Annotated in this window: 96 protein-coding genes (2 of these 96 cut by a window edge); 46 read left to right on the forward strand and 50 right to left on the reverse strand. The window is 57.8% G+C overall.

What is annotated here, in order from left to right:
- Positions 1-1072: the 5' portion of an alginate lyase family protein gene (locus HDF15_RS16365; protein ID WP_184257424.1), read on the reverse strand. It extends 131 nt beyond the left edge of the window; only the first 1072 of its 1203 coding nucleotides appear in the window; its start codon is at positions 1070-1072; its stop codon lies off the left edge, out of view.
- Positions 1073-1529: 457 nt separating this feature from the next.
- Between HDF15_RS16365 and HDF15_RS16370 the strand changes: the two genes are divergently transcribed.
- The 8 genes from HDF15_RS16370 (at position 1530) to rsfS (ending at position 6894) form a co-directional block, all read left to right on the forward strand.
- Positions 1530-1808: a helix-turn-helix domain-containing protein gene (locus tag HDF15_RS16370; protein WP_184257426.1), complete on the forward strand. Its 279-nt coding sequence runs from the start codon at positions 1530-1532 to the stop codon at positions 1806-1808.
- A gap of 5 nt (positions 1809-1813) precedes the next feature.
- Complete coding sequence (gene ruvX, locus HDF15_RS16375; protein WP_184257428.1) at positions 1814-2308, forward strand: Holliday junction resolvase RuvX; 495 nt, start codon at positions 1814-1816, stop codon at positions 2306-2308.
- A gap of 198 nt (positions 2309-2506) precedes the next feature.
- Entirely contained in the window at positions 2507-2977 is a 471-nt protein-coding gene (gene greA / locus HDF15_RS16380; RefSeq protein ID WP_184257430.1) for a transcription elongation factor GreA, read from the forward strand.
- Between the two features lie 3 nt (positions 2978-2980).
- Positions 2981-3325: a DUF2695 domain-containing protein gene (locus HDF15_RS16385; protein WP_184257432.1), complete on the forward strand. Its 345-nt coding sequence runs from the start codon at positions 2981-2983 to the stop codon at positions 3323-3325.
- 159 nt (positions 3326-3484) lie between these two features.
- Positions 3485-4117, forward strand: a complete 633-nt coding sequence (locus HDF15_RS16390; RefSeq protein WP_014268003.1) for a CDP-alcohol phosphatidyltransferase family protein — start codon at positions 3485-3487, stop codon at positions 4115-4117.
- 106 nt (positions 4118-4223) lie between these two features.
- Positions 4224-5060, forward strand: coding sequence for a CHAD domain-containing protein (locus tag HDF15_RS16395; protein WP_184257434.1), 837 nt, complete (start codon positions 4224-4226; stop codon positions 5058-5060).
- A 10-nt stretch (positions 5061-5070) separates the two neighbouring features.
- Positions 5071-5676, forward strand: coding sequence for a nicotinate (nicotinamide) nucleotide adenylyltransferase (nadD, locus tag HDF15_RS16400; RefSeq protein WP_184257436.1), 606 nt, complete (start codon positions 5071-5073; stop codon positions 5674-5676).
- 603 nt (positions 5677-6279) lie between these two features.
- Positions 6280-6894: a ribosome silencing factor gene (gene rsfS, locus HDF15_RS16405; RefSeq protein ID WP_184257438.1), complete on the forward strand. Its 615-nt coding sequence runs from the start codon at positions 6280-6282 to the stop codon at positions 6892-6894.
- 113 nt (positions 6895-7007) lie between these two features.
- On the opposite strand, the gene HDF15_RS16410 is transcribed toward rsfS, so the two are convergent.
- Positions 7008-10478 (reverse strand): TonB-dependent receptor, encoded by a 3471-nt coding sequence (locus HDF15_RS16410; protein ID WP_184257440.1) that lies wholly within the window; start codon positions 10476-10478, stop codon positions 7008-7010.
- 225 nt (positions 10479-10703) lie between these two features.
- On the opposite strand from HDF15_RS16410, the gene HDF15_RS16415 reads away from it, so the two are divergent.
- Positions 10704-11156 carry a 23S rRNA (pseudouridine(1915)-N(3))-methyltransferase RlmH gene (locus HDF15_RS16415; protein WP_184257442.1) on the forward strand — a complete coding sequence of 151 codons (453 nt, stop codon included), beginning with the start codon at positions 10704-10706 and terminating at the stop codon, positions 11154-11156.
- Between the two features lie 68 nt (positions 11157-11224).
- On the opposite strand, the gene HDF15_RS16420 is transcribed toward HDF15_RS16415, so the two are convergent.
- The gene (locus HDF15_RS16420; protein ID WP_184257444.1) at positions 11225-14854 is read right to left on the reverse strand and encodes a TonB-dependent receptor; all 3630 of its coding nucleotides are present in this window, start codon (positions 14852-14854) and stop codon (positions 11225-11227) included.
- Positions 14855-15165: 311 nt separating this feature from the next.
- Here HDF15_RS16420 and HDF15_RS16425 point away from each other — a divergent pair, with 311 nt between their 5' ends.
- The 3 genes from HDF15_RS16425 (at position 15166) to HDF15_RS16435 (ending at position 16629) form a co-directional block, all read left to right on the forward strand.
- Positions 15166-15255 (forward strand): hypothetical protein, encoded by a 90-nt coding sequence (locus HDF15_RS16425; RefSeq protein WP_409254882.1) that lies wholly within the window; start codon positions 15166-15168, stop codon positions 15253-15255.
- A gap of 78 nt (positions 15256-15333) precedes the next feature.
- Positions 15334-15816 (forward strand): cupin domain-containing protein, encoded by a 483-nt coding sequence (locus HDF15_RS16430; RefSeq protein WP_184257446.1) that lies wholly within the window; start codon positions 15334-15336, stop codon positions 15814-15816.
- Between the two features lie 63 nt (positions 15817-15879).
- Positions 15880-16629 (forward strand): isoprenylcysteine carboxylmethyltransferase family protein, encoded by a 750-nt coding sequence (locus tag HDF15_RS16435; RefSeq protein WP_184257448.1) that lies wholly within the window; start codon positions 15880-15882, stop codon positions 16627-16629.
- Positions 16630-16710: 81 nt separating this feature from the next.
- Here HDF15_RS16435 and HDF15_RS16440 read toward each other — a convergent pair whose 3' ends face one another.
- The 4 genes from HDF15_RS16440 to HDF15_RS16455 form a co-directional block, all read right to left on the reverse strand.
- A complete protein-coding gene (locus HDF15_RS16440) occupies positions 16711-17007 on the reverse strand; it encodes an HU family DNA-binding protein (protein ID WP_014268012.1) in 297 nt (98 codons plus the stop codon).
- Positions 17008-17251: 244 nt separating this feature from the next.
- Positions 17252-17992: a DUF2461 domain-containing protein gene (locus HDF15_RS16445; protein ID WP_184257450.1), complete on the reverse strand. Its 741-nt coding sequence runs from the start codon at positions 17990-17992 to the stop codon at positions 17252-17254.
- Between the two features lie 431 nt (positions 17993-18423).
- Positions 18424-20211 carry a M20/M25/M40 family metallo-hydrolase gene (locus HDF15_RS16450; protein WP_184257452.1) on the reverse strand — a complete coding sequence of 596 codons (1788 nt, stop codon included), beginning with the start codon at positions 20209-20211 and terminating at the stop codon, positions 18424-18426.
- Positions 20212-20524: 313 nt separating this feature from the next.
- Positions 20525-20836, reverse strand: coding sequence for a hypothetical protein (locus tag HDF15_RS16455; RefSeq protein ID WP_184257454.1), 312 nt, complete (start codon positions 20834-20836; stop codon positions 20525-20527).
- A 19-nt stretch (positions 20837-20855) separates the two neighbouring features.
- Between HDF15_RS16455 and HDF15_RS16460 the strand changes: the two genes are divergently transcribed.
- A complete protein-coding gene (locus tag HDF15_RS16460; protein WP_184257456.1) occupies positions 20856-21785 on the forward strand; it encodes a hypothetical protein in 930 nt (309 codons plus the stop codon).
- A 257-nt stretch (positions 21786-22042) separates the two neighbouring features.
- On the opposite strand, the gene HDF15_RS16465 is transcribed toward HDF15_RS16460, so the two are convergent.
- The 4 genes from HDF15_RS16465 to HDF15_RS16480 form a co-directional block, all read right to left on the reverse strand.
- Positions 22043-22924, reverse strand: a complete 882-nt coding sequence (locus HDF15_RS16465; protein ID WP_184257458.1) for a M48 family metallopeptidase — start codon at positions 22922-22924, stop codon at positions 22043-22045.
- Positions 22921-26013, reverse strand: coding sequence for a DUF2339 domain-containing protein (locus HDF15_RS16470; protein ID WP_184257460.1), 3093 nt, complete (start codon positions 26011-26013; stop codon positions 22921-22923). The genes HDF15_RS16465 and HDF15_RS16470 overlap by 4 nt, the downstream gene beginning before the upstream one ends.
- Before the next feature lie 141 nt (positions 26014-26154).
- A complete protein-coding gene (locus tag HDF15_RS16475) occupies positions 26155-26910 on the reverse strand; it encodes a 2OG-Fe(II) oxygenase (RefSeq protein WP_184257462.1) in 756 nt (251 codons plus the stop codon).
- Between the two features lie 338 nt (positions 26911-27248).
- Positions 27249-27779 carry a hypothetical protein gene (locus tag HDF15_RS16480; RefSeq protein WP_184257464.1) on the reverse strand — a complete coding sequence of 177 codons (531 nt, stop codon included), beginning with the start codon at positions 27777-27779 and terminating at the stop codon, positions 27249-27251.
- A gap of 121 nt (positions 27780-27900) precedes the next feature.
- Between HDF15_RS16480 and HDF15_RS16485 the strand changes: the two genes are divergently transcribed.
- From HDF15_RS16485 to HDF15_RS16500, 4 genes are all read left to right on the forward strand, one after another.
- A complete protein-coding gene (locus tag HDF15_RS16485) occupies positions 27901-28938 on the forward strand; it encodes a TIGR03435 family protein (protein ID WP_184257466.1) in 1038 nt (345 codons plus the stop codon).
- 542 nt (positions 28939-29480) lie between these two features.
- Positions 29481-30443, forward strand: a complete 963-nt coding sequence (locus tag HDF15_RS16490; RefSeq protein ID WP_184257468.1) for a DGQHR domain-containing protein — start codon at positions 29481-29483, stop codon at positions 30441-30443.
- A gap of 91 nt (positions 30444-30534) precedes the next feature.
- Positions 30535-31419, forward strand: coding sequence for a hypothetical protein (locus tag HDF15_RS16495; RefSeq protein WP_184257470.1), 885 nt, complete (start codon positions 30535-30537; stop codon positions 31417-31419).
- Positions 31420-31580: 161 nt separating this feature from the next.
- Positions 31581-32777: a helix-turn-helix domain-containing protein gene (locus HDF15_RS16500; protein ID WP_184257472.1), complete on the forward strand. Its 1197-nt coding sequence runs from the start codon at positions 31581-31583 to the stop codon at positions 32775-32777.
- 561 nt (positions 32778-33338) lie between these two features.
- Here the strand turns inward: HDF15_RS16500 and HDF15_RS16505 are convergent.
- Together HDF15_RS16505 and mnmE are read right to left on the reverse strand one after the other, a co-directional pair.
- Positions 33339-33869, reverse strand: coding sequence for a hypothetical protein (locus tag HDF15_RS16505; RefSeq protein WP_184257474.1), 531 nt, complete (start codon positions 33867-33869; stop codon positions 33339-33341).
- A 673-nt stretch (positions 33870-34542) separates the two neighbouring features.
- Positions 34543-36108 (reverse strand): tRNA uridine-5-carboxymethylaminomethyl(34) synthesis GTPase MnmE, encoded by a 1566-nt coding sequence (gene mnmE, locus HDF15_RS16510; protein WP_311733128.1) that lies wholly within the window; start codon positions 36106-36108, stop codon positions 34543-34545.
- A 335-nt stretch (positions 36109-36443) separates the two neighbouring features.
- Between mnmE and yidC the strand changes: the two genes are divergently transcribed.
- Positions 36444-38249 carry a membrane protein insertase YidC gene (yidC, locus tag HDF15_RS16515; protein ID WP_184257476.1) on the forward strand — a complete coding sequence of 602 codons (1806 nt, stop codon included), beginning with the start codon at positions 36444-36446 and terminating at the stop codon, positions 38247-38249.
- A 415-nt stretch (positions 38250-38664) separates the two neighbouring features.
- Positions 38665-39246, forward strand: coding sequence for a R3H domain-containing nucleic acid-binding protein (locus HDF15_RS16520; protein WP_184257478.1), 582 nt, complete (start codon positions 38665-38667; stop codon positions 39244-39246).
- A gap of 177 nt (positions 39247-39423) precedes the next feature.
- On the opposite strand, the gene HDF15_RS16525 is transcribed toward HDF15_RS16520, so the two are convergent.
- The 18 genes from HDF15_RS16525 to rpmH form a co-directional block, all read right to left on the reverse strand.
- Entirely contained in the window at positions 39424-40332 is a 909-nt protein-coding gene (locus tag HDF15_RS16525) for an NADP-dependent oxidoreductase (RefSeq protein ID WP_184257480.1), read from the reverse strand.
- A 118-nt stretch (positions 40333-40450) separates the two neighbouring features.
- Positions 40451-40867: a type II toxin-antitoxin system VapC family toxin gene (locus HDF15_RS16530; protein WP_184257482.1), complete on the reverse strand. Its 417-nt coding sequence runs from the start codon at positions 40865-40867 to the stop codon at positions 40451-40453.
- The gene (locus HDF15_RS16535; RefSeq protein ID WP_221314469.1) at positions 40864-41157 is read right to left on the reverse strand and encodes a type II toxin-antitoxin system Phd/YefM family antitoxin; all 294 of its coding nucleotides are present in this window, start codon (positions 41155-41157) and stop codon (positions 40864-40866) included. Before HDF15_RS16535 ends, HDF15_RS16530 begins: the two co-directional genes overlap by 4 nt.
- Before the next feature lie 29 nt (positions 41158-41186).
- Positions 41187-41915, reverse strand: a complete 729-nt coding sequence (locus HDF15_RS16540; protein WP_184257486.1) for a phytanoyl-CoA dioxygenase family protein — start codon at positions 41913-41915, stop codon at positions 41187-41189.
- A gap of 31 nt (positions 41916-41946) precedes the next feature.
- Complete coding sequence (locus tag HDF15_RS16545; protein WP_184257488.1) at positions 41947-42276, reverse strand: DUF2442 domain-containing protein; 330 nt, start codon at positions 42274-42276, stop codon at positions 41947-41949.
- Positions 42231-42491, reverse strand: coding sequence for a DUF4160 domain-containing protein (locus tag HDF15_RS26270; RefSeq protein ID WP_184257490.1), 261 nt, complete (start codon positions 42489-42491; stop codon positions 42231-42233). Before HDF15_RS26270 ends, HDF15_RS16545 begins: the two co-directional genes overlap by 46 nt.
- Positions 42492-42494: 3 nt before the next feature.
- A complete protein-coding gene (thrS, locus tag HDF15_RS16555; RefSeq protein WP_221314470.1) occupies positions 42495-44531 on the reverse strand; it encodes a threonine--tRNA ligase in 2037 nt (678 codons plus the stop codon).
- Positions 44532-44691: 160 nt separating this feature from the next.
- The gene (locus HDF15_RS16560) at positions 44692-48228 is read right to left on the reverse strand and encodes a TonB-dependent receptor (RefSeq protein ID WP_184257495.1); all 3537 of its coding nucleotides are present in this window, start codon (positions 48226-48228) and stop codon (positions 44692-44694) included.
- A 594-nt stretch (positions 48229-48822) separates the two neighbouring features.
- A complete protein-coding gene (locus tag HDF15_RS16565) occupies positions 48823-49737 on the reverse strand; it encodes a ParB/RepB/Spo0J family partition protein (protein ID WP_184257497.1) in 915 nt (304 codons plus the stop codon).
- A 9-nt stretch (positions 49738-49746) separates the two neighbouring features.
- The gene (locus HDF15_RS16570) at positions 49747-50646 is read right to left on the reverse strand and encodes a ParA family protein (RefSeq protein ID WP_184257499.1); all 900 of its coding nucleotides are present in this window, start codon (positions 50644-50646) and stop codon (positions 49747-49749) included.
- Positions 50647-51737: 1091 nt separating this feature from the next.
- Positions 51738-52352 (reverse strand): 16S rRNA (guanine(527)-N(7))-methyltransferase RsmG, encoded by a 615-nt coding sequence (rsmG, locus tag HDF15_RS16575; RefSeq protein ID WP_260331137.1) that lies wholly within the window; start codon positions 52350-52352, stop codon positions 51738-51740.
- A 388-nt stretch (positions 52353-52740) separates the two neighbouring features.
- Positions 52741-53547, reverse strand: coding sequence for a type 1 glutamine amidotransferase (locus tag HDF15_RS16580; RefSeq protein ID WP_311733129.1), 807 nt, complete (start codon positions 53545-53547; stop codon positions 52741-52743).
- A 415-nt stretch (positions 53548-53962) separates the two neighbouring features.
- Positions 53963-54205 (reverse strand): hypothetical protein, encoded by a 243-nt coding sequence (locus tag HDF15_RS16585; RefSeq protein ID WP_260331138.1) that lies wholly within the window; start codon positions 54203-54205, stop codon positions 53963-53965.
- Between the two features lie 77 nt (positions 54206-54282).
- A complete protein-coding gene (locus HDF15_RS16590; RefSeq protein ID WP_184257505.1) occupies positions 54283-55347 on the reverse strand; it encodes a hypothetical protein in 1065 nt (354 codons plus the stop codon).
- Positions 55348-55434: 87 nt separating this feature from the next.
- Positions 55435-56031, reverse strand: coding sequence for a Holliday junction branch migration protein RuvA (ruvA, locus tag HDF15_RS16595; RefSeq protein ID WP_184257507.1), 597 nt, complete (start codon positions 56029-56031; stop codon positions 55435-55437).
- Positions 56032-56314: 283 nt separating this feature from the next.
- Positions 56315-56566, reverse strand: a complete 252-nt coding sequence (gene yidD, locus HDF15_RS16600; RefSeq protein ID WP_184257509.1) for a membrane protein insertion efficiency factor YidD — start codon at positions 56564-56566, stop codon at positions 56315-56317.
- Positions 56563-56952 (reverse strand): ribonuclease P protein component, encoded by a 390-nt coding sequence (rnpA, locus tag HDF15_RS16605; RefSeq protein WP_184257511.1) that lies wholly within the window; start codon positions 56950-56952, stop codon positions 56563-56565. Before rnpA ends, yidD begins: the two co-directional genes overlap by 4 nt.
- Before the next feature lie 368 nt (positions 56953-57320).
- Entirely contained in the window at positions 57321-57476 is a 156-nt protein-coding gene (rpmH, locus tag HDF15_RS16610) for a 50S ribosomal protein L34 (protein ID WP_014268047.1), read from the reverse strand.
- A 572-nt stretch (positions 57477-58048) separates the two neighbouring features.
- Between rpmH and dnaA the strand changes: the two genes are divergently transcribed.
- From dnaA to HDF15_RS16655, 9 genes are all read left to right on the forward strand, one after another.
- Positions 58049-59473: a chromosomal replication initiator protein DnaA gene (dnaA, locus tag HDF15_RS16615; protein ID WP_184257513.1), complete on the forward strand. Its 1425-nt coding sequence runs from the start codon at positions 58049-58051 to the stop codon at positions 59471-59473.
- A gap of 197 nt (positions 59474-59670) precedes the next feature.
- On the forward strand, positions 59671-60114 hold the full coding sequence (locus HDF15_RS16620; protein WP_184257515.1) for an REP-associated tyrosine transposase: 444 nt from the start codon (positions 59671-59673) through the stop codon (positions 60112-60114).
- Positions 60115-61022: 908 nt separating this feature from the next.
- A complete protein-coding gene (gene dnaN, locus HDF15_RS16625) occupies positions 61023-62192 on the forward strand; it encodes a DNA polymerase III subunit beta (RefSeq protein ID WP_184257517.1) in 1170 nt (389 codons plus the stop codon).
- Between the two features lie 339 nt (positions 62193-62531).
- Positions 62532-63560, forward strand: a complete 1029-nt coding sequence (locus HDF15_RS16630) for a LacI family DNA-binding transcriptional regulator (RefSeq protein ID WP_221314471.1) — start codon at positions 62532-62534, stop codon at positions 63558-63560.
- 198 nt (positions 63561-63758) lie between these two features.
- Positions 63759-67394 (forward strand): TonB-dependent receptor, encoded by a 3636-nt coding sequence (locus tag HDF15_RS16635; RefSeq protein WP_184257521.1) that lies wholly within the window; start codon positions 63759-63761, stop codon positions 67392-67394.
- 117 nt (positions 67395-67511) lie between these two features.
- Positions 67512-69065, forward strand: coding sequence for an alpha-L-fucosidase (locus HDF15_RS16640; protein WP_184257523.1), 1554 nt, complete (start codon positions 67512-67514; stop codon positions 69063-69065).
- A 72-nt stretch (positions 69066-69137) separates the two neighbouring features.
- The gene (locus HDF15_RS16645; protein ID WP_184257525.1) at positions 69138-69509 is read left to right on the forward strand and encodes an L-rhamnose mutarotase; all 372 of its coding nucleotides are present in this window, start codon (positions 69138-69140) and stop codon (positions 69507-69509) included.
- A 37-nt stretch (positions 69510-69546) separates the two neighbouring features.
- Positions 69547-70518, forward strand: a complete 972-nt coding sequence (locus HDF15_RS16650) for an aldo/keto reductase (RefSeq protein ID WP_184257527.1) — start codon at positions 69547-69549, stop codon at positions 70516-70518.
- A gap of 37 nt (positions 70519-70555) precedes the next feature.
- Complete coding sequence (locus tag HDF15_RS16655; protein ID WP_184257529.1) at positions 70556-71563, forward strand: zinc-binding alcohol dehydrogenase family protein; 1008 nt, start codon at positions 70556-70558, stop codon at positions 71561-71563.
- Between the two features lie 113 nt (positions 71564-71676).
- On the opposite strand, the gene HDF15_RS16660 is transcribed toward HDF15_RS16655, so the two are convergent.
- From HDF15_RS16660 to HDF15_RS16680, 5 genes are all read right to left on the reverse strand, one after another.
- Entirely contained in the window at positions 71677-73011 is a 1335-nt protein-coding gene (locus tag HDF15_RS16660) for a nitrate/sulfonate/bicarbonate ABC transporter ATP-binding protein (RefSeq protein ID WP_184257531.1), read from the reverse strand.
- Positions 73012-73024: 13 nt separating this feature from the next.
- On the reverse strand, positions 73025-74773 hold the full coding sequence (locus tag HDF15_RS16665; protein ID WP_311733130.1) for an ABC transporter permease subunit: 1749 nt from the start codon (positions 74771-74773) through the stop codon (positions 73025-73027).
- A gap of 423 nt (positions 74774-75196) precedes the next feature.
- The gene (locus tag HDF15_RS16670; RefSeq protein ID WP_184257532.1) at positions 75197-75847 is read right to left on the reverse strand and encodes a DUF1345 domain-containing protein; all 651 of its coding nucleotides are present in this window, start codon (positions 75845-75847) and stop codon (positions 75197-75199) included.
- Between the two features lie 293 nt (positions 75848-76140).
- On the reverse strand, positions 76141-77610 hold the full coding sequence (locus HDF15_RS16675; RefSeq protein WP_184257534.1) for a GH1 family beta-glucosidase: 1470 nt from the start codon (positions 77608-77610) through the stop codon (positions 76141-76143).
- A 124-nt stretch (positions 77611-77734) separates the two neighbouring features.
- Positions 77735-81238, reverse strand: a complete 3504-nt coding sequence (locus tag HDF15_RS16680; protein ID WP_184257536.1) for a TonB-dependent receptor — start codon at positions 81236-81238, stop codon at positions 77735-77737.
- Positions 81239-81614: 376 nt separating this feature from the next.
- Here HDF15_RS16680 and HDF15_RS16685 point away from each other — a divergent pair, with 376 nt between their 5' ends.
- From HDF15_RS16685 to HDF15_RS25965, 6 genes are all read left to right on the forward strand, one after another.
- Entirely contained in the window at positions 81615-82886 is a 1272-nt protein-coding gene (locus HDF15_RS16685; protein WP_260331140.1) for a hypothetical protein, read from the forward strand.
- A 283-nt stretch (positions 82887-83169) separates the two neighbouring features.
- Positions 83170-84069, forward strand: coding sequence for a LysR family transcriptional regulator (locus tag HDF15_RS16690; RefSeq protein WP_184257540.1), 900 nt, complete (start codon positions 83170-83172; stop codon positions 84067-84069).
- A gap of 95 nt (positions 84070-84164) precedes the next feature.
- Positions 84165-85436 (forward strand): cupin domain-containing protein, encoded by a 1272-nt coding sequence (locus tag HDF15_RS16695; RefSeq protein ID WP_184257542.1) that lies wholly within the window; start codon positions 84165-84167, stop codon positions 85434-85436.
- 279 nt (positions 85437-85715) lie between these two features.
- Positions 85716-86696, forward strand: coding sequence for a cation diffusion facilitator family transporter (locus HDF15_RS16700; protein WP_260331141.1), 981 nt, complete (start codon positions 85716-85718; stop codon positions 86694-86696).
- A gap of 27 nt (positions 86697-86723) precedes the next feature.
- A complete protein-coding gene (locus HDF15_RS16705) occupies positions 86724-86981 on the forward strand; it encodes a type II toxin-antitoxin system RelB/DinJ family antitoxin (protein WP_184257544.1) in 258 nt (85 codons plus the stop codon).
- Between the two features lie 119 nt (positions 86982-87100).
- On the forward strand, positions 87101-87250 hold the full coding sequence (locus HDF15_RS25965) for a type II toxin-antitoxin system YafQ family toxin (protein ID WP_260331152.1): 150 nt from the start codon (positions 87101-87103) through the stop codon (positions 87248-87250).
- Here the strand turns inward: HDF15_RS25965 and HDF15_RS16715 are convergent.
- Complete coding sequence (locus HDF15_RS16715) at positions 87242-89455, reverse strand: alpha/beta fold hydrolase (RefSeq protein ID WP_260331142.1); 2214 nt, start codon at positions 89453-89455, stop codon at positions 87242-87244. The genes HDF15_RS25965 and HDF15_RS16715 overlap by 9 nt on opposite strands.
- Between HDF15_RS16715 and HDF15_RS16720 the strand changes: the two genes are divergently transcribed.
- Positions 89454-89954, forward strand: a complete 501-nt coding sequence (locus HDF15_RS16720; protein WP_184257546.1) for a DUF1003 domain-containing protein — start codon at positions 89454-89456, stop codon at positions 89952-89954. The genes HDF15_RS16715 and HDF15_RS16720 overlap by 2 nt on opposite strands.
- Positions 89955-90087: 133 nt before the next feature.
- Positions 90088-90411, forward strand: a complete 324-nt coding sequence (locus HDF15_RS16725) for a GIY-YIG nuclease family protein (protein WP_184257548.1) — start codon at positions 90088-90090, stop codon at positions 90409-90411.
- A 172-nt stretch (positions 90412-90583) separates the two neighbouring features.
- On the opposite strand, the gene prfA is transcribed toward HDF15_RS16725, so the two are convergent.
- Complete coding sequence (prfA, locus tag HDF15_RS16730; protein ID WP_014263260.1) at positions 90584-91654, reverse strand: peptide chain release factor 1; 1071 nt, start codon at positions 91652-91654, stop codon at positions 90584-90586.
- A gap of 170 nt (positions 91655-91824) precedes the next feature.
- On the reverse strand, positions 91825-92223 hold the full coding sequence (locus HDF15_RS16735; protein ID WP_184257550.1) for a hypothetical protein: 399 nt from the start codon (positions 92221-92223) through the stop codon (positions 91825-91827).
- 445 nt (positions 92224-92668) lie between these two features.
- Between HDF15_RS16735 and HDF15_RS16740 the strand changes: the two genes are divergently transcribed.
- From HDF15_RS16740 to msrA, 3 genes are all read left to right on the forward strand, one after another.
- A complete protein-coding gene (locus tag HDF15_RS16740; protein ID WP_184257552.1) occupies positions 92669-93361 on the forward strand; it encodes a DUF882 domain-containing protein in 693 nt (230 codons plus the stop codon).
- Between the two features lie 52 nt (positions 93362-93413).
- A complete protein-coding gene (locus tag HDF15_RS16745) occupies positions 93414-94493 on the forward strand; it encodes an aromatic ring-hydroxylating dioxygenase subunit alpha (protein WP_184257555.1) in 1080 nt (359 codons plus the stop codon).
- Positions 94494-94905: 412 nt separating this feature from the next.
- On the forward strand, positions 94906-95589 hold the full coding sequence (msrA, locus tag HDF15_RS16750) for a peptide-methionine (S)-S-oxide reductase MsrA (protein WP_184257557.1): 684 nt from the start codon (positions 94906-94908) through the stop codon (positions 95587-95589).
- A gap of 383 nt (positions 95590-95972) precedes the next feature.
- On the opposite strand, the gene HDF15_RS16755 is transcribed toward msrA, so the two are convergent.
- Both HDF15_RS16755 and HDF15_RS16760 read right to left on the reverse strand, forming a co-directional pair.
- Positions 95973-96167, reverse strand: a complete 195-nt coding sequence (locus HDF15_RS16755; RefSeq protein ID WP_014263265.1) for a hypothetical protein — start codon at positions 96165-96167, stop codon at positions 95973-95975.
- Positions 96168-96363: 196 nt separating this feature from the next.
- The gene (locus tag HDF15_RS16760; RefSeq protein ID WP_184257559.1) at positions 96364-97242 is read right to left on the reverse strand and encodes a hypothetical protein; all 879 of its coding nucleotides are present in this window, start codon (positions 97240-97242) and stop codon (positions 96364-96366) included.
- 533 nt (positions 97243-97775) lie between these two features.
- Here HDF15_RS16760 and HDF15_RS16765 point away from each other — a divergent pair.
- From HDF15_RS16765 to HDF15_RS16775, 3 genes are all read left to right on the forward strand, one after another.
- Positions 97776-98309 carry a hypothetical protein gene (locus HDF15_RS16765; protein WP_184257561.1) on the forward strand — a complete coding sequence of 178 codons (534 nt, stop codon included), beginning with the start codon at positions 97776-97778 and terminating at the stop codon, positions 98307-98309.
- 78 nt (positions 98310-98387) lie between these two features.
- A complete protein-coding gene (locus tag HDF15_RS16770) occupies positions 98388-98618 on the forward strand; it encodes a DUF433 domain-containing protein (protein ID WP_184257563.1) in 231 nt (76 codons plus the stop codon).
- Positions 98615-98989 carry a DUF5615 family PIN-like protein gene (locus HDF15_RS16775; protein WP_184257565.1) on the forward strand — a complete coding sequence of 125 codons (375 nt, stop codon included), beginning with the start codon at positions 98615-98617 and terminating at the stop codon, positions 98987-98989. Before HDF15_RS16770 ends, HDF15_RS16775 begins: the two co-directional genes overlap by 4 nt.
- 291 nt (positions 98990-99280) lie before the next feature.
- On the opposite strand, the gene HDF15_RS26275 is transcribed toward HDF15_RS16775, so the two are convergent.
- The 4 genes from HDF15_RS26275 to gyrA form a co-directional block, all read right to left on the reverse strand.
- A complete protein-coding gene (locus HDF15_RS26275; protein ID WP_184257567.1) occupies positions 99281-100870 on the reverse strand; it encodes a glycosyltransferase family 4 protein in 1590 nt (529 codons plus the stop codon).
- A gap of 127 nt (positions 100871-100997) precedes the next feature.
- On the reverse strand, positions 100998-101843 hold the full coding sequence (locus tag HDF15_RS16785; protein WP_184257569.1) for a TIGR03435 family protein: 846 nt from the start codon (positions 101841-101843) through the stop codon (positions 100998-101000).
- Positions 101844-102691: 848 nt separating this feature from the next.
- Positions 102692-103246 carry a hypothetical protein gene (locus tag HDF15_RS16790; protein WP_184257571.1) on the reverse strand — a complete coding sequence of 185 codons (555 nt, stop codon included), beginning with the start codon at positions 103244-103246 and terminating at the stop codon, positions 102692-102694.
- A 172-nt stretch (positions 103247-103418) separates the two neighbouring features.
- Positions 103419-106355, reverse strand: coding sequence for a DNA gyrase subunit A (gyrA, locus tag HDF15_RS16795; RefSeq protein ID WP_184257573.1), 2937 nt, complete (start codon positions 106353-106355; stop codon positions 103419-103421).
- Positions 106356-106729: 374 nt separating this feature from the next.
- Between gyrA and HDF15_RS16800 the strand changes: the two genes are divergently transcribed.
- The 4 genes from HDF15_RS16800 to HDF15_RS16815 all read left to right on the forward strand — a co-directional run bounded on the left by HDF15_RS16800 (position 106730) and on the right by HDF15_RS16815 (position 109607).
- Positions 106730-107737, forward strand: a complete 1008-nt coding sequence (locus HDF15_RS16800) for a D-hexose-6-phosphate mutarotase (protein WP_260331143.1) — start codon at positions 106730-106732, stop codon at positions 107735-107737.
- Between the two features lie 9 nt (positions 107738-107746).
- On the forward strand, positions 107747-108322 hold the full coding sequence (locus HDF15_RS16805) for a nucleoside triphosphate pyrophosphatase (RefSeq protein WP_184257575.1): 576 nt from the start codon (positions 107747-107749) through the stop codon (positions 108320-108322).
- A 92-nt stretch (positions 108323-108414) separates the two neighbouring features.
- Positions 108415-109179, forward strand: a complete 765-nt coding sequence (locus tag HDF15_RS16810; RefSeq protein ID WP_260331144.1) for a glycosyltransferase family 2 protein — start codon at positions 108415-108417, stop codon at positions 109177-109179.
- Positions 109180-109313: 134 nt separating this feature from the next.
- Positions 109314-109607, forward strand: a complete 294-nt coding sequence (locus HDF15_RS16815; RefSeq protein ID WP_184257579.1) for a GIY-YIG nuclease family protein — start codon at positions 109314-109316, stop codon at positions 109605-109607.
- Between the two features lie 200 nt (positions 109608-109807).
- On the opposite strand, the gene HDF15_RS16820 is transcribed toward HDF15_RS16815, so the two are convergent.
- The 5 genes from HDF15_RS16820 to HDF15_RS16840 all read right to left on the reverse strand — a co-directional run.
- Entirely contained in the window at positions 109808-110959 is a 1152-nt protein-coding gene (locus tag HDF15_RS16820; RefSeq protein ID WP_184257581.1) for a PHP domain-containing protein, read from the reverse strand.
- 202 nt (positions 110960-111161) lie between these two features.
- Positions 111162-111947 carry an endonuclease III gene (nth, locus tag HDF15_RS16825; protein WP_184257583.1) on the reverse strand — a complete coding sequence of 262 codons (786 nt, stop codon included), beginning with the start codon at positions 111945-111947 and terminating at the stop codon, positions 111162-111164.
- Positions 111944-112945 carry an isoaspartyl peptidase/L-asparaginase gene (locus tag HDF15_RS16830; protein WP_184257585.1) on the reverse strand — a complete coding sequence of 334 codons (1002 nt, stop codon included), beginning with the start codon at positions 112943-112945 and terminating at the stop codon, positions 111944-111946. The genes nth and HDF15_RS16830 overlap by 4 nt, the downstream gene beginning before the upstream one ends.
- Positions 112946-113436: 491 nt before the next feature.
- Positions 113437-114534: a Vps62-related protein gene (locus tag HDF15_RS16835; RefSeq protein WP_221314473.1), complete on the reverse strand. Its 1098-nt coding sequence runs from the start codon at positions 114532-114534 to the stop codon at positions 113437-113439.
- Between the two features lie 488 nt (positions 114535-115022).
- A protein-coding gene (locus tag HDF15_RS16840; RefSeq protein WP_184257589.1) for a M20 family metallopeptidase crosses the window boundary here: on the reverse strand, positions 115023-115343 show its final stretch. Its footprint extends 819 nt past the window's final position; only the last 321 of its 1140 coding nucleotides appear in the window; its start codon lies off the right edge, out of view — the gene reads right to left on this strand; the stop codon is at positions 115023-115025.

Below are 115343 nucleotides of genomic sequence, written 5' to 3' on the forward strand. Positions count from 1 at the left end.
TCTCCGGCAGAGGCACTCCAAGCCGGTTGTGGTACTCGTTATACCCCACCACGAACGTCGCTCCCTGCGCGTAGTGCACCGCGCCTCCGCAGACCAGGGTCGGCACAGGGTCCTTGCGCAATAACAGGTGCGCGTGGAACTCCAGAGCAGGCAACAGTCGCTTCTCCTCGGCCTCATAGAGCTTGTCGCCCTGGATGTGCGCCGTCTCGGCGGCCGCCATCGTCGACGAGATGCCGTAGCTCGTATGCCCGAGGTCGCGGCACGTCTCCTGCGCCATGCCGTCCACGCTGGCGTTCAGGTTCGTCGTGCCGTACCAGCTCGTCTCGCCGCTTGCGCGCGGCAGTCGGCGGGGGTGCGCTCCATCCAGCGCCGAGTTATAGAAGTAGGCAGGCACGCGCTGCAGCCACAGGTCCTCGGCATGCTTCAGGAGGGCGTGGTCGTCTGTAAATACCGCGATGCCGGTCATCGCGTCGATCATGCTCAACTCCCAGTTGCCGTTTGAGCCTGAGCCGTCATGAATGAGCGGCAGGATGACCTTCGTCAGCATCGCCGAAAAGGCTGCGATGTCCTCCGGCTTCCACCCTGCATGGCTGTAGCGCAGGATCTCCGCCGACCGCGGCCAGGTCTCGCCGCTCCAGGCCGCCTGCAGCGGGGCGTTCGAGTTGGTATAGCCGTGCAGGTTATGCCCATAGGCGTTGACGATGCGGATCGCATTGTCCGCATAACGATGGTCCTCGCTGATGTACCAGAGCATCGACTGCAAATACGCCGCGCTGGCGTCCGCATCCTCGGCATGGCAGCCATGGTCGGGATGAGAGACCGGCCCGCAGTCGATGATTCCTGTCGAAGGCGGTCCCTGCAACTGATAGTCCAGCGCTCCGTACTCGCTCGCCACGGCCTTCTGGTACTCGCTGTAGAAGGGCTCTGCTTTGGCCTTGACCTGGGCCTTCACGAAGTCGAGCTGCGGCCCGCTCACCAGCACCCCGGGATGCTGAAACGCCTGGGCAACACAGATTCCGCTAAAAAACGAGGCCGCCAGGGCGACCGGCGCAATACGACGCAGCAGAGACATGAACTTCTCCTTGGATGGCTGGGGGAACGGGAACGACTGGGGAACGAAACAGCCGTGCTTCAAAACGCAGAGAAGTGTAGCATTCACGCGCTTGAGTAGGCCAGATGGTGACCCCTGGCACAGAAATTGCATTTAAAATTTCATAGGGTATCCCTAAACGCTGATTCACATCGTGAACAGAGACAAGCCCTGAAAGGGCGACATATACCAGCCCAGGGCGAAGCCCTGGGTTAGGACCCAATAGAATCCCGAGCCCTGAAGGGGCGACCTATTGTGCCCCCACGATAGATCGCGCCTTCAGCGCTCCGCTCCGAAGTGGCCACAAACCCCCCGGGCTTTACCCGGGGCTGGTGTAGCGTCGCCCTTTCAGGGCTTACCTTCATGCCAACCATGCGCAGTCTCGGCCAGCAAAGTAGTCCCCCGACCCTACTTATCTTGCATTTTGTATAATTCAGCGATGAATGAAGTCTTCAAGAACATTTGGGACGCTATAGAAGAGACTCCCGCACAGGCCGAAAACATGAAGCTCAGGTCCTCGCTCATGATTGTGCTGAAAGAGCACATCTCCCAGTCGGGTATGACGCAGAAGGAAGCAGCCAGGTTCTTCGGCGTTACCCAGCCCAGAATCTCCGATCTTATGCGGGGTCATATTGATCTGTTTGCTCTCGACAGCCTGGTCAATATGGTCGCGGCTGCAGGCCTGCACATCGAGATGCACATCGCGAAGGCTGCTTGAGAGACGTGGAGACTCCCCCTCGCATTCTCGCGCTTGACGTCGGCGACCGCCGCATCGGTCTTGCCATAACTGATCCGCTGGGTCTTACGGCCCAGCCGCTCTTCACGCTGCACCGCACCTCGCTCCGGGCCGACCTGAAGTCCGTAGCCCGGTTCATTCGCCAGCACAAGGTCACGACTGTCGTGGTCGGCAATCCGCTCCACGCCGACGGCTCTCCCAGCCCCCAGGCCGCCAAGGCCCTGGCCTTTGCCGCCGCCGTGCGCGAGGAGCATCCCACGCTTGCACACCATCTGCTCGACGAGCGGCTGACCACGCTCGAAGCCCATGCCTTGCTGGATGCCGCCGGACACAGCGCCCGCACCGCAGGCCGCAGCCACGGCAAGACGATCGACCGCAAAGACCTCATCGACCAGGTGGCCGCGACGCTGCTGCTGGAAAGCTTCCTCTCCGGCGGCAAGCCTGCTCTGCTCCCCGACCCGGACGCCGACGGGAGCACCTAAGCTCCCGGCACGGATGAGCACTCCTCATCGCTCTCTCCCTCGCAGCTCGTGGCTCTACAGGAAGCCGGTGTTCCCTGGCCACAAGCGCCGTGCACAAGGGCATCGGACGCGGGGCGGAAGGGCAAGTCTCGTATAATGGAGTTTTCACTCCACCGCCCTGTCGGCACCCGCCGAAGGCCCAGCAAAGCAGACCCACGCATGGAAGACATCAAAAGGGCTCTTGAAGAGCAAATCAAGGCACTCGAATACGAACTGACCACCGAACTCCCCGCCGAGATTAAAAAGGCAGTCGCGCTTGGAGACCTCTCCGAGAACGCCGAGTATCACTCGGCCAAGCAGCGTCAGGAGTTTGTGAACGCGCGTCTCGGCCAGCTCAAGAAGCGTATGGGCGAACTCGCCATGGTGAACCTCGACAATATCCCCAGGGACAAGGTCGGCTTCGGGTCTACGATTGTCGTCTTCGACAGCACCAAGGACGAAGAGATTACCTACAAGCTTGTGACCAGCGAAGAGGCAGACGTAACCAAAGGCCTGATCTCGACGACCTCGCCGATCGGCCGCGCGCTGCTGGGCAAAGAGATCGGCGACACTGCCACGGTCGTTACGCCCAATGGCAAGCGCGAGCTTGAAGTACTGAAGCTGACGACGATTCACGGCGTAGCGGCATAAGCCATGTCGGACGAGGCAGAGGACGACTTTGACTCGATCATTCGGGACATCACACCCTATGTAATGAAAAGCCTCGAAGGAAAGGGGTTCTTCGTCAGCCTGGAAGAGCTCATCTTCAATAAGGGTGCAGATAATCCAATTGGTTGCAAACATGACTTCACTCACGCTACGGCTCTTCTCATTAAGGCCGGGTATACCGCAGAAGATCGCGAAGATATCTTCGCTGTGATGAGATCACGGGGTGGCTTCTGTGATTGTGAGATTCTTTACAACGCGCTGGAGGAAAGTCTTCCCAGAGAGCGCTATTGGAAGACACGCGCAGCAGAATTGAAGCAAAACAAGCAATAGTGGTGATACGGGCGAGAAGCAGATTCCTCGCTACGCTCGGAATGACAACCAGAAAAGCAAAAGCGTTTCTCGGGTCGATAACAACGTTTTGTAGTAGTTCATTGATATACAAACATCGCACTTCGCGAGCCATCGCGATAAACTAATCCCTGTACCCTCATGACCTGGACACGCGCATTCGGTAAAGGCAGCGGCTGGCTGCTGCAGAAGATCGTCAACGGTCTTGCGCTTTCGCGCATCTCGCCGAACACGCTTACTTTCATCGGACTCATCATCAATGTCGTTGCGGCCTTCTTCTTCGGCTACGCACGCGCGGATAACAATGTCCGCATGTTCCTCTACGCCGGCCTGGTCATCATCGGCGCCGGGCTGTTCGATATGGTCGACGGTCGCGTTGCGCGCCAGACCAACCAGGTCTCCGTCTTCGGAGCCTTCTTCGACTCCGTGCTCGACCGCTACTCCGACGTCGCGCTCTTCTTCGGCCTGCTGGTCTACTACGCTCGTGGCAACCGCTTCTTTTATGTCTTCCTCGCGGCCTTCGTCATGACGGCAAGCCTGATGGTCAGCTATACGCGCGCTCGTGCTGAAGCCCTCATCGGCTCCTGCAAGGTCGGCTTCATGGAGCGGCCTGAGCGTATCGTCCTGGTGATTCTGGGCGCGCTCTTCAACCGCTGGGGAGCGATGGCTCCTGCGCTCTGGGTGCTCGCGGTGCTCTCGACCATTACCGTCATCCATCGCATCCGTTACACGTACCTCGAGACCGAGCGGCGCAAGCTGGCGTTGAACACGTAGAGCAGTGCCGATCTACCGCTTCTACAGCGGGCGGCCCCGAACGCAAACCAGCACAAAGCGGCGTGTAGACTTATTCTTCATGCGCCCGGTACGACCCCAATAAACTATGGCCACGGCTACCGCATCTCCGGTTCGAACCCTGCGTGAGCACGTTCTCGCGCTCGAGGGCGCGATTGCCCTCTGCCTGGACAAGCCACGCCCTAAAGCCGTCCACAAGGTCCGTACCGAAGCCCGCCGGATCGAGGCGCAACTCGAGTTACTGGGCCTACTCAAGAGGCTGCCCTCCTACCGCTCTGAGATGGGCCGTTCTCTGCGGCTGCTCAAAAAGATTCGCCGGACTGCCGGACGCGTCCGCGATCTCGATGTTCAGCGCAAGTTATTAAAGACTCACACCGCTGAAGACGAAAAGCAGATCGAACAGCATACGGATGCCAAGCTCAACGAACTCGCCGAGCTTGGAGAGCTTCGCCAGATCCGCAAGCAACGCCGCAAGCGCGCTGCCCGCAAGCTTCTGAAGCTGCTCCATAAGCGACAGGCAAAGCTTGCCTCCGCCTTCGACGCGCTGCTGACCGCTCTCGAGCCTGCGCAGGAACTTCAGTTGTCCGCAGCCGAGCTCTTGCGCCTGGTCGATCAACACTTTCGCGGCACGCATGCTCTCATCATTCGCCACCCTTCGAGCGAACATCTGCATTCCATTCGCAAGGCTGCGCGTATTGCACGTTACCAGGCAGAGCTCGCGACGAACTCTGCAGCCGCCACGCGTTCGGCACAGCGCTATGAGGCACTCCAGGTCGCCGGCGGCCAGTGGCATGACACGCTCGCACTTGCTGCCGAAGCAGCAACCGAACTGGGTGACAACCACAGCACCGCTGTCTGTTTTAGCCAGCTGCGCGACCAGCACCTCGCCGACTATCGAGCCTTGCTCGAACGTGTCCGCACCTGAGAGCTCCTCCATGCGCATTGGCTTCTTCGGCGGCAGCTTCGACCCCCCTCATCGAGGCCACCTCGCTGTGGCCCGTACAGTAGCAGCTACTTTCAGGCTCGACCGTCTCCTGCTGGCACCCACCGCACAGCAGCCGCTCAAGCCAGGAGGCGCTGCTGCTTCCTTCCAGGACCGCCTCGCCATGGTCGAGATCCTCTGCCGGGGAGAGGCTCGATTCGAGCCCTCCGCGTTGGACGCCCCACGACTCCACAGCGGACCGAACTACACCATCGATACCCTTCGACATCTGCGGGCCGAGTTTTCCCATTACCCCGAGATCTACAGCATCGTCGGTGCAGACTCTTTCCTGGACCTGCGCCGCTGGCGTTCGCCCGATCAACTGCTCGCTATTGTGGATTGGATCGTCGTCAGCCGTCCGGGCTTCGCTCTTTCAGCACTCAACAAACTGGATTTGACACCTGAACAACGCGCGCACATTTACCTGCTGGAGGGCGTCACGGAACCTGTAAGCGCCACCGAGGTTCGCGCCTGTCTGCGTGAGGGCCGCGACTGCAGCGAACTCGTTCCGTTCGACGTTCTCAGCTACATTCAGGAACACCATCTTTACGGCGCATAGAGCTGTCTCCAAGTTGCTGTTTCGGGACGAAGATTGAGCCGTGCAAATCGCGCCCTGAGGCAAGATACCGGAAGGGCACGGCTGAAGCTGTCCAGTGCCGGGCCGTAAGAACGGGGCACAGCCCCCTTCCGCTCTGCCGAAGGCTGAAGCGAAGGCGTAGCCGGAGCGACTGAATTGGTGCTGCCAGGACTGTGCAGGGTTCAGCACGGATGCATCCGGGGCTAAAATGGCCTGTTTCGCCACTACAAAAAGAAAGCAATTCAGTCGTTGCGCCCTGCGGGCTTCACTCCTGCCTTCGGCAGAGTCGTACGGCCTTTGGCCGGCTTTCTACGGCACGGTTGAAACCGTGCCCTTCCGCTCTGTGCCTCAACAAGCTATTTGCACCGGTCGATTGAGGTCCAGAAGCAATTTGATGACACACCCTAGTCTCTGTAGTCCTGGCTCTCAGCCAAACCGAAACGGAACTGCTATCTGTTCACTTCGCCCTACATTTCAACGAGGCTCAAACCGAAAGGACGCAGTTTCAGCCATACTGATTACTCACGACTCTTTCGTCCTTACAGCGCCTCACCTGTACTAGGATGGAATGTCTAAAGGAGTTTCATGCCCAGTACCGAAGTAAACCAGATGCTCGCCGCCGCCGCTGCTGCCTGCGAAGACAAGAAGGCAGAGGACATCCGCATTCTTGCACTAGATCCATCGGAGAGCGGCCTGACCGACTACTTCCTCATCTGCAACGGCACCAACGATCGCCAGAACGTTGCGATCAGTGATGAGATCGAAATTCGCCTGAAGCGCGAATTCGCCACCTATCCCAATTCGGTCGAAGGCCGCCGCCAGGGCGACTGGGTCCTGATGGATTATGTCGACTTCATCGTCCACATCTTCTCCCCGGAGAAGCGTGCGTTCTATGGACTGGAGCGACTGCGCAAGACGGCAACGCGGTTGAGCATTGAAGATCTGAATGCGGAACTCAGGTCTCAGATCAACGCTTCGCGCAAGAAGAAGCCCGCACCGGCAGCGGTGGCTCCGAAGAAAGCCGTACCAGCCAAAAAGAAGTCGGTACCTGCCAAGAAAGCCGTACCTGCAAAAGCCGCGAAAAAGGCTCCTTCGAAGCCCCTGAAGAAAGCCGCCACGAAAAAGACAGTTTCGGTGAAGTCGGCGAAGAAAGCTCCAGCCAAGAGCACAGCGAAGAAGACTGCGAAATCGCGCTCGTAGCAGCTAGTTAGACAAATCCCTGTACCCAGATCAGAGCTGCACGAAAGATAGAAACAAACGAAAGGTGGAGAGCCGAAGCTCTCCGCCTTTCGTTGTTTTGTACAGATTGAAGCTTAGAAGTTGAACTTGCCGAATACCTGAATCACACGTCCGCCGATACCAGCTCCCTGGAAGGAGCCGTAAGGGCTGGTCGGAGGAGCTGCGATGGAGCTGATGACTCCAAGGCCGTTTGATGACGAGATATCCGCTCCGGGAAGCGCAAAGTTCGGGTGATTGAACAGATTGAAGCCATTCGCACCAACCTGAAGATTCATAGAATTGCGGCGGTACAGCTTCTTGGCCAGGGTGAGATCCGTGTCTGCATAGTGCGGACCGGTGAATTGATTGCGCGGAGCATTGCCGAAGTCCGTTTGAGAACCCGATGCCACGAAATCTGAGGTGGAGAAGCACGGAGTAATCGCAGCCGAGGCTCCGCAGTTCCGGTTCATCTTGAAGTTCTTGATGTCTACGAGAACGCCACCGTTATCGGTACCGCCCGTGTACGTGCTCGGGCCAGAGCTATCGTAAACCGTGAAGGGTTGACCGCTGCGGTAGAAGCTCTTACCTGCGACAAGCCATCCGCCCAATACCTGGTTTTCAATGGTGTTCTGGAAGTGGAAAGGCATGTCGTACACAAAATCGAGTGAAAGGCTATTACGGATATCGTAGTCGGCAACGGAGTAGTTCAAGTGCCTTACGCTATGCGGATCTATCTGCCAATTCGATTTCGCGTAGTAAGAGTTATAGTTATACGGCTCATTGGTGGTTCCCCCATTGGAGGAATCATCCATAGCCTTGCTATATGTGTAGTTCACATTGAGAGTCAGGCCCTTATCAATGTGCTTGTAGGTAACGGAGCCGCCGTTGTAGTTCGAATGCGCTGCATTGCTATAGAGAGTGGCTGGACCGAAGTTAGGATCGGGCTGAGCCGTTGGCAAACCTCCGAAGCCGGGAACTGCTGCTGCTGCATTGACCGCACCATTCCAGATGATTTCATCGTAGCCGGTGTTTCCGGCGTACGCGAGGATGACAGCATCACTCTTCGTGAACTGATGTTGTACCTGCAGGCTGAACTCGAGGTAGGTTGGGTTTTTGAACTCGGAAGGTGCCAGTGCCAGAGCGGGATTCGCAAAGCCAGGGATGGTAGCTCCCAGGGAGCTGGAGCTTGCCTGATTATTGAAACCGGCTTCTACACCATTGAACGACGCCAGAGAGTTGGCCATGGCGCTACCCGGAATCAGAGTCGAACCGACACTGCCTGACGTAATGTACGAATTATAGACATTCGGCATGTTGTCAATAAAGTTGTCCAGAAACCCAGCAGGGTAGAGGTCCGTGAACATGCCAAAGCCACCGCGAACGACTGTGCGGCCATTTCCGGTGACGTCATAGTTGAAGCCGAACCGGCCCTGCGGATTGATCTTCGGCACGCTGGCAAAGGGGTGCGATTGATTAGCGTTCACCAGGCTGCTGTAGGGCGTCGAGGTTGTGACATTACTCTGCGGAAACGCCCCGTTGTAGAGGGAGAAGCAGGCGTTCGTGCACAGAGGATTGCCGGTGCGATCGAAGCGAACTCCAAGCGTCAACTTCAGACGCGACGTCGCTTGCCATTCATCCTGCGCATAGACCCCAATATTGTAGAGAGCCAGGTCTGCAGATTTGTTGTTCGTGAGTTGCTGTGTGAAGCTAGATCCGAACGGGTTACCGTTTGGATTGCTGGCTGTCTTGGTTGAGGGATTGATAACCGAGTTCAGAATTCCATTTGCGAAGTCGCCCATGAAGAGGGCATACGTGCCGGCAAAGTTTTGCTGGGCGTCGACGTCGGTGATATCGTTGCGCCGGAAGTCATATCCGAAGCGAAGCGTGTGATTGCCCTTGATGACCGAGAGATCGTCGACGAACTGATACTGCGTCACATTGCGGCCGTCGATGTACGAGTTCGACAAACCAAGGTTCTGATTTCCCAACTGCGCCTCCGCGCCGTTGGAACCGCCATCGTTAATCGAAGCAAAGTAGGTGGGGAACGCCGCCAGTGTAGCCGCCGTGTTGGAAGGGCCGAAGAAGGCCGTGTACCAGTTTGCAGCAAAGATAAATTGATTGACGATGTGCGGGCTGAAGACGTACGTGTCGTTAAGCTGTCCTTCATACGAAGGCTGGCTGCTGATCGTGCTGAACAGCGGGTTCACGAAGCTGGTATACGTCGGCTGCGTGCCGCGGTCCATCTTGTAGCGGCCAAAGAGCTTGTGCTTGTCGCTGATATTCCAGTCGACACGGCCCGTGAAGAGCCATTCGATATTCTTGTTCGCGCCTGTTCCAAGTGCAGACGAGGTGCAGGATGTAGTTTTGCCGAACGTACCGCCGTTTCCATCCGGAAGGTTCAGGAGGGCAGCCGATCCGCACCCCCATTGGCCACTACTATCCTGAAGCTGACCTGATCCATTTGTAACCGGTACTGCTTTTGCGAAGTTGGGAGACGAGTTATAAAGCGCAAACGCCTGCTGGTAGAAAGGAATATTGGCTGGAGCAGTCGTAGCCAGATTGTTCAGCACCGCACTCTGAAACGCTTGCGTAGGAAATGCAACGTAATTCTGAGCGGGCAATACGTAGTGAAGGCCTTCATAGTCGGCAAAGAAGAAGAGCTTATCTTTCCAGACCGGACCGCCTACGTTTGCAGCCCATTGGTTAGAGACAGCGTGAGGACGTGCACCTCCACCCTGCTTATTGAACCAGTCGTTCGCATTCAGAACGGTGCCGTTATAGAAGTAGTTCGCGGCGCCATGGAACTTGTTGCTGCCCGACTTGGTGGTGTAGTTGATGATGACGCCTGCGCCACGTCCATACTGCACACCATAGCCGTTCTGTACCACGGCAGCTTCGGAGATCTCGCCCTGTCCCAGAGTCAGGTTGCTCGAGCCTGAGTTATTGAGATTCAGGAAGGGGTCTTCGTCGTCATATCCATTGAGCACATACAGGTTCGACGTGCCGGGCAGTCCATCGGAGCTGAAGTTGCCGTAGGCACCGCCCGAGTTCAAGACGACTCCGGGAGCGGTAAAAGCGACGGTGGTAATGTCACCGCCGGGGGAGGGCAGGTTTTGAATCTGGCTTTCCGTCAACGTCATGATCGACGCAGGGGATTGAGTATCTACCAACTGCGCGGCCTGGGCGCTTACCGTGACAGCCGTATTGCTGCCGGCCACACCCAATGTAATGTCTACGTTCGGCGTCTGGCCTACCAGTACGACAACCGTTGTCGGCTGGGACAACAGGCCATTGGACGTAACATCAAGCTCGTACTTGGACGGTTTGAGCAACGGAGCACTGAACCGGCCCTCTGAATTGGTGACGACCTTCAGGGTCGCGTTTGTCGCGGTGTCGATAATCTTGACCATTGCGCCCGGAACCAGGGCACCCGTCGGATCGACCACAACTCCCGTAATAGCACCGGTTACAGCATTTTGCGCGGAAACAAGACCTGGCACGAAAAGTGCCGCGAAAAGCATACCCAAAACAAGGACTTTTTTGCAGATGGCCGAAAGCTTCTTCATTCTAAAAAACGTACTCCTCAAACAGGGGACCGGTAGGACATAGAACAACTGGCGGGATGCCGGCTTGCGTACTCGGATCTGCCCTTGTGCCCTGCACTTCTAATGCCAAATCCATCAAGTTTGTGAAATATTGATAATTCAAGCTTTGCGATCTACTGGATTGTGAATAATATGTCTTTTTTTAGTAATTTATCGTGCGCTTCTATGTAATTCTGTAGATCGACGATGGAAATCCTCCTCGCAATCATCCGGCCACGGCGCTCGCCCGCCTCGGAACCTGACGCCCAACTGCTCCAGCGCTACATCCAGCGCTCCAGCCGATATGTTCCCTGTGACCAGCGTGAGTTTTCCTCTGAGGCTGCCCTGTTTGCCCACCTCGATCGTCCTGCACGGCGTACTGCTCCCTACCTCATCCTGACCGACAGCCGAGGGAAACAGATGTCCTCCGAGGAGTTTGCCTCCACACTTGGGGGTGTTCAGGATAGCGGTGTCCAACAGGTGGTCATGGCCATAGGTCCGGCGGACGGCTGGTCGCCCGAAGCCCTCCGTCGCGCCAGCCTTACAGTGGCTTTCGGGCGAATCACCCTGCCCCATGAGCTGGCCGCCGTCGTGGCCGCCGAACAGATATACCGCGCACTGACCATTCGTGCCGGGCACCCGTATCACCACGGGCACTGAAATCTTCGCCATAAAAAAGGCGGGAGAGTTTTATCTCTCCCGCCAGGGTGTTGAAGACTTCTTTTTTCTTAGAACAGGAACTTGAGCGCGAACTCGAGCTGACGAGGAGCGCCTGCTGCATAAACACCCGTTCCGAGACCAACGCGGTAGGCCTCCTGGCTGGCGTAGGTCGTGCTGTTAATCGTACCGGTGGCTGCAGAGTTGATATTGCTCCCCAGGACTCCTAACTCGCGCACCGTACCGAGCGTTCCAGGAGCATCGAAGTTCGCAAAGTTCAGGATGTTGAAGGCATGCACGCTCGGTTGGATCGTTAGTGCCGCACCGAATTTGTAGTTATAAGAGAGGCCGAGATCCCAAATACGCAGGATATCGTTGCCTACCTGGTTCGCAGGCGCTGGAAGCAGCGTCTGCTGCACAGCACCTAGCGAAGCCAACTGGCTCGCAGTCAGAACACCAGAGTTGACCACAGCCTTGCCTGCTGGAGTCAACTGACCTGCGTTGGTTGAGTTATAGCTGTTGATAAGGTTGTTGATGTTGTGCGCATTGAACTGGCGCATAAAGGAGCCTACGTTGGCACCCGCCACGACGTCGCCCGTCGTTCCATCGCCATCCAGATCGCTGATGAAGATATCACCTGCTCCCTGGGTTGCCAGGCTAGGTGTAGTGGACAGGGAGGAGTAGAGGTGAGCAATCGAATCGATGCGCAGGTTTTTGAAGATCTCCAGTCCCAGGCTGCCTGAGAACTGTTGATGACGATCCAGCGAGTTCGATCCATAGAAAGCCGATGGATTGTCGTTGCTCAACGCCGTTGCGCCAAAGTCCTGATCTCCACCTGACGAGCGGCCGATATCCGCAGACGTCCCCGTACCGCTGAAGTGGCTGTAGGTGTAAGCGCCTGTCAGATCGATGGCCGTAATACCCCGAACCGGATTCTTGACGCGCTGAGTTACCGTCACTTCCAGGGCGTTGTACGTCGAACGTCCACCCGGGGTGAGGAAGCTCATCTGGCCGAAGCTGGCATTGTTGCCGCCAAAGGCGTATATCGAGTTAGGAACGCCGCCACCGGAGTTTTCAGAGTCGAGACCGTTCGCCGAGAAATCAGCGAGAGTAACCGAGCCTGGACCTGTGCCTCCGGAAGCTGGATGAAGACCGGGGCATCCCCCCGGGCTGAGAGCGCGCGCTACGCTGGTCGCATTGCACCCCGCCAGCGTAGCGGTTACAGCCGCCTGCGCGGCAGTCGCATTGTAATTACGCGCCGCGCCCACATGATTCTCATCGATTCCGATGAGAAAATGCTCACCAACATTCCGCAGGTAATCGACCGTAACCACGGTATTTTTGCTCAGCTGCCGTTGAATGCCGATATTCATCTGGTACGATTCCGGCGTCTTGTACTGGGGCAGGAACAGAGAGTCGCCGTTTACATTGGGGCCTACGGCCATGGCGTTAAGAATGTAGTTGCCATTCGCAGCCGCCCCAGCGGCCTTGACTAAACTCTGATAGGTGCTTTGCAGCTCAGCAATCTGAGCGGAATCGCTTCCGACCGGCGAACTGCAGATGCTCGCGATCGACGTGCCCGTCGGGGTTCCATCGACTGTAGTCAAAGGTGTCGTTCTGCCGGGAACAATAATACTGGCGCTAGGGCAAGCCGTAACATCCCCAAAAAACAATCCAGTAGCCAGACGTACGGGACGATCGAAGAGCACATTGTTCCAGACGTTGTTTTCGTAGTAGATGCCGGCTCCGGCACGAATCACCGTAGTACCCTTGCCGGTCAGGTCCCAGGAGATACCGGCTTGGGGTCCAAAGTTGCTATTCGGCTGATTCACTTTGTCGCCCAGGCCGGGAGCTATAGCATTGAGTTCAGGAATCGCTGGCAGATCGGAGTCCTGGCGGCCTGTGTCACGGATGTAGCGCACTCCATAGTTCAGATTCAAACGGGAGCTCACCTTCCACTGATCGCCAACATAGGCTGTGATGCGCCAGTCATGCTCACCGCCGCCCGGATACCCAAACTGCGGAATCTCGGTATCAAAGCCCTGGCCATTGCCGATGGTAATAGCGGCATTACCGCCGTTACCGGCAGGATTTAGATTGGGAATATAGTTCTGAGGATTAGCCGCACCACCCGCAAACGGACTATTGTTCGGGTCAAAAGAAGAGTAGTTCAGCGATACCTGCGGTTCCAAACCAAAGAAGGAAGCGAGACCGCCACCCAGCAGATGATTGACGCCTGCGCCATAGCGCAGAGTGTGGTTGCGCTTGGTCCAGCTGCCGTCATACTTGAACTGCTTGTTGGTTTGCACCGTCTGTTGAGGAGCCAGATCGTTGGTACCGCTCGAGAAAGCGCCGATCTCCAGGTTGATTCCAGGAGTGGAGTTGAAGGCGGGGTTCTGCGTAACCGAGGTTGCGTCGGTGATCTCGTTGAAGAACTTGAAGTAGCCCACGCGGAAGCTGTGGCTGAAGTTTCCCGTCAGGAAGTCGAGGCCGCCACCCACGTTGGGGACGTTGTTTTCGTTGAGGTAAGGCGAATAATTGTTGCCGCCGCCGAAACCGCCCGTGTCCTTGTTATTGAAGTAGACACCGCGAAGAAAAGCCTTCGCTCCATGGGGCAGGTTGAAATCAGTGCGGCCCAGAAGGTGCATCTCGGAATAAGGGGCAGCATAGGAGCTGGAGAGTGCGGCCAGCGGCGTTCCCGCAAGGCTGACAGGGGCCGCGAGATGCTGCGTATAGTTCTCCGCCGATATAAAGAAGAACGCCTTGTCCGGTACGATCGGACCGCCCAGACCACCTGAAACATCGTTCCGCTGAAGGTAGTTGTCCTGCCCTCCGGGGAAGTCCGCGCCGCCCGCCCGCTTGTCGCGGAAGAAGTAATCGCCTTCACCGTGAATCAGATTGGTACCGCTGCGGCTGACAATATCGACCGAGCCGGAAGAGGTAATGGAGGTCGTGATGTCCAGATTGGATTGTGCGACCTGAAACTCCTCGATGGCTGTCTGCGAGATGTTCTGTGTCGTGGTTCCGACGTTCTCGTCCGAGATGTCAAGGCCGTCAAGCTCCAGACGAGCCGAGCGACCGAAGCGTCCACCGAACGAGATCGATTCAAAGCCGTTCTTGGTGGGATCGAAGTTGGTGCCGTCCTGGATCTGTACGCCAGGCTGAAGCTGCGCCAGATCGAGGAAGTTACGTCCATTCACCGGCAGATTCTGAATTTGCTCCTGGGTCAGGATTCCGGAGATCTGGGTCTGCTGTGAGTCGACTGAAACCGCATTCCCCTGAACCTCTACCATCGTGGATGCCGAACCCACGACGAGTTTTAGATCGCCGTTAGCGGCTATACCTACCTGAACGGTAATCACCTTTGAAACTGTAGAGAATCCGGCAGCCTCTGCCGTGACCTTATACACCCCCGGGACGAGGGAGCCCGCAGAATAATAACCAGTCCCTGTCGCTGTAATCATCTTGCTCGAACCGGTAGCAGGTTGGAGCAGGGTCAACTTGACATTCGGGATACCCGCACCCTCAGGATCCGTAACCGTTCCCTGGATAGTACCGGTCGCATTGGTTACCTGGGCAAAGGATGGCGCCGCAACCAGAGCAAAGCTCAGGATTAGGAGCGCAAGCTGAAAAGACCAAAACTTGAATCGGAGCTCGGGATCGTAAAGGTTTCTCATAAAGTAGAGCAAAGCAATTCTCATGCCAACTCTGCAGAGAGCTGTGGAATTTCACGGGGCCAAATGTCATATTTTGTGCTTTTTTAATCAATATTTTGAAGAAATTATCCCTTGCTTCGAATTTCGCACACCTTGGCGACATGAGTCATGCCGATAAGGACAGACGACTACGTTAGATCGCTGCACCCTCATCCGATTTTTATCTCCGTTAGTTTGAAATTTGAAGACGAATCCCTATGTAATTCCGTAGTTCACGATGGACATCCTGCTTACGACCATTCGGCCCACGGCGCTCGCCAGCCTCGGAGCCTGACGCCCAACGCTATCGAATCACCCTGCCGCATGAGCTGGCCGCGGTCGTCGCCGAACAGATCTACCGTGCCCTGAGCATCCGGGCCGGGCATCCGCATCAGCACGGAGATTGAAGGCTGTTCCAGGAACAGCGATTCGCCGGGAAAGAGCGTTTCAGCCCGCTCTCTTGTCCCTGCATTAACATCATCCGCATGAGCACACTCTCCCGCCGCGACCTCTGTCAGAGTCTTTCCCTACTGGCGCTTCTCCCCACATTGAGCGCCCATACCCAGACCCCGCAAACCGCAGTCGAACCAGTGGCCGCCGCCGACTGCACAATGCTCACCCTCTGTGAGGTGATTCCCACGGTCCCTGGCAGCTCTACTCATCCGGGAATCACAGGCCATGGAATCCTTCACGGCCAGATCCCCGGTATCACGCACATCGAGGTCCACGAGACCAAGCTTGACCCCGGCAAGGCGCCGCATCCGCCGCATCGCCATCCGCACGCCGAACTGATGCTCATCCGCGAGGGCTCGCTCGAGTTCACCTCCGACGCTCCGCCCGTGACCATCACCGCCGGAGGCACGATCTACTGCGCCCCCAACCAGCTCCACGGCATCCACAATAATGGCAATACGCAGACCGTTTACTACGTCGTAGAGATCGGTGGCCAACAGCCCTGCACGAAATAGCGGCAGGGCCGGATAAACTGGAAGTTCATCGCGCTTCAGGTTTATCGCGCTTCAAGGAGATCCATGTTCAAGGCCAGTCGCCTCGAGTACCGCTTCCGTTTTCTGATTCACGCCTTGATCTTCACGCTGGCCTTCTGGGTGCCGTGGGTCGAGTGGATCCCGGGGCTCGACCTGACGCGCAAGACGACCTGGCTGGTCGCGTCGTCGTGGCTGTCCCTGCATGGCTGGATGAACTTTCAGGTCGCGACGATCGTCCTGCTGGTGGTCGCGCTGCTCTTTACCGGCCTCGGCGCGTGGCTGCGCACCTGGGGAGCCGCCTACGTGGGTGCAGGAGTTGTGGCGGCCCGCGCAATGCACGGCGCGGTCATGCTGACCGATGGGCCCTATCGCCGCACACGTAACCCGCTCTACCTGGGCACGCTGCTTCACACCATCGGTCTTGCGATCCTGATGCCCCCAAGCGGCGCGATCTTCGCGATCGTGCTGATCTGGGTCTTTCAGATTCGCCTGGCACTTGCTGAAGAGCCGTTTCTCGCGGCGCAATTCGGCCAGCCCTATCTCAACTACGCAGCGGCGGTCCCAAGGTTTCTGCCGTATCCCACTCCACGTGCAGAGGCTGCAGGAACCGCACCGCGCTGGGGACAGGCTGTACTGGGCGAACTGTACTTCATCGCTGTGTTTGCCGTGTTGGCCGTCCTGGGATGGAACTTCAATGGACAGTGGCTGCGTCAGGGCATTCTGATCTCGCTGGGGACGTGGCTGGTGGCGCGTGCGTTTATGCCGGCAGCGAAGGCCGAGACGGCAACAGCTTAGCAATCACCCGAAAGCAAAAGCGCCCCATTCTGCGACGATGAAACCGTCGCGCGGATGGGGCGCTTTTGGCTAAAGAAAAAACTACTTCTTGGGCGGAGCGATGGTGTCCTTCGCGACCTTGGCCACGCGGAACTTAACAACGGTCTTGGCCTTGATCTTGATGGCCTCGCCGGTCTGGGGGTTACGACCCACGCGGGCCTTGCGCTCAGCCTTCACCAGCTTGCCGATACCGGGGATGGTGAACTCGCCGTTCTTCTTCGTCTCCTTGACGGCAGTTTCTGCCAGCAGTTCGAGGAAGGCTGCGGTCTGCTTGTTCGTGAGCTCGAGCTTCTCTGCCAGCAGGCGGACAAGCTGTGTCTTTGTAATTCCCTTTGCCATGTTGTGTACTCCTTCGTTTCCGAATGATTGAGCATGGGCTTTCGCCCATTCCCCGCAGCTTGAATACGGACACTAATCGCCAGTGTTCATGCGGGTGCGGAGAAAACCGCGCCGAACATCACCTTCAACCTTCCTGAACTCTTTGTCAACGGGAAATATCGTGTTTCCACAAGTTTTTTATGGGTTTTTCCGATATTTCACGGTTTTTGTCCCTAAACAGGTACAAAACAGGCAAAATCGTCCATCAAAAGAGGGGTCTGGAGGGTTTGCGAACCGCCTCCGACGCCTCAAGAATCGCTCCATTCAGGGCATGCACCAGGGGTGCCGCGAGACGAAATCTCTGCACCGCTTCCTGCAGAAGTGCAGGATCGAGCGCGATCTCGGAAGGCAACGAAACCTGCACTCCCCAGTTCTTCGCACGCAGCAGTTCGTCCGCGGGATGGTCCGCGGGAAAGCCCTTGGGCATACGTGTCAGGGACGATGAATCGATCCCCGACATCGGCGGTTGGATCTTGCTTCCTGCGCTGCGGGCGCGCGGCTTGAGGATCGCAGCCTGCAGAGCGCGATACTCCTCATGGTGCTCCGCGAGCCAGCGGCGGATCGCCAGCAACTGCTCGCGCTCGGGCATGTAGACCCCAGCGGAGATATGAACCTCCTTGGGGCTGACGTGCAGATAGAAACCGCCGCCGGAGGTCTTCTCCATGCCGCGCCGCGCCCACCAGGCCGCGACCTGGCGTTTGTACGGACGCTTGTCGGAGCTGAAGCGCGTGTCGCGATAGATGCGCATCATCGTCTTGTTGGCCGGACGCACGTGCTCGGGCGCGAAGTCGTCCATTGCCTTGTTGATCTCGTCGATGAAGGCGAGCATCGGCTGTTTGAGCGCGCGATCGTAGATATCGCGCCGCGCTTCGAACCACTCGCGATCGTTGTAACGTGCGAGGCCGCGAAGGAATTTGAGGGTCTCGGGGGTGAAGTGTGCTGGCATGACGATCTGATGCTATATGACCTTGCAGCGAACCTAGTGTTAGCGAACCTGGTGTTGTAGTCTTACTGCGAGGATTCGCGAATGCTTTCTTCACGGCTCTCCACAAAAGTTCTACGCGTCGTGCCTGGACTGTGCGCCGCCATTATTCCTTGTGTCGGACTGATCGCAGGATCCTTAGTCACGCGGCATCATGCCAGCGCTCTGACGGTCATTCCTTTGTGCCTACTGGAAGTTGCCCTTCTAACAATCTCAATGCTGTGCGTTGTGCTCCTTCTGAAGCGTAGCCGCGGGGCGTCTCATTCCTAGAGCAAATCTCCTGTAGGTGTATAGCGATGAAGCTGCGCACCGCATGAGGGCAACAGAAAACCTGCAAAAGCCAGCGACGGCGGAGACCGAGGTCTCCGCCGTCGTTGAACCGTAGCGCGATCGGCCTATTTCGCCGGTTCAACAGCATTCGGATACAGCCCAGGAATCGGCGCGGACAACTGCTTCTCCAGCTCCGGATGCGGGAACGGCTTGCGCGGCATCATCTCGTCGCGCTGGCTGGTGTTCCAGAGAAAGATCGCCTCTACGATGGCAGCCTGTTCCAGATCAGCCTGATGCAGGCGGTCGTAGGTATCCATGTCCGAGTGGTGGGTGCGCGTCTCGTAGTCCAGGGGGTCCTGAATAAACTGGAAGCCTGGCAGGCCTACGGCGTCGAACGACAGGTGATCGGTGCCACCCGTATTGCGGTTGCTGATCGTCGTTACGCCAAGATCGTGCAGCGGAGCAATCCACTGCGCGAAGATCGGCGCAATCGCAAAGTTCTCCTGCGTGTATACGCCGCGTACCTTGCCGGTGCCGTTGTCGAGGTTGTAGTAGGCGTCCAGCGTCTCCCACTCTTTGGTCGTCTGCAGCGGGCCGCGATTGCGGCTCATGTAGCTGGGCGTGCCGGCGGGGTCAGGCGTAGCGGGGGCGGCGAAGGTGCCGAAGTGCTGCTTCACATAGCCCTGCGAGCCGAAGAGACCCTCTTCTTCTCCGGACCACAACGCGATCCTGATCGTCCGGCGCGGATGCAGGTCCAGCGCCTTCAGGATACGCACAGCCTCCATCGCGACGATGGAGCCTGCACCGTTGTCCGTCGCGCCCGTACCCGAAATCCAGCTATCGAGATGACCGCCGACCATGACGACCTGATCCTTGAGGTCGGAGCCGGGGATCTCGGCAACCGTGTCGAAGCCGTGCTCGTGGTCTCCGGTGAACTTCGTCTCGATATTGACCTCGACCGTCACAGGCACGTGTGCCTGCGCCATACGCGCGAGACGGTTGTAGTGCTCGATCATCATGACGGCGTTGGGAATCTTTACGGCGTTCTCCGCCGTCTGCGCGCCGCGGATGAGGTTCGCTCCGTTGTCGTCGAAGATGATGCCGGTGCCTCCGCCGTTGCCGCCATCGCGGCTGGGCGTGATGATGGCAGCGACACCTTCTTCAATCATCATCTTGAGGGCCCGCTGGCGAAGCGTCGTGAGACGTTGCCGCTCCGCCATCAGCGCCTGAATATTCACTGCGGGTGCGGCGTTCGCACGGCGGCTCTCGGCATTTTCCATGTCCTTGAGCTCTTCGTCGGTGTAGCGATGGAAGAGAGGCTCGGTGATATCGGGGGTGGAACGCATGGCTCCAAGCAGCACGATCTTGCCCGCCAGCGTGCCGTGCAGCTTGTCCAGCTCTTCCGCGTCGGCCAGCGGTACATAGACGACCTCACCGGTCACGGGGCCCTTGGTAGCGGGCGACCAGGGAGCGGCCTGCATCCAGAGGGGCTCGGGGTCGGGCGAGACCATGCGCGCCCAGGTGTTGATCTGCTGCCAGCCCATGCCGAACTCGCCCCAGTCTTCGAGGTGTGCGTTTTCGAGGCCGATCTTGCTCAAGGTATCGCGCGTCCACGCGTTGGCCTTAGCCATGTTCGGCGAGCCGGTGAGGCGCGGGCCGATGCCGTCGGCCAGGGCAGCGCCAAAATCCATCACCTTGCCATGCTGCAGGCCTTCGGCGCGGATGCGCGCGTACATCGTGAGATCCAGATTTTCGGTAGAAGGCTGGGGACCGTAGTAGGACGGGACGTTTTTAGATTCCGTCCTGGGCTCGGCGGGCTTTTTCTTGTCTGTGGCGTGGGCTGCGGCAGAGAGCAGCCCCACGAACAGGAGCGTGGTCGTGCTGCAGCGCAAAATGCGGCGGAAGGCGGGCATAGAAACTCCTTGGAGGGTGGTGCCAATGGTAGATGTGGAGAATACGCCTGGCTGGCGAGGATAGTTTCGCCGATGGGGCAATTGGTCGGAAGATCCTCAAATTGTCATCTCGACCGAAGTGCGGGTCCCCGGGTGAACGCGTTTTTTCGTTGGGGTGCGCACATGATGACTTTATCGTGGCTATCCAGCCCGCCTTGTGGTGGGCGATTCCATGAACACAAAGGAAGCCCAGAGGCTCAAACGGCCACGGATCTAAGCCCCAAAGGGGCGGCCCAAAGACGCGCCTCCTGTCGAGAGGACAAAGTATAGGAGGCTAGCTGCGCTGGGACTTCCGCGCCATGCGCCGGGCCCACTGTACGCCCAGATAGCTCAGAGCCAGCGCCATGACCACGACACCCACCGGAAAACCGGCGCGGCGATAGGCGATCGCGAAGTCCACCGGGTGATGTGTCACGGACATATAGACCAGCAACACGAGGATCGCGCAGAAGGTCGTCGCGAAGAACGCGGCGAAACCTGTCGCCAGTCCCATGAGCAGCGATTGGAACCAGCCGAGATCGCCCAGTGGGATTCCCAGCAACACACCGTCGCGCCTTGCGCGTTCTACATCGTTTGCAGTCGCCATACTCAGCTAGAATAAGCTAATGGCTGAGACTCTGCAGAGCGGCGCTGTACGTACGCCGCAACTGGTACGCGCGGCACAGGTTGCGCGCGAGGCGGAAGTTCGCCAATCGGCCAACGGCGTGGCCTTTGCCACCTATGGTGAAACCGGCGTTGACGCCCCCGACCTCGACCGCATGCTGGAGACGGTGCCTGCGGCCATCGTCGCCTCCCTCAAGAGCAATACCTATTACTTTGTGCCGCTGGCGCTGCGCGAGAATCCCGAGACCGGCGAGAGCACCGAAGCGGACGCCAATGCAAAGACCAGCACCCCTGCCAACGAGCCGACCATGGTGGCCGGAGAGTATACCGACGCCTTCAGCGATGCCGCTATCTGCCATCGCAACGTAGAGCTGGGCAGCGGCAACCGCGGCGTGTTCATCTCGACGCGGCTGCTGGGCGACCGCTTCGCGCTGAGCTTCGAGTTCTTCATCAACGTCGCGCATGCGTTCGTCGACCAGGCGGGCGTGCCCGCTTCGTTTGCCGACCTCGTGTGGAAGCAGGCCCTCGACAATGTGCGTGGCGAGACCAGCCTCGATGCCTGGGAGTCGCGGAACCTTGCCTTCGGCCGCCCTGCAAACGCAGAGCCCGAACCTGCAGCCTCGCTTTCGCGGCGCGGGCTTGGACTAGTCACGAAACCGCGTACATTCAGCGGAGCCTCTTCGAGTACGCCGGCAACATCGGCCACCATCAACGAGAAAGAGCGCGGACTGTATATCGATTCGGCGTTCTCGGATGCCGTTGCGCTGTACCTGCTGTCGCTGGCGCTGGACTTCGACTACAGCGAGTTGCGTGAGCGCGAGTACCCGCTGCTAGCTCCAGCTGCGCTGGCGGCGCGGCTGCGGCTCGTAGCCGATTTATTTCCGCCGAACCAGGGGTATGAGTTTGCGGTAAAGTATCGGCGCCGGGCGTAGCGATTCACAGCGATCTATCGGCAAACGGACTTGAAAGGAAAACGGACTGCACCTTCGTGCAGTCCGTTTTTGCTTTTGCTTTTCTGGTTGTCATTCCGAGCGCAGCGAGTGAACCTGCTGTCTCCCGTTCTTTGCTTACATCACCCAGAAAGCGTGGGCGACAGCCGAAAAACATGGTTTGCGCCGACAGCGGTTAAAAACGGGAGGAAGCAGGTTCGCTCGCTGCGCTCGGAATGACAACTAGAAAAACAAAGGCCTCAAAACTTCCGCAACGGACGCAAAGGCGGCGTGGGCCAACGCTGCGAGCGCATCAACTCGCGCACCTGCTGCTCCCGCTGGACTGCCGGAGGATGCGAGCGGAAGTAGCCAGCGACGGTCTGCAACGAGATCTGAGCGGCCTCATCGACCGGAGTAGCCGGCTTATCGTCAGACGAATTGGCTTGCTGCTCCAGCTTCTCGAACTCGCCCAGCAGTTGCAGAATCCCCAGCGGAGAGTAGCCTGCCTTAACCGCAAGCGTGGTGCCATCACGATCGGCCTCCAGCTCCTGCTCCTTGCTGTAGCCCGCGAGAAAGACCTCCACAGGTAGCCCTACAACAGCGCCGAGCGTTCCCAGTTCGCGCAGGTGCGCCTCTGTCTGCATGCGCTCCGCGCAGTGCCGCAGGTCGATGTGTTCCACCTCGTGACCAAGCACCGCGGCGAGCGCGTCCTCGCTCTTCATGAGAGCGATCACTCCCTGGCCCACGAAGACATGTCCGCCGGGAAGCGCGAAGGCGTTCACGAAGGCAGGGTCGGGGATGTAGTGAAACTTCCAGGGCAGCTTACGCCGCGCTCCTGCAGCAGTGCGCTCGCCAACGGTCTGAAGATAAGCTTCGATGGCGCGATTTTTCGTCGCATCTGCCGGAGACGAAAGCCAGCGTTCTGCATACTCGCTCGCGAGTTCGTCGCCGAGCGCGATCTCGTCGGCATCGGACATTGGATCGAAGTGCGTGGGAACCCGCGTCGCCTCATGCTGCGCATCCGCCGCAGCCGAGAGGATGCCCTGCGCCGAAGGCCGTGCAGCGATGCGCTGCCACTGCACAGCCACGATGGCGAAGATGCCCGCGATCACAATAAGGGAAAGAGGAAGCCAGCGTCTCATAGGAACTTGAGGATCGTCTCCCGGTAACGTGAGTAGAGGAACGAGACCAGCAGCAACGCGAGGCCCATGACGATGAGCGTGAGGATGCGGTCGTTCGTCGAGGCGTGCCAGATGTCGTAGAGAATAACCTTGCCTACGCCGAGCAGCAACAATCCGAGCCCCGCGAGCCGGTAGCTGCGTTCGCCCACCGTGAGCGCGAAGAGGAAGGTAATCAAGCCGAGTACAACCCAGCCCGTGGTGATCATGCCGGCGTGCAGTTGGATAAAGAGCAACACCGCAATCAACGCAAGCGGCACAAAGAAGAACGGCTGCTCAGGACGAAAGAGCGTGTACCTGCGCCAACCGGACTTCGCATCGACAGCCTGCAGCGCAAACTGCGCACGAATGCGAAAGGCTATCGGCAAAGCGAGCAACATCAGCACGCAGATAACGCTGACACAGAAGACGCGCGAGCTTGTGAACGCCGTGGCCAGCGGTGCCGGTGAGAAGAGATGGAACATCGACGCCCGGATCGCAGCAGCCAGCAGCAGTACAAGAGACTGCGCGACGAAGAGCGTACGCTTCAGCCACCAACCGAGAGCGAGGAGCACCAACGCGAAGAGCGCCCAGGCGACGCCAACCCAATCCGGCCGCACCTCGAAGTAGAGCAGAGCCGTCGCGGCGATCGTCCCGAGCCACGCGGCGATCATGCCCGCATTCTTCTCGAAACTCGAAACTCGCATCTCGGCACTCGACGGTTCTCCCTGCAATCGCTGATAGACCCAGAAATAGGCGGCGATCAGCGGCAGCACGGTGTAAAGACGTGGGCTGAGCGTGTGCGATGCATCGCCAACGTTGAGGTTAGAGAACCAGATCCGCACGAAGCTCGCCGCCAACAACGCGTAGCCCTGGTGACGGAAGTAGCTGCGCCGCAGCATTGTGCCAAGCTCAAACAGCAACAGCCCGAAGACTCCCCAGGCGACGGCAACCGCGACAGGCTCGAGCTCATACCAGAGCAGTGTGCCGAATAGCGCTGCCGCAGCCCATGAGTAAGCCGGAGCAATGTAGTCACGAGCAAACCCAAGCGCGCGTGTCTTGCGGAGCATGCCCAGGTAGAGCAGAATGCCGCTGAGCGTTACGGTGATGGCACGCAGCGAGAGCCCATGCCAATGATCCGTAAGAGAGAAATTGAGGATGGCCGCACGAATGATCGCAACCACAGCCAGCGCATCGGCCTGCGTAGCGAGGTCGCGCGAGGAAAGCCTGTCCGCAAACCAGGCCAGTGCAAGCACGGCGAGCAGCCACACAACGATCGTCCATGTGCCGGGGAAGCACACCCACAGCCCAGCGGTTGCGGCAATCAAGGCCAGGTACGAAGTAACTCTCAGGCCAACGCGGTCCAGCTCATTCTCTGCAATGTAGCTCCAGCGCCGCGTGCAGAACTCCGCGTTGAGCCAGAACAAGACGGCAGCACAGAAGAGAGTAATCGCGAGGTGCAGATGATGCGTTGAATCGACATTGGTCTGGCGGTAGAGAAAGACGGAGGAGACGCCGGTAATCAGCAGTTGCCACGTTGTCGCAAAGCCTGCGAGCACACCCAGCCGCCGGAAGACGACCTCCTTCATACGCACGCCGGCGATAAAGAGAACTTCGGCTTCGAGCAGCCAGAGCAACGTCCAGTGCGATCCGCTGAAGCGGAAGGGAATTGAGGCAAGCAGGAACGCAGAAGCCAGGGTCGAGAGCACGATGAAGGAGCCGCGCCACTTGCGCCGCCCCAGGAAGGCGAGCGCGAACTCGACGATACCGAGGATCAGTAGTCCTCGGAACGCCCACTCCGGATGCGACGACTGGTACTTCAACAGCGACAGCAGACCAGCGGAGTTGAGGATGGCCGTGAACGAAGAGACCATCTCCTGGTTGCGCGTCTTCGGCACGCGCAGCACGTAGAACAGCCGGAAGAGAAGCCAGTAAAACAGCAGGAGCGCCGCACTCGGGATGAACTCGGGGAACGGATGGCCGGGCTGGCCGCCATCTGGAAGCACGCGATGCAGCCACAGAAAATGATTGAGGTAGACGCCCACAAGGCCCGCGAGACCGAGCTCGAACCAGTATTCACGCGCCGCGACATAGACAAGCCCCAGAGCCAGCAGCGCGCCAGCAACCAGGCTGAACATCGTGACGTGGCTGATGCCCACGGTGACGAACGCCAGCAGAAATGCGAGGCTGGTAACTACTTGCGACTTGTACTTGAGCGAGTGCGCCACCATCGCCGCGGTAACGATCAGCATCAGGACAAGGTCGATGCCTTGCGAGGACAACACCTGCATCGCCTCCACGTGATACAGCGCGAAGGTAACGAAGAAGGTCAGCGCCCAGCCGCCGCCGATCAGTGCGCGCGCGAAGATGCGGTACTGCTGCTTGCGCTCCAGCAGTACTCCTCCACCCAAAATGGCTAGGCTAAGTACGACCCCAATAGCACTCTTGCCCGCAGGCCCGATCGTACGCAGCAGAAGGCCGAGACCGCCCGCGAGACCTATGACCAAAATGACGATGCCGAGCTTGTTCAGCCAGTTCTGTCCCAGCCGTTCTTCGATGGAGACGTGCCGTTTCGTCGCCGCTGGAGGGAGCGTTGTGTGGAGATCTGGGGGAGATGGCAGATCCGGTGAGGCGTTGCCTGCGGATGCGCTCGAGGGGGTATCGGAAGGCTTTTCTAGAAAAGAGGCAGAAGAAAAATGTGGTGCAAACGAGGCCTGATCGCCGGAAGCATCTTCTTTCGCTAAGAGCACAGGTTCGGGGGCTGCCCCGAATGGCGTCGAAGAGATGTCATCTCTGTTGTCTGTGACGGGAGGTGTTAAAGGAGCGAGGTCTTCCTTCGGCTGGACAACCGATGCAGGAAAGGGTCCTCCACGTACGACAGGCGCAGCCGTTTGCGGCGCGACAGAGCTCTGTTGTGCTGCAGCAGCCTGCTCCAGCGCAGTCACACGCTGATGCAGACGACCGATCAGGTCGCTGTGCTGTTCGAGCTTCTTACGGTTAGCGGTTTGCCCCCGGAGCTTTACAAAGAGCCACAGCACCGCGATCACGAGTACAACAATGACAAAGGAGTCCATAGGCAATTGCTGATGAGTATTCCACGAATGCCGTCGGTTTTGTTTGTCGCTGTCCGTCCAAGGGGAGCGATTATTCTGTGGCAGTTATGTCGATCCATGCCCTGCGCACTGGATCTTCGATTGCCGCTCCTGCAGAAGAGCTTAGCTCTTGGTTTTCTCGTAGACGTGCTTGTTGTCTACGATGCCCGCTTTAAAGATCTTCCGAATTCCCTGTCGCAGTGCGATATCACCCTGTAGAACGAGATCCCGGACGGGTTGTTCCGGCCTGCCACGGAAAGAAGTCACATGGAAGTACTCGTGATCTTCAAGTGGCTTGGCAGAGAAGTAGTAATTCGATACACAGCAGCGTGAACGATCTACAGTTACCTCGCTTACCGAGTGCCAGGATTTTTCATGAGTGGCCATCAAGGCCAGGCGATTGAAGTGGCTGGTGATCTCCCGCTGCGGGGCCTTCGGTCCCTCGTCCCAGAGTTCGAGATTGCCACCCTGCTCATGACTCCAATCGGGTGTCACGTAGTAGAGCAGGTTGAGAACACGGTACCGCTCACGATCCTTATCGTGGGAGTTATCAAGATGGGGATTCAGGAAGTTGCCCTGTGCCATCAAGCTGATTCCGCCCGCATAAAGCCGGTCGTCTGGAACCATCTCCTGGATTCCTGTAATTTGAGCTACAAGGTCGAGAACGCCAGGATCCTGAAACGCATAAACGATCTCTTCCAGGATGGGATTGTACTGGTTCATCTGCGCGGCAACGTGCTTGTTTTCGCGCAAGCTCTTCTTCAACGTCATCGTGCTCTTGTCGGGAAAGGCATGAAAGATTTCGAGCGCCAGTTCTTCCGGTAGAAGATTGTCGATGAAGGAACTCTGAACCGTGTACTTCGGAAATTCGCTGCGCATACGATCAGCCTCCGCTCCGAGTCTGGCTTGTATCAAGGCTGCGTATTCTTTACGATTCCTTACCTATTCTATAGTATTTGTCTCATGGCGGCTTCCGGAATTGGACTGGCTCTTTGGAGGCCTGCAAAAGCTGATCCGCCGGGCGCATCAAGATCGATACTACGATCATACCTCCTCAAACTTGAAAGTGAGAAACGCCCCCCTAGAGGATGACGGTGGGATTCGACTCAGGCGATATGTAAGCTTTTCAGGGCGTCGCGGAGATGTTTTACCTTCGACTCGGTCTTCAGTTTGCTCATCATCCCACAGGAAAGCCCAAGGATGGCTCTCATAGACTTTTACAGATGCAGGCTGGGGCATTCCACCTGGGGAAGCGGCGGCGAACCGTAGTTGTGGTTCTCGCTCCAGACCATCAGGCGATCTCCTGCGGCAGGAATACCGATCCATTGATCAGCCTTAACCTTGACCGTGCCGCAAACCAGTTCCTGCAGTAGTAGTCCTTTGACATACTCCACGGTGGCGTGGGCTCCCGGTGGATGTCCCAAAGGTGTACCAGCGTACTTCCAGTGCATCGTCGAGCCCAGAGAGAGACTCCGCACTTGTATCGACTTTGAACCGGCATCGATCTCATCCGGCTGACCGTCTGCAAAGAGCGTGAGATACGCTCCCGCAGGTAACAGTGCGCCATAGGCCTTCCATTCGATGTCCTCAGAGAGCATGACCTTTGCCTCGACAAGGGGCACATCTTTCTCGTTGTTCGTCGTCAGCTCAAGATGGCTTCCGGCCGGAATCGTAAGGGTTGGGAACACACGGTTGGAGGAAAGATTGCATTCCAACAACTGACCGTTGGGGCCCAGTCTCACGCCCATCGCGCAGGGCCAATGCTAGCGTACGACTTTGACGTCAATCGAACAGCTATTAACGTCTCAGGGATACTGCTCAATGTAAAGTTACTTGCTGATGCAGAAGGTGGAGAAGATACGTCCCAGGATGCCATCCGTCGTCGTCGCGCCGGTAAGGGAATCAAGCGGCCGCAGGGCTCCGCGGCTGGAGAAGCTGGGCCTGATGCGGAAGTCTGTGCTGGCCCTGATGATGCTGGCTACCGTTGCCGGACCACTCCTCTTTGGTGCGCGCTATGGGGAGGTGAGGGCCCAGCAAACGCTGACCGAAGACTGGCAGAAGGCTGCGGGTGGAAAGATGGAGTTTGAAGTGGCTTCGGTGAGGTTGAACCCGGGGCAGGGTGCGCCGTCGAATTTTCGTTTGAGCCCGGATGATGCCTACGCGCCCACGGGAGGGCTGCTGACTGCGGATGCTCCGTTGCCGACCTACATCTTCTTCGCGTACAAGATCATGCCCACGCGTGAACAGTTTCAGGCGCTCTTTGGGCAGCTTCCGAAGTGGGTACAGACGGACAATTATGAGATCCATGCGCGAGCCGCTACGAAGAATCCGACGAAAGACCAGATGCGCCTGATGATGCAGTCCCTGCTGAAGGAGCGGTTTGGTCTGGTGGCACATCTTGAGACGCAGGAGACTCCGGTGCTGGAGATGACCTTGCTCAAGCCCGGAACCCTGGGGCCGCAATTGCATCGGCATGAAGATGGGCCAGCTTGCGATGCCAAGGTCGCAACGGTTCATGGAGCGGAGCTGAAAGAGACGGAAGTCTTTCCAGCGCAATGTGGTGGAGTCGAGGCAGAGAACAGACCAGACCACACGATTCTGATGGGATCGCGAGACACGACGATGGAGATGATCGCCAAGGCCTTTCAAATTGGCAGGCTGGGCCGCCCAATCATGGATGCGACCGGATTAACCGGGAAGTATGACTTCACCCTGAAGTGGACGCCGGCCCATGGCGATTTCGGACAGAGGCCTCAGCCGGGATCCCCAGACGAACCTGCGTCTGATTCTCAGGGAACGACCTTTCAGGAAGCGGTGAAGGAGCAGCTTGGATTGAAGCTGAAGCCGGGGAAAGCTCCGCTGAAGGTGCTAGTGATCGATCATGTGGAGCGGCCTTCGATGGATTAGCTATCTCGCGTAAAGTAGTTTCTACTTGCCGATGCAGAAGGTCGAGAAGACATGAATCGCCTTTATTCATAATAGTAAGATAAAAGCGGCTCGCGCTGGAGACATACCGGAGACATAAGATGCCTTTGCATTTCCGCTTAACAATTTGTAGGCATCGATTGCAAACATATTTGCGCACGGCTCTCCGGTTGGATCACTCCGAGGCACAAAGCAGTTGGGGGTTTCACAATTCGGCACTTGAACTTGACCGGAAATCTGGCGCAGGTTCAGTTGTCCGGCCTCGCCGCTCCCTGAGAGGCGTAAACCGATTTTTGTCTTTCGATTAGCCTCTAATCTTAGGAAAGAGGCGCAGAGTTTGCCCAAACCGGCTACGAGTCGTTCAAAGCACTACATCGAGGCCTAGCTCCTGTCGCCACGCTACATGACACGCCTCGATGAAATTGCCGACGTTCGGGCTTAGCTTGGATACTCTAAAAACTTAATTGGACTCAAACATATTAAGCTTGGTGACAACAATTCAGCGTGCAGAAAAGAGAGATTCAGTGGAACGGCTTCGTTACTCTGTCAGTTTGGTGAATCAAGGAAAACATCGCTTTTACACGCTCACCATGCCGAGCGACGTACTCGCGGAAACTTGTTTTGTATCTAGTCGTGACGAAGACCCGAAGGCTGGCTTTCAGAGGCATCTCGACGCTGACCGAGCACAAGCGATCGCGGAATATATCGATAGTGGACACGGAACCATCCCCACGTCCATCATCCTGTCCGCCCAGCCCCAGGCAGAACTCAAGGACGTAGGGAAGGGCAAGACGATCGAAATCGTGAAAAGTCCAAAAGCGTTTCTCATTCTCGATGGGCAACACCGCGTGTATGGGTTTTCAAAAGCAAAAACCAAGATCTTGCGAATTCCAGTCGTGATTTACAACGACCTTTCGCGCAAAGATGAATCGCGGCTGTTCATTGACATCAACACAAAACAGCGGCCTGTGCCTAATGAACTGTTGCTCGACATTAAAAAATTAGCCGAATACGAGACCGACAACGAGCAAATTCTCGGGGAAGTTTTTGATCTTTTTCAGGACAGCCCCGCAAGCCCACTAATGGGCCTAATGAGCCCTGCGGCGAAGGCGAGCGGGAAAATCTCACGCGTGACCTTCAACGCGGCGTTAAAGCCACATCTAGCTATCTTCTCTAGTCTTTCGTCAGAGGAGAGTTTCGAGGCCCTCGCCGCGTACCTGTCTGCGTTGATTGAGAGTGGCAAACAGCTAAAGGTTTTAGATCACATCACAAAACCTCAGGTATTTCGTGCCGTCATCTTCTTATTTGGGGATGTTGCTCAAAAGGTCCAGGATCGACATGGGAAGGATTACAGCGCAGCAAACTTTAACGAAATCCTTAGGCCAATGTTTCAACGCCTGAAAAATAGCCTTTGGAATGACACGACTTCATATGTGAAGCTTCATGCGCAAATGGCTGACGCCCTGAAGACGACTTTCACTCTCTAATATGTCACTCGTATCAGATGCCATTCGGCAACTATGGCTCCCGCGAATTCAGACCGTCGTAGGCAGGCCCCTTAAGGGCTTTGGCCCCTTCGTGCTTGATCAGAAATACCAGATTCACGTAGCCCCCACAAATAAAAGCGCCGAACTGGTTTACGCGGATGAAATGGTGGTATTAAAGGCCTTCGCTTTCGACACCACCCGATTTGCAACGGCGGCAATCGAGTCCATGGCAGACGAGCCCGCGCATGCGGCTCTTCCAAAATCTACTGCTTGGCTACTCATCCGCAGCTATTACGCGGCGTTTTTTGCCGCTCACGCAATCGCCCGAATGCTGGGCGTGAGCTACACACGGTTTGAGCCCAAGCACTGCAAAGCTATCGGGAAGATCGCAAACTTGTTCGCGGAGAGTGTCGGCAATCCATTACCGCCGCAGCTGTCGGGCGGTCTCTACAGGTGTGAGGTTTCTCGGAACAAGAAAGCCGTGACCTGCAGCCTTTTAGGCGATAGCGGCGGTGGCTCACATGAGATTTTTTGGGAAAGCTTTCAGGCTTTGCTAAGAGGCGTTGCAAACGATTTGCTCACATCAAACATTGGTCTGCCGGAGAACAATCAGATGGCATCTCAAGCTATCGACGTTCTCTGCGACGTGATGAACATTCGCGGGAAACAGGGCGCATGGCTGTCAGTTGTGCGTAATGAGATCAACTATCAACAAGCCTGGGGTTGCTGGTACCCCTATAACCATCAACTGGAAAAAAGTGCGTTCACAGTCGCCCGAGCCAATAAGTGGCTCGATGATTTGCCCAATATTGGGTTGGCGGTCGGGAATGCTGAAGTCCAACGCTTTCAGGGGGCGACCTCGTTTCTTGTGAGCCTGTGCCGGGAGATGGCAGTCGACATGGCGTCTCGCGCTCCATCAAGAGGAAGCAGTTTTCACAGCGTCGGTGTTCTCGCGATTCTCAAACTTTTAGAGTGATGCCTCGCCCGTCCCTAGTCCACGGCCAGCCAGGTAGGATGAAGTTGCAACAATAACGGCTTCGGTATCCGTTACTCCGTGAAAGATTTCATTATCGCGGAGATGAACAACCCCGACACAACCGCGTAGGTCCTTACTTCGCAACCGCAGAGGAGGTAGAGATGCTCCCATTACGTTTTGATGAGATAGGCAGCGAAGACATACTCAAGCTCGTGGCTGCGAAGAATCCCGAGCAGAAAACGCTGGAATACAAGGCCAAGCTGAATATCGACACAGGAGATGAAAAGGCAGAGTTTCTCGCCGACATCTCATCCTTCGCCAACGCATCCGGCGGTGACATCGTCTTCGGCATCTCTGACGAGCGAGATGGCGAAAACAAGGCAACAGGCATACCGGGCGAGATCAGCGGTCTATCAATCGAGAATCCTGAAGCTGAGCTTGGGCGCGTCTCACAGATTATTGAATCAGGGGTTCAGCCCCGATTCGCTTTTCAGGCGAAGGTCATTTCGATTCCCGATAAAGGGTCGGTCATTTTAATTCGAGTGCCGAAGAGCTGGGATTCGCCGCACATGGTCACCTATTCCAACCGCACGCGGTTCTATTCAAGAAACGGCATCGTTGGCAAGGTGCAGCTCGATGTGCGCCAAATCGGAGCGGCTTTCGCAGAGCAGCGCGGCGTCGGAGAGAGATTGCGAGCTTGGAAGGCAGACCGCATCGCAAAAGCCGTGGCAGGTGAAGGCCCGGTTGAGCTAAAGGGCGTATCTGTACTCTGGCACTTCGTATCCGTCCCCACACTGAATGACGATCAAGTGCTACCTCGCGCTTTCAATACGAGCATGCTTCATGGGCAGCCTCTCATGAGCTTGAGCACGGAATTTGTGAGATATAACGCCGACGGATACCTGATGTCCTCTCATAACGTGCACGGCACAGCCCGATCTTATCTGCAGGTTTTCCGAGAGGGGCACCTCGAATACGGGGACTGCTACGCCTTGGATTCAGATCATGACGGTCATATAGCAGGCGGCATTATGGAGGACAAGCTGATAAACACTTTCGGGCGAGCTGCGTTACTGCTGAAGGCACTTGGTACTGCCGATCCGATTTTCGTTTGCTTGACGCTTATTGGAATGAAGGGAATCGACATTTATTTGCCGTCTCATGCTCAAAGTTGGAACGGCGCAACAAGTCTCCCGTTTGATCGCGATATCATCATCTGCCCAGACATTCAGCTGCAAAACCTCGACGAGGGAGAACCCTACCGCTCGACACTTCGGCCAATCGTGGATGCGATATGGCAGGCTGCGGGAAGAGAGACTTCACCATACGCCAAGATGCGATGGGATGCGCAGCAATAGGTAGACTCGCTCATTGCCGACGATCACTCGAATCTGTATCTCTCTTCGAGTCGATCTCTACGATTTCCACCAGCACTCAGAAACCATATATCAAAGTATTTCCCTACAGAAAAGCGGTATCTCTTAGTTGAAACTGCGTCGGAGTGGTGTCATCGGAAAATGAAGAAATCAACAGGACGCGCAAATTGAGTCGCCTTTCGCCGCCGACTCACCTCCAAGGAGGCAATCCCGCCAATAGTGTTCTGGGAGATGCCCAATTCCTAACTCTTGGCCCCTGACTTCATATTCGCAAAATCGATCCCAAGTCGAGTCGTGGGGCATCACGCGGCGATTCTCTATCTCATTCACAGTCTGGCGGCACAGACCTATGAATCTTCCCAAGCAAGATTGTGACATTCCGTCCTCCTCCGCAACGCAATGAAGCGTTCAGCGATTGCAGACCTGTTCTCAGGCTTTTTGGGGTCACCTCGGTTCTAGATTGGTCGTCGAATCGGCCTTCAGATTAATTCTGAAGATCGATTTTTGCTGACGGATCAATCTTATCTATAGCGGAGTTTTTCGTCAGGGAAGACGAATGCTTAGCCCTGAGTTTGGGCCTGGCGGCAGTCCCAGCGCAGTATCTGTACCGATATGTGCTCGCAAGTCTGTGAGCAACTGTTCGACTTCAATATCTGTTCCAATCATGACTTCTGATTCAGGCCGCGGGTTGGATACATGTTTGGCGCGATAAACGACCAATCGATTCGTACCTTCCGCTTTGGCACGAGCACATAGACCCCTCATGTAGAACCTATTGAACTCACCCTCACTAAGAGTTTCAGGCGTTGTAATTGGCACCTTAACCATTGATGTGCCATTTTTGGTTTTTCTGGGCTCATGGCTCTTCAAGCGACCCGTCTTGACCAACTCCGCCGCTAATGTTCCATCATGCCCATCGACTGCGGCGTTCTTCAAGAGCTGTGCATACTCCTTCGCACATTCTTCTGTCAGTCGAGGGCTGATGTACAAGCATCCTTCTTGAACGTCTCTCTCGATCTCCGCAATCATGTGCTGCCGGGTCATTTCGTCGAGATGATGCAGGTTCAGTGCCATATGAATAGCCTCCAGAGCGCTTTAGTCGATGATCCGCTGGCTGACAAGACATAACAATCGATAGTTAAGTTCGGTTGAATGCCGGGAGTTACCAAGTGTTCTGTAGTCATTTTTCTGACCAAATTGCGGCATGGGCTTAACGCTTCTTTCCACCCTTCTTTTTCGCCTGTGCAAGATCTGATGCTGCAACGCTTCTGATAGCCGCGCTCTTGCTTGTACTCAGGAGCTTGCCTGCTTTACTGGCATCCTTCTTCGATGTGGCCATAGTTTCACCTCTGGTTAGTTTTGACTCAGTGGTTGATTGCAGCCTGTTTCTACTTTTTGAAATGCTCGTTGCTGTTTATATGAATAGCTTTACGCTTCAACTTGACCGCATGTAACTGTCACAGCAATTAGAAAGGAAAAAAAATGCTATCGGATATACATTACATCGTGCGTCTCACCGTAACTTAGCATCGCTGATGCCTTTAGGTTGAGAGCCTTGATCCCAATTTGACACAGAGCCGTACCACCTCACTTGTACAGCAGCGATTAGGACCCCAATATGACGCAAGTGTACAGCCATGTAGCAAAGAATCGCGTGAGATTGCAGGAGAGGATCAGATGAAACAAAACACAATGCCCTGATAAATAGAAATATGCCGCAGATCTACGGAGATTCTAGGATGCTAAATTACTTGCCGATACAGAAGGTCGAGAAGATACGTCCCAGAATGTCGTCTGTCGTCGTCGCACCGGTGAGGGAATCGAGAGCGCGCAGGGCTGCGTGCAGGTCAAGCAGTACTAGTTCGTGAGGCAGGCCGTTGGTGTTGGCGGCCTGGGCGGTGGTTAGGGCTTGCAGGGTTGTGGTGACGGCTTCCTGCTGGCGGAGGTTGTTCAGGGCGCCGGAGTCGGCGAGGGCTCCTTCGGCTTGTAGGGCGCGGAGGATGGCTGTGCGCAGTTCTTCCAGTCCTTCGCCGGTGAGGGCGGAGGTGAGGATGGGGGGCGGCTCTTCCTGGGGCTGGGCTGCTCCCTTTGCTGAAGACGAGATTTGGGGGGATGCGGGCGAAATACAGGGGTCTCTCCACTCCGGCCGCAAAAGCGCGGCCTCCGGTCGAGATGACAGCGTTTGGGGTAGGTCCATCATGACGGGACTTAGAGCAGCCCCTGCCGCGCTAGAGTCCGGGCCCTGGAGGTCGATCTTGTTGAGCACCAGCAGATGCGGGCGGGCTTCTAGGGAGGCGGCCAGAGTTCGTTCTTCTGCCGTCATCGTCTGCGTGGCGTCGTGGATGAGCAGCACCAGGTCGGCGTCGGCGAGGGCTTCGTGGGAGCGGGCGATGCCGAGGGCTTCGGCTTCGTCGGCGGGACGGTCGCCCTGCAGGCGCAGGCCAGCGGTGTCGATGAGGCGCAGCGGGATGCCGCCCAGGGCTAGCGATTCCTCCACGGTGTCGCGGGTGGTGCCGGGCAGCGGGGTGACGATGGCGCGGTCGCGCTCCAGCAGGCGGTTGAAGAGTGAGGACTTGCCCGCGTTGGGGCGGCCCACCAGCGCCAGGGAGGCGCCGGAGCGGAGCATCTGTCCGTGACGGAAGCTTGCGGCCAGGGCTTCGAGCGGGGTTTGCACGGAGAGGATCGCCGCTTCGATCTGGGCGGGCGGCACGACGTCGACATCGTCCAACTCTCCCGAGGCGAAGTCCATTCCGGCTTCGAGCAGGGCGATCAGGTGCAGCAGCGACTCCTTTGCGGGAGCCACGCGGCGGCTCATCGCGCCCCCCATCTGCTGCGCGGCGACGCGGGCCTGATCGAGGGTTTGCGCGGCGATCAGGTCGTGTACCGCCTCAGCCTGAGTGAGGTCCAGGCGGCCGGAGAGGAAGGCGCGCTGCGTGAACTCTCCTGCGGTCGCCAGGCGTGCGCCATGCGACAGCGCTGCGTGCACGATCGCCTCCAGCACTACCGGCGAGCCGTGCGCGGCGATCTCGATGAGGTCGTCGCCGGTGTAGGAGTGCGGGGCGAGGAAGGCGGTGACGATGGCGTCGTCGAGGGTTCTGGCGTTGGGGTCCGCGGGATCGAGCACGCGGGTGAAGCGGGCGCGGGCGTGCTCCAGGGGGTGGGTCAGTTGGAGGAGTTGGGCGGCGACGGGGAGCGATTGCGGACCCGCAAGCCGCACAATGCCGATGCCGCCACGGCCCGGCGGTGTCGAGATGGCGACGATGGTGTCGACGTCGGGCGAGGCGGGGTGCGTGAGCATAGTTAAGGATGACACGATAGGTTCCAGCGGAGTGGGTTTCTCTGTGGGCTGTCGCCACGGCTGAATGTGGGGTTGGCGACGAGCTGTGGCGGTCGTACGGTCTTTTGCATTTTGAGCAGCGGCGAGCGGTCGAGGTGGTGCCCAATGCGGGGGTCCTTCGCGTACCGCTCAGGATGACGACGAAAAACAAGCAACAGCTAAAAACAGGCAACGGCGCACATCTACCCCTCTACAACCCCAGCCCCTGTAATACCCCAGCAATCATCCCACCGCGCCATGCCCGCCACCATTTATCATAGGAGTTGCGGATTTTGCGCCTTTCTCGCAACCGCCAAGAATAGGAAATCCCTTTGCCAGAGATTCGTAATCCCAATCAGGGCGGTGGCGGAAGCCAGGACAACCGCTCGTTCATGGTTATGCTGATTGTCATGTTTGGCGTAATCTTCGGCCTGCAGTATTGGCGCAAACAGCACACCCCGCTGCCGCCGGAGAAGTCTCCGGCCATCACCCAAAGCGCCACCCCGCAGTCTTCCGCGCCCGCAGCGGGCACCTCCAACACAGCATCCAGCGCCTCTTCGGTCGCCACCGTGCAGGGCGCAGCCGAGAGCACGACCGTTGTAGAAAATAAGCTTTATCGCATCACGTTCTCCAATCGCGGCGCACAGGTTACTTCGTGGGTGTTGAAGGGTTTCAACGACACTACCGGCCACCCGCTCAACCTCGTGCTGGACGATGCCGCAAAACAGTTTGGCTATCCGCTCTCTCTCTACACCTATGACGCCGGCCTGACGCAGCAGCTCAAGCAGGCGCTCTACGTGCCCTCCGCAACCGGAGCGCTGCAGGCTCCCGCAAGCCTCAGCTTCGACTACGCAGCCGGCAACATCACTGTGCGCAAGACCTTCAGCTTCGGCGCCGATTACGTCGTCCACGCCGACACGGTTGTTCTGCGCGACGGCGCGCCGATCAGCGCTCTGCTCGCCTGGCCTGCTGCACTGGGTGACATGGAAAATCAGCTGGCCTACGGCTATGGCCAGATCGATACCAGCACCAACGGCAAGGATGAGCACCTCGATATCAAACACACCTCCGGTGGAGCAACGCTCAAGCAGCCGTTCGACTTTGCCGGTGTCAGCGATCAGTACTTCGCCGCGGTCTTTATGCCCGACCAGCCGCAGGACGCGATGCTGGTCACCCTGCACAATCAGATCGACGTGAACAAGATGTCACGCATGCCGGGCTTCTCCAAGGGCACGGCGCAGGTGCCTGTTCTCGGTACGGCTGTCGGCAATGTGTCAGGCCATAACCAGACGCGTCTCTTCGTTGGTCCCAAGTCCATCAAGGTGCTCAAGAGCGTGCGCACCGCGAACAACAATACGCTGGAGACGCTGCTGGACTTCGGCTTCTGGGGTCCGGTCGGCAAGGTGCTCTTCCTCGGCCTGCAGGCTGTCCACTCCGCGCTGCCTCATGCGCTGGACGCGGTCCACGACTACTCGTGGGGTTGGGCGATCATCTTCTTTACGATCCTCATCAACCTGATCCTGCTGCCGCTGCGTGTGCAGGGTATGCGGTCGATGCTGAAGATGCAGCGCATTCAGCCGCAGATCGACGCGATCAAGGCGAAGTACAAGAACCCCAAGGCCACCGACCCGAAGATGGCCGAGATGAACGCCGAAATCATGAAGACGCAGAAGGATAACGGCGTCAGCATGTTCGGCGGCTGTGTGCCCTCGCTGATTCAGTTGCCGCTGCTCTTCGCCTTCTTCACCATGATGACGCGCGTGGTCGAGCTGCGGCAGTCGCACTGGTACTGGCTGCACGATCTCTCGCTGGCTGATCCGCATCACATTCTGCCCATCCTGATGGTCATCACCTCGTTCCTGGCGCAGTACTACACGCCATCGCCGGGTGTAGACCCGCAGCAGCAGAAGATGATGGCGTTCATGATGCCGTTGTTCTCCGGCTACATGACGTGGCAATATGCCTCGGGCCTGGCGCTGTACTGGAACATCAGCAACATCGTCATGATCATTCAGCAGCAGGTGATGAACCGTACGTCACTGGGCCGGGAGATGCGTGAGATCGCCGCGAAACGAGCCGCCCGCAAGACCGGGGCAGCGAAGGTTGGCGGTGCAAGGACCATCCAGGGCCGCCGCTAGCCTCTCGAAAACCACGAACAGATAAAGGCCTCATCCTGGCGATAATTCATCGTCGTCAGGGTGGGGCCTTTTTGGTTTCTTTCGGTTTGTTTGGTAATGAAGGAAGGGAAAGAAAGTTTTGAGATGCCAAGATGCAATCTTTGGGACAGCATGAGTGCTGAACAAGCCCTGTTTCGTTAAGGGCACGGGTTTACCCCTGCCGTATTGCGTTAAAGCAAATCTCCTGTAGGTGTATAGCAAAACCACGACACTTATGCTTCCCTCAGGTAGAAGGTTTGTCTCGCAGTTCATAACGGCTGCTGCAATTTGTGGTGCGATGCGCAATACGATATCGTGAGCAAGATGTAGGCCTTGCTATCGTGTTGTTCGGTGAGGCATCCTTTTCAAGTTCAAGGATTGAAGGACGAAGAATCAGATGGAAGATTTGCAGCAGGCAGCCGAGAAAGTCGCCTCTCTTATGCGGTTACTAACCACCACCGGCGGTCTTCGCCTGAAGTTTCGCATCACCGCAGGTGCGGGCGCAGCAGACCCTGATGGACTCGAACGTCGCGATATTTACGTCGAGTGCAAAGGTCCCGACTCCGATCTGCTCACCGAACGCGATGGAGAACTCCTGCGCTCGCTGGAGCACATCGCCGCGAAGATTCTGCAGCTCGAACCGGAAGACCATGACCGCATCTCGTTCGACACCGACGGCTTCAAGGCGGAGCGTGCGCAAAATCTGCGCGAGATTGCCGAGCGTGCGATCGACCAGGTGGAAGATACAGACGAGCCGTACAAGTTCGGCCCGATGAGCTCGCGCGAACGCCGCATGCTGCATCTGTTCCTGCGCGACTCCGGTCTGCAGACGGCCAGCAGCGGTGAGGGGCCACGGCGCTTCGTAGTGCTCTATCCCGAAGGCTACCGCATCCCGCAGGAGCGTCCCAGCCCGGGCCATGATCGCGGCAGAGGACCATCTCGCGGTCCCCGGCGCGACAGTGGCCGCAGCCGATATTAATCGATTGGCAGATTGCGCATTGAAGCGGGTGCTAATAAAAGCCCACACCGGCACGCGGCTTTAGCCGCCGAGGTCAGGCGCGCAGCGCCACGCTTTCCAGTAATCACAAAAGGCCCGAACTATCGTGATATCGATAGCTCGGGCCTTTTGTTTGGCACTCGATCCTGAGAGGGCCAGCTACGCCAGCAGCACAATCTTCCCTACGCCGCCCTTTTCCGCCGCCGCATGAGCCTCGGACGCATCGGACAACGGAAGCATGCGGTCGATGGGCAGGGCCAGCTTGCCATCGCGAATCGCCTCTGCATAGTGCACGATCACCTTTGCATCCGCATGCGATCCAAAGGCATTGACCTCAACCGTCGGGTGTAGCGCGGCGTTGCCGACTGGCCCAACGGTGCTGCCAAACGCACCACCCGGCTTGACCTTGGCAATCAGCTTCTCTGCCAGGGCACCGCCGATGGTGTCGGCCACAGCGTCCACCATGCCGAGCCTGGCCAGCTCGTCTTTATCGCTAACGTCGATGGCTGCCGTCGCGCCCAGCGCAAGCGCTTCTTCGATCTGCTTTTTGCGCACACCCGCGATGACCTTCGCCCCCAGCTCCAACGCGCAGAACAGGGCCATGCGGCCTACGCTGCCCAGGGCTCCGGTTAGCAGCACGGTCTGTCCTGCCTGCAGCTTCGCCGCAGTACGGATCAACTGATCGGCGGTGGTTGCAACCACCGAGAGCGCTCCTGCGGTCGTTGTCTCGACACCCTCGGGAACCTTCGCCAGCTCTTCAGCCTTTACGACACAGAGCTCGGCATAGCACGCACCGGTGCGCCCAAAGACGCGATCTCCCACGGCGAAGCCCGTAACGCCCTCACCGAGTTCGCGCACGACTCCTGCAAAGTCATAGCCGAGCACGGTGGGGAACTGCACCGGCATAAACTCTTTCATCGCGCCGGAGCGTATCTTCCAGTCGATCGGGTTGAGCCCCGCCGCCGCAACACGAACCAGCACCTCACCCTTCCCGGCCTGCGGATCGGGAAAGTCCTCATACTTCAGCTTGGATGGTCCACCATACTCGTGCAGTACAACTGCCTTCATCGCAGCACCTCTGCGGAATGAGATGCAGATGGCTGGGATTGCGTCTCATCTGCCTCGCGAACCGTTGTCTTCAGTGAAATGCAAACGATCATGTTTTCGCGCATGGTCCAAAGCGGGCTCATAGCTTGTATGCGTTTAGATGTCCTTGCTCGGCATACTTATTCAGGGCTTTGTCCCGTGTGACAAGCGTCAGCCCGTGTTCACGCGTTGTGGCTACGAGAAGCCTGTCTGCTGGGTCACAATGGATTGTTCCCGGCAGACGCGTAGATTCGATCAAGATTCTTGTAGTGAGTGGAAGGAGCTGTAGACCGCCACTCCGGATAGCTACTTCAACAAACTGGTCAACCGACATGCTCAAGTCCAAAAGACCATCGGAAGAAAGTCGCGCGATCTCCAGAATGGAGATTGCAGAAAGAAAAAGTGTCCGTTTGCGCTGTATTGCGAGTAGCTCGTCCCGCGCATCGGATTTGAGCTGACTCGCATCTCCAAGCTGAAGCCAGATCCAATAGTGAGTATCGAGGAGATAAGCGGTCACTTCGCCTTCTTTCGCTTATTCGCCTTCTCCCATTTGGCCCCGGGATCGCCCCAGTCCATGGGCGACATGATATCGCCAAGGATCTTTGCATTGGGCGTTCTGCCCCATAAGGGTACGAATGTGTCCACCTCTTCGGTGGGAGGCTTCAGCTCTGCCACAGGCTTGCCCCGCTTCGTAATGATCAGCGTCAGCTTCTTTTCGTTGACGTCGTCCATCAGTTGCAGGCACTTCGCCTTGAACTCCCCAGCGGCAATGGTAAGGACCTTCGGATTGGCAGCGGTCGCTTTCATGACCATAGTCTATGACCATAGTCATGAATTCAGCAAATAGGCGTGATCTGTTTCGTCTCTGCCTCCGCACGCATGCGCCACTCAAGGCCGTCGGCAAGATCTCCAACGGCATAGTCGAAATGAAGCACTCTGCGGTGTCCCGGATGTTCGGCAGCGGAGGAAGCGTGTAGCAGGAGTGGACGCATGACCAGGGCTTCGCCAGAGGCCGCGGCGCAGCAGATCGAGCGCTCTTCCTCGACATAGGGGCTGACCTCATTCTGATTGAGCTTTCCGAGCCTGTGTGTTCCAGGCATCACCCGCAAGGCCCCATTGCTTGCCGGACAATCATCAAGGTGCACACGCACAGTAACCATGCGTTCCAGTACTTCGGAAGGTGGCTGTACATGCATCACGCCAGCCTTATTGGACCAAGGCCCATATCCAGGAACCTCGCGGCGTTCAGTCACAGCAATCGTTACATCCTGATGCCACGGCACCTTCCAGTTCGAAGCCGCGGTCTTGTCGAAGAGGGTGGCTCGCACGACGAAGGCGTCTTTGCCGAGCACCTGATTCATAACAGCACGGATTGCAGCATGATCGGCCATACTGCGCAGAGCAGGTAGATTGTCGAGCACATCACGAAGGCCGCCGCGCCGCGGACCTTCGTCCTGCAGCTTCTGCTGTTCGAGTAGGGTGATGAGTTGCTGCACTTCTTCCAAAGAAAAAAGAGGGGCCGTTATGGCGAACCCCTCTTTCTCAAATTGAGCGATATCGATCATCGACTACAACTCCATCGCGTGACTGCTTTGTTCAACAAAGGATCCAGCTACCAGTTTCACGAATTGCGACATACATCGCATCAGGGGCAAGGTCGAGACCGTTTGACCATGTCACTGCCCCGAGTTCGACCCCGACCTCTGCAAAGCGATCTTGATCGCGCAATTCAGCAAAAACCCCGGCATTGGCTGAGGTTATAAGTGCGGATAGATCAACAACACCGGATGTGCCATCGAAAAAACGCACTGACAGTCGATAGCCCGGTTCTGAACGGACCTCTGCAACATCATCGCCGTGGGTACAGACGATCGCTGGCGTTATGGAAGCGGTGCTATTTTCGCTGGCTGTGCTCTCAGTTCGCATAGTTTCCAGTTCTCCATCAACTCTTCTTGGTGCTCTGTTGCCCATTCCAATACAAGACGTTCGGCTGTTCGCGGCAAGCTTCCCGTAAGGATCTTAAGGGTCTGGATGCCGACCGTCGCCTTGGAATCAGCGTACCGCACATGGAAGTGTGGCGGGGCATGGTCGTTCCAGAACATCTGGATATACATACCGTAAAACTGGCTAATGGTTGGCATCGATTACAACTCCATCGCGTGTCCATCGACCAGCTTCTTCGCCCGCGCGATGAACTCATCGACCGTCACGCTGCCCTCATCTCCCTTAGCGCGTACACGCACGCTAACGGAATCCGAAGCCGCTTCCTTGTCGCCGAGCACCAGGATGAACGGAAACTTCTGTAGACCGAAGTCGCGAATCTTCGCGTTCATCTTGCCGTTGCCGCCGTCGAGCTCCACGCGCAGTCCTGCTGCTTCGAGGCGTGCTTTCACACTCTCGGCATAGGCAAGGTGCTTCTCGTTCGAGATCGGCACCAGCCCTACCTGCACCGGTGCGAGCCACATCGGGAACGCGCCGGCATAGTGCTCGATGAGCACGCCGAAGAAACGCTCCACCGAGCCAAACAGCGCGCGATGCACCATCACCGGCCGATGCCGCTCGCCGTCTTCGCCGATGTACTCCAGCTCGAACCGCGCAGGGAGATTGAAGTCGAACTGGACCGTCGATAGCTGCCACAGCCGTCCCAGCACGTCGATGAGCTTGACGTCGATCTTCGGGCCGTAGAACGCGGCCTCACCGGCGATCTCGACGAACGGAATGTTCTTGCGTTGCAGCGCGGTCTTCAGCGAGTTGATCGCCGTCGCCCAGTGGTCGGCGGAGCCCGTATAGTCCTGCGGCTTCTTCGGGTCCCAGGTGGAGAGCTCGACCTTGAAGTCTGCAAAGCCAAAGGTGGTCAGCACGCTCTGCGCGAACTCGATGCAGGCGACGACCTCGTCTTCGATCTGATCGGGCGTGCAAAAGATGTGCGCGTCGTCCTGCGTAAAGCCGCGCACGCGCAGCAGGCCGTGCATGGTGCCGCTGCGCTCGTAGCGATACACGTTGCCCAGCTCGGCGTAACGCACCGGCAGGTCGCGATAGCTCTTCGGTGAGTTCTTGTAGATCAGGATGTGGCCGGGACAGTTCATCGGCTTCAGCCGGTACTCGGCGTCGTCCAACTCCATCGGCGGATACATGTTGTCCGAATAGTAGCCCTCATGCCCGCTGATCTTCCAGAGCTCGCGGCGCATGATGTGCGGCGTGACCACAAGGTCATACCCACGGCGCACGCACTCCGCACGCATCCAGTCTTCCATCGTCTTGCGGATCAGGCCGCCCTTCGGATGCCAGAAGATCAGGCCCGCGCCCGCGACCTCTTGAATGGAGAACAGGTCGAGCTGCTTGCCCAGCACGCGATGGTCGCGCGCCTTGATCTCTTCAAGATGCTTGAAGTGCGCATCGAGATCCTTCTGGTTGAAGAACGCTGTGCCGTAGATGCGCTGCAACTGCTGGTTCTTCTCATCGCCCAGCCAGTATGCGCCCGCAATCGACATCACCTTGAATGCCTTGACGCGGCCGGTTGAAGGCACATGTGGCCCGCGGCAGAAGTCGGTGAAGTTGCCGTTCTTGTAGAGCGAGATCTCGTCGCCGGATTTGGTGAAGCGCTCGATGAAGTGGACCTTCATGAACTCGCCCTGAGCAGCATAGTCGGTCAGGCCTTTTTCGCGCGTCTCTTCGACGCGCACAAACTTCTCGTCGCGCGCGACAACCTCCGCCATCTTCTGCTCGATGCTGGCGAGATCGGCTTCGGTGAACGCCACGTCGCGATAGACGTCGTAGAAGAAGCCGTTGTCGGTGGCAGGTCCGTGGCCGAGCTTGGTCTCGGGAAACAGCTCGAGGATGGCGGTCGCCATCACGTGCGCCGCCGAGTGCCGTACCACGCGCAAAGTGGCGGGATCTGTCTCTTTCAGCAGTTCCAGTGCAACGTCTTCGGTCAGGGGCGTAGTCAGGTCGACGAGCCGCTCAGCCTGCGCTGCGCCGCCATACATGGCCTCTTCGCTTTGAGTCTCTGCAGCCTCAGGCGTCTCCGTAGTCGTACCGTCGGAGGTGGGTTGGAGAGAACGCACGCGCGCCACAACGACGGCCGCAGCCAGTCGAGGAGAGATGCTATTGGCGATGTCGAGCGGCGAAGTGCCTTTTGCTACTTCGCGTACAGAGCCGTCAGGAAGCTGGATTTTGATCATGTCACTCACAATGATTCAAGGATAGAGCAACATGTGGTCGCAATGTTGAGAGAACTCAACCTGCAGTTCTTTGGTGTCGGTACAAAAGGCGATGCCCCATCCCGCCGCGCCAGGAGCGCGTATAAGGATGGGGCATCGCCTTTGCTGCGAGTCGGTCTGGCTAGTAGAGAATCTTCACGCCGAACTGAATGACGCGAGGCTCAAAGGTGCTGTTGATCTGGCCGGTGTTGGCGTTGGGAGCGCCACCAGCGATGTTGGCCAGCGGTACGGTTCCGCCGACGCCATAGACACCAGTCGTGGTTCCCTGCGTGCCGCTGATTCCGCCGGGGAGGTAGGGGTTGGTGTGGTTAAGGATGTTATAGAACTCGGTACGGAACTCTACCTTCAGGCTCTCGACAGGTGTGTTGAACTTCTTGTTCAGTGCGAGATCGGTCTGGTAGAAGGCCGGCGTGCGTCCGGGATTGCGGCCCAGATTGCCGAAGGGGCTCAGCAGGTTTCCTGCGCCATCCTTGATTGGGGGCAGGACGAAGGCTTTCAGGTTGATGTAGTTGATATAACCCGTGCCGGAGGCCCTGTTTCCGGTACCCAGGGTAATCGGCTGGCCGGGAACGCGGTCCGGGCGATACTCATTGGCTCCACGGTAGGTTGCCGAGATCTGAGGCGAGACCGCCTGAGCGCCATTGGGAGAGTACGTGATGTTGAACGGCGTACCCGCCTGCATGGTATTGATCCCGCTGATCTCCCATCCGCCCAGTACCGTATCGGTGATGGCATTGCTATTGCCCAGGAACCGGTGGCCGTGACCGACGGGGAGTTCGTACACCAGGCTGGTGACGTTGGCGACCGGCAGGTTGTAGTCCGACTGCGAGTAGTCAGCACCGATGTTGTTGCCGTCCTGCGGGGAAGGCGTGTTGGCTTCGAGCGAGGCGCTGGCGTTGTCCAGAGAATGCGACCAGGTAAAGGAGTTCAATAGCGTGAGCCCCGCCACGAAGCGCTGCTCATACTTCACCTGCAGCGAATCATAGTGCGAGATGAACTCGTTCAGGGCCTCGGTGATATCGCTCGGCCAGTTGGCGAAGGGACGCTTGAAGCCCTGCGACGGGTTCTCCTGGTTTCCATTGAGGAAGCCCTGAAGGCGCAGTCCGTGGTTGCCGACATAGGCGACGTCCAGCAGCGTGTTCTTGCCCAGCGTGCGCTGCACGCTCAGGAAGTAGCTCTCGACATAGCTGTCTTTGGTGTTCTTCGGAACCCAGGTGATGTTATCGGTGGCCGGATTGAAGGTGCTGACGAGCTGTGAGGGGAAACCCTGATCGATCGTCGCATAGCAGCTTGGAGTTGTAGCGCCAACAGCGATGATCTGCGATGGCAGCGGATTGCAATGGTTCTTGGCCGTGGGGGCAACCTGCGTTACGGACGCGAACTGCGCCTGTGGTGCATTGATCCCCAGGATGTCGCCCGAACCAGCGCGCGTGTAGTGGACATAGCTCATGCCGAATCCACCACGGATCGCCGTCTTCGGATCGATCGCGTAGGCAAAGCCCACGCGCGGCGCGAAGTCGGTCAGGTCAGGATTGATGAGGGTCTTGCCGTAGACTCCGCTACCGGAGTAGGGCGTGATGCCATTGCCCGCGACAGCGCCGGGCGTGATCGTCAAGACGGTCTGCGAGACGGGATCGAAGTTGGAGATATTGTTGTGCTGCTCCGAGTAGGGCGAGCCGTACTCCCAGCGCAGGCCGAGGTTCAACGTCAACTGAGGGGTGGCTTTCCAGTCATCCTGAACATAGGCGCTGTCCATGGTCTGCCGCAGATGGGTCACGTAGTAGTTAGCCAGCGAGTAGTTATTGCTGTTGCCGAACAGGAAGTCAGCCCAGTAGTTGTCCGCGACGACAGAGCCGATGCTCTGGCAGTTCGCTGAGGCTGCAACCTTGGTCCCGCCCTGGGTCACGGTCGGGCAGGCGCTATAGCCGGTGGCAAAGCTGAACGAGCCGTAGAGCGGGTTGTTGTCGTTGACCGCCATCCAGATGTGCTCGTACTCGAAGCCGAACTTCAGCGAGTGCTGACCCTTCACCCAGGTGTAGTTCACCTTGGGGTCGAGCAGTGAGGGGTTCTGCCACTGGGGATTCGTGCTCTGGCGGCCGAAGGACGTAAAGCCGCCGCCGATGCCGATGGAGGGCAGACCGCCGGCTACGATCGGGTTCGAGGGCAGACCGGGAATGGTGATGGCGTCGTCGCCGATCGAAAGCGTGAACTTACCGGCCTTGGTGCGGGAGAGACCGATACGCGCATCGAGGAACTTGTTCGATCCGAACGAATGCGTATAGCCCAGGGCTACCTGCTGATCCAGAACCCGGATGGTGCCGTTGCTCTGACCATCCAGGGGCAGCGGAATCGGCGGGTAGTTGACGCCTGTCTCCTTGCGATCGCTCACACGCAGGAACCACGAGCTGGCCGGGCTCTGCTGATAATCCAACCGCAGGTCGCCCTTGTCCGAGTTGTCGGTAAAGGGCACCTGGACGGCATAATCGTTGGTCGCAACGCCGGTTCCGGCAGCACCTACAACCGGCAGAGCCGAGTTGAGCTCCTTGAAGAATCCGAGCACCTGTTGCGAGATGGGGTTGATCGCCGAGGTCGGGATGGCCGTGCCTTTGGCATAGCTCTGCCCGGTGATGGGATTCTGCACGTCGACCGAAAGCACGCCGTTCAACTCATTCTGCGTCGGCAGCGTAAGCACGCTGAGAGGCTTGAGGACCTGGCGGAAACCTTCGTAGTCGAGGAAGAAAAAGAGGTGGTCCTTAAGGATCGGACCACCAAAATTCATGCCGAACTGATTGCGATTGAAGGTCGGCTTCTGGAAGGGGACGATGTTGCCGGTTCCGCCAACGACCGTCGGCTTGAAGAAGCCGGCTGCATTCAGGTCGGTGTTGCGGAGAAACTCATAGACCGTCGCGTGGTATTTGTTGGTTCCGCTCTGCGACGCCACGTTGATGGTCGCACCCGAGGAGCGGCCAAACTCGGCGCTCTCGTTATTGGTCACCACCTGGAACTGGGAGACGGAGTCAGGCGGGATCGCGATGATCTGGTTGTCGAAGCCCTGGTTGCTCTCGCCGTAGGCGTTGTTATCCATGCCGTCCAGCAGGAAGTTGTTGAACATGCTGCGCTGGCCGTTGATGTTGTAGGCGCCCGCGCGCACCAGGCTGTTGATGGAGCTGGTCGTCGCGGCGGTCGGAGCCTGACGTGAACCGGCTACCAGGCCCAGCAGGTCGGAGTAGTTTCTGCTCACCAGAGGAAAGGCCTCACTCTGGTAGTTGGTGATCGTCTGTCCGCGTTCGCTGGTCTCGGTCTCAATCTGCAGCGTTACATCGCTGACTTCGATGGAGGTCTGTGCCGAGCCTACCTTCAATGCCAGGTCGATACGCTGACGGCCGCCGACCGACACCGTAACATTCTGTGCCACGGCATCGGAGAACCCAGGAGCCGTTGCTGTCACCGTGTAAACGCCTACACGCAGCGATGGGGCCTCATAGTCGCCCTCGCCATTGGTCCTGGTCTGTGTGGCGATGGCCGTAGCCGTATTCGTAATGGTGATGGCAGCGCCGGGAATGGGCGCGCCGGTAGCGTCGCGAATCGTTCCGACGAGGCTGCCGTTTTCATATTGAGCGTGGCCCGAAGCGCAGATAAAGGCAAACAGAAAAGCCAATGCTATCCGGCAAGCTGAAGACAGAATTTTCTTGGACATATAGAGGGACGATACCGGCGCCTCTATTACAGAACGCTTAAGACAATGTGAATGCTGTGTAGAAATCGTTTATCTTCAGGCTGTTGCTGCGTCTTTGCTGTTGTCTTTATCGTCGTTGCGGAGTCATTGCCGCAGGGACTCTGCTTCCCGCCCGCTGCGCGAAGCGCCAACCGAGACGCTTTAGCGTCGCGGGACGGACGGAGGGAGCCGTAGCCTTTAGGCTACGGAATCAGGGGCTAAGCGAGAATCGGGCTTTAGCCCCGGGCCTTTTGTTCGCAGCCGAAAGAAAGCCCGGGCCTAAAGGCCACATCTTTGCTAAGCCTGAATTCCGTAGCCTAAAGGCTACGGCTCCCTCCGTCTCCCTGATGCTGAAGCATCAGGGAACGCGCTTCGCGTTGTGCGGAACAGACCATCATTCTTTAACGAATGAACGACTCACCACACTAGAGCAAATCTCCTGTTGCTGGGAAGTTGAATCGGGCGTGCAGTACCGTTTTTCTAAGGAAAACGTCCATAACTGTCACGGTTCCGCGATACACCTACAGGAGATTTGCTTTACCGCCGATCGCCCAGCGCTGTCAGGATCGCGTCGAAATCTTCCACGCCACTGTATTCAATGATGACCCGGCCACGGCCCTTCTTATCTTCAATGCTGACCTTCAACCCCAACGACCGGCGCAGTTGGTCCTGGGCCTCCTTCACATTGGGGTCGACGGCCACTACCGGCTTATCAGCCTTCACCTTCGACTCGGGATTCATCAACCCCTGCACGTAGTTCTCGGTCATGCGTACCGAGAGATGCAGCGCCAGGACCTTCTGGGCTGCTGCGGCAATGGCTTCGGGCGAATCCAGCGCCAGCAGCACGCGGGCATGCCCGAAACTAAGCTCGCCAGCCTCCACACTTTTCTGGACAGCTTCCGGTAACCTCAACAAACGAAGGAAGTTAGAGATTGATGTGCGATCTTTGCCGGTGCGCGTCGCCATCTGTTCCTGGGTCATCTGGAAGTCGCGGCTCAGACGCTCGTAGGCGCGAGCCTGTTCCATCGGGTTCAGGTCGGCGCGCTGCAAGTTCTCGACGATGGTCATCTCCATCGCCTGAACATTTGAGACCTCACGCACGATCGCCGGAATCGTCGCCTTGCCCGCCTTCTTGCTGGCCAGCAGACGGCGCTCGCCCATGATGAGGGTGTAGCGGCCATCCTTACCCTGCCGCACAACGATCGGCTGCACCACGCCCGAGGAGGCGATGGAGCCTGCCAGCTCGACGAGCTTGGCTTCGTCGAAGTGGGTGCGGGTCTGGAAGGGGTTGCGATCGATCAGCTCGACGGGGATCTCCAGCGGTGTGCCGCTCGGAGTCGCAGGGCTGGCCTCTACCTTGGCCGGTGGAGGGGTAGCTGCGGGCCGTGAGGGGAGGAGAGATTCAAGGCCTTTGCCGAGAGCACGTCGCTTGGGGTCGTGGGTTGTTGACATTCTTGATTCCTATTTTCTAAACGGCCAATAGCCTTTGGATTCGCCGATGCTTTCGAGCGTGCTGAAGTTGTGAGCTGGGCGCGGCTTCTTGGAGAGCTTGATGTTGTTCCGCTTGAGCACTTCGAGAGCGAGTTCCCGATAGGCCTCCGCCCCACGCGAACGCGGATCGTAGGTCACTGCCGGCTTGCCATGGCTGGGCGCCTCGGCCAGGCGGATGTTGCGCGGGATGAACGTGGTGTAGAGCTTATCGGTGAAGAACTCTTTGAGATTGTTGTGCACCTGCTGGGAGAGGTTGGTGCGGTCGTCGAACATGGTCAGCAGGACGCCTTCGAGCGCCAGCCCGGAGTTGAAGGCATCGGCGACCCGGTCGAGCGTGGACATCAGCTCCGAGATGCCCTCAAGCGCAAAGTACTCCGCCTGCATGGGGACGAGCAGTCCGTCAGAGGCGACCAGGGCATTCAAGGTAAGAAGATCGAGGGCCGGAGGGCAGTCCAGCAGGATAAAGGTATAGTCGCTGCGAATCGGCTCCAGGGCATCGCGCAGCCGGAACTCCCGGCGTTCCGCGGCTACGAGCTCCAGGTTGGCCCCAATCATGTTCTTGGTGCCCGGAATGAGGCTCAGGTTCTCGAGTTCGGTGGGAAGAATCGCCTCTTTGGCTTCGGTCTCCCCGACGAGAACGTCGTAGATGGAGGCTCGCTCGTCATCGCGCGGGAGTCCGAGACCGCCGGTGGTGTTGGCCTGGGGGTCGCAATCGATCAGCAGGGTACGAACGCCTTCGAGAGCGAACGAGGCAGCCAGGTTAATAGCGGTGGTCGTCTTGCCGACTCCGCCCTTCTGATTGACGATGGCGATGACCTTGGTGAGCTTCTTCTCGGTCGCTTCTTTCGGGTTTTCGGTTTCTGTCGGCATGATGGGACGAGTTTCAGCGTAGCAGATGAAGGGGGTGAATGTTCCACGTGGAACATATGAAGTAGACAGATTGTTCCACGTGGAACAATTGCTTAGCCCCATCGCAGCCGTCGCCCGCCGTCCCAGCTACAGCCATTGCCGCAGTCAGCGCTTTTGCCTTTCTTGTTTGTCATTCCCGCGGGGAATCTGCTTTTCTGCCCGATGGGCAAACCTTTCCTGTAGAGTTCCCTATCTTGTCATCTCGACCGGAAAATGACGGCTTTATGTCATGCGTAGTGGAGAGACGGTGGATTCAAGGTTGAAGTGCAACAAACTACACCAAAAGCAGCAACGACTTACGTAGAAGGAGCCATGGAAAAGCTGGAAAACAAGGAGCGTTTCCCACTTTCCCACGGCACGGCTGCGACGATGTCTATGAATCAATTCGACATATTTGTTGCACTTCAACCTTGAACCCACCGACCCCCGTATTTTGCTCGAAGCCGCCTTACTCTTGAGGGGCAAGTGCTGGGTAGTGACGATGAATCGGAGATAGCCGCTTTATCCGCCTGAGATAGAGCGAGGCATAAAGCCATGTTTCGTTAAGAGCACGGCTGAAGCTGTTCCGTAAAAGGCCGAGCTAAAGCTCGTACCGCTCTGCCGAAGGCCGGAGTGCAGGCGCAGCCGTAACGACTGAATTGCTTTCTTTAGTAGAGGCGAGCGTGCTAAGCGATACGAATCTCTGCAGTGCGATTGAAGGGGAATGCTTGTTCTCGACTTGTCGGGTCCTTGCGGCATCCTGCGGGGGACTTGGGCTATCCCCATGCACTCTCGCGCGCATGGAAGAAGGCAATTTAGGTCGTTCCGGCTGCGCCTTCACTCCAGCCTTCGGCAGAGACGTACAGACTTTTCTCCCTGCTTTTTGCGGCACGGTTGAAACCGTGCCCTTCCGATTCGGGCCACAGCAGAGTGTTTGCACCCCTGCGTTAGCCTGATTAGCCGCAAATTCCCCTGCGCGGGCCTAAGCCAACAGAACAACCGAAGAATGTTCCACGTGGAACACTTTGGATTTGCGCCAAGAAGAACTCGAATGTTCCACGTGGAACATTCCTCTACTCCGAGATGCGTTCCATCGTTAGCCAGCCCTCACCGGAACCGGGAACAGCAATCTGCTCCGTATCCTTTATTAAGGAGCGGCTCGCCGAGAGCGTAACCAACCAACCTCCTGGCACTACCCGCGGTCTAGCTGCCGCCAGGGCCTCCTGCATATGATCGACAGCCCGCAGCGTTACCGCGTCGAACCGGCGTTCCGTAGGCATGGATTCCACCCGCGCGGACCAGACCTCCGTAGCCAGCCCCAGCGTCCGCACCGCCTCACGCAGAAACGAGGCCTTCTTGCCCTGCGACTCCGCCAGCGTTACCCGTAACCCCGGTAGCAGGAGTTGGATCGGAAGCCCCGGAAATCCCGCACCGGAGCCGAAGTCCAGCAGCGTAGCCTGAGGAGCCAAACGGCTGGCAAGATGCCGTGCGGCAAAGAGGCTTTCCCCGAAGTGGCGGCGGACAATCTCTTCCGGCTCTCGTATGGCCGTGAGGTTGGTTTTGGCGTTCCAACGGAGAAGCAGGTCCAGATACTGGCTCAGTCTTCCGTAAAGAGCTGATTCCATTGAATGGGATTCTGTATAGGGGGCAAGCAGGTCGGCAATACGGGCTTCGGTAAGGGTGGGCATGCGCTTTTGAGTGTAGTGGAGTGCAGAGAGGAAGGACACCCCTGGCATTTGATGTCATGCCACTTACGCTCTTTGTTCAATTCGCCCCAGAAACGTCATCCTGAGCGTAGCGCCTCGCGCTTTTGCGAGGTGCGTCCATTCGACTACGCTCAGGACCGAAGGACCCCGAGAGACTTGATCCCACCTATGTTGTCGAGACCTTCTCCAGCACGAACGTCCAGACTCAAGCGCTTGAGGTAGAAAAGGGGTATGAGGCATAGGCAAGATGGCCACCTTCGGGGTCCTTCGACTCCGCGTCCCTAAAAGCCGGGACGCTACGCTCAGGATGACGCGTCTGGGGGTGAGATTGAAAACACAAAAGGTAACTATTCTGATGCAACCCCGCTGTTTACTTACTGGGTACGCTCTTTTCAGCTTCCACGACCAGCCGCTGAAAGAGAGCGCGTGAGGCGGCGCTGATGTCATAGCTGCGCTCCGGGTGCCACTGCACGCCGATCAGAAACTGGGAGCTGAAAGCAGGATCATTCTCCACGGCTTCGACGACGCCGTCATCCGGGCAGCGCGCGACGACCCGCAGGCCTTCGCCTGGGATGGAAACCGACTGGTGATGGCTGGTATTCATGGGGAGACGCCGGTAGCCATCCGCCTCGGGTGCTTCAGAGGGTTCGAGCAGCGAGCCCAGCAGGCTGTTCCCGGCAACCAGGGCCGCGTGAGCGACAGCCACGTTTTTCCCGGCGGAGTGGTTGACCGGCAGAGGGCTGAGATCCTGCACCAGCGAGCCGCCGCGCCAGACGTTCAGCGACTGCACGCCGAAGCAGATGCCGAGCACCGGCTTGGTGTGGGCGGCGGCGTCTTCGAGCAGCAGGGTGTCCGTGGCCTCTCGCGCCGGGTCGGCCGGGGAGGTCGCTGGATCGCGCTCGGCGCCGTAGCGTACCGGATCGACGTCGGCGGGGCTGCCGGGCAGCACCACGCCCTGGCAGGTGGCTGCAAGCTGCTTGATCTGAGCGGCCGGCAAGCTGATGTCGATCTGTACCGGCTCGCCACCGGACCGTGTTACGGCATCGGCGTAGGCCGGCCAGGAGCGCTGGTTGTAGGAGATATCGGTGCTGGTCGGGACGGGGATGGCGATGCGCGGTTTCATGGCTCTTATTCGATGGTAGTGGAAGACGGTAGGTCTCTGCCTGTTTCTATTCAATCTGCCAAAGGGTGGCATTCCCGGCCAAGGCTTTTTGCACGGCATGATAAGCCCTGAAGGGACGGTATATCGTGCAGCCACGATAGGTCGCCCCTTCAGGGCTCTATCTTTTCTAGGGCACGTAACCCAGGGTTACGGCGACACGGCGAGCAAAGAACGCTCGCCAGCCGCCTCCACCCTGGGCTGGGATAGGCCGCCCCTTCGGGGCTTAGACCCGTGACCCGTTTGAGCCTCTACGCTCCATTTTGTGTTGATGGAGTTGCTCACACCAATTCTTCAACGAGCGAAAATTTGAGATTCCGAATCCATCTATCTACAATTTCATTTATAAAAATACAATTTCAAAAAAGATGCCGCTTTCCACGAAGGAAAGCGGCATACCCTGGCTGGGACAAATCGATAGAAGTCTCGGTGCCTATGGATTGAAGAAGCGCATCAGCGCCTGTTCGTCTTCCTTGCTCAGGTTAGCCCGTACGCGCATGTGTTTCACTACCGTTCCGGAGATGCTCGGGGAGAAGCTCTGCGGCGCATTGTGGCAGCGTTCGCAGTTCTCGTCGAAGACCTGTTGGCCGTCGCGTGGCTGCGTTGTGTGTACGGACTTGGCCTTTGCAGGCTTCTGGGCCGCCGGGGGAGGGGTGTCGGCAGTCTGGGAAGACATGGGTACCGCAGCCAGCAGTAAAAGGCTAAGTGAGATTGTTGAAAGAGTCCTCACTGTTTTTCTCAAAAGGTTCGTCATTATTTTTTTCCTTTCCAGGTGGGAAAGAGGAAGCGATAGATGAGGGCCGTCTCCCAGATGTTGACATTGCCTCCCGAGTTTGCGGAAGAGAACTGTCGCGCGTAGCTGGTATTGATGCGCACCTCATGCGGCAGGTGGTAGTCCAGGCCGAAGTCCACTCGCTGGGTGTTCTGGGCGGGCAGCTCGTCGTTGGGGTCCGGGCTGTTGCGGAACGTCTGCTGCAGGCGGAAGATCGGTTCCATTCTGCCGACGAAGCTGTTCGCTCCATGGAACTGCGAGAGGCGATAGTCCGTCTCCACCCAATAGCCCTGCGAGTGTGGGCCATGGGCGTACTCGGAGCGGACCTTCAGCGGAATCCTGGCGGGCTCCCACCAGACATGGGTTCCGATGGCGTTCATCTTGTCGGTCTCGAGCAGGCGGCCGTAGGAGGTTCCAATCTCAAGCCGCTGTTTCGGCAGGTAAACACTCACCTGTCCGCCCACATCGCGGGACGAGTTGATCTGGAAGTCCGTGCTGCCGGCTGAGATGTATGTCGCATAGGTGATCGAGTAGTTCTCGTTCGAGACGATGTTGCCGCGGATCTGGCCGCCGGTGCCTACGCCGGTGCCCGGGTTGCCGATGCCAAAGATCAAGGGAGCGTCCTGCAGGGCGCTGATCCAGATGGGGGTAAGCCGCTCGTTGTACGTGCCGAAGGGAATAAGGGAGTAGCCGCCAACCAGGGTCACATGCGAGTTCAGGAAATAGTTCGCCTGCGCGTAGGTTACATTGACGTGGAATCTCCCGTCGTATCCTGCGCCCGGCTGGGGCTCAACGGTCCCGAGGATGGAAGCGCGCGATTCGAACAGCAGGTGCTGGCCAACCGGAGCCACCAGCACCGGTGAGACGGCCGGGAAATAACTCGTATTTCCACCTGTGGTGCTGGTTAGAAAGCCCACTGCGCCGGAGATCAAAGGAATATCCTGGGCGGTCAGGGCCGGTGCGAGGCAGAGCGCGCCCAGCGAAAGCAGCGTGATGGCGATGCTTCGCGAGAGTCTGCAATGTTTGAAGTGCGTTCGGTAGCTCATCGTGATTTCAAGCTACAGAATCGGCCAGTATCAGTGTGTCCGGGAAATGTCTGAAGGGTGTCATCGGTTTGTCACCGATGTTTTGCCCTATCGCACGGCCGACATTGCCGCGCGGAATAACTGCTCAAAGTCGCCTGCGACGGCAGCATCTTTCGCCGCCGTCTCCACGGCCTTTTGCGCAACGGGCCGCGCATAGCCGAGGTTGACCAGCGCGCTCAGCACGTCGTCGGCAACCGTGCCCAGGGAGAACCTGGCACCGGTCTCGGGCGTAGAGCCAACCATGTCGTCGAGCTTGTCCTTCAACTCCAGCACCACGCGTTCGGCGGTCTTCTTGCCGATGCCGGGGATCTTCGTCAGCGTGGCGTGATCACCCGCGCGAATCGCGCCGACCAGCCGCTCGGCGCTGATGCCGCTCAGTACAGTTATCGCTAACTTAGGCCCAATTCCGGAGATCGTCAGCAGCTTCTCGAAGAGCCGCTTCTCGGTCAGCTCCGCGAATCCGAAGAGCGCAAGCGCATCTTCGCGAACATGCGTGTGAACATGCAGCTTCACCTCCGCGCCCTCCGCACCAAGTTCCGTGAAGGTCGTGATGGAGATAGCGAGCTCGTAGCCCACGCCGTTGCAGTCGACGATAATGGCGTTAGAGGCTTTGCTGAGAATACGTCCGCGTAGATAGGCGATCACAGGGCGATTCTACTAAGAACAGGAAGCAGCAAACAGGACAGATCTTGAGTTGCTTATCGTTTGTCACTCGTCGTCATCCTGAAGCGAAGCTGAAGGACCCCCGCATTTTGCACGATGCCACTGGCGCGAACGTTGCTGGCTGGCCAACATCGCTTGTTTGGGCAGCCCCGTACGGCTGTGGCAACACCAATGCGGGGGTCCTTCGCGTACCGCTCAGGATGAAGACGAAAAACAAGCAACAGTATAGATAGCGACAGCGATAAGGACTCAGCCATTCCTATGCCTACGGCACGGGATCCAATCCGCCTTTGCTGAAGGGATGGCAGCGTGCGAGCCTGCGCAGGGCCAGCCAGCTTCCGCGCAGCCAGCCGTGGCGCACCACGGCAACGTAGGCGTACTCGCTGCAGGTCGGCAGATACTTGCATTGGCCCACACTGAAGGTGTGCAGCATCGGGGAGAGGATGCGCTTGTAGAACGCCAGCAGCACCGCGGCGATACGCTCGCGGCTGGAGGACTGCCCGGCGCCGGCGCTCACTGCGGCTTTGCCTCGCTGGTCTTCTTTGCGGAGGCCCGTTCGGCAGCAGCCTGCACAGAGCGAAAGATCACCGAGACCTCGCGTTCGAGAACCGCGAAGTCCGCATCGATGACGCTGCGCTTCGGATGCAGGATCACATCGACCGGTGCGGTCAGCAGCGGCAGTGCATGGCGCACGGCCTCGCGCAGGCGCCGCTTGATGCGGTTACGGTCGACGGCTTTGCCGAGCGCCTTCGGCACGGTGAGGCCGATGCGTGGGCCGGGGGTGTCGCTGCGCCGCTCGGCAGGCCTGGGCGCGTGGAAGTAGGCGATCTGCTTCCCGAACTGCTTGCGCGCGGCCTTGTAGACGATCTGGTAGTCGGCGTGTTTGCGCAAGCGATGGGTCATAGAGAGAGGCCAGATGCGGATGAGACTCGGAAGGGCACGGTTTCAACCGTGCCGTAGGAGTAGTTCTTCATTTCCCTCTCCTGTTGCGACGCTACGCGTCGCAACAGGAGAGGGAAAGACTTAATAAAGTAGCCCCTATCGGCATGGCTGAAGCCATGCCCTTCCGATCTTGCCAACACGTAGCGTTCTCGCTAGTTCGGGAAGCAGGTTCCTCCCCTTCGCTTCGCTCGAGGGTCGGAGTGACAACCAGAAAAGCAAAGGCGAAAGGAATAAGGCGCTATCGCAAGAGACTCTTGCCCAAACGCACAAAGGCGCTCAGGGAGTACTCCCATGAGCGCGCGAATGTGCAACGTGGGGTAAGAGAAAGACTAGTCGCGGAAGCCGGCAGAGACGGCGATCTTGTGACGGCCCTTGGCGCGGCGGCGGTTCAGAACGGCCTGTCCAGCCTTGGTGGCCATGCGGACGAGAAAGCCGTGAACCTTGGAGCGGCGGCGGCGGTTGGGTTGAAAGGTGCGCTTGGGCATCGTCGTTATCCTATTCTGTGACCTATCGAGAGGTCTGCGAATCCTGATGAATGTCTGCTGCGTGAGGCTGCGCTTGTGTGGTGATTGCGCGAGCCTGCGTGCTTGATAAAGCCACGTGCGGCAGCAAGTTCTGAGTATACCGGAGCTGAGGAAAACAGGCAACGAAATTCGTGGCGGATTCCTTGCAGACGACGAAAAAGAACCTTCAAGGATGAACAGCAGGGAGTCCTGCGGGGTGGGGGCGTCGATTCTTCACAAGGTTTGGTGCAACTCAACTTATCTTGCAAAATTTGCATCTCATCTCCTGTCAGAAGGGTCATGTTCGCGTGCTACTATCAACTCCGTTCCGTGATTGTCTTCAGGACCTCACGGTAAGTTTTACCGGGCCTAATCTTCTTGTTTCACTCCTTCGACGCTCTGGCGACGAAGACTTCAAAGCAATCATGGAACGGCCACTCTTCCACAGTTTCTACTGCGGAGGCGCGCGATTCTTTTTTGCTTTTTGCAGTCCTTGTAGCACTTTTTGCAATAGGTTTCCCGAACGCTAATGGATTTTAAGGAAGACGATCACAATGTCATTTGTTCCGGTTGCCGCCGCCGTTCTGAATCAGTGGGTCCGCATTCTCGGTGCGCTCGAAAAGAAGATCAACCGGCAAAGCTTTGAAACATGGCTGAAGCCGACACGCTTCTCCCACATCACAGACCGCACGCTGTACGTGCGAATTCCCTCCGCCGAGTTTGAGCATGTCGGAGACCGCTATGCCGATCTCATCAGCGAAGCTGTCGACAATCTCGGGCTGGAGCTGGACCAGGTGATCTTTCAGGTTCCCCCACCGGACCCTAACGCCGCGCGTCTGCGCGAAGATGGCGGATTCGCTCCGCAGCCCAGCCACAGCCTGAACGCTCCCCGCAGCCTGCGCAACGGCGCTCCGACCGGCAACGGTATCGGGCCGGAGCAGTCACGCTTCGACTGGAACACTGCCGCACAACTCAATCCGCGCTATCAGTTCGACAGCTTCGTGATCGGCAGCGGCAACCAGTTTGCTCACGCCGCAGCCCAGGCCGTCGCGGAGCGCCCCTCGAAGGCCTACAACCCGCTGTTCGTCTATGGCGGCGTGGGTATGGGCAAGACGCACCTGATGCAGGCCATCGGGCACCAGGTGAAGCTGCGCCAGCCGCACGCGGCGATCAGCTATGTCTCGGGTGAGAAGTTCACCAACGAGATGATCAACTCGGTCCGCTACGACAAGATGACCGGCTTCCGTGACAAGTTCCGCACGGTGGATGTGCTGCTGATCGACGACATCCAGTTCCTCGCCGGCAAGGAGCGTACGCAGGAAGAGTTCTTCCATACGTTCAATGCGCTGCACGAGTCGATGAAGCAGATTGTGATCGCCTCGGACCGCCCTCCCAAAGAGCTGGCGGACTTCGAAGACCGTCTGCGCTCGCGCTTTGAGTGGGGCCTGGTGGTCGACATCCAGCCGCCCGATCTCGAGACCAAGGTTGCGATCCTGCAGAAGAAGGCGGAGCTCGAACAGACTGTTCTGCCGATGGATGTGGCTTTGTTCATCGCGGGCAACGTACGTACCAACGTGCGCGAGCTCGAAGGCGCCCTGGTACGTCTGATCGCGTGGTGCTCGCTGCATGGCGTGGAGATCACGCTGCCGACGGCGCAGCAGTGCCTGAAGCAGTTCATCGACACGCAGGTGCGCAAGATCACGATCGAAGCGATCCAGCGCGCTGTGGCTGAGAACTTCGGCATGCGTGTGGCGGAGCTGAAGCAGAAGAATAACTCGCGGCAGATCGTGGTGCCGCGGCAGATTGCGATGTACCTGGCCAAGCAGATGACGGAAGCCTCGCTGCCTGAGATCGGACGCCAGTTCGGCGGCAAGCACCATACGACGGTGATGCATTCGATCGCGAAGATCGATGAGCAGCGCAGGAATGATAAGGATCTGAATCGTACGGTGAACAAGCTGATGGAGACGCTTGGGTAGTGGGAGATCGTCGAGTAGGAAGAGCAAAGGCCGCCCGGGTGGGCGGCCTTTGTGCGTTGTGGGGGTGGAAGAATCATACGTTGTGCATTCAGTTCGATGGAGGGGTTTCGTTAAGGGCACGGGTTTACCCGTGCCACATCAGTCCACCCCCGCACGCGGCTTTAGCCGCTGAGGTAAGCGCGATAAAATCGCGCACAGTGTCTATCCCACCACGACCGGTTCACTCAGGAACGTTCCTGGTCACTACCGCGACCTACAATCGCAGGCGCCTGTTTCAGGTCATTGCGAACTGCGATCTCTTCGTCGAGACACTCCAGCACTATCGACGCCAGGGACACTATCTTTTACATGATTTCGTCGTCATGCCGGAACATGTCCATCTTTTGTTGACACCGCAGAACATCACACTTGAACGAGCTGTAGGACTCATCAAAGGCGGCTTCTCACATCGGTTGGGATCGAAGTTTCCAGTATGGCAACGAAGCTTCACGGATCAGAGGGCTCGCGATCGAGAAGGCTTTCTGGCAGCACGAAGATACATCCACATGAATCCCGTGGAAGAGCGTATGTGCGAGACCCCTGAAGATTACAAGTGGTCCTCGGCGTGGAAGGGCGCGCAGAGGCCTGTGGCGAGCGAATAAAGCCTGGCGCTATGCGCCTTACCTCGGCGGCTAAAGCCGCGTGCGGGGGTGAACTGATGTGGCACGGGTAAACCCGTGCCCTTAACGAAGCCCCTCCATTGAGACCCCCTCATTAACAAAGTTGATTCCCTGCAGAACAGCTGTCTCTTACTAAATAACTGCGGCTGACTTCCATACGAAACGACCCTTCTTTAGCTCTCTCACCCTCCCACCCCTCGCCTCCAAGCCGCTTCCCCGAAACCGTACCGGCTCTTCCACACTTCAACATTCGTATCCCAGCTTTCCACTTTTGCGCTGCCTGCGCGTTTGGGTGTGGGTAAAGTGGGTAGCGTTATCGCCTGTGTTGATGCGGTTCTGCGCGCGCTACGCACATTGCGTACGAGAGTCTGCCGGGGTGGCTCGACAGGGGTTGTGCAGAAAAGGGAAAACCATGGACCTAACCTCGGAGCCGTACCCGGTCGTCCGCATTGTTCGATTTCCGGTGGCGAGTTTTGGAAAGCTTGTGGACCCTGCAAGTGATGATCCTGAAACACTTCGCCCTGATATCCACTCTTCCACCCACAACGATTACTACTACTAGTAATTCTTTCCCTTTCACCTAGTTTTGTAGAAGCGTTCTCGGGGAGCCTCCCAGCAGGGTGGGTGGTCCAAGCGAGAGCCGCATCCTCGCCCCTCCCCCCTTGCGCCAGCATCCGTGGTCAAGGCCCCAAACGAGAGTTCTGGCGGGCGCTTTCGGCCGATGTCCCGTCCCCCACAAAACGTCCCGGGATATTCACACCGAAAAGCGCTCGCACGAAGGGGCCCATTCGCCCTAGAATCAAGGGAACCCACGCACTCCGCGCGAAGGTGTAGCGAAAGCGGAGTTTGCAACTGGGTGAGTGCGCTATCAGCAAGGGAGAACCCTGACCGTGTCCACCGCCACCATCACGCCTGACGTCGCAGCGCCTACCGGCAATCTTGAGATCACCGTCTCGCGCGCAGAGTTGTTGCGCGAGCTAACTGCCGCGCAATCCGTCGTCGAGCGCAAGACGACGATCCCCATCCTCTCGAACTTTCTCTTCGAGGCCTCCGACGACAAGCTCACGATCACCGCGACCGATCTCGACCAGTCGCTGAAGACGAGCTGCGTGGCGAAGGTGAAGAAGGCCGGCGCCTGCACGATCCCTGCCCGCAAGCTGTTCGATTACATCAAGCTGCTGCCCGAGGGCGACATCTCGATCAAGCTCATGGACAACCACTGGGTGCAGATCCGCGCAGGCCGCTCGAACACGAAGATGGTCGGCATGGCGCGCGCGAACTTCCCCCAGGTGCCTGAGTTCCCCGAGGTCGGCGTGTTCAAGATCAACGCCGCCAGCCTGAAGAACATGATCGCGAAGACGATCTTTGCGATCTCGAACGAAGAGTCGCGCTACACGCTGAACGGTGCGCTGCTGGTGCTGAAGGCCGAGTCGATGGCGATGGTTGCGACCGACGGTCATCGCCTGGCGCACATTGAGAAGCTTGGCGAGGCTCTGGAAGGCATCTCGGGCGAGAAGAAGACCCTGATCCCCCGCAAGGCGCTGGCCGAGCTCTCCGGGCTTCTGGGCGCGTCGGAGACGGACTTCGTGGAGTTCGCCGACGACGAGCAGTCGCTGTTCTTCCGCATCGGCGGACGCGTGCTGACCAGCCGCAAGCTGACCGGGCAGTTCCCCAACTACGAGGCCGTGCTGCCGCGCGACAACACGAAGTTCGTCATCGTGCGCTCGGAAGACCTGATGTCGTCGATTCAGCGCGTCGCCCAGTTCGCGGACGAGCGTTCGGGCGCAATCAAGATTCGCCTGGAGCAGAACGAGCTGAAGCTCTCGGCGCAGTCGACGGATGCGGGCGAGTCGGAAGACATCATCGAGACGCCGTATAACTACGATCCTCTCGTGGTCGGCTTCAACAGCTCGTACCTGGTGGACTTCCTGCGCGCGACCGGAGTGACCGGCGAAGTGCGGCTGGAGTTCAAGGATGCGCAGTCAGCCGGCCAGATGCGGCCGGAAGATGGCAACGAGGATGTGAAGTATCGCTACATCCTGATGCCGATGCGTATCTGAGCACTACGCGTGAGATGAGATGAAAAATAACCCATAAGTTGGCCATTTGGCCAACTTATGGGTTATTTTTTGCTTGAACAAAACATTCCGCGTGGAATAGAGCAAGGCATAGACTTTCATTGCGGATTTTCGGACCGGCTGCCTGCTCGTCGGACAAAAGAAGAGGATTGGTGCCCTAGGCGTTGCTCCAAATCACCAGGATTTAGTTGATTGCATTGATCACAAATGGAGTCGATGAGCTAGCCCGCAGCTCAATAAGGATCACACCTTGAGTCGCCGCAACGAAGCGTTGGATAAGGATGCCTGCGGTAAACTGCACCCTAGACTATGCCGCCAAAGATGAAAGACATCGCCGCCGCCGTTGGAGTATCCGTGGTGACGGTGTCCAAGGTACTGAACGGAAACAAGAGTATCAGCGAGCACACCAGCAAGCGTGTTTTGGCGTGTGCTGAACGTCTTGGCTATCTTCCGAATCTGGCCGCCAAGGAACTGGTGACCGGACATTCCAGGATTGTCGGTCTTATCGTCCCGGAGCTGATGCATAGCTTCTTCTCTGAAGTGGCTGCGAGTCTGCTGGAAACGCTACGACCGCATGGCTATGGACTAATTATTTCTTCCTCGCGAGACGACTCGGCTCTGGAACGAGAAGAAGTGCGGCAGATGTCGGCTAGAAACGTAGACGCTTTGGTCATCGCTTCCTGCGAAGCGGATTCGCCTGTGCTGTGTCGTACAGCTAAAGAGAGACCCGTCATCCTCCTGGATCGCAAGATCGATGGGGTTGCAAGTGGTGCATTTGTCGGTACGGACGATGTGATGGCGGGCGAAATTGCGACGGGGCATCTGATCGCCGGCGGATACAAGAGGATCGCCTACATTGGCGGGTCGAGCCTGAGTTCCAGCGTGGATCGGGAGACAGGCTATCGAAACGCTCTCAAGGAGGCACGCATCCGGTTCATCAAGAGTTTGGTGGTCACCCTGCCGCAAAACGAAGAAGCGTCCCATCGATATGCGGCTGCAGCTATGCGTAAGCTTTTGCAGAACGCGCAGCGGCCTGATGCCGTGTTTTGTTACAACGACACGACTGCTTATGGTGTGGTTCATTCAGCACTCGAAGCAGGGCTTCGAGTGCCTCAGGATCTTGGAGTGGTGGGGTGCGGGTACCTTCGCTTGAACGAGTTCATGCGAGTCCCTCTGACCTCAATCGATCAAGACACAGCACGGCTCGGGCAGGAATCCGCGCGCGCTGCGCTGAAGATGATCGAAGGACGGCAATCGAACAGCTCCGGTAAAAAGCTGGAAGTCATTGTGCCCTCACGTCTGATCCAGGGCGAATCCACCCGGAAACTACCCCTCGCTGTCACGAAGTAGCTCCCCCCACGTACTTTAAAGTACTACGTGGAATTGAGCCTCAAGAACAACCTCACGTGACGGAAAGTTCATAGGAAAACAATTTCCTCTTGACAAGCATGGTTTGAGCGGCGCACTATCCGCTGCGTCAACAATTTAAGGTAAACGCTAACCTAGAGCTAATGTAGCGCTTACCTCCGCATCTCAAGAGGACTACGCATGATTCGCTCCCTGCTTCATCAACTTCGTCAGGCCGTCACACCTTTCTCCATCGTGGGGGTGCTTATCTGTCTATTGCTCTCCCCTGATTCAGTGATTGCACAAGCGAGTGGTCGCGGAACGATTCAAGGAACAATTACCGATCCAAGCGGTGCCCTGGTCCCGGAAGCCATGGTGACGGCTACTGAAGTGAACACCAACGTCGTGCGACAACAGAAGGCGACCCGTGATGGCTTCTATGCCATAGCGGCAATCGATCCAGGAACCTATCGAGTCACGGTCGCAGCTCCAGGCTTCAAGACGTTCACTCATGACAAGGTCGTCGTCGACGCGATCCAGGTTGTGGGTTTGGATTTCGAGCTGGAGATTGGATCTGCGGATTCCGTAGTGACGGTGACGACCGCGCCACCGCAACTGAACACGACAAACGCGACGCTAGGCAGCACGATTGAGAGCGATACTTACCGCGCCCTTCCTCTGCAGCTCGGAAACCAGCCCCGAGATCCAACGGGCTTTGTAGCGCTGACGCCTGGAGTCACCGGAAGCGGCGGTGTCCTCAACTTCAACGGTGGGCAGGCCAATCTAAACGAGACTTATGTCGACGGCGTGGCGATGGATGATGTGAACCAACAGAGTGATTGGGCGGTCGTTCACAGTACCTTTTCAGTGGATGCAGTCGACCAGTTCAATGCCCAAACGAGCAGTGTTTCTGCCGCGTATCAAGGTGTGGGTCTGCAGAACTATGTTCATAAGTCGGGAACCAATGTGTATCACGGTGCCTTGTTCGAATACTTCCGGAACACAGCCTTGGATGCCTGGGGGACGTTCGCCAAGCACAGTATCAATGCGATCACTGGTGCTCCGATAAAGCCGGTGGAGCACAACAATGAGTTTGGCGGCACGTTCGGTGGTTATATCCCACATTTCAAGGACAAGATCTTTTTCTTCTTTTCCTACGACAACACGCGCTTTCTTTCGGGAACGAACCCGTCCTATCAGACCGTCCCAACCGTTCTTGAGCGGCAGGGCAACTTCACGGAACTGGCGGCAGCCGGTCAGCCTGTGTATGACCCTAAGAGCACCGTGTGTGGGGGCACGCCGAACGTCTGCACGCGCGGCCAATTCTCTTACAAGGGTCAGGCAAACGTGATTGACCCGGCACGTCTATCGCCAATTTCTCAATATATGCAGCAGTTCCTGCCGACCCCGAGTAATGGCAATCTTGTAAACAACTATCTTGGCGGGTTCAACACTGGTTTCAACTACCCGAGGTACAGCACGAAGGTGGACCTCGATCTCATCAAGAGGCACCGCATCTCGATTCTCTTCCTCGAAGGTGGCCGCGTTGCGAACCCGGCATGTTGTGATGCGAGCGGTCTGCCACAGCCTTATCTTTCGACTGTCGGCAACACCCAAAACAATCTGACGGCTATGGTCTCTGATACGTGGACGATCAGCGATCATACTGTCAATCGGCTTACCTATGCGTTCAATGCTGGAAGCTTCGACGGAGTCGGCAATACGAACCCCAGTGCGGCGGACCCGAAGTGGTGGGCTTCGGCTGCGGGCATCACGAACGTTCCTGCCGGACAGGCATCCGACTCATTTCCCCGGACTACATTCGGCGGATCGAACGCTCCAACTTCATGGACGCAGTCGGACACCGCGCTCCGTAATCCGGTGAATGTGTTCCACATCGTGGACTCGTTTCAGACAGTCAAAGGTATCCACTCGATTAGCGCCGGCGGTGAGGTGCAATGGCAGGAATCGAATAACACGTCGATCGATACAGGAACCTATCTATCGTTGTCTTACTCGAACAACGAGACAGCGGGTTTCAACCCGAACAGCGCGACGTTGAACACGAAACAAGGCGGCGGCTATGCAAGCTTTCTCATCGGGGCTGTTGACGGCGCAGGAATCACCGATAACCGACCCGCAGCCACGATCTACAGCCGATATATGAACTTTTCTCCCTATGTGCAGGACGACATCAAGCTGACGAGAAAGTTGACCGTCAACGCTGGTTTGCGCTGGGATCTCTTTACGCCCTGGCGAGAGACAGAAAATCGTTTCTCTTATCTAAGCCTTGCCGCAATCAACCCGGTTACGGGAACACCGGGTGCCTTACGATTCGGTGGCAATGGCGATCCGTCGATCTATTGCAACTGCACCCGTCCAGTACAGATCTGGTACAAGAACTTTGGACCAAGGTTTGGATTCGCGTATGCGATCGATCCCAAGACTATCCTCAGGGGCGGATTCTCCCTGACCTTCACACATGGTGGTGGTGTCGGGGGCCGCGCAAACGCGTCGTCAGGGTCTGGCCAACTTGGGTTCAATGGAGGATCATCCCCGTCCACCACGAACGGCGGCATCACTCCCGCGTTCTATCTCGACAGCACAAATAGCGCGCTTCCTTCCTACACTCTTCCTCCGAGCATCGATCCTGCTTACGGCACTGGCTATACCACCACCGCTGCCTACAGCACGCCGGTCACCGTGACCTACGCCGACCCCTACCTCAGTAAACGCAGCCCCTATTCGGAAAATTTCAATTTCGGTCTGCAGCGGCAGTTGATGGAAGGGCTCACCCTCAGCGCCGACTATGCTGGCGCCAACGGCAAGTTCCTTCCCACCAGTATTGGAAGGGGAATCTATTCGAATCAGCTCGATCCGCAGTATTACGCGCTCGGCAGCTTGCTGACGGCCTCAGCGAGTGCGGCAAATGTTGCGGCGGCGCAGAAGATTCTGCCATCGTTCAAGCTGCCCTCCGCGAACTACTCTCCGAGTGCGTCGATCGGGCAGGCGTTGAGGCCCTTTGCTCAATACAACGGCTTCTCCGACATCTGGGGGAACGTTGGGACGTCGACCTACAATGCTCTCCAGATCCAATTGACGCAACAGCAGCGCTGGGGATTGAACTATGGCCTCGCATATACCTGGGCGAAGACGATGGATGATACCGGTACGAGCCGTTCTGCGTATGGCGTAAACGGTATCCCCGCGGGCTACGTTGAACGTTCTCCGAGCGCGAGCGTAGACATTCCCAACCGGATCTCCTTATACGCTGTCTACAATGCTCCCTTTGGAAAGAGCGGGCCCTGGATCGAACGCCAACTGGTGAAGAACTGGACACTCTCGACCATCCTTCAGCACCAGGCGGGACTACCTCTCGCGATCACTGCGAGCGGCTGCAACATGCCGTTCGGAGGCACCTGCATGCCGAACCTGAATCCGGCACACACAGGTCCGATCCGCATCAACGGTGGCTGGGGACGAAAGGGCCCTACGGCTTCGACGACTCAGTACATCGATCCCACGGCGTTTTCCGTGCCTGCAGCCTATACGCTCGGGAATGCCCCACGTACCTACGCCTATGGGCTGCGTGGCCCAGGAAACTATGACGAGTCACTCAGCTTACGGCGCGCTTTCGGGATCTGGGAACGCCTGAAGTTCACCTTCGAAGCGAGCCTCTTCAATGTGGACAACCACGTCGACTACAGTTCACCGGGCGTATCCTTCTCGAGCGCGATTCCCAACAGTACCAGTGGGAGTTCGAATGCATTCGGCACCGTGACCGGACAGGCAAACAGCTCGCGGCGCGCCCAGTTCTCCGCCCGACTTGATTTTTAGTGCAGCTGACCGCACTGGGATCTACTGCATCCACGCAAACATCTCAACCCTTGAGCTTCAAACGTGAAAGGAATTATGGCGGAGCAAGTTGTGAACGGGCTTACCCGGAGAGAGTTCATGATCAAAGGAACGGTCGCAGCATCGATGGCGGCCGCGATGGGGAACACTACTGTCTTCGCGCAGAAAGGAGCTCCCGCAGGCGCGCCAGATGCCTACGCCACCGCAAAACCGATGATCGATGGCGCATTCAAGCCGACCTGGGAATCTCTGAGAGATCACTACGTCACCCCGGCATGGCTTAATGAAGCTAAGTTCGGCATTTTTATTCATTGGGGACTGTATTCCATCCCGGCTCACATCAACGAGTGGTACATCCGTCACATGTACACAACCGACGTGGAATGGCATACGAAGCACTATGGTCCGCCTGACAAATTCGGCTATAAGGACTTCATCCCATTTTTTACAGTCCCAAAGTATCAGCCAACAGAATGGGCTTCCTTATTCAAGCAGGCTGGAGCTCGATATGTCGTACCGGTTGCGGAACATCATGACGGGTTCGCGATGTGGAACAGCGAGATCACTCCCTGGTGCGCCGGCAAGATGGGACCGAAGCGTGATCTTATCGGCGAGCTGGCCGGGGCCGTCAGGCAGCAGGGCATGATCTTCGGCGTCTCCAGCCATCGAATGGAACACCATGATTTTGCGTATCCGGCGGACGGCGTGCCAAACGATCAGTTCGATCCGAAGTATGCAGGGTTTTATGGCCCACCGATCCCCGGAGACATGAATGAAGGGAATGCCTCCAGGGAGTTCCAGGAGGATTGGCTCGCACGTGTGCAAGAGCTCGTCGACAAATACGAGCCGCAGATGATCTATTTCGATAATGGGGTCAATCCCCGCGAATATGACGACGTGAAGCTGCGCGCTGCCGCTTATTACTACAACCGCGCACTCCAGTGGAAGAAGCAGGCGACCCTGGCGACCAAAGATGTGGCCTATCTCTTCGGCAGCGTTCAGGATTTTGAGAAGGCTCAACGCGCTCCAAACTGGATCTATCCGGCAGCGGGCTGGCAATGCGACGACGCGCTCGGCAACACGTGGGGCTATACAGACGGAATGACGATCCGGCCTGCTGACAGCATTATTCGTGAGCTTATCGAAATGTCCAGTATGGGCGGCAATCTGCTGCTGAACATTTCACCGCAAGGTGACGGAAGCATTCCCGAACAGCAGCAACAGGTGCTGCGTAGCGTAGGCGAATGGTTACGTGTCCATGGAGAAGGAGTTTATGGAAGTCATCCGTGGAGGGTGATGGGCGAAGGCCCTTCTACACCCGCAGAAGCACCGGGCAACTGGAAGGGTGGATCGACTGCTCAGGCAGGTCCGCGAATTCAAGCAAGGCGTCCCGCACCGCTCACGGAAGAAGACTTTCGCTTCACGACCAGTGGCGGGAATCTCTATGCCTTTGGTTTTAAACCACCTGCAGGGCGAGCGAAGATCAAAAGCCTGAGAGTCGGGCTCGCAAAAGTCGATCAGGTGCAACTCATGGGAGATTCAACTCCTCTGCGTTTCGAGCAGACCGACACGGCTCTTGAGGTGCAGATACCAGCGCAAGCTCTTACGGTATTTCCGTACTGTCTCCGGGTTCGCGGGATGATGCCCTTGTAGCGAACTGCAGTCGTATCTTGACCGGCTCCCAAGCCGGGCGGCAACAAATTTCGTTTCATCCAGTGAAGGCCCATGCAGAGATTCTGTTTCACGCTTAAGCTACGCTCCGACCCAAAACTCATTGCTGAGTACGTAGAGTTGCATCGCCATGGACGCCCGGAGATTCATAAGAGCATTCGTGATGCCGGTATTCTCGATATGCAGATCTTCCTTACGGGAAACCAGTTGTTCATGATCATGGATACGACGGATGGATTCACGCCGGAGCGCAAAGCAAAGATGGATCGGGAAAATCCGGCAGTCATGGAGTGGGAACGTTTGATGAGCCGCTTCCAAGACGTCGATGAAGAAGGCGATCCAACGGCACGTTGGCTTCCTCTTACCAAGATCTATCAACTTGAACAGAACCAGGTTCACCCCTGGCCGATGGACAAAACAGGCTGATTTAGGTAAACGTTAACCCTAGAGGCAGGCAGTAACGATGCGATATCGAGTTCTCGGAAATACCGGAGTTTCCCTCTCCTCCATCGGCTTTGGCGCGTCTCTCCTTGGCGATGTGTTTGGGCCTGTGTCTCGTTCGGGTGATGCGGTGTTGATCGGTGCGGCGATCGACAGGGGTATCAACTTCTTTGATGTCTCTCCTTACTATGGATCGGGCTTAGCAGAGGAGCGGCTCGGGATCGCCCTGGAACCGCACCGAAAGAATGTTGTGCTTGCAACCAAGTGTGGACGTCACGGCACAGACGACTTCGATTTTTCGGCAAAAGGGATAAGGTCGCAGGTAGAAGCATCCCTGCGACGCCTGCGGACCGATTCTGTTGATCTGTTGCAGGCGCATGACGTCGAATTTGGTGACGTTGAGCAGATTATCCATGAGACGCTACCCGCTCTTGCAGAGCTAAAACGTGAGGGGAAAGCGCGATTCATCGGGATCACTGGATACTGGCCTGGTCTGCTTGCACAAATCGTGCAGAGCCATCCAGTGGATTCTGTCCTCAACTACTGCCACTGGAATCTGTTTGCAAACGATATGGATGCTCTTCTGACGCCGGCCACACAAGCAAAGGGTGTTGGTCTGATCAATGCGTCTCCTTTGCATATGGGACTGCTTGGTGGTGGCCCGATTCCAGAGTGGCATCCGGCTCCCGAGACGATCCGTGCGGTCGCGCGGTCTGTGGTGGCGGAGTGCAGAGGGAGAAGTATTGATCCAGCGACACTCGCAGTCTGGAAGTGTCTTCAACACCCTGTAAAAGCCAGCACGCTGGTTGGGATGGCGAATGCCGCAGAGGTAGCAAGCAGTTGCGCAGCCTTGGAATTACAACCAGAGAAAGATCTGCTCGCAGCGATCACAGAATCCATACGTCCTGTCCATAACGCTGCATGGCCACAGGGCAGGCCGCAAAACCAGGATCGCGCACTCGGTCACGACTCGCTCTCATTGGAGCCACGATGATTGAGCGGATCGGAACCTGCTGCAGAAAGGGTAAGCCATGAGAGCGTTATCGCTACTCTCGCCAGGCAAATTATCGATCGTCGATGTTCCCGAGTTAACCGGGGAGGACGGCGTGTTGTTAAAGGTTGAGATGGTCGGCCTCTGCGGCTCGGATCTGAATAGCTATCGAGGCAACAATCCGATGGTCTCTTATCCGAGAATTCTCGGGCATGAGATCGCTGGAACGGTGATGGAAGGAAGCTCTCTGTACGCGCCTGGCACAAGGGTCATGGTTTCTCCTTATACCCATTGCGGAACTTGCGCGGCCTGCATTCGTGGACGGTTTAACGCTTGCCAGTGCAATGAGACCTTTGGCGTGCAACGGGATGGCGCACTTGTGGAATGGCTCCGTGTTCCCGAAGACAAACTGTACGCCTCGTCGAAACTGTCCCTGCGAGAACTCTGCCTGGTGGAACCGCTTACGGTGGGCTTCCATGCTATAGCCCGAGGCCGTGTAACCGCACAAGATGTGGTGGCCGTTTATGGTTGCGGTGGCGTCGGACTAGGGGCGATTGCTGGAGCCGCCTTTCGTGGTGCACAGACGATTGCGATCGATCAGGATGAGGAAAAACTTAATACGGCTCAGGCGGCGGGAGCCGCGCACATCCTCCATACGAAATACGATGACGTGACCGCGAGGTTGATGGAACTCACAAACGGCAAAGGTCCCGATGTGATCATCGAGGCGATCGGGCTTCCGCAAACCTTTCGTGCTGCAGTAGAGCAAGTGGCCTTTACAGGCCGTGTCGTTTACATCGGCTATGCCAAACAGCCGGTGGACTACGAAACAAAACTATTCGTGCAGAAGGAGCTCGACATCCTCGGCTCCCGAAACGCTCTCCCGGAGAATTTTCGAGAGGTCATCGCGATGCTCGAATCGGGCATGTTTCCGGTCGCGCGCACTATCAGTGCCGTTGTTGGTATGGAGGAGGCACCTCTAAAGTTTGCCCATTGGGCGGCCCAACCCGAGACTGTCACAAAAATCCTGGTCCGGGTCGCCGAATGATGGGAACACGGGGCATGCCTAAATGGTAGACCGGTGAACGGCTTCAACGTTCAGGAAGGGAGCTCGGGGTGAAAGAAGCTTGAATCTGCGAATTTGATGACACGCCCTGGCGTTTAGACAGCGGAGGGAGAATCCAGTTCGGTGGCGTCCTCTTCCGGCTCGGCGAGATAGAGGCGTTCTTCATCCGCGTCGTATTCGAAGAGGTGCGCGTAGCGGCCCCAGTCGATGAGCGTTTGAAATTGCTTCTCCGCTTCCTCATCCGAGAAGTGTTCATCCAGAATGTCCAACAGAAACTCTTTGCCGATACGCCCATCGCGCTTTTCTTCCAGCACTCGCAGGACGGTTGCGGTGAGAGGGACGCGGCTGAGGAGCTGTTCCTTGAAGATCTCGTGGCTGCGGTGAACGCCGGCGGTAGCGAACTCTTTTCCTGTGTCCGTGAGGATTACATCGCCTTCCGCAACGCTGGCAAAGCCGAGGAGAGCTGACGCATCGACGGCCGGCAACAGGTCGTCGATCTCCAACCGCAGGTCATTTGCGAGTTGCGGCAGGTCCTCGCGGCCACCGCGATCGTGGATGATCTCCAGCAGGCCGCTGATGCCTCCCGAACGTGCATGCGGCAGCATGGGGAAGCGCTTCGTTGGCTTCGCGGTTGCCGCAGGGATCTCTTCTACCGCCGCTTCGGGGTTCGTCATCACGGTATATACGTGATCCACGAGCGCGCGAAAGCGAGGTCCGTTCTTATCTCTGGGACGCGGAATGTCGACTCGGACTTCTCCGCGAATACGCCCCGGATTCGTGCCGAGGATCACGATTCGATCGGCGAGAAGGATGGCCTCCTCGATGTTGTGCGTGACCAGCAGAATGCTCTTGGAGGGGAACGAGCCCTTCTCCCATAGATCGCTGATTTCACCGCGAAGGTTCTCTGCGGTGAGGACGTCGAGGGCGCTGAAGGGTTCATCCATCATCAGCACATCCGGCTTCATGACGAACGCCCGGGCGAATCCGACACGCTGGCGCATTCCACCCGAAAGCTCCTTCGGATACGCTCCTTCAAACCCTTCCAGACCGACCATCTGCAGAGCGTGCATGGCTTCCTTCTCCGCGGTCTCTTTGGAGACTCCACGGGCAGTCAGCCCAAGCTCGGCATTTTCCTGGACGGTCAGCCAGGGGAGTAGCGCGAAGCTCTGAAAGACCATCGCGACGTCCGGGTTCGGTCCCCGCAGAAGCACACCGTGACGCGTCACGGTGCCGGTGCTCGGTTCAATGAGCCCCGCCAGGATGCGCAGTAGTGTGCTCTTGCCGGAGCCGCTGCGTCCGAGGAGTGCTACGACTTCACTGGGGGCAACGTTGAGCGAGACGGTCTCAAGAACTGTCTGCTCTCCACCTGCGGAGAGTGGGAATGTCTTCGAGACCTGTTCGGCCGTCAACAGGGTTGTGGCTTGTGCCATGTTGCTTCTCCGATCAACTAAGTTGGAACCGCGTTTGCGCCAGACGATAGAGCGGCTTCCACAAAATACGATTCAAGGTGACGACGAACACGCTCATCAAGCTAACGCCGAGTACGATGCGCGGCCAGTCGCCGACCGAGGTTGCGTCAGCGATGTAGGCGCCCAGGCCTGCGGCCCTCAGCGTTGTGTGTCCCCAGGAGACGATCTCGGCCACAATGCTCGCATTCCAGGCTCCGCCTGAAGCGGTGATGGCGCCCGTGACCCAGGAACCGAAGATGCTCGGGCCGATGAGGAACTTCCATTTGCGGAAGCCGCGAAGGCCGATGCTGGTGGCCATCTCGCGCAGATCGTTGGGGACGGACTGCGCTCCGCCAATGACATTGAACAGCAGATACCACTGTGCTCCAAGGGCCATCAACAACATGCTGCCCCAGTTCAGGTGGATTCCCAACCGGATGAAGATGAGCGTCGCAAACGGAAAGAGGAAGTTCGCCGGGAAGGAAGCGCAGATCTGTACCAGCGGCTGAGACAGGCGCGCGAGCCTGGGATTGAAGCCGATGGCAACGCCGATGGGGGTCCAGATAAGGGTGCTCAAGACCAGCAGCGCCAGCACCCTGGCTCCGGTTGCCAGCCCGAGCAGAGCGGCGTGGCCGACCTCGGCCATGCCGACACTCGAAAGGATGAAGCGAACGGCGGCAATGATCATCCCCAGGGCCAGCAATGAAACTACAACGTTGAAGACTCTATCCGCAGTCTTCGACGGGCTCGTGTGCCCCGCGTGCGGCCTTACTCTCGTGAGGTTGGAGAACAGCCGGTCCAGCCTGATCAGAGACGGGCCCAGGATGCGTTCAAAGAGAGCGGGAAGGGATGCGGCACGCCAAAGGTCAACGACCCAGAAGCGGCGTTCTTCACCGGCGCTCAACTCCAGCTTGTAACGATCGGCAATCGTGACCAGCGGCTTCCAGAAGAACTGGTCGATCAGCAGGACCAGAATGATCATCGTCACAACAGCCCAGGCGACTGCGTGCAGGTCGCGAGCGGCAATGGCGGAGGCGACATACGAACCCAGCCCAGGGAGCGTGTATTGCCGGTTCAATACGCTGATCGATTCGCTGGCAGCGAGGAAGAACCATCCGCCGCCGAAGCTCATCATGCCGTTCCACACCAGGCCGATCACGGAAGAAGGCAGTTCCAGCCGCGTGAACCGCTCCCACTTGGAGAGGCCGTAGAGCGTTACCATCTCGTCCATCTCGGCCGGAACCGTGCGGAGGGACTGGTAGAACGAAAAGGCCATGTTCCAGGCCTGGCCTGTGAAGATGGCAAAGATGGAGGCGGCTTCGAGGCCAAGCAGGCTGCCCCTGAACATCGCAATAAACAACGTCACTGTGACGGAGAGGAAGCCGAGCACCGGGACGGACTGAAGGATATCCAGCAGCGGGATGAGGACCTTCTCCGCTCGCCGGCTTCGTGCGGCGGCATAGCCGTAGACGAAGGTGAAGAGGGTTGAGAATCCCAGTGCAATGAACATTCGCAACGTGGAGCGAGCAGCGTAATTCGGAAGATTGCGCGGGTCCAGGCTGATCGTTGGAATGACATCCGGCGGACTGAACTTGACGAGCGATTCAGCGCCTACGCGTGCGGCCACATACAGCAACACGAGTGTCCCGAGGCCCACCGCGATATCGGCGGCAGCGAAGGAGGGTTGCGAGTCCGATTCAGTCCGAAAGCCAAGACCGAACTGCGGTATACGGGAAAATTTCACGGCCCTGTTGACCTTCCTCTCCGAATTTGCTCGGTGCGTCGGAAAAGGATACCAAAGCCATGTTGCGTTCCCGCAAAACGTATCTCTATGTCAAAGACGCACGATTCAACTCTATTCGTTCCTAAGGAGGTCAGGATTTATGCACCCCTACCGTTTTGTTTACGTCCCCCCACAGAGACGTCATCCTGAGCGAAGCGTCCCGGTCTTTGGGACGCGGAGTCGAAGGACCCCGAAGGTTGCAATCCTGCGCATGCCCCTCGCACCTTTTCTACCCCATGCGCCTGAGCCTGGGCTTTCGTACTGGAAAGGTTCCAACATCATGGGCGAGATAAAGACTTTCGGGGTCCTTCGACTCCGCGCCTCGCAAAAAACGCGAGGCGCTCCGCTCAGGATGACGATCTTGTGGGGGATGAAAGCAAGTGGCTAAAGAATATTGACGGCCCGCGCCGCCAGGAGGGCCACCGTCGTGAAGGAGATGAGTGCCTGTATCATCACCATGACCTTTGCCCAGGATGACAGAACGGGAGTATCGGTGGGCGAAAAAGCCGTGCTGGTATTGAACGCCAGAAACAGGTAGTCGATAAAACCGGGACTCCAGCATTGCTCCCCCATGACTCGTTTCGACTGTTGATCGAGGGTCATCTGCGGAAACAGAAAAGCTCCATCGGTATGAACTCCGCGCAGTTCGCGTGCACGAGGCCCTCCCGCATCCAGACGCCAATACCACGATGCGAAGACGAGAATGTTCGTGATCCATAGCGCAGCAGCGGAGATCAAAAGCTCTTTCGGCGTCTCCTTATGCGAGGGAAGGGCTAGGAGAAGAAGTCCCAACGACCAAACCATGTCCACGGTCACGATGGAGACCATCAGATACCCCAGGACCTGGTTGAGACGGTTATCTCCATGAAGTCGTGCCAATACCGTAGGGATGGTAAGTCCCGCCACGATAGGGATCAGGAGCCAGCCTGGCCCTACGGACAGAGACTCCGGCAAGGCCAGACGCAGACCGCCGACAGCAAGGAGAGCCAGCAGCGCGGGCCAGCGTGGTTCCAGATGGATAGAACGCGTTGTCATCAAGGTGTCTTCATCGATAGAACGTTTAAACCGGCCGGGACTGATCCTTCCTCCCGGCACATGGGGAGAACTGAGTTCATCTTATTTGAGATAGATGGGATTGCGACCGCACTCGTCGCTCAGCGCTGAACGATAGAAACGTCTGGCCTTTTCCGCTAACGATCGGCGATAGGGAATTGAATATGGATTTAGATAAGGGACTCACTACACTAGCCTGTCTTAATACAACGCTAAAATGCCCTATTCATGCGGGTTTTACCGCCATGAATAGAGCATTAGCTTAGGGAAATGAGTTAGGAAACAGCGTTCTTCGCTATTACCTGCTTATAGAACTCCGCGCTTAACTTAGGCGTCCGCTGCTGCGTGGCGAAATCGACATAGATGATGCCGAAGCGCTTCTCGTATCCATCGGCCCACTCGTAGTTATCCAGCAGGCTCCAGAGGAAGTAGCCTTTGACCGGCACGCCCTCGGATACTCCGCGCTGAAGCTGGGTGAGGTAGTTACGCAGAAACATCACGCGGTCCGTGTCGTAGACCTTGCCCTCAGGTGTGAGGTGGTCGTTCGAAGACGCGCCGTTCTCGGTGATGTACATCTCCTTCACCTTCCAGACCTCATGGACCAGCTTCGGTCCCCAGTAGATGCCCTCCGGGCCGACGTTGAGCCAGGGGCTGAACATGTGGGGATAAGAGCTGGGAGGAGGTACGACGGCGTAGCCCTTTTCTGAATTGTCCGCACGAACATACATGGGCTGATAGATGTTGATGCCCACGAAGTCCAGCGGGCTGCGAATGATCTCCATCTCTTCCGCTGTGAACCTGGGAGCGTTTTCTCCGAGGCGCTTGAGGTAAAGGTCCGTGTAGCGTCCCTCCTGCACCACGGTGAGGAACGAAGCATTCTCTTCGCGCAGGGCCTTGTGCGCGGCTTCGATGTGTTCCGGCGATTCGACGACCGGCGTCGTCGCGGAGATATTCTCGGCGAGGCCGACCTTGGTGCCGGGCTTGACCGTTGCGCGAATCGCCCGCACTGCCAGGCCGTGGCCCAGCACGACGTGGTGGTTCAACTGCGCGAGACGCTTGTCATCGAGCTTGAGGCCGGGCGCGTGCCTGCCTTCTCTGTTGCCTACGTCGACGAAGGTGCGCATCTCGTTCATGGTCATGAAGTGGCGGACCTTGTCCGAGAGCTTGCCTGCGGTGTAGCCCGCGTAGTCGGCAAAGGCCTTGGAGGTGTCGTGGTTCTCCCAGCCGCCCTTGTCCTGCAGCGTCTGGGGGAGGTCCCAGTGATAGAGCGTGCAGAAGGGTTGAATTCCGGCTTCAAGAAGAGCGTCGGCCAGGTGATGGTAGAAGTCCAGTCCCTGCGGATTAGGGGAGCCGGTGCCGGTGGGGAAGATGCGCGACCAGGAGACCGAGAAGCGGAAGGTCTTAAGCCCCAGCCCCTTCATGATCTGGATATCTTCCTTGTAGCGGTGGAAAAAATCGTCGGCGACATCGCCGGTATCTCCGTTGTGGGTCTTGCCCGGAGTATGGGAGAAGGTGTCCCAGATCGAGGGGCCGCGGCCAGCCTCGTGGACTGCGCCTTCTACCTGGTAGGAGGCTGTTGCCGAACCCCAGAGAAAATCGCTGGGAAAGGTTCGGGTCGTCCCGGCAGAGTGCGTTGAGGGGGCCGAGGCTCCTTCGGTTGCGAATCCAACACGAGGTAGGGAGAGGGCTGCGGCGGAACCGCCCAGGATGCGGGCAAGGGTGCGGCGAGTGATGTTATTCAACACAGAAGCTCCAGGCTGCAAAATTCTTTAGTCAGTCAATCACAGCAATCAAATGAAAAGCCAACGAGCCGCCGATCCGTGAAGGCTATCGGCGGCTCGCCGTGTTTTCCAGTTAGTATCTGTCTGCTTAGAACTGTAGCTTCAGAGCAAACTGAAACTCCCTGGGGTTGTAGTTAGGATCAACTTGGGTAATCTGTCCGAAGCCCGCGTTGCCAAACTGCTGCTCCGGTTGGCCATTATTCCGAATATAGAAGTTGGGCGTGTTGGAGATGTTGAAGGACTCGACACGGAACTGCACATTCACAGGTCCCGCAATGGGAAAGGTCTTGAATAGGGAAAGATCGACGTGCCGGAAGTCGGGACCAAACAGCGAGTTGCGCTGGGTGTTTCCAACGGTTCCGAGCGGTTGAGGAGCGAAGGCTGCCGTGTTGAAGAACTCTGTCAGGGTCTTGTGAGCCAGACGAGCCTCCCCGATTTGGTTGGGCCGATCAGGATTATTGCAGTTTTGCGGGCATGCACGATTGCTGAAGCCGTGCTGTTTGCCGTCGCTTTCGACAGGATTGTCGACGCCGGAACCCGAATTGACGATCGAGAAGACCTTTCCACTCTGCCAGGCCGTGATGATATTTGCCTCCCACCCGGCGAAGACAGCCTTTTTGATGCCGCTGAACTCCTTTCCGTACTGCAGTTCATAGTTGAGCGAGAGAGCAAAGCGGTTTTGAATATCGGTGTCCGATTTGCCGTACTCGATCTGGCGGATGCGGGTCGGGTCGGCGTGGGACCAACCCTGGTCGCCCTGCTGGGAGAAGCTGCTGATGTCGGCCAGGGCCTTGGCCCAGGTGTAGTTCGCATCGAAGGCCAGCCCCCTGGTAAAGCGACGCTGGAAGGAGGTCTGCAGACCGTTGTAGTTCGAGATGCCCTCGCTCTGGATATAGCTGACTCCACCCAGATTGGGAAGCGTCGCGCTTAGGGGACGGGCTGCTCCGGCTGGATTAGTGAGGACGTTGAAGGGCTTGGGTTGGTTGATGTTGTCGATCGACTCCGGCAGGTGCTGGCCTATGCTGCCTACATAGCCGATGGTGAAGACATTGGCGCCAAACTGCTGCTCAAGCTGCAGATTGAACTGCTGGATGAGAGCCGATTTGAAGTTGGGGGCTTCGGCCACGAACCCAAGACCGGGGATCGTGGACAGGTTCGCGATTTGGGCTGCCGTAGGAGGCGCGGGAACCGGCAAACCCTCGTTTAGCGTTCCAGGTTGACCTTGAGCCGCGCAATCCCCGTTTTGGCCAGCAAATTGATTCTGGGCCATTTCGATCTGGACGGCGATGGTGGACTGGCAGGAGGGGTTATAGACGGAGGTAAACGGTGCGTTCTTCAGATCGGCGTTCGAGGTATAGTTGCCGGGAAAGAAGCTAAGACCGTAGCCTCCGCGAAGGACAAGCGTAGGCGTCATGGAATAAGCGAAGCCGAGGCGGGGAGCGACGTTGGAGTGGTCGGTCGGAATGTCTACCTGGGAGTTGACGCCATTGACCCCGGCAATCTTCAAGGCCGAGGATACGTTTCCGGCATTCAGGGTGAGCGCCTCCGGGAAGTCGAAGTTCGAGATATGGTTATGCGCTTCGGTGAAAGGGGTAAAGACGTCGTAGCGAACGCCCAGCAGCAGCGTCAGCTTCGGGCTGATCTTCCAGCTATCCTGCGCGAAGCCGCCCGGCTCGTAGCTGCGGTAGTCGGGAGGGCTCAGGTTGAAGTTGCGCTGTTGGTTGTTGAAGGCGCCGACCAGGGTTGAGGCAAGCTGATTATTTTGCTGCGTCAATTGGTCAGGGTCGCTATCGCTGGGCAGATTGAACTGGTACGCGCCAACGGCAGAGGCGCTCTGCACGTTGCGAGCCTGTCTGCGAAGGAAGACGGCACCGAACTTAAAGTTGTGGTTCCCCTTGGTCCAGCTTAGTGAACCGGAGTACTGGAAGGTGTTGTCGATGTCCTGCAGAGGAACATAAGCACCGTCGCCAATATCGCCGAAGGGGCCGACGGAGATGGGTGTCAGGGAGTTGGCGAAAGGGCTGAAGGCGGTCATATTTGCCGGAAAACCGACGGTCTGATCGGCATTCAGGCCATAGTTGAGCGGGAGTGAGAGGTTGTTGATCCGAGTGAAGGCCGCCCTGAGGTCGAGCAGGAGATTTGAGTTGAAGATATGCGTGTAACCAAAGGCATATTGCTGGGCTACATCGGTCGCGGGACCGTCGAAGTTATACCGGCCGCCGCTGATCTGAAGACCATTCACGGTTCCAAAGTTTGGCGGCGTGAAGGTAAGGACTTTGTTATACGAAAAGCGCCCGAAGAACAGGTTCTTGTCGTTGAACTTGTGGTCGACTCGAGCGTCGTACGTATTGAAGTTCTGTGTTCTGTTGGGGCTGATCGTAAAGTTCGGCGTGCCTGGAGCAGCGCTGGGATTTGTTGGCGCCGGGAAGAGCTTCAGGTAGTTCAGAGCGATCGAATTGATGGGAAGGCCTGCCGTTCCGTTGCTCGTCGAGAGCAGCGACTCGGGACTGTTGCCCGCGCCGATGCTGTTGATGTCGTCGTACTCAGCGAGAGTGGGAACTGTGCCGGTGAGAGTAGAGCCCAAAACCTCCCGGAATCCTTCGTAGTCGAAGTAGAAGAATGTCCGGTCACGGAAGATGGGACCGCCGATGCTGCCGCCATACTGGTTCTGACGAAGTTCGGGCTTGGCTCCTGTGGTTGAAAAGACGGAGCGGCCGTCGAAGATATCGTTGCGGAAGTACTCGTAGGCGGAGCCATGGAAGTGGTTGGTTCCAGAGCGGGTGACGATGTTAATGACGCCGCCGGCCGTACGGCCGGCCTCTGCGGCGTAGCTGTTGGTCTGGATCGTAATCTCTTGAATACCTTCGACGTTCGGCTTGATGCCGATGGTGCCGATTACGCGTTCGTTGTCGTCAACCCCGTCAACGACCCAGTTGTTGAGCGCCTCGTCCTGTCCATTGACGGAGAGGCCGTTGGCGTTGGTGCGGCGATCGTCCGGGCGGCCACCACTGCCGAGACCGTTGCCGGCACCCTCATTGGCGCCCGGAACGAGGTCGATGAGTTGAACGAAGTTACGTCCGTTCAAGGGCAGATCCTGCACGGCTTTTGCTGTCACGGTCGAACTGACGGTGGCGCTGTCGGCCTGGAGCAGGGGAGTCTGGGCCTCCACGGTTACGGTCTCTGTTGTGCCGCCGGTTAATAGACGGACGTCGGCGCGGGCGCGATCACCGGCTTCTACAGCCAGGTTCGATGTCGTCGATGTCTTGAAGCCGGATAACTTCACGGTTACGGAGTAGCGGCCGACCGGAAGCAGGGTGAATTGGAAGTCGCCGCTTGCGTTGGACACGTCTGTGCGCTGACTGTTGGTGTCGAGGTTCAACAGCGTGACGTTTGCGTTGGGAATGACCGCACCTGTGCTGTCGGTGACGGTTCCAAGGATGTCGGCGGTGGTCAACTGGGCATGCGCTGCCCGCGATCCGAAGAACGATCCGCCGATCAGGATCGTAAGAAGGATGAGCAGGCGTCCTGCCTGCCGACGGAAGTTCTCGCACTGGCCTGTGCGGCGTTGCGTAAAGGTCGTATTTTCGATCATGTCGTTTCCTGTCTCGAAAGTCATGGGTCTCTGTTACTGAATTAGAGGCTGGAGGGTTAAATAGATGGGCGTTTCCCTTACGGGTTCGCGACATCCAAAGAGGGGCTTTTGGTTCGGCACGGATCATAGGTACCTGTTTCCGGGCTGTATAGGGTTCATCTGGTATCTCACCGGAAGGTAAAGAGGTATTTGCCCGCAAATCCGCACTTTTTGAGGGAAGGTAAAGAAGAGGTAAAGAGAGCTATTGTCAGGGGTATAGGGGTTGGCCTATGCTGGGCAGCAACTTCCAAGAGGTATAGCGATGAATCCTGTGGCCGACGAGACCAGCGTTTGGATCCCAAGGACGGAGGAAGACAAAGAGAAGGTCAGACAACAGATGAACCGTCTGTTGGAGACGAGCCATTTCAAAAACAGCAGGCGCTATCCTTTGTTGTTCCGCTTCATCGTGGAGGAGACGCTGGAAGGCCGGGGCGAATTCCTGAAGGAGCGCCTCCTGGGTGTGCGCGTGTTCGAACGCCCGGCGGACTACGATACGGCGTCGGACCCCATCGTGCGGGTTACCATCGCCGAGATCCGAAAGAGGATCGCGCAGTATTACCACGAAGAGGCGCACGAGTCGGAGATGCGCATCGAGTTGATGCCGGGCAGGTATGAACCTGAGTTCCGCCCCCGTAAAGAGGCCGGCTCCGACCAACATTCGATCGCCAGAGTGGCTGCCTTCCTCACAGACACCCATGCTGCGGAAAACGCCGCTTCAGAGTCGCAGGCTGCTGCCGTAGCTACGGCGAGATCAGGCCGCAAACGCCTGGTGCTGTATATCCTGGGAGTAGCGGCTGTACTTCTGGTTGCCGTGGGCGCCGGGTTTTTCTGGCGCGGGATGCACCCCTCCGCACTCGACGCCTTCTGGGGACCGCTGCTGGCTAACCGCCGGACGGTTGTCTTCTGCCTGCCGATGGAAGTTGAAAAGTCAGGCTCCCAGACCGCTGCCGCTGCCGGAATCCTGGTCCAGGACCCTGCAGCGACACCGAATCATCCCAACCCGCCGGTTGCTCCCGTGTCCGACACGCCGATAGCCTCCAGCTTTCTGGCACACGAGACCCTGGGAGAGAACATCGTCTTTTCGGATGCCCTGGCTACGCTGCGCATCTCTAATTTTCTGGCGGCGCACAATCGGGAATCCAACTACCGCTTGAACACAACGACGACGCTCGACGACCTGCGCCAGGGACCGGTGGTGCTGATCGGCGGCCTGGACAACCAGTGGACGCTGCGGGCGATCGCTCCGCTGCGTTACCGGTTCTCCGGAACGTACCAGGAGGAGTACTGGATCTCCGACGCGAAGAACCCTGAGATGAAGGACTGGGGTCTCGACCTGAAGATTCGACTCGCGGACGCGAAACGCGACTTCGCGATCGTCGCACGTATCCATGATGAGTCCACCGGACAGGTGGAGGTGATCGTGGCTGGAATCGGTATGAGCGGGACGGCCGCCGCCGGTGAGTTTCTGGTCGACCCGCGACAGATGGAAGAGCTTCGCCGCCGTATCGGCCCAGGGTTTCAGGACCATGATTTTGAGGCGGTGCTGAGAATGGATGTCGTGAATGGGATCGCGGGCTCGCCGAAGATTCTGACCGTGGCTGTCTGGTAGCTCGGCTGTTTTTGCCTTTGCTTTTCTGGTTGTCATTCCGAGCGTAGCGAGTGAACCTGCTTCCTCCCGCTTTTAACTCGTGCCGATACAGCCTATGCCCTCTTGGTTTCACCCACGGTTTTCTGGGCAATACGAACGAAAAACGGGAGACAGCAGGTTCGCTCGCTGCGCTCGGAATGACAACCAGAAAAGCAAAAAGCAAAGGCGGAAGCAACGGCTACGGCCACTGGCTCGCCTATAGTTCTTAGACAGGTTCTAAAAGAACTGCTCTGGGATGCACACGATGGAGATCAAACATCTACGCTCATTTCTGGCCGTGGCGCAGGCGCTCAGCTTTACTGCCGCCGCGCGCAAGCTCCATCTGTCGCAGCCCGCGCTGACTGCGCAGATCCAGGCGCTGGAGGCAGACGTTGGCGTGGCGTTGTTGGAGCGCACGCGCCGCAGTGTGCGCCTGACTCCCTCCGGTGAGTTCTTCCTGCGCGATGCTGAAGCCATTCTGAAGATGGCGGAGGAGGCTCGGGCCAATGCCCAGCGCGTTGCCGCAGGTCAGGCCGGGCATCTGAAGATTGGATTCGTCGCGTCGGCCGCGCTGGAGATCGTTCCTTCCATCGTGCTGGCCTTTCGCCGCAGCCATCCGCGCGTCACGCTCGATCTGCTGAACATTCGCACGACCGACCAGATCGCACTGCTCGAAGAGCGCAAGCTGGACGCAGGCTTCCTTCGTCTGCCCACCGGCAGCAAGGGCCTCAGCATTACGCGCATTCACCGGGAAAGATTTGTGCTCGTCGTGCCGAAGGGGCATCGGCTGGCAAACAGCAGGCCTTTCACGCTGAAGGAGCTGGAGCACGAACCCTTCGTCGCCTATGCCCGCAAGTGGGCGCCGGGTTTTTACGATCGCTGGATCGGCATGTTCATCGCTGCCGGCGTCAGCCCCAGGGTCGTCTTCGAGGCAGGAGAGATGGAGACGATGCTGGCGATGGTTGGCGCCGGAGTCGGGATCGCCGTGGCTCCGCAGGGGCTGGTGCGACGCCAGGTGCGCAGCCTCGTTGTTCGCTCTCTGCCGCAGAAGGCTCCGCTCTCTGAGATCGGTCTGGCGATGCGTTCAGGCAACACCGATCCGCTCGCAGAGGAGCTGCTCAGCATCGCGCTTAAACTCGACAAGAAGAGCGCCGGTGGCAAGTAATCTGCTTATCTGTTTTTTCTATCAATGTGAACTAAACATACGATTGGACAAATAACCCGGCCGGGACTTGAATCAACTTCAAGGAGCATTCGACCATGCAAAACGAAACTGTAGCGATGAAAGAAAAAGAGCCTGTCAGCCGCCGTTCTTTTCTGGGCTCCGCAGCCGCCGCCATCAGCGCCGGAGCTGTTATCTCCGCGCCCTTCGCCTTCGCCCAGAGCAGGAGCGAGATCTTCAAGGGCGAACAGGATCATTCCGCCAGCAATCCCGGGCCCGTCAACAAAGCTATCGCCGGACAGAACGGCTCCTCTGAGCTGCCGCCGGACACTGACAAGGGCGACGTCAACCCCTTCTGGTACTCGTTCGATCTCTCGCATCGCCGCGTGCAGGACGGCGGCTGGACGCGCCAGGTAACGGAGAAAGACCTGCCCAGCTCCCGCGACCTCGCGGGTGTGAACATGCGGCTCACGGTCGGCGGCTATCGCGAGCTGCATTGGCACACCGCCAACGAGTGGGCGTTCATGATCTACGGCAACGCGCGCGTTACCGTGCTCAATCCCGACGGGACGATCTTTATCAACGATGTAACGGAAGGCGATCTCTGGTACTTTCCCGCAGGATTTCCACACTCGATCCAGGGCCTCGGGCCAGATGGCTGCGAGTTCCTGCTGGTGTTCGATGAAGGCTCGTTTTCTGAATATCAAACCTTCCTGATCTCGGATTGGCTGGCACACACGCCCCCCGAGGTGATCTCCAAGAACTTCGGTCTGCCGGAGTCCGCGGTGCGCAAGCTTCCGGACGATGAACTGTATATCTTTCAAGGAGAGGTCCCGGGTTCGCTGGAGGACGATAAGAAAGCAGTGGGCGGCAAGGCTGTGGAGTCGAAGATCGAATACACCTTCCGCATGAAGGCGATGAAGCCCACGCTCGAAAATGCGAGTGGCGACGTACGGGTTGTGGACTCCAGCCTGTTTACCCCTTCGAAGGCGATCTCCGGCGCGATGGTGCGCATCAAGCCAGGCGGAATGCGCGAACTGCACTGGCACCCGAACGCCTCCGAGTGGCAGTACTGGATTAGCGGCAGCGGCCGGATGACGGTCTTCGCCTCGTCGGGCAAGGCGCGCACGATGAACTTCAATCCGAACGATGTTGGCTTTGTACCGGCTGTGGCAGGCCACTATATCGAGAACACTGGGACGGAGGACCTTGTCTTCCTTGAGCTCTTCAGGAGCAGCTACTTCGCGGAGTTCTCGTTGAACCAGTGGATTCGCCGCCTGCCGCTACAGATGGCGGAGGACCACCTGCACCTGAGCGAAGGCGAGATTGAGAAGATCCCCAGCGCGAAGCTCGATGTCTTGGGGCGGTAAAGCTGCTGTCGTTGCTTGTTTTTCGTCGTCATCCTGAGCTGTAAGCGAAGGACCCCCGCATTGGTGGTGGCACAGCCGTTTGGGCCTGCCCCCGATGAACAGTGCCCGCAGCGAGCAAGGTTCGCTCCATCTGGCATCGTGCAAAATGCGGGGGTCCTTCGGCTACGCCTCAGGATGACGGCGAAAAACAGGCAACGGCAACAATCACAATAGCCGCAAATCGCTTCACGAAGGCTGCTTCGAGCCTCTCGGATTCTGCCAAGCGTCTACACTAGAGATATGCCCGTCCCCGCGAAGTCCGGAGGCTCGATGCAGCGCATCCTCAAGTTTTCGCTTGCGCTGACCCTGCTCTACATTCTTGCAACGCTGTTCTTCGGCCTGCGTGCGCACTCACTCGCGCTGATCTCCGAAGCCGGGCACAACGTCTCCGACTTTCTTGCGCTCGCGCTCAGCTTCGTCGCGGTTTATCTGCAGACGCGGCCCGCAACCGATGAGCGTACCTTCGGCTATCAGCGCGCGGGTGTCCTGGCGGGCTTCGTCAACGCGCTCAGCCTCCTGGTACTCGCCGTCTGGATCGCCGTCACGGCATTGCAGCGTTTCTTCCATCCGGTTACCGTGGAGCCGCACCTGATGATGGCCGTCGCCGCTGCCGGTGTCGTCATGAACGGCGCGATCGCCGCGCTGCTCTGGAAGTTCTCCGGCGACGTCAACATCCGCAGCGTCTTCCTGCACATGTTGGGCGACACGCTTTCGACTGCGGCGGTCATTCTCGGCGGCCTGGCCATTCTGTTCACGCATCAGCAGTGGATCGATCCGCTGCTCTCGCTCATCATCGCCACGATGATCCTGTGGAGCTCCTGGGGCATCGTGCGCGAGACGCTGCACATCCTGCTCGAAGGCACACCACGCTCGCTCGACCTCGGCGAGATCCGTGCTGCCATGCAGGGTGTGGAAGGCGTCGTGAATGTGCATGATCTGCATGTCTGGAGCCTGACCTCGCAGTCGCACGCGCTCTCCAGCCACGTGCAGGTCATCGAGATGCAGCTCGCTGAAAGCGAAGCTGTGCTGGAGCGCATCAATCACCAGCTACGCGATCACTTCGGCATTCACCACTCGACGATCCAGATCGAAGTGACTGATTGCCCGACGGTCGATGGCTGCGTGTCGCCGCCGGAGCCGGATGTGATCGACGGCCACTCGCACCATCATCATGGGCCGGGTGGACATCATCATGGTCATGAGCATAGCCACGCGCATTGAGATGCGATGTATCTCGGGAGAACGACGATGGCCGCAACAACGATGGTTCACGTGCGCGTGGATGAAAAGGTCAAGCTCAATGCCGCGGCCACACTTGCTTCCATGGGGATGTCGATCTCAGATGCCGTGCGCATGATGCTGGTGCGTGTTGCGGCAGAAAAAGCGTTGCCCTTCGAGGTGCGTGTGCCCAACGCCAAAACCGTCAAAGCATTGAAGGCCGTGGACCAGAAGAAAGGTAAGCGGTTTCGTTCCGCGGACGCTCTTTTCAAGGACCTGGGAATCTAAGGTATGCGCGAGATCGTACGCGCCGCCCAATTCAAGCGTGATGTAAAGTCAGCCGCAAAGCGTGGCAAGGACATGGAAAACTGCGGCAGGTAATTCTTCTGTTAGTTGAAGAAAAACCGCTGCCGACAAGCTATAAAGACCACTCGCTTAGCGGCAACTGGAAGCTTCATCGCGACATTCACATCGAGCCGGATTGGTTATTGCTCTACAAGATTGATGGCAACGATCTTTATCTGGCTCGCACTGGCACACACGCTGACCTATTTTAATATTTGCCTAGGCTTCAGCGTCCGCTCAAAAAACTTCGACGCCGCCTCATAGCTCGCGAGCCAGTCGCGATGCAGTAGAAAGTCATGCACCTCGTCAGGCAGAATCAACTCTTCGACAGGCACACCGCGAGCCCGCAGGACATCGGCGAGCACCGGGGTCTCGGCGTAGGCGACCTCGGGATCGTCGTCGCCGTGGATAAAGAGCACGGGCGAGCGCCATTGATCCGCCGCCGCAATCGGCGAGCTATTGCGAGCCTTTAGAGCAATCGCATCTTTCTCGGCGTTTGAGCCACGCAGCCACTTGGCAGCGTCATCTTCCAGGTTCCAGTCGTGGACTCCGTGAAAGTCCACTCCTGCGGCGAACAGGTCGGGGTTGCGCGCCAGTGCCAGGGCTGTGAGATAGCCGCCATAGCTCCCACCCCACACGCCGATGTGCTTCACGTCGACATCGTCGCGAGAGCGCAGATAGGCAGCGGCAGCGAGCACGTCGTTGTATTCCTTCGCACCAGCAGCTCCTGAGTCTTCGCACTGGCGGAAGTCCGTTCCATAGCCGATGCCGCAACGATAGTTCACCGAGAGCACGATGAATCCACGCGAGGCTAGATACTGGTTCATGGCATAGGCATTGGAGTAGTAGTCCATCGCCGGATAGCCAAGCAGCATCTGCCGCTCAGGGCCGCCGTGGAAGAAGACGATGGCAGGACGTTTGCCTATCTTGCCCGCCAACTCTGGTTTGAACAACTGCGCATGGAGAGTAATCCCATCCGTCGAGTGCAAGAGCACCTGCTGCGGCGTGACTAACGTAGTGGGATAGCTTTGCGGCAGCGCGCCAGCATGTAACGCAGCAAGCGTTCCATCCGTAGCCACAAGCACAGGGTGCGATGGCGTACGCGCATCGGAAGCAATGGCCGCAGCCGCGCCGGTGGAATCCATTTGAGGATGTGTCTCAATCCCGTTACCGTGAGTAAGAGCCATAGGCTTTGCGTTCGCGTGAACAAGATCGATCTTCCAGAGATGACGACGATCCGCATCGGTGGCGTTAGAGGTGTAGAGGATCGTTCGTCCACCAGAATCCAACGTGGCATCTTCCACCTCGAAGGCTCCGGGAGTAAGAAGACGCGGCTGCGAACCATGCTCGTCAAGTTTTGCCGACTTGTCTTTGCTAGCAATTTGTATCGAGTAGAGATGCACCCAGCCATCGGCTTCGCTGAAGAAGATCAGCTTGTTCTCCACACTCCAGAACACATGCGGGCCGCCGCTTGAGAGATGAGGCAGAACACTCCCGCGCTCGTTGGGCTTCGGCGAGTAGAGAGTACGCGCTTCACCGCTGGCGACATCCGCAAGCTGAATCGACCAGGGATACGCGGAGGTGCGGTTGAGCGCGAACTCCGGCGCCTCTGTAAACGGCTTGCGCAGCCAGGCAATCTGTCTGCTGTCGGGAGAGAAACTCGGTGCGAGATCGCTGCCGGTTCCAGGCGCGAGGAAGCGGAGGGTGTGTGTGCCCAGATCGAAGAGGCCGATAAAGCTGTGGTCTTTACGGCGGCTGACGAAGGCCAGCAGCTTTCCATCCGGGGAGAGCGTGAGGGAGCTCGCGGAGCCACGGTCGAAGACGAGCTGATGTGCGGTGGTGGGAGCCGTGAGATCGGCGCTCCAGATCTGGCCGCCGCGCAGGAACAATACGCTTCGACCATCGCGCGAAAACAGCGGGGTATGGCCTTCGCCGAGTAATAGGGGCTCACGCCCTGCGGCGAGCGGCTGCACCCAGACCTCGACCGGCGTGGTTCTTTGCAGATGTGCCGGGTTCGCAGGCTTGCCGCTGGCACCGTTCTCCGCGCCGCGGCTGTAGGCGAGGCTGGTGCCATCGGGGGACCAGGCGAGGCCATCGATATCCTGCCCGTCGTCCTCGGTGTACGGTGTGATCTGCCGCGCTGCCGCCTGTGGTCCGCCTACCCAGATATTGCGGCGTCCTTCGGCATTTTCTATCCAGGCAAATTGCTTGCCAACGGGGGCTGCCGTCAGCGAGAGTGCATAGGGTGCGCTGAGGATCTGCTGTAGGGTAAAGACTTGTTGGGCTGGTGCCGGACTTGTGGCGGCCAGGCTTGTGACGACAAGAATCAACGCAAGAGGAAACAAGCGGCGCATACGGGGAAGATTATCAGCGGATAGGCCGTCGTGCATCCAATTCAGGTAAGGGGCGTATGCCATGTCGCAGAGCCATGTTCAGGACCACATCGAACTGATTGCGAAACATGAGCAGGAGTTTCTCTCGCAACGGACGCGCGCGGTGCGGGTCAGTGATGCCATTGCGGGCTTCGTCGGCAGCCTCCCCTTCGTCGTGGGGCATCTTTGCGTGTTTGCCCTGTGGATCGGGTACAACCTTCTGCCGCACACCCGGCACTTTGACCCGGTTCCGTTTTCTCTGCTGCAGACGTGTGTTGCGATGGAGTCGATCCTGGTGGCGAGCTTCATCCTGATGCGGCAGACCCGCCTGGGCCGCCGCTCGGATGAGCGCGACCACCTGATGCTGCAGATCCTGATGCTGACCGAGAAGGAGATAACTGCCGTGCTGGGCATGGATCGGCATATCGCCAACGAGATGGGCTTGAGCCGGGAGGCCAATACCAAAGAGGTGCGCGAGCTGAGTCAGGACACGTCGATTGAAGATGTGGCGCAGACGATCAGAGAGAAGTTGCCGGAGAAGTGATGGGGTGCGTGTAGCCTTTTTGCTAAGAACATCCCAAAACATTGTCATCTCGACCGGAGGCGCGCTTTTTGCGCCGTAGTGGAGAGACCCCTGTATTTTGCTCGAACTGGCAAAATGCCGGATACTCAGCCATATGCGCGAATTCGCCTATGTCTACATCCTCGCGAGCGGCTTCAAACGCCTGTACATCGGTGTTACCAGCTCGATTGAGAAGCGAATCTTCGAACACAAGAACGGCGCATTTCACGGCAGTTTTACGGAGCGCTACAACATCAAGTACTTGGTGTACTTTGAGCGGTTCAGCGATATACAAGTGGCTATTGCTCGCGAGAAGCAGTTAAAACGCTGGTCGCGCATTAAAAAGATCCGGCTGATCGTTGCGGCGAATCCAGACTGGAAGGACCTGAGCGAAGAGTGGGGTAAGCCAATCGAGCCCTTCCGGGAACCGCAACGGTGATTCAAGCACCTGCAAAATACAGGGGTCTCTCCACTACGCATGACATAAAGCCGTCATGCTCCGGTCGAGATGACAGCGTTTGGGGGGGGCTAGTTTAAAAAGCAGAGAGCAGTCGTTTTAAACGACTGCTCTCTGCCTTCAATCTCTCCGCTGTGTAGACGCAAAGCCCAAATCAGGCAGCGACTTCTGCACGCAATCTCTCTGCCGTGTAGTGCGCGATCAGCGCGTCTACCGTTGGCTGCAGCAGGCCTTCCATCACCATCGCGAGCTGATGGTTCGTCAGCCCGATGCGGTGATCGGTCAAGCGGTTCTGCGGGAAGTTGTAGGTGCGGATCTTCTCGCTGCGATCGCCCGTGCCGACCTGCTGCTTGCGCTCCTTGGCCTGGAGCTGGTGAACACGCTCGGCCTCTACTTCATACAGGCGCGCGCGCAGAACGCGCATGGCCTTCTCGCGATTCTTGATCTGCGACTTCTCGTCCTGGCAGCTCACGACCGTATTGGTCGGCAGGTGCGTAATGCGGATCGCCGAGTAAGTCGTGTTCACCGACTGTCCACCGGGGCCGGAGGAGCAGAAGGTGTCGATGCGCAGATCCTTGGCCTCGACCTTCACGTCGACCTCTTCGGCTTCAGGCAGCACGGCTACGGTGATGGCGGAGGTGTGGACGCGGCCCTGGGTCTCGGTCGCGGGAACGCGTTGTACGCGATGCACGCCGGACTCGTACTTCATCTGCGAGTAGACCTTGTCGCCCTCGAAGATTGCCGTCACGTCCTTCAGCCCGCCTACGTCCGAGTCGGTCTGGGAGAGCACTTCCACCTTCCACTTGTGCTGCTCGGCGAAGCGCAGATACATGCGGAAGACCTCGGCGACGAACAGCGAGGCCTCGTCGCCGCCGGTGCCTGCGCGTAGTTCGACGATGACGTTCTTATCGTCGTTCGGGTCCTTGGGCAGCAGCAGCACCTTCAACTCTTCTTCCGTCGTTGCAAGCTTCGGCTCGAGCGTGAGGAGCTCGTCCTCGGCCATGGCGCGCATCTCGGCGTCGCTCTCGGTGAGCATGGCTTTGGCTTCGGCGACGCCGTCGCGCAGCTTGCGGTACTCGCGGAACTTGTCCACCGTGGGCTCGAGGTCGCGATGCTGCTTGGCGACGGTCTGAAACTTCTTCTGGTCGGAGACCAGGGTGGGGTCGCCCAACTGGCGGCCGAGGTCTTCGTAGCGTTCTTCAATCTGGTCAAGGCGGTCGAACATAAGGCGGCTCCTCCTGCGAAGGCAGGGAACTGGAAACAGGAATTAGGAAACAGGGAGAAAGACCGGGAGGGCGCAGCTAGGCAAAGTCGTGACGCGGGGGCGTCACGCGGGAGGTGCTCACCGAATTTGTGCCTGTGCGAAACATGTCTATTTAGATGATACAGCCGCCGTCAAGGGTGCGTCGGGGCAGAGGGTGTATCGGCTTTGGGTCCCAGGCCTACGACGTCGAAGTCGCGGATGGTGCCATCGGGCAGTAGGAAGCGGTAGACGACGAAGGTGTCGTAGCCGTTGAGGCGTTTTGGAATAAAGTTTGTATTAGAAAGCTGGGCTTTGTAGTCTCCTAATGCAAGGACACCCTGGCCGCTACCCCCTTCGCTCTGGAGTTCCACCTGCTGTCCGTCAATGATGGCGTCAAGCTCCTGATAACCCACATCTCCCATTCGGCCAGAAATGAACCTGGAGACCACAACATGAACCAGGATGGGGTAGTCCGCTGGGTTGGAACTTGGTTTGGCAGCGAAAATGAAGGGTGCTTGCATCAGTAGTAACGCAAGGACGAGCTTTTTCATTGAGGTGGTCTCCAATAGTGCAATGTAGCGGCCTAGAGGGGAAGACACGATCTGGCGGCTGGAGTTGCTGTTGCTTGTTTTTCGCCGTCATCCTGAGCCATCGGCGAAGGACCCCCGCATGGGGGACTGGCACTGCATCCCGGCGCTGCAAGAGCTTTTAAGCACCTCAGGCGTGACAGGCAGCGCTCGCTTCATCCGGCATCGTGCAGAATGCGGGGGTCCTTCGCGTACCGCTCAGGATGACGACGAAAAACAGGCAACAACGAAGCCAGGCAAGGGCAAAAGGTTGCCCCGGAAGCTACTTTGACAATGTCTTTACAAATACATGACATCACAAAACCCAACTCTCGCGCTAGAATTACAAAAGAGAAATGGCGATTAGCGAATTCCATTCGCCTGGTTCGACTTGCAAGTGCAGACCATCCTCTCCCGGAGACTAAATTTCTTGAATCTGCGCCTCCTTCCCGCATCGTTCTCCTTCCCTATACGCAAACTCGCGTTTGCCGGTCTTGCGCTCGCCGGTCTGGTCGGCCTGAGCCTGCCTGCCTCTGCTCGCAGCACACGAATGCACATGCACTCACGCGTACTGGCCTTCAGGCCTGTGGCCCTGCTCGCTCCCGGGACCTTGCCCGAGGACGGCGAAAATCTGCCCACGGCCGGCCACAAGTACGAGCTGAAGCTCTACCACCTGCACACCGGCGAGAGCATCGATGTGGTCTACCGCATCGGCAACGTGTATATTCCTGCGGCGATGGAGAAGCTCAACCACTTTCTGCGCGACCACCGGACCGAGGATGAGAGCCACTACGATCCCCATGAGTTCGACCTGCTGCACAATCTGCTGGCCCGGCTGGGCCGGCCGCAGGGCATGATCGACGTCGTTTGCGGCTATCGCACCCCGGAGAGCAATGAATATCTACGCACTCTCAGTGCGGATACCGGCGTTGCCAAGCACTCGCAGCACATGGAGGCCAAGGCGATCGACATCCGCGTGCCCGGCGTTCGCACCCGCCGCCTGCGCGATGCCGCGTTAAGCCTGCAGGCTGGGGGCGTCGGTTACTACCCGATCAGCCAGTTTGTGCATGTCGACGTGGGCCCCGTCCGCCACTGGACGTTCTCCGGTCACGGCGACAGCTAGGCCCTGGCCGCTGTAGATTGATCCAACCTTGCACCTGAGGCCATAATGCTTCATGACGACCTCTACCAGCTTCCTTCCGGCCTCTGAGTTAGTTTCAGCAGAGCCCGCGCAGGCCGTTCTTCCCCGCGGATGCACCTTTACCGAGTCCGACTGGCGAGCGCTTGCGCCTTTCTGGTATCCGGTCGCCTTCTCGCATGAGGTCGGCAGCCAGCCCTATGCGGCGACTCTTCTCGATGAGCGCGTCGTGGTCTATCGCCTCTCCGACGGCACGCTGGCCGCGGCCCGCGATATCTGCCAGCATCGCGGCGTTCCGCTGAGCATGGGGCACGTTGAAGGCGACGAGATCATCTGCAAATATCACGGGCTGCGCTACGATCGCGAGGGCCGCTGTACCTGCATCCCCGCACATCCCGGCGGAGCGATCTCTCCCCGCCTGCGACTCCAGATGTTTCAAGTGCAGGAGCGCTACGGCATGGTGTGGGTGCGGCTGGTGGACAACGGCCCGCTGGCGCTGCCAGAGATGAACGAGTGGGACGACCCGGCCTACCTCACCGTGCTGCCCAACAGCGTTTCCATCAAAGCGGCCGCAGGGCGCCAGATTGAGGGCTTTCTCGACGTCAGCCACTTCGCGTTCATCCACACGGAGAGCTTCGGTGAGGCGGATAACACTGCTGTGCCGGACTATCCCATCACGAAGACTCCGGCCGGGTTTGTGGCCGATTACATCAGCACGGTCAGCAACTACTCGCATGGGTACAAGCACCTGAACCCGCCGGGGTTTCTCTGGCGCAGGCGGTTCGAGGTCTACTACCCCTTCACGGCAAAGCTCACGGTCTTCTTCCCGAACGATGGCCAGCTCCACATTATGAATGCGGCGTCGCCAGTTTCGGCGCGGCAGACGCAGCTCTTTGTGCCGATCTGCCGGAACTTCGATAAGGACGCTCCGCTGCAGGCGACGCTCGATTTCAACCACCAGGTGTTTGCGGAGGATATCGCGATCGTCGAGCGGCAGTGGCCGGAGGATCTGCCGATCGATCTTCAGGAGGAAGCGCATTTTCCGGCGGATCGCAGCTCGATCGCCTATAGAAAGGGTCTGGCTGCGCTGGGGCTGGGGCTTAGCTATACGGCGTAGAAGGTGTTTGGTGCAGCGTCTGTTTTGAAGGGTACGGCCTTTAGGCCGTACGTAAGATTTGTTCAGAGATGCGGCTTTAGCCTCGGAGGGACTCTTTGCCGAGCGAGCATTCCCTCCGTGGCTAAAGCCACACGAGCAGCAGGGCAGGGACGGCGGGACTGAAGTCCCGCCCCTTCAAAGCCAAGGCAACAACCAAAGCCAAGACAACAACCAAAGCCAAAGCAACGACCAAACCGAGGCGATGACCAAAACCAGGGCGACGACCAAAACGAAGACAACAGCCAAGCAAAAGCAACAATCAACGCAAAGGCAACACATTCCGAGTTCAATCCCCTTCGGGGATCAGTAGATTCTGTAACCCCTCGGGCCCCGCAACAGTCCTATATCTGTACAACGACCCACGGAGGTCTCCATGTCCCGCTTCAACCTGCTGCGAAACTCGATGCTCGCTGTTCTGCTCGCTTTCTCACTCTGCGCCGGATGCAAGGCCGCCGATAGGCCCCCTGTTCCCGCTCCCACCACCGACGTTGCTCTCGCCACTACCGCAGGAAAGCAGAAGGCCATCTTTGCGGGCGGCTGTTTCTGGGGCACACAAACGGTCTTTGAGCATGTGCGCGGCGTGCTGGCTACGACCGCCGGTTATGCGGGCGGCTCGGCCTCGACGGCAACCTACGACCAGGTAACGACGGAGACCACCGGCCATGCTGAATCTGTCGAGGTCGTCTACGATCCCTCGAAGATCACCTACGGACGGCTGCTGCAGCTCTTCTTCTCGGTGGTGCATGATCCGACACAGCTCGACCGCCAGGGTCCGGATGTAGGAACGTCCTACCGGTCGGCGATCTTTACGCTCAATGACGATCAGCGCCGCATCAGCCTGGCCTATATCGCGCAGCTCAACGCCGCGAAGGTCTTCCCCAAGCCGATCGTCACGGAGGTTACGCCCTCGAAGGGTTTCTATCGCGGCGAAGACTATCACCAGGACTACGCGCTCAACAATCCGAACAATCCCTACATCCTGGTCTGTGACCGTCCCAAGCTCGAGGCGCTGAAGAAAGAGTTTCCCGAGCTGTACGTTCCCTATAAGGGCAAGTAACAGCCCCGAAGGGGCGACGTCATACGAACCCAGGGTAGAAGTCAGTTCCGAAGAGCAAAGGGCTGAAGGCCCGAGCTATCGGTAATACCACGATAGATTGGGTCTTCAGCCCTTTCTGTCGTTGCTTGTTTTTCGCCGTCATCCTGAGCCAACGGCGAAGGACCCCGCATTAGTGGTGGCAAAGCGTGTCATCGACATTAGTGGTGTTTTTGCTTTGCGTCAGTGGTGGCAAGAATGCGGGGGTCCTTCAGCTACGCTTCTGGATGACGACGAAAAACAGGCAACGGCACAACAAACGGTAAAACTGAAAAGGCCGAAGACTGCGGCGAGGGTTTGTTTCCTCTCTCCGCGGTCTTCGGCCTTCTTTCGTGCAGGAGTTTCAGTTACTGCTTGCTGACAGACTTGGAGTGCGCATCGGCGGAGTGCTTGTGAGCCTCTGTCGAGTGCTCATGGGCCTTCTCCGAGTGCTCGTGAGCGGCCTTGTGATCGCCGCTTTCGTGGTGTTCCGCTGCCGCGTGGTGGGCCTTGGCCGCGTGCTCATGGTGTTCTGCTGCCTTCTTGTGCGCTTCGTGTGCCATGGTGTGAATCCTCCTGGGACCTCTGGAGAGTTGCCCCAGACCGTCTGAGTCGGATGCCCCGGACCGAGGTTGTGCTGCCGGGCGAACGTTCATCGAGGATTCACCGCCTGTTCGCAAACGCAGAAAACCCCTCTTCTCGCGATTGCTGAGAAGAGGGGTTTTCTGTGAGTACCTGGATCTGGAGCGGGTTCAGGGATTAGCGATGACCGCCGCCACCACCGCCGTGGAAGCCTCCGCCACCACCGCCGCCATGGAAGCCGCCTCCGCCGTAGCCACCGCCACGGTATCCGTAGCCGCCACGGAAGCCGTAACCACCGTAGAAGCCATAGCCGAAGCCGTAGTACGGATAGCCCCAGCCCCAATAGTCATAGGGTCCAAAGCCGTAGCCATAGCCGTAATAGGGGTAGCCACCATAGCCATAGTCGCCACCATCGTCGCTACGATAGCGAGCGTAGTTAGGCACCGGCAGCAGGTCGGCGCGAGCCTGGTTGGGATCATTTTCGACCGAGCGGATGGGTTGTGAGCCGAAGGAGACCTCGTGGTTCTCCTTCACCTTCACGCCCTTGTCGGTGGCGTTGGTCTGGTGGGAGTAGGCGCGGGCCTCACCTTTGAAGACGCGGACGGTGTTGGTGTCGGCGTTGAAGGTGTAGATGCCGTCCTTTACCAGAGCGGCCTGTCCGCCGGGCAGGTCGACGAGGATCTGGGCGCTATCCGCGGGGTGAAAGACGCTGACGTTGGCGAGACCATGCTCCAACCGCAGCTCGGTGCCGCTGGCGTCGGCCGAGATGGTACGGACGGCGGTATTCGGTCCAACGCGAACCAGAACGCCGGGCATGACGCGGGCGCTGGCCGTGCCGTCGGTAGTCTCAAGAGACTGGCCGCTGCCCAGGTTGTGGGCGCGGAAACCGTTGGGGACCGTGCGCTGGATGGGAGCCGCCTGGTTCTGCACGTAATTGGTAGGGGGTGGTGCAGGAGCACTATCGGGGTCAGCTGTACCCGTATTCTGCGCCAGCGACGTGGCGGCAGATGCGGAGAGCATCGCCAGGGCAAGCAGGAGAGTTGAGGACCTTTGCATCGTAAAAACCTCTATGTACTTAGATGCGGATTGATTGGAAATGTTTCGGTAGCGGCTAGTGCGGGTGCGGTATGGTTTGTCATTTATTTGTCTCGTGCGAGTGTTTTGCTTTTCGCCGTCATCCTGAGGCGTAGCCGAAGGACCCCCGCATTGGTGTTGCCGACCATGTAGGGAGCCAGCACCTCAGAACAGGCGACTAAACTTCAAGAACAGCTTCACGGTAGATCACCCCCAATGCTGTCATCTCGACCGGAGGCGGCGTTCTTTGCCGCCGTAGTGGAGAGACCCCTGTATTTTGCTCGTGCAGGCGATGTTGCCCGATGTGAGCAGTATGGGTGATCGATACACCCTCGAAATACAGGGGTCTCTCCACTGCGCATGACATAAAGCCGTCATGCTTCGGTCGAGATGACAACGTTTGGGTGATCCCACAACACCCCTTACCAGCCTCAATCGAAAAGCAGTATCGTCTCTACGACAGCAAACCGCGCCGCCCAGGCAACTTCAACCCGGCGCAAGGCAGGGAGAGTGCCATGAAAGCTCGTCCAGCCGTAAGCTTCTTCATCCTGGGACTGGCCCTTACGCCGGCAGGAGCGCAGCAGCGTGGCGAGGCCACTCCGGCGGCGATGGCTGCGTGTGGCCCGTCGAGTGCCAGCTTTGACGTGAAGTCCGACAAGTCCCAGCAGCCCGCGCCGCAGGTCCCTCCCGGCAAGGTCCTGGTGTACCTGTTCGAGAACATTGCGAGGGCTCCCCTGAGCGGGGCGCTGGTGAGAGTGGGCGTGGACGGCCAGTGGGTGGGCGCGACTCTGAACGAAACCTACCTGACCTTCCTGGTCGATCCCGGCATCCATCATCTGTGCGTGCGGGCCCAGGGCGCTGCTCCGTCTCTGGCGGAAGATGGAATCGCCCTGCGCCGGTTGAACGCCCAGCCGGGCAAGACGTATTACTTCCGCGCCCAGGTCTTGCGGTCGGAGGGCTCCGGCATCACCCTGCTGGACACGGTGGACGAAGACCAGGCCCAGTTCCTGCTCCAGACCTCAGCCCGCGCCATTTCGCATCCGAAGTAGGGAGTGTGGAGCAGGAAGTTGCCATAGGCCGCGTATCGCGGCGTTATCATAGGGGTGCGCCACCCGGGAGGGCATTGCATGGGAGAACTGAATCGCATCACGCAGAACCCCGCTGTCATGGGCGGCAAGGCCTGCATCCGTGGAATGCGCGTGACGGTCGGAATGATCGTAGGGCTGATCGGCTCCGGGCGGAGCGTGGATGAAGTGCTCGCAGCGTACCCCTACCTTGAACGTGAAGATGTGCTCCAGGCCCTTCGGTATGCGGCATGGCTTTCAGAGGCGCGTGAGGTCGTGCTAGCCGAGGCATGAAGCTGCTCATCGACATGAATATGTCTCCGCTTTGGGTGGAGATATTGAAAGACGCAGGTTTCGAAGCGGCGCATTGGTCGTCGCTCGGGATGGCGAACGCTCCAGATTCAGAGATTATGGCCTTTGCGAAAGCAAACGGCTACGTAGTCTTTACGCAGGATTTAGATTTCGGTCTCCTTCTGGCTACGACACTTGGCGAAAGGCCCAGCGTCGTTCAAGTTCGTGCACAGGATGTTTTACCGGACACGATCGGCAAACAGGTCATCGAGGCCTTGCAGCAGATGATGACTGAGCTGGCTGAGGGTGCGCTGGTTACCGTCGATCCGAAGAGAACGCGACTGCGGATATTGCCTTTGCGGTCGAGAGACTAAAGCAAATTTCCTGTAGGTGTGTAGCGAAACCGCGACATCTATGGCCGTTTTTACCCGGAAAAACGGTGCTGCACGCCCGATTCAACTTCCGAGTAACAGGAAATTTGCTCTAAAGCGGCGGAAGTGTTTGAGTCTGTTGAAGCATCGCTCGATGCAGTTACGATGCTTATAAACCCCTCCAGCTTCCGGTACCCTTAGAAATCTGTCACGTTCAGCTCATAAATACGCGATCTAGATACAGCACTAAGGCATCACGGTGTATCTTTCTTGAGCTGATTCCAGCTACTTGGCCTATGTAATTTGTAAAATACCGCGCTTCAAGAGATTCACAATCATGCTGTGTGATGCAGAACCCGGATCTAACAACTCGCCAACTGGAAATGGCTCGACCAAAGCGCCGTAGTTGTACGACGTCGCCGCTATTAGAGCCTTACGTTCTGATGACCTATGCTTCGCTGTGCGCTCTAAATCCCCAATTGTAGCTTCCGGGCAATATGCATAAACCTCTTTCAAGCTAGCCTCCGCTCTCGCATAGCCGTTAAAGGCATTATCAAAATCAAGATATGCACGTGACTTTTGCATAATTGAGGCAGCGATAATTTGTGACTCCCATAGAGCGATGAATCTATCGATGACGGCACTCCATGTATAGTTCTCATTGACTGTGCGCCTCGCCTCGGCTGCCATCGATAGGCGGAGTTTGTCAGAGCTTAAGACGAGCTCTATTCGCTTTGTCATTTGTGCGATATCAATGATCGTACGAGATGCTAAGATGCGCTCGGCATCCGCGTTCCAGTTGATGGCACCTGTAACATTTACATCATTTTGATGAGCTGACTCAATCCACGTATCAACCAGAAATCCAGTAATTCCATCTTTTATTAAATCGCGGTAGCCACTCCAGTTTGGCGCAACTACAGGCAGCCCACTCGCCATGGCTTCGACTACGGAGAGTCCAAACGTTTCCTGCACGTTATCAACTGGAGATACAAAGACGTCAGCGCTAGCATAGATATATCTCTTCAAATAGCTAGGGAAGTCCAGTCGAAAATCCACAAGGTCGCTGACATTACAGTCGTGCGCTATTTGCAGTAAAGCTTCCTTGTATCCAGCTTGTTCTTCATGGCCGGCGATAAGAAGCCGTATGCCCCCAACTCGCCTCCTCATATCCGCGATCACCCGGATCAAGGGTTCGAGGTCGGCTTTATACCCAGCGTTCAACCTGCCCGAATACAAAATCACGCGACCGACCTGTGGCAGGCCAAGGACATCTCTCGCAAGAGTTTGGTCAACTTCTCTGAGCATTGCAGATTCTGTCGCAAGAGGTAAAACGTGAATTATATTTTCCATGTCAGCGAGGCGTGACTTTATGCCGAGACGGTTTAGTATCTCGGCAAGCTGATTAAATATATTCGTGATTGCGTCCCGTCCTGCTGTGCTTGTCACAACAATTGAGTCCGAGGCTTGAGCGAATAGGTATTGCGAAAGAAAGTTGTCCATCAATCTGGGTGTGGGAATAGCATGCACCAGACTGCAAACCGGAATACTTGCTTTTACCGCGCCAAAGCATTCAGCCATAGCAGAGAAATATGGGAAGGCGGCAAGGCCAATTACGGGTTTATTGCTGACGATATCACTTAGCTGATCGGGGTAGCATACGCTGATCTTATTTTGCAACTCGGATGGAAGATCTCTACGGCTAAACCACTTATCATCTTGTGATTTACGACCATCTGACTGTAGCGCATAAACCTGCTGGATGCCACTATGTTGAAGGCACGCCATAGTCATATCATTTGTTGCTACTGCTGATCCATTCCTGTCGGCTACTTTGAAATCCGATATAGAGCGCCTGTATGAGACAAACTGTAAGATGTTCATTGTGCTCCTGTGCAAGCTCAGCTTCAACCAATGCACCACTGAAAGTGCGTAGACCAGACGGACTTGAAAAGGGCCGCGATCTTATGCGGTTATTTTCTCCTAAGCGAGTCTCTTCGATTCACAATGGTCAATTCATCGTTGGCTTAGAAGCGTTCTCGATCCGAATAGTCTCAACTTGGCCCTTGGCTGTTTTAAGTTTCAGCCCGAGTTGTTGCATCAGATTGGTAGTTGCCAAAGCCTCGTCGTGATCACTAGGGGGCATTTCAACAGTAAAGTTATAGAATCTCTTTAGGCCCGTCTGATCCACTACGGGACGCTCTAGAGTGCTACTCACCTCTTGAACCAGGCTTGCTATCGAAATATGAGTGCCGAACTCCTCATATCCACCCGACATGCTAACGTGAAATCCCCTCGTGCGAAGATCATCCTCCTTTGCCTCTTTCATTTGTAGAGTTTTAGTTCCCCTAACTAAAACGAAGATCGGGCCGGTCGTTATCTCCCGATGAAATCGTAAACCAAACCTTTCGACGAGAAGGGTCTGGAGCATCTTTCGCTCCTCATCATTTAGGGTCATTCTGGTGGAAGCCTTACCCATGTCTCCTCTTTCAGAAGTAGCGGGCGGTAAGGCGACAACATCATATCGATCTGCCTCAAGCCAACTGGGTCCTCCCACAACTTGAAAGGGACGAATGTTAAAGGCTTCGAGGATGAGCGCCTTCAGAGTGGCGAACCCGATGTAAACTTTACCGCTAGGGACTACTCGAACACCAACGCTTGTCCCATCTTTCGATGGTCTTACCGTCGCAACCTCGAATGCGGTTGTTTGCGAAACTGAAGTCTTGGTGTGTAGTGTAGTCGGTGCTTGTGCTCTAGATGCTTGGCCAAACCCATTCGACACAGAAACCAACAAGAACCCCGCGAGGATTAGTTGGCATTTGCTAAGGCTACGAGAGAAGCCTCTCGAAACAATCATAAACGCGCCTTTCTTCTAACTCAGTGTTAACGAAAGACCGCAGATCTGTATGTGCCGAAGCAACGATCGATGATCAACCATTCAAGCGAGAAATGATAGCTCGTTAGATGTCTAATCGGCGAGGGGATCTGGTCGATCAAGTCCATGACGCCAGTCATGGCCGAACGCTTTCAGTTTCATCACAGGACTGTTTAAGTTGCGGGAATCCTGCAAATGATTGTCCTATCTCACAAGGTGAAGATAGCCAATGTCTGTACGTACACGGCAGATGTCAGGGTTCTTGAGCTTGTAACTGTCGACGACAAGACGCCTACCAGGTAAATGCCAGATGGCATAGCTCAAGCAAAGCATTGCATCGTGTATCGCAATGCTTGCCACCCCAGAGACTTTCCAGTGCGGAACAAGCCTCCCGGTAGGAAGCGTCGACTCAAATGCCCAATTACAGGCTCATCCGAAGTAGAAGTAGCGGACACGGAGCACTTGTGACGGCGCAACAGGTGCTCCCTTTTATCTGGCCGCTTATGCATTATGGATGAGCACCGCACTGGCCAACAGGCGCCCCGTTATTCTGGACATTGCAACTGTGGCAACCGATGGATCCAAAATTTTCGCACAGTCCCGAGGAGGTGCCGTTGTTGCAATTGATGACTAGACAGTTAGTTGGAACTGCCTGAGGTTCAATTGGAGTACGCAAAGTTGCCTGCGCAAAAGCTGCTAATTGGAAAACCATGGCAACTGCTGATGCAACCGCACCAGATGTAATCACGCTCTTCTGGCTAACATTCATATTAACCTCTCCTAAATTGGTTACGTGCTCCATTCACAGCGCTCAGACGTATTCACAATTCTTAGATGAGCAACTTATTTAATACGGCTATATCATCTGCAGACAATACCCCTGCCCACACTCTCTTTACTTTTGAGTCACTTCCAATGACAATAGTCTCCGGCGTAGCAATGAGATTAAGCTCCGCCATTTCCTCAGGATCCATTTTGTGGATAGTCCGAGCACGTCCCGGTTGTTTCTTAGAAAGAAACTCTGGTGTGGCCATGCCAGTAAGATCTACAGTTACAAAGTCCACAGATTTATCGGGAACTCGAGTAATTAGTGAGCTCCAGTTTGACCAATTCTTCTCGCAATAAGGACAGACCGGAGAGTACGCCATGATAACAGTTGCTTTTTTCCCCGATGTAGCAATAGTGACTGGTCTGTCATTTAAATCCAAGCCAGTTACTGTGTTCACCACTTTTCCCATGATAGTAACTTCTGTGGACTTTTCCGCTCTCGTACTTCGCAGAGATCTATTGTCACGTAGCAAGTAGATGTTGGCGGTAGTCATCGCCACACAAAGCACCACTAGAAGATAAACAAACCACGGCGTGCGCTGCTCGGCTGTATGCAATTTGGCTCCTGCGAATGACAGTTACTTGTAGGAAATCCTAATCTCTAAAAATAAGTCTTCGCAAGCCGATGCTCATAAGCAACAATGCTGAATCGAATGCGCGGTAATGCAGAAAAAAGGAAAAGGGGTGCGAGTTTAAACTCGCACCCCTTTTCCTTCATATAATGGCTAATTACTGCAGCAACGCCCCATTCTCCGTGGGGCTCTTCGGGTCTTCCGGAGGGATGACCATCGCTGCTGCTACCTTGTCGTCGGTGTCGAGGTCCAGGAGCTTGACGCCCATGGTGGCTCGTCCTGCGGCGCGGACGGACTTGGTGTCGATGCGGATGATCTTGCCGAACTGGCTGATCACCATCATCTCCGTTGTGTCGTCCACCAGTTGAATGCTGGCGACCTTGCCGATCTTCGGTGTGGCGCGCATGTTGATTACGCCCTTGCCGCCGCGGGATTGCAGGCGGTAGGAGTCAACGTCAGTCCGCTTGCCGTAGCCGTTGTCCGAGACCGAAAGGATCAGGCAGGGCGTCAGGCCGAGCTTCTCGTCGAGCTGCTGCAGCTTGGCTGCTGCGGCCTCCGAGAGGACCGGAGCGCCCAGTTCGCCGGGTTCTGCCAGTTCCATGGGCTGGGCCGCTACGCTCTCGCCGGCTTCGTCGAGAACGGCTTCCACCTGGGCGGTGAGACCGGTCTTGGCGGCTAGTTCGAGACGCTGCTTGTTGCGCGCCTCGGGCGAGGGCGTAACTGCTGCGCCGATCACGTAGTCGTCCTTCTTCAACGTGATGCCGCGGTTGCCGAAGGCCGGACGGCCCATCGGGCGCAGGTCCTGCTCGTTGAAGCGGATCGCCATGCCGTCGTGCGTCGCCAGGAAGATGACCTGCTCGCCGTCCGTGATGCGGGCGGTGATGAGCTCGTCTTCCTTGTCGATGCCGATCGCGATGATGCCGCGGGCCATGACGTTCGAGAAGTCCTTGAGCGCGGTCTTCTTCACCGTGCCGTTGCGCGTGGCGAAGAGTACGTACTTGCCCTCTTCCGCCAGGTCCTTGACCGGCAGAATCGTCACCACCTTCTCGCCCGGCTGCAGGTCGACCAGCGAGGCCATCGCCTTACCCTTGCCGGCGGCGCCGATGTCGGGAATCTCGTAGACCTTGAGCCAGTAGACGCGGCCCGAGTTCGTGAAGCAGAGCAGATAGGCGTGCGTGGAGTCGATGATGAGCTGCGCGACGAAGTCTTCTTCGCGCGTCTTCATGCCCAGCCGTCCCGTTCCGCCACGGCGCTGCTGGCGGTAAGTGGAGATAGGCGTGCGCTTCAGGTAGCCGGTGTTCGAGACCGTGACCGCTACCTGCTCATCGGCGATCAGGTCTTCGAGCGTGAGCTCGGTCGACTCGTCGAGGATGGTGGTGCGGCGGGCATCGCCGTACTTGTCGCGAATATCTTCGAGTTCCTTGATGATGACGCGGCGAAGCTTCTTCTCGCTGGCGAGAATCGACTCGTACTCGGAGATGTTGTCGCGGACCGCGCGCAGCTCGTTCAGCAGTTCGTCGATCGAGAGCTGCGTCAGTCTGTAGAGCTGCAGTTCGAGGATCGCGTCGATCTGGCGGTAGCTGAGGATCAGCGTTCCGGCCGTGTTGTTCGAAAGCTGTGCCGAGACCGAGCCGCCGGCCAGGTCGATGGCGTACTTCGCCGGATCGAGCGTGACGCCCTGCAGTTCGGTGCCGCGCAGGTTGATGCGGCGGTTCGAGAAGTAGCTGAACAGGTTCTCGCGGGCATCGGCGCGGCTGGAGGACTGCCGGATGATGCGGATGACCTGGTCGAGATGGTCGAGCGCGATCTGGTAGCCGAGCAGTACGTGCTCGCGCTCGCGGGCCTTGTTCAGCAGGAACGCGGTGCGGCGGCGAACGACGTCGATGCGGTGCTCGATGAAGGCCCAGATGGCTTCGTTGAGCGGCAGTTCCTTCGGCTGGCCGTTGTGTACGGCCAGGAAGATCATGCTGAAGCTCTCCTGCATGGAGGTGTGCTTGTAGAGCTGGTTGAGCACGATCTCCTGCTGGGCGCCGCGCTTGAGTTCGATAACGATCCGCATACCGTCGCGATCGCTCTCGTCGCGCACGTCGGAGATGTCGTCGACGATCTTCTCGGTTACCAGCTCGGCGATGCGCTTGATCAGGTTGGACTTGTTGACCTGATACGGGATCTCGGTGCAGATGATGGCCTGGCGGCCGCCGCTGATCTGCTCCATGCCGCACTTGGCGCGCATCATGAAGCGGCCACGGCCGGTCTTGTAGGTCTGGGTCAGGTTGCCGCGACCGTAGAGGAAGCCGCCGGTCGGGAAGTCCGGGCCCTTGACGTGTTCGAGTACGATCTCAAGGTCGCTGCGGGTCTCGCCCTTCTCCTTTTGCAGGAGAGAGATGGTCGCGTTGAGGACTTCGGTGAGGTTATGCGGCGGAATGTTGGTCGCCATGCCGACGGCGATACCGGTGCTGCCGTTGACGATCAGGTTCGGGATGCGTGCGGGCAGAACGGTCGGCTCGGAGGTCGATTCGTCGTAGTTCAGGGTGAAGTCGACGGTGTCGGAGTCGATGTCGGCGAGCATTTCACCGGCCAGGCGGGTCATGCGCGACTCGGTATAACGCATCGCGGCGGGTGGATCGCCGTCGACGGAGCCGAAGTTGCCCTGGCCGTCGATCAGGGGATAGCGCAGCGAAAAGGGCTGGGCCAAACGCACCATGGTGTCGTAGATCGCGGAGTCGCCGTGGGGGTGGTAGTTACCCATCACGTGTCCGACGACCTTGGCCGACTTGGTGTACTTCTTGTTGAACTGGAGACCCATCTCCTGCATTCCATAGAGGATGCGGCGATGAACTGGTTTAAGCCCGTCACGGACGTCGGGCAGCGCGCGCCCGATGATGACCGACATCGAGTAGTCGAGATACGACCGGCGCATCTCCTCCTCGATGTTGATGGAGTTCATGTACAGCGCACCGGGTCCGGTGGGCGTGGTGGGGCCGTCTCCGCCAGCACCGCCCGCAGGGGGAGGATTATTGGAGTTCGCATCCTGGGGGCTGGGGGGAGTTTGGTCGGGTCCTAAAGGCAATTGCGGGTTCTGATCGTCTGGCATGGGCAATCTCTATTATAGCTGGCTGGGCCGCGAAAAGAGGGGGTTGGGGAGGATGCCCCGGAGATGCGTAGCCTTTGCTTTTCTTGTTGTTATTCCCCTCAAAGCCGTCATCCTGAGCGAAGTGTCTCGCGCTTTTGCGAGACACGAAGCCGAAGGACCCCGAGAAATTTGTCTGACCTCTGCTTTCCACACCTTTTCAACCGTGGACGCTGAGGCTCGGGGTTAAGGGTTGGAAAGGTGCGAAGAGCATTGGCAGGATGCAGGGTTTCGGGGTCCTTCGACTCCGCAGCTCGCCAAGTGCGCGAGCTGCTTCGCTCAGGATGACGGTTTGGGGGGACAACAGGGAAAGGCAAAAACAAAGACAGATCAACCGCATGACTCGCCGCTTTTCTCATGCGCAGGATGCATCGGGACGTTTACACTCACAATCGATGCAGACACTGACCGAACTCAACGACCAATTTGGCATTCCCCACGTGCTCGTCTTCGCAGAGGGCAAGGGCGGACTGCTCTGTGCGCAGATTACGACCGAAGCCTGCACGGCGACGCTCTACCTGCAGGGCTCGCACCTGGTGCACTGGCAGCCAGCCGGGCAGAAGCCGGTGCTGTTTCTCAGCGATCGCTCGAACTACGCGCCGGGCAAGGCGATTCGCGGCGGCGTGCCGGTGATCTTTCCGTGGTTCGGCGCACGCACCGGTGCTCGCACCGACGGCCCGATGCACGGCTTCGCCCGGACCCAGCTCTGGCAGGTGGCGTTCGCGGCTGTTTCGGGCAAGGACCTGCACCTGACCCTGACGCTCGGGCCTACCGACGAGAGCCGCGGGCTCGGCTACGACCACTTCCGCGTGGCTTATGAGCTGATCCTGGGCAGCACGCTGACGCTGCGGATCAGCGTCGTCAACCTGGACCCGGAGGAGCAGGCCGGGACGCCGATGCACTTTGAAGAGGCCCTGCACTCCTATCTCGCGGTCGGCGAGCCGGAGCATCTGCGCATCTACGGCCTGGGCCAGACCGAGTTCCTGGACAAGGCCGACGGCTTCAAGCGCAAGAAGCAGACCGAAGACGTTCTGACGCTGCATGAGCAGACGGACCGGCCGTATCTGAACACGACCGCGACGGTTACCGTGGAAGATCCGGACCTTGGCCGCCGCCTGGTGGTGGCCAAGCAGGGCTCGAAGACGACGGTGGTGTGGAACCCGTGGTCGGAGCTGGCGGCGAAGATGTCGGACTTTCCGGCCGAGGGCTGGCGCGGGATGACCTGCATCGAGACGGCGAACGTCGCTGAAAACGGCGTGACTCTGAAGCCGAAGGAAGCGCATACGATGGAGGCGAAGATCTCGGTCGAGCCCTTCAGCGGCAGCGCGACGGAACGGACTCAGTAAGCTGTGGAGATGAGACCACTGATTCTTGCCTCGGCCTCGCCGCGGCGTCGCGAGCTGCTGGCGCAGGCCGGCTTTACGTTCGAGGTGCGCGCGGCGGACATCGACGAGAGCCGCCACGCGGGCGAGCTGCCCAAGGACTACGTGCGGCGCCTGGCGCTGGAGAAGGCGCAGGCAATTGCGGCGCGAAACCCCGGAGCGGTCGTGCTCGGCGCAGACACGACCGTCGTGCTGGAGGGCGAGGTGCTGAACAAGCCCGCCGACCGTGCCGATGCTGAGCGCATGCTGCGGCTGCTCTCGGGACGCACGCACCAGGTGCACACGGGGCTCGCGGTGGTGGGGGCGCTTGGGCACCAGTCGCACGTGGAGACGACTGATGTCGTCTTCCGGGTGATCGCTGAGGACGAGCTGGCGGCTTATCTGGCGTCGGGCGATCCCATGGACAAGGCAGGAGCCTATGGCATCCAGGGCTATGCGGCACGGTGGATTCCTCGGATCGAGGGCGACTACTTCAACGTCGTCGGATTGCCGCTGGCGGCAGTGGTACGGCTGTTAGGGACGGTCTCCTCAGAATACGGCGAAAGATGAACTTTTCCACATGGATATCCAGAGGTAGTCTTTTTGGAACATCCCCCGCAAAATTCAGCGGACTGCAACATTCATTCGATACGCTAACCTTTATGCGACTTAGCTTCGTCATACCGGCGTACAACGAAGAAGCCTACCTGCCAGCGTGTCTGGAATCCATTCTCGGTCAGATCCAGGGCCTCGAAGGCCGTACCGAGATCATCGTCGTCAACAACGCCAGCACGGACTCCACGCGAGAAGTCGCGCTCCGCTATCCCGGCGTTACCGTCGTCGACGAGCCCCGCAAGGGCCTTACCTTCGCTCGTCAGGCGGGCTTCGCCGCCAGCTCCGGCACCCTGATCGCTAACGTCGACGCCGATTCACGGCTCACGCCCGGCTGGGTCTCCAATATTCTCGCCGCCTTCGATGCCGAGGTTCCTGCCGGCAAGCGTCCTCTGGCCGCCTTCTCCGGCCCGATTCTCTACTACGACCTCACACCCCGGCAGCGCGTTCTGGTGCACGTCTTCTACATGACGGCGTGGATGACCTATGCGATGAACCGCTATATCCTGCGCGTGGGCTCGATGGTGCAGGGCGGCAACTTCGTTACCGCTCGCTGGGCGTTGGAGGCGATCGGCGGATTCAATCTCGCGATCAGCTTCTACGGCGAAGACACCGACATCGCCCGCCGCCTGAACGATGTGGGCGAAGTCCGCTTTACCTTCGCGCTGAAGATGTTTTCCTCGGCACGCCGCCTGAAGAAGGAAGGCATGCTGACAATGGCCGCGCGCTACTCGATCAACTACCTCTGGACGACCTTCTTCAAGCGGCCCTATACGCATACGCATATCGATATCCGGGAACAGCCGGAAGGGTAGTGGGCGGTAGGTTTTAGTCGCTGCCTTGTTATTGCCGTTGCTTTTGCTGTTGTCGTTGCACTTGCTTTTCTGGTTGTCATTCCGAGCGTAGCGAGTGAACCTGCTTCCCGCCCGCTGAGGCTATACTGCCCGCGATGCAAAACCGCGAATACCACTTCTACGTCTACATTTTAAGTAGCAGGTCGCGCGATCTCTATATCGGCATGACGAACAATCTGCGTCTCCGTATCAGCCAACATCGCGAGATGAGACCTGGAACCTACACCGCCCAGTACAACATCCATCGTCTCGTGTACTTCGAGCGATTTCAGTATGTTCGCAGCGCTATTGCTCGCGAAAAAGAGTTGAAGGACTGGACGCGCGAAAAGAAGATGGTGCTGATCGAGAAGGTCAATACGACGTGGGAAGATCTTGCGGCGAGCTGGTGAAGCTGGCGTCGTTGCTGCTCCGGGCGGGAAGCAGGTTCACTCGCTGCGCTCGGAATGACAACCAGAACAGCAAGTGCAAAAACAACAACAACGACAAAAGCAAGAACACCGCCGAGCCAAAACAATTGCAGAACACAAAATCAAAAGCGGCTGGTAAGGGCAACAACCCCTTACCAGCCGCTCTATTTCTGTTCCTGAAGCTAAACCAGTTCCAGTCCCTGCCGCAGGTCGTTCACGCCGGGGAACGCGAGGCTTAGCGGAGCCGATACGCCGCGCTTGCCGAACAACCGCACCAGCTTGATCGCATTCGTGATCGCTGCCGGAGGCGCGCCGCCGACCCAGAGTTGGCTCAGTTGCCGCATCTCGCCGTTGGCATCCGGATGGAAGACCCGGTCGTCCCACTTCTGCCAGCCCGGGAGGAACTGTGGGAAGTCGGTAACTGCATTCAATGTGGACTGCAGGATACGCTGCTCCCAGCGCTCCTGGTACTGATCCATGAAGTGAACGTGGCTACGACGCTCGACGCGGATCTCCTCGACGAAGTCGTTGAAGTTGGTCGCCGTCGTCAGGTTGATGTTGGCGTTCGGCTCCAGCCCGTGACGGTCGCCGCCTGAGATCAGCAGGTAGCCGAGCTCGCGGGCCATGCGGCCGACTTCGCGGTTTTCCTGAGCGTGGCGCAGACCGTTCAGCTCCAGGGCGTGGATGCAGCCGCGTACCTCAGCCATAAACCGTCGTGCTTCAGTAACGTGCGCCGGACCGACCTTGTGCAGATCCCACAGCGGGTGGTTGAAGACGATCAGAACATGCGGCTGTTCGTGCAGTTCGCGAAGCATCTCGACCAGCTTGGCGTCGTTCGGGGCGGCGGTGTAGGCCTCTAAGCGGCTCATCCACTCCGTGCCGGTGCCGCTGGGCAGGTTGTGGATGCCGAGATGGAAGACCGTCTGGCCGTAGGGAGCGGACCACTCAACCGACATCGGAATGTGTCGCGACGAGGGTACGGCGCGCAGCAACAGCGTGCCTTCGAGCGTGTCATGGTCGGTGATCGATACCAGCGGATACAGGCCAAGGCGCTGAATCTGCTTGGCTTCCAGGTCATAGGCCATGCGGGGCTGCAAGGGCGGACGCCAGTTGGCACGGTCAAAATCCAGCTTGACGCTATATCTTTCGGAAGCTCTCTTCTCGTAGAACGAGAGAACGCTGCCCATGCCCGGCAGCGCCACTCCCATCTTGTGGATAAAGCCCAATGTCTCCTCGGAGCAGCTGGTATGGCTGTGCAACGAGACGCCTGTTGTGAAGGCTGCTGTAGCTAGCGGCTGTTTCCAGTTGGTCGAGACTTTTGACTGAGCCTGCATGGTAGCTCCTGGCGGCTATGACATTTTTAGTGCTGTACCAAAGCTTGCCAGCGAAATGCGAATGCACCGTAATCAGAGCAATAACAGACGTTCAATTTGTCGAAATATGTGCCGAATTATGTACCTTTTAGCGCTGGCTCAGGGGTACCTTTTTATTCTTTTAGCAGACCGCCGGGCTCAGGAGTGAATTCCGGGGCGGTTATCAGTCTCCCGGGGTGGGTGCTGTCAGCTTCAATTCGCCTGTATTTCGCTTTCCCGTAGGACAGATATCCAGCAGAGGACAGGCCTCGCATCGGGGTTCGGAGAACGTGCAGAGCGTCTGCCCATGCAGCTTTACCAGCGAGTGGTGCTCATCGAGCATCTCTGCATCCCAGGTCTCGGGAACCAGGCGCATCAGGCGTTCTTCGGTGATCGCCGCGTCCGCGCGGGGAACGACACACAGCCTTTGGACTACCCTTAAATGGTTGGCATCGATGGAGATCGCCCGCCGCCGCAGCGTACTGAAGTTCACCACGGCAGCCGAGACCTGAGGTCCCACGCCTTCGAACTGCTCCAGCCACGAACGGATCTTGTCTGTGCGATAGCGGGCGAGAAAGTCCAGGGTCAACGAGCCGTAGCGCTCGGTGATGCCCATCAGCGCGGCCTTCAGGCGTGGAGCCTTCACTTCGGGAAAGGTGACGACTGCAATCGCGCGCTCAATTTCGGCGACCGTGGCGTCGCGGACTGACTCCCAGTTTCCGGGGCCAGCCTGAAAGTAGCGCTCGAGATCGCGCATGACCTGGTGGGCCGAAGGGGTCTTGGTGCGTCCGGCCAGAAGAGAGTAGATGAACTGTGTCAGCGGGTCCCACGGCTCGCGCGGCGCGGGCTGTCCGTAGTGGCCCAGCAGTAGCCGATGGATGTGGGGCAGACGATCCGCCTCCTCGGGCGTAAGAGGCCGCCGCTGCGGGGTCGCCGGATCGGCTGGTTCGTTGAAGAGTTCTGCGGTCACCCGTTCCTTGTAACCCCCAACTGATGTCCTTCGCTCGTCGCCAGCCCCCAGGCCATGCGCGGCGTGTTGTGCGCGAGGCCTACCGAGCCATCGGGTCCCATCAAGATGATGCCGCCGTGTCCGCCGAGCCTCTTATAGAGATAGGCGATGGCATCGGTCGCCGCCTGTTGTGGGGGCGATCCTGCTGCGACGCGGTCCACGGCCCACTTGCCCAGCACCAGCTTCATGATCGGCTCGCCCCAGCCGGTCAGGGAGACGGCGGCGCTCTCGTTGTCGGCATAGCAGCCGCAGCCGATCAGGGAACTGTCGCCGACGCGGCCGGGGGCCTTCGAGAGCGTTCCCCCGGTGGAGGTGCCGGCCGCCAGATTGCCGTCCGCGTCGATCGCGACCGCGCCGACAGTGTCGTGCGAGTGGAGCGTCGGGTCGGTTACCTGGAACTCTTCCGGTAGTGTGCGTATGGCTGCGGTCATTGCATCGGTATCGACTGCAGCCTCGCCACTGAATGTTGTGTCCCGGCCGCCTGCGGCTTCGGCACGCTGGAAGGCCATCAGCCGCTCGCGTTCGCGAGGGACGATCAACTCCGTGTTGTCTACGAGCCGCATGCCGTGCTGTGTCGCAAACCGCTCCGCTCCGGTGCCGACGAAGTACACGTGCGGCGACTGGTCCAGCACCAGCCGCGCTGCCTGGATCGGGTTCCGCAGGCGCTCGACGCAGGCTACGCCGCCGGTGCGCAGGTTGGCGCCGTTCATCAGCAGGGCATCGAGCTGCACGCGGCCGTCGCGGGTCAGGAACGAGCCGCGCCCGGCGTCGAAGGTGTCGTCGTCTTCCATGATGGTGACGGCGGCTTCCACTGCATCGACGGAGCTGCCGCCGCGCGCGAGTGCATCCCATCCGGCACGCAGGGCGTGGCGAATGCCGTTTTCATGGGCGGCAATGGCATCGTCGGGCATGGCCCATGCGCCGCCGTGGATCAAAAGGATAGGAGAGCGTTTCGTCATCGCTCTGTGATTGTAATTTGACGCGTGTGTGCAGCGTTTTTGTGGGGTCAGGTCCGGGGCAGCGATTGAAGGTCATGTACTTTGCGGGTCGGAGGGAGCCGTGGCCTTCAGGCCACGGAATAAGGGACAGGCGAGAATTGGGCTTTAGCCCCGGGCTGTTTCTCCGCAGCCGTAAAGAAGGCCCGGGCCTAAAGGCCACATCTTTGCTATGCCTTATTTCCGTAGCCTAAAGGCTACGGCTCCCTCCGTCTCCCTGATGCTGAAGCATCAGGGAACGCGCTTCGCGCTGTGCCGAACAGCCCATCATTCTTCAATGAACGAATGCTTTACCACTCTAGCTGACCCACAAATAAGATAGGCAAGAGTGAAAAGGGAGCAGGATTTTATTCCTACTCCCTTTTACTTTAGGAAACTCTGCTTTGATGGTCTGATACATTTCGCCCTGGCAATATTCAGGCAATGAACCTGGCTTCAGCAGAGCGTTTCGTGACTTACTCCTGAGGCTCAGTTGAGATATACCAGTTCTGAGTCTCCGGTCCGAGCGGCCCGTTCTCATTCGTGTAGCTACTCAGTGCGCCAATAAAGTTGGCACCCTTCGCGAGAACATCCAGCTCTGTCGTCGCTCCGCTCGGAAGGCTGGGCGGATCGTAGATGGTGCTCGTCAGCGCCGGTCCCCAGTGACCATTGAAAGATAGCCATTGAGCTGCTGTTGCGTTGTTGTCGAGTAGAACAAGCTGGCTGGTATTCTGCCACGGCGTCCAGCTGATTCCATTGGAATAAAAGTTCGTTGGCTTGTGGTACACGGTGAAGGTTCCAGTGTTGGCCGTATTGTCAACTACCTTTACCCAACTTACTGGAGGCAGCCCAGGCGAATTCAAAATGACGTCATTGACCTGGATGCCGGCAGTGGGGTAGTTCGCATGACTATCCCATCCCGAATAAACAATGGGATGAGTGCCATCGAGCGGCGGATCTGTTACCCACTGGTTCCCGCTGTGCTGGCTGTAGAAGACACCGATAAGGCTGGACTGATCTTCTGAGATTCTTACCGTAACGTGTTCCCAGTCGCCATAGTGCAGCGCAAATCCGGCCCAATCCAGGTTGTACGGCTCGGTCTTGAAGTTGGTGATGACACCTACCTGAAATGGCTGAAACCCATTCCACGTATAGAACAGAAAATATTTGATGTCGATATAAGTGCCGAAATCAAGGACCTTGACATAGACAGGGGAGTTTACCTGCCCCATATTCGCAGTACTCGAGGCAACGGCTGCATCTCCGGACTCGAAGTCGTTGGAGGGTGTGGGATAAACGCCGTTGGAAGGTACAAGGTAGTTCGTAGAAGTAGTATTTGCGGCAAGACTTGCAGGAGTAACTGCAGTCGTGATGACATTCCCATTGGAGTCCACGAGATTGGACTGGCTGAAGAAATTCTCAACCGACGTGGGATGGTTGTTATCGTAAGCGTTGAGATAAATCGTAGGCGCGTACTGTTGAATGGTGCTTAGACTTACTGTCTGAGCATGGGTTTGTGTAGTAGCCACAACGGAGGCCGCAAGCGCCAGAAGGCGCAGGAATTGCTTTGACACACTTGACATAATCTTCTCCCGGAGTACGTATCGAGTAGATCGAAACAAACTGTGCGTGCCGCTAATATTTTGTATTTTGGGAAGGGTATCGATAGCCCGGCATTATGCCCGGCATGGATAGCTAGTGGATAGCTGACAACAACAGGTTTTATTGAGTTGGGGCTGAATCATCTCTGCGAGTCCCTCTTTCCTGTGATCCGAAGCTATTATTAGAGCGGCGCAGGGAAAGATATGTGAATACCTGGATAAAATCAGGTGCAGCATTTTATTCTCAATGAAAATGGTGTTTCAGTTAGAAACTGTCTGGCCGGTTGCCCATGATCGTTCATAGTATTTTCCAGGTTATATACAGTAACTGCGCAGGGACCATGGCCAGCTCCTACAAAACTGGTCTGTTCTATAACTCAATCTGTATACCAAGACCAAAGACGGTAATCAGAGATTACACCTGCACTGACTCCCGAGCATTTTGAGATCAGCGATAAAACCTACTCTGCCTGGGCGATCATGCCGGCCAGCAGCGCGGTTCGTTCCGCCAGGTGTGCCTTCACCACATGCTCGTGGGCCGCATGGGCTCCGGCTCCGACCGCACCCATGCCGTCGAGCGTCGGCACACCGAGCGCCGCGGTAAAGTTGCCGTCCGAACCGCCTCCGGTCGAGGCTTCGTCCAGCACAAAGCCCATCTCCTCGGCCAGCTTTTGGGCGAGATGAAACAGCGCTTCGGTTCCTGCCTTGCGCTCCATGGGAGGGCGGTTGATTCCGCCCGTTACCGTCAGGCGGCAGGCCTTGTCCGTGACCTCCAACCCGCG

This window comes from Granulicella mallensis, from assembly GCF_014203225.1.
GTDB classification, from domain to species: Bacteria; Acidobacteriota; Terriglobia; order Terriglobales; family Acidobacteriaceae; genus Granulicella; species Granulicella mallensis_A.

Excerpts from the sequence above, each read along its gene's own strand:
- HDF15_RS16670 (WP_184257532.1), bottom strand. The coding sequence starts at position 75,847 with ATGACAACGCGTTCTATCCATCTGGAACCACGCTGGCCCGCGCTGCTG.
- HDF15_RS16540 (WP_184257486.1), bottom strand. The coding sequence starts at position 41,915 with ATGATCGATATCGCTCAATTTGAGAAAGAGGGGTTCGCCATAACGGCC.
- rsfS (WP_184257438.1), top strand. The coding sequence starts at position 6,280 with ATGCCCAGTACCGAAGTAAACCAGATGCTCGCCGCCGCCGCTGCTGCC.
- HDF15_RS16415 (WP_184257442.1), top strand. The coding sequence starts at position 10,704 with ATGGAAATCCTCCTCGCAATCATCCGGCCACGGCGCTCGCCCGCCTCG.
- HDF15_RS16760 (WP_184257559.1), bottom strand. The coding sequence starts at position 97,242 with ATGCAAAGGTCCTCAACTCTCCTGCTTGCCCTGGCGATGCTCTCCGCA.
- dnaA (WP_184257513.1), top strand. The coding sequence starts at position 58,049 with ATGTCATTTGTTCCGGTTGCCGCCGCCGTTCTGAATCAGTGGGTCCGC.
- HDF15_RS16660 (WP_184257531.1), bottom strand. The coding sequence starts at position 73,011 with ATGGCACAAGCCACAACCCTGTTGACGGCCGAACAGGTCTCGAAGACA.
- HDF15_RS26275 (WP_184257567.1), bottom strand. The coding sequence starts at position 100,870 with ATGAACATCTTACAGTTTGTCTCATACAGGCGCTCTATATCGGATTTC.
- HDF15_RS16700 (WP_260331141.1), top strand. The coding sequence starts at position 85,716 with ATGCCCGTCCCCGCGAAGTCCGGAGGCTCGATGCAGCGCATCCTCAAG.
- HDF15_RS16805 (WP_184257575.1), top strand. The coding sequence starts at position 107,747 with ATGAGACCACTGATTCTTGCCTCGGCCTCGCCGCGGCGTCGCGAGCTG.
- HDF15_RS16430 (WP_184257446.1), top strand. The coding sequence starts at position 15,334 with ATGAGCACACTCTCCCGCCGCGACCTCTGTCAGAGTCTTTCCCTACTG.
- HDF15_RS16420 (WP_184257444.1), bottom strand. The coding sequence starts at position 14,854 with ATGAGAATTGCTTTGCTCTACTTTATGAGAAACCTTTACGATCCCGAG.
- HDF15_RS16520 (WP_184257478.1), top strand. The coding sequence starts at position 38,665 with ATGGAAGATTTGCAGCAGGCAGCCGAGAAAGTCGCCTCTCTTATGCGG.
- HDF15_RS16690 (WP_184257540.1), top strand. The coding sequence starts at position 83,170 with ATGGAGATCAAACATCTACGCTCATTTCTGGCCGTGGCGCAGGCGCTC.
- thrS (WP_221314470.1), bottom strand. The coding sequence starts at position 44,531 with ATGATCAAAATCCAGCTTCCTGACGGCTCTGTACGCGAAGTAGCAAAA.
- gyrA (WP_184257573.1), bottom strand. The coding sequence starts at position 106,355 with ATGCCAGACGATCAGAACCCGCAATTGCCTTTAGGACCCGACCAAACT.
- HDF15_RS16715 (WP_260331142.1), bottom strand. The coding sequence starts at position 89,455 with ATGGCATACGCCCCTTACCTGAATTGGATGCACGACGGCCTATCCGCT.
- HDF15_RS16645 (WP_184257525.1), top strand. The coding sequence starts at position 69,138 with ATGCAGAGATTCTGTTTCACGCTTAAGCTACGCTCCGACCCAAAACTC.
- HDF15_RS26270 (WP_184257490.1), bottom strand. The coding sequence starts at position 42,491 with ATGCCAACCATTAGCCAGTTTTACGGTATGTATATCCAGATGTTCTGG.
- HDF15_RS16435 (WP_184257448.1), top strand. The coding sequence starts at position 15,880 with ATGTTCAAGGCCAGTCGCCTCGAGTACCGCTTCCGTTTTCTGATTCAC.
- HDF15_RS16770 (WP_184257563.1), top strand. The coding sequence starts at position 98,388 with ATGGGAGAACTGAATCGCATCACGCAGAACCCCGCTGTCATGGGCGGC.
- HDF15_RS16755 (WP_014263265.1), bottom strand. The coding sequence starts at position 96,167 with ATGGCACACGAAGCGCACAAGAAGGCAGCAGAACACCATGAGCACGCG.
- greA (WP_184257430.1), top strand. The coding sequence starts at position 2,507 with ATGGAAGACATCAAAAGGGCTCTTGAAGAGCAAATCAAGGCACTCGAA.
- HDF15_RS16585 (WP_260331138.1), bottom strand. The coding sequence starts at position 54,205 with ATGTCTTCCCAGACTGCCGACACCCCTCCCCCGGCGGCCCAGAAGCCT.
- HDF15_RS16470 (WP_184257460.1), bottom strand. The coding sequence starts at position 26,013 with ATGGACTCCTTTGTCATTGTTGTACTCGTGATCGCGGTGCTGTGGCTC.
- HDF15_RS16685 (WP_260331140.1), top strand. The coding sequence starts at position 81,615 with ATGAACCGTCTGTTGGAGACGAGCCATTTCAAAAACAGCAGGCGCTAT.
- HDF15_RS16545 (WP_184257488.1), bottom strand. The coding sequence starts at position 42,276 with ATGCGAACTGAGAGCACAGCCAGCGAAAATAGCACCGCTTCCATAACG.
- HDF15_RS16800 (WP_260331143.1), top strand. The coding sequence starts at position 106,730 with ATGACTCGCCGCTTTTCTCATGCGCAGGATGCATCGGGACGTTTACAC.
- msrA (WP_184257557.1), top strand. The coding sequence starts at position 94,906 with ATGTCCCGCTTCAACCTGCTGCGAAACTCGATGCTCGCTGTTCTGCTC.
- HDF15_RS16525 (WP_184257480.1), bottom strand. The coding sequence starts at position 40,332 with ATGAAGGCAGTTGTACTGCACGAGTATGGTGGACCATCCAAGCTGAAG.
- HDF15_RS16695 (WP_184257542.1), top strand. The coding sequence starts at position 84,165 with ATGCAAAACGAAACTGTAGCGATGAAAGAAAAAGAGCCTGTCAGCCGC.
- HDF15_RS16765 (WP_184257561.1), top strand. The coding sequence starts at position 97,776 with ATGAAAGCTCGTCCAGCCGTAAGCTTCTTCATCCTGGGACTGGCCCTT.
- prfA (WP_014263260.1), bottom strand. The coding sequence starts at position 91,654 with ATGTTCGACCGCCTTGACCAGATTGAAGAACGCTACGAAGACCTCGGC.
- HDF15_RS16395 (WP_184257434.1), top strand. The coding sequence starts at position 4,224 with ATGGCCACGGCTACCGCATCTCCGGTTCGAACCCTGCGTGAGCACGTT.
- HDF15_RS16390 (WP_014268003.1), top strand. The coding sequence starts at position 3,485 with ATGACCTGGACACGCGCATTCGGTAAAGGCAGCGGCTGGCTGCTGCAG.
- HDF15_RS16535 (WP_221314469.1), bottom strand. The coding sequence starts at position 41,157 with ATGAAAGCGACCGCTGCCAATCCGAAGGTCCTTACCATTGCCGCTGGG.
- HDF15_RS16810 (WP_260331144.1), top strand. The coding sequence starts at position 108,415 with ATGCGACTTAGCTTCGTCATACCGGCGTACAACGAAGAAGCCTACCTG.
- rsmG (WP_260331137.1), bottom strand. The coding sequence starts at position 52,352 with ATGCCCACCCTTACCGAAGCCCGTATTGCCGACCTGCTTGCCCCCTAT.
- HDF15_RS16815 (WP_184257579.1), top strand. The coding sequence starts at position 109,314 with ATGCAAAACCGCGAATACCACTTCTACGTCTACATTTTAAGTAGCAGG.
- HDF15_RS16630 (WP_221314471.1), top strand. The coding sequence starts at position 62,532 with ATGAAAGACATCGCCGCCGCCGTTGGAGTATCCGTGGTGACGGTGTCC.
- HDF15_RS16635 (WP_184257521.1), top strand. The coding sequence starts at position 63,759 with ATGATTCGCTCCCTGCTTCATCAACTTCGTCAGGCCGTCACACCTTTC.
- HDF15_RS16745 (WP_184257555.1), top strand. The coding sequence starts at position 93,414 with ATGACGACCTCTACCAGCTTCCTTCCGGCCTCTGAGTTAGTTTCAGCA.
- HDF15_RS16735 (WP_184257550.1), bottom strand. The coding sequence starts at position 92,223 with ATGAAAAAGCTCGTCCTTGCGTTACTACTGATGCAAGCACCCTTCATT.
- HDF15_RS16480 (WP_184257464.1), bottom strand. The coding sequence starts at position 27,779 with ATGGGCGTGAGACTGGGCCCCAACGGTCAGTTGTTGGAATGCAATCTT.
- HDF15_RS16650 (WP_184257527.1), top strand. The coding sequence starts at position 69,547 with ATGCGATATCGAGTTCTCGGAAATACCGGAGTTTCCCTCTCCTCCATC.
- HDF15_RS16820 (WP_184257581.1), bottom strand. The coding sequence starts at position 110,959 with ATGCAGGCTCAGTCAAAAGTCTCGACCAACTGGAAACAGCCGCTAGCT.
- HDF15_RS16465 (WP_184257458.1), bottom strand. The coding sequence starts at position 22,924 with ATGAGACGCTGGCTTCCTCTTTCCCTTATTGTGATCGCGGGCATCTTC.
- HDF15_RS16370 (WP_184257426.1), top strand. The coding sequence starts at position 1,530 with ATGAATGAAGTCTTCAAGAACATTTGGGACGCTATAGAAGAGACTCCC.
- HDF15_RS16450 (WP_184257452.1), bottom strand. The coding sequence starts at position 20,211 with ATGCCCGCCTTCCGCCGCATTTTGCGCTGCAGCACGACCACGCTCCTG.
- HDF15_RS16565 (WP_184257497.1), bottom strand. The coding sequence starts at position 49,737 with ATGTCAACAACCCACGACCCCAAGCGACGTGCTCTCGGCAAAGGCCTT.
- HDF15_RS16720 (WP_184257546.1), top strand. The coding sequence starts at position 89,454 with ATGTCGCAGAGCCATGTTCAGGACCACATCGAACTGATTGCGAAACAT.
- HDF15_RS16785 (WP_184257569.1), bottom strand. The coding sequence starts at position 101,843 with ATGATTGTTTCGAGAGGCTTCTCTCGTAGCCTTAGCAAATGCCAACTA.
- HDF15_RS16725 (WP_184257548.1), top strand. The coding sequence starts at position 90,088 with ATGCGCGAATTCGCCTATGTCTACATCCTCGCGAGCGGCTTCAAACGC.
- HDF15_RS16460 (WP_184257456.1), top strand. The coding sequence starts at position 20,856 with ATGGCTGAGACTCTGCAGAGCGGCGCTGTACGTACGCCGCAACTGGTA.
- HDF15_RS16705 (WP_184257544.1), top strand. The coding sequence starts at position 86,724 with ATGGCCGCAACAACGATGGTTCACGTGCGCGTGGATGAAAAGGTCAAG.
- HDF15_RS16680 (WP_184257536.1), bottom strand. The coding sequence starts at position 81,238 with ATGATCGAAAATACGACCTTTACGCAACGCCGCACAGGCCAGTGCGAG.
- HDF15_RS16385 (WP_184257432.1), top strand. The coding sequence starts at position 2,981 with ATGTCGGACGAGGCAGAGGACGACTTTGACTCGATCATTCGGGACATC.
- rpmH (WP_014268047.1), bottom strand. The coding sequence starts at position 57,476 with ATGCCCAAGCGCACCTTTCAACCCAACCGCCGCCGCCGCTCCAAGGTT.
- rnpA (WP_184257511.1), bottom strand. The coding sequence starts at position 56,952 with ATGACCCATCGCTTGCGCAAACACGCCGACTACCAGATCGTCTACAAG.
- HDF15_RS16445 (WP_184257450.1), bottom strand. The coding sequence starts at position 17,992 with ATGCCAGCACACTTCACCCCCGAGACCCTCAAATTCCTTCGCGGCCTC.
- HDF15_RS16500 (WP_184257472.1), top strand. The coding sequence starts at position 31,581 with ATGCTCCCATTACGTTTTGATGAGATAGGCAGCGAAGACATACTCAAG.
- HDF15_RS16440 (WP_014268012.1), bottom strand. The coding sequence starts at position 17,007 with ATGGCAAAGGGAATTACAAAGACACAGCTTGTCCGCCTGCTGGCAGAG.
- HDF15_RS16455 (WP_184257454.1), bottom strand. The coding sequence starts at position 20,836 with ATGGCGACTGCAAACGATGTAGAACGCGCAAGGCGCGACGGTGTGTTG.
- HDF15_RS16590 (WP_184257505.1), bottom strand. The coding sequence starts at position 55,347 with ATGAGCTACCGAACGCACTTCAAACATTGCAGACTCTCGCGAAGCATC.
- HDF15_RS16775 (WP_184257565.1), top strand. The coding sequence starts at position 98,615 with ATGAAGCTGCTCATCGACATGAATATGTCTCCGCTTTGGGTGGAGATA.
- HDF15_RS16655 (WP_184257529.1), top strand. The coding sequence starts at position 70,556 with ATGAGAGCGTTATCGCTACTCTCGCCAGGCAAATTATCGATCGTCGAT.
- HDF15_RS16570 (WP_184257499.1), bottom strand. The coding sequence starts at position 50,646 with ATGCCGACAGAAACCGAAAACCCGAAAGAAGCGACCGAGAAGAAGCTC.
- HDF15_RS16410 (WP_184257440.1), bottom strand. The coding sequence starts at position 10,478 with ATGAAGAAGCTTTCGGCCATCTGCAAAAAAGTCCTTGTTTTGGGTATG.
- HDF15_RS16475 (WP_184257462.1), bottom strand. The coding sequence starts at position 26,910 with ATGCGCAGCGAATTTCCGAAGTACACGGTTCAGAGTTCCTTCATCGAC.
- nadD (WP_184257436.1), top strand. The coding sequence starts at position 5,071 with ATGCGCATTGGCTTCTTCGGCGGCAGCTTCGACCCCCCTCATCGAGGC.
- HDF15_RS16505 (WP_184257474.1), bottom strand. The coding sequence starts at position 33,869 with ATGGCACTGAACCTGCATCATCTCGACGAAATGACCCGGCAGCACATG.
- HDF15_RS16830 (WP_184257585.1), bottom strand. The coding sequence starts at position 112,945 with ATGACGAAACGCTCTCCTATCCTTTTGATCCACGGCGGCGCATGGGCC.
- HDF15_RS16640 (WP_184257523.1), top strand. The coding sequence starts at position 67,512 with ATGATCAAAGGAACGGTCGCAGCATCGATGGCGGCCGCGATGGGGAAC.
- HDF15_RS16485 (WP_184257466.1), top strand. The coding sequence starts at position 27,901 with ATGCCATCCGTCGTCGTCGCGCCGGTAAGGGAATCAAGCGGCCGCAGG.